Below are 114,100 nucleotides of genomic sequence, written 5' to 3' on the forward strand. Positions count from 1 at the left end.
CGCCGTTAGCTCAGTTGGTAGAGCAGCTGACTCTTAATCAGCGGGTCCGGGGTTCGAAACCCTGACGGCGCACTCCAGAGCGTTAGACCTTGGTCAACACCAGCGCCGCCTCGTTGTACGGAAACACGCGGTAGAAGACACCGGACGGCCCCGCAACGAGCGGTGTGGCCTCAGCCTTACTCACGAGCCGAGGGTTGGCGAGCGCGATGCTCTTGCCGCGCTTGTGCAGTACCGCCTGTCCACTGGCGAACACGTTCTTCACCCAGTCCGATTTCAGGCCATACCCGATGAGAACGATGAAGCCGTCGCGGATCGGGAACACCAACAACGGCGTTCGATAACGCCTGCCTGACTTGCGTCCGACATGTTCGAGTGTCCCTAGGGCAGGAAGCCAGGGCGTGATTGACCGAGCCGCCGGATTGGTGATTCGACTGTTGAACTTGGCGACGGCCCTTGGCATCCGCATCAGCGCGAGCAATCGGGACGCGCCCTGGCCATCCGCCGTGGTCGCGCATCCGGAAACCTTCGGTGCAGCCCGTCGATCAGTCGGTGCGCCTCATAGAGTTCATGACGCAGGTTGGCCACCCGGCGCCGAGCAATCGCAGCGGCGTGACCCTGCACACGTCGCGTGCGGATTTCGGCCGATTCCACCTTTTTGGAGATTTCGTCGACGTGCGCGTGCAGCGATTGCAGTAACTCCCGCGCCTGCGCCGTGTCGGGGTCATCGATCACGTCGGCATCATTGCATCCGCCACGGCTACGCGCGCGCCGGGGCAGGTTCAGCAAATGTGAGCAGGCCGTAGGCGCCGCTTGCCCGGGCAACGATCGCGCAGTAGCCTATTAACGGCAACGACAAATTAGCCAGAAGCCCGGTTAGCGAGAAGTCCGATGTGCTACTACTCACATAAGTTCACTTATGCTTCGAGGTGGGCGATCGTTGCGCCTGGTAACGGTCGTGTGACTTCACCACGATTTATGCTGCATAGCGAGCGATCATGGTGCTAACCTCTAGTTAGCTACAGCGAATTACAAGCCACGTGACAACTACGGGCGCAACGAAACGAGGTCTTAGCTGATGTCCACCATAGACGCATCGCTCACCGCGGGTGCGTCCGGCGCGGCTTCAGCCGACGACGTAACCGGGCAACTGCCCGTGATGGTGTACACCTGCAGCCGCCTCGGCCGGGTCGCCAACCCGCCCAGTTTCTGGTTCGCCGACCTGTTCCGCTCGGCGCGCAGGCGCTAGCCGGTCACCGCCGCCGCGCGCGGCGAATGACAACCACTACGACCACGGCGCCGACGCCGGCCAGGGAGGCCGCGACTGCAGGCTTCTTCAGAAACCGCACCACGCCCGCCTTGATGTCGTTGGCGATTCTCTGCGGATTGGCACGCACGGCGAGAGTGTCGACCGTCGCGGCCAACTGATCACGCGCCTGGTCGATGTCCCGCTTGATGGTGTCGGGATCGCGGTCCGCCACTTCTTGCCTCCAAGCCCGTGAGCGCTTCCTTGCCGATCTACCCTAGTTGAGCTTGCGCTCACCGGAGCGCACCGGTCGAAGAAGGGACCCTCCCGCATGCCGCAGACCCCGCGTCTCGAGGTGGGCGACAAAGCCCCCGCGTTCAGCCTGCCCGATGCCGACGGCAACACCGTCAAGCTGTCGGACTACAAGGGCCGCCGGGTCATCGTGTACTTCTACCCCGCCGCATCCACGCCGGGATGCACCAAGCAGGCCTGCGACTTCCGCGACAGTCTGAGCCAACTCAACGGGGCCGGCCTCGATGTCATCGGCATCTCCCCCGACAAGCCTGCCAAGCTCGCCAAGTTTCGCGACGACCAGAAGCTGACCTTTCCGCTGCTGTCCGATCCGGACCGCAAGGTGCTCGAAGCATGGGGCGCCTACGGCGAAAAAACCATGTACGGCAAGACAGTTCAGGGTGTCATCCGCTCGACGTTCGTCGTCGACGAGAAGGGCAAGATCGCCGAGGCGCAGTACAACGTGCGCGCGACGGGGCACGTCGCCAAGCTACGACGAGACCTGTCCGTTTGAGCCGAGGTTGGCCAGCAGCAGCGCCTCCGCGGTCGCCGCGCGTTCCAGTACGCCAAGGTGCAGGCTCTCGTTGATGCTGTGCGCCTGCGTCTGTGGGTCTTCCACACCGGTGACCAAGATCTTGGCCGACGGAAACGCCTCGGCGAATTCGGCGATGAACGGGATCGAACCACCAACCCCGGTGTCGACGGGCTCATTGCCCCACGCCCGGCGGAAAGCGGCGCGCGCGGCGTCGTAGACGGGCCCACTGGCGTCAATGGCGTAGGGCTGGCCGAGGTCGCCCGGTATGACGGTCACCTGCGCGCCCCACGGCGCGTGCTGCTCGAGGTGGCGGGTCAGCGCGGCCAGATGCTCTTTCGCGTCGCCGCCGGGGGCCACCCGCATACTGACCTTCGCCCGCGCCCGCGGGATCAACGTATTCGACGACTTGTCGATCGAAGTGGTGTCGATGCCGATGACGGTGATCGCGGGCTTGGCCCAAAGTCGTTGTGGCACAGAGCCTTCACCGATTTCAGTGACGCCGTCGAGTAGGCCGGCTTCTTCGCGCACCCGCTCCGGTGAGATGTCGACGTCGGCGACTGTTCCTTCATGCAGTCCGGCGACGGCGACGTTGCCCTCGTCGTCGTGCAGGCTGGCCAGCAGGCGCACCAGCGCGCTCAACGCGTCGGGCGCCACACCGCCCCAGAGGCCGGAGTGCAGGCCATGGTCGAGTGTTGCGACCTCGACGATGCAGTCGGCCAGCCCGCGCAACGACACCGTCAGCGATGGCACCTCGGTGCTCCAGTTGTCGGAGTCGGCGATGACGATCACGTCGGATGCCAACACGTCGCGGTGGGCGGCCAGCAAGCGCGACAGTGACGGCGAGCCGGACTCCTCTTCGCCTTCGACGAACACCGTGACGCCGACGGGCGGTTGGCCGCCGTGAGCACGGAACGCCGCCAAATGTGTTGCAATGCCTGCCTTGTCGTCGGCAACACCGCGACCGTAGAGCCGGCCGTCACGCTCGGTCGGTTCGAACGGCGGCGACTGCCATTGACCGGGCTCGCCTTCCGGTTGCACGTCGTGATGCGCGTACAGCAACACCGTCGGCGCGCCGGGCGGGGCTGGGTGACGCGCGATGACCGCGGGCGCGCCGCCTTCGCTGACGATCTGAACGTCGCCGAACCCGGCCTCCGACAACAGCTTTGCGACTGCGTCGGCGCTGCGCTGCACTTCGGGCCTGCGGGCGGGATCGGCCCACACGGATTCGATGCGTACCAGGTCTTCCAGGTCGCGGCGCACCGACGGCAGCACCTCACGCACCCGCTCCACGAGATCACTCATGGAGCCGAGACTAGCGGGTCACCCCACTACCGCGAGCGTGCGTGTCTGCGCAGCGACACGCCGCCAAATGTGTACATCTTGCGCACTTTCGCCAGCGACGAGGGCGCGCGGAATGCTCGCCAACAACGGCGTGTCGGCGTGCAGACACGCACGCTCGGCGTAAGAAAGTTAGCGCTCCTCGAGGATGGCGACCGCCGCGGCGGTGTCGGCCTCATGCGTCAGCGACAGGTGGATCGTCACGTCCTTGAGGTGTTCGGCGATGGCCCCGGTCAGCCGGACCTTCGGCCTGCCCCACATGTCGGTGATGACCTCGATGTCGCGGTGAATGCCCTCGGGCAACACTGGCCGTCTCGAGAACCGCGAACCCGACCAGGCCTTGATGACCGCCTCCTTGGCCGCCCACCGCGCCGCCAGATGCCGGGCCGCAGACGAACTCTTGTCCGCGGCATCGCGTCGCTCACCGGGAGTGAACGTCTCGGCGAACACCGTGCCGGGCTGGTCGACCTGCTCGGCGAAGTCGGGAATGGAGACCAGATCGATCCCCACCCCGACTACTGCCATGAGAGGAACAGTAGCGCGCACCCCTCGAGACGCCGATGTTCTTCGCGCAAGCGCTCATCACCGCACATACACGTCGCCGTCACCCAGCCGCGCCGCCGGATCGAGCAGCATCTCCGCCTCCTGCCGCTTCTCCGGCGCCTCATGGCTGAACCGGCGATCGGCAGGCTTCTCGTACAGCGCAGGCCCACCGGCGATCGCCGACGCCAGCCGGTGCTGACCGGCCAGCACGCGTGCCTCGAACCGCTCCTGGTAGTCCTTGCGCTGCTCGGGATTCAGCGCCGCGATGAACGCCTGCGGATGCACCAGCGCGATCAGACCGGACACGTGACCGAACCCGAGGCTGGTGATCAGCCCCGCCTTGAGCGGGAACTTCTCCCCCAGCCGCAAGGTGTCGCGCAGCCACACCAGGTGCGCGGCGCTGGCCAGCTCGTCGTCGACGCAGTCCAGGCTGCGGTTCGGCGGGATGACGCCGTCGCGCAGGATCTGGCACAGCCCCATCATCTGGAAGGCCGCGGCACCACCCTTGCTGTGGCCGGTCAGGCTCTTCTGCGACACCACGAACAGCGGTGCGCCCGCAGAGCGGCCCATCGCGTCGGCGAGCCGCTCGTGCAGCTCGGTCTCGTTCGGATCGTTGGCCAGCGTGGAGGTGTCGTGCTTGGACACCACCGCGATGTCGTCGGGGCCGACGCCGAGCTTGGCCAGTGAACGCGCCAACTCCGACTCACGACCACCGCGGCCTGCGCCCAACGCGCCAAGTCCCGGAGCCGGAATCGAGGTGTGCACACCGTCGCCGAACGACGAGACATAGGCGAGCACCGACAGCACCGGAAGACCCATCTGCAACGCGAGGTCACCGCGGGCCAGCAGGATGGTGCCGCCGCCCTGGCCTTCGACGAACCCGAGCCGACGACGATCGTTGGCGCGCGAGAACTTCGAGTCGCTGATGCCCTTGGCGCGCATCATCTCGGTGTCGGCGGTGGCCGACATGTCACCGAAGCCGATGATCGCCTCGAGCGTCAGGTCGTCGTAGCCGCCTGCGACGACGAAATCCGCCTTGCCCAACCGGATCTTGTCGACGCCCTCTTCGACCGAGACCGCCGCGGTGGCGCACGCGCCGACCGGGTGGATCATCGCGCCGTAGCTGCCGATGTAGGACTGAACGACGTGGCCCGCGTACACGTTCGGCAGGACCTCTTGCAGGATGTCGTTCGGCTTGTTCCTGCCGAGCAGGTTGCCGTGATACATGGTCTGCATCGACGTCAGGCCGCCCATGCCGGTGCCCTGGGTGTTGGCCACCAGGCTGGGGTGCACCCAGCGCATCAACTCGGCCGGAGTGAATCCAGCTGACAGGAACGCGTCGACGGTGGTGACCAGGTTCCAGATGGCCAACCGGTCGATCGAGTTCATCATCTCCTGGCTGACGCCATACACCATCGGGTTGAACCCGGTGGGGATCTGCGCGCCGACCGTCCGCGACAACTTCGTCTTGCGCGGCACCCGAATTTCGGTGCCCGCCTTGCGAGTGACCTGCCAGTCGCCGCTGTCCGGCACCGGCGCGATGACGGTGTGCTCCGGATCGAACTGGACGAACTGACGCGCCTCTTCCTGAGAGGACACCACGAACGTGAAGTCCTTGTCGAGGAACACCGAAACCAGCAGCGGCGCAGCGTGATCGGGGTCGATCGCGCCGTCGTCGACGAATTCGCGGATACCGACGCGCTCGACGACCGCGTCGTGGTAGCGCTCAACCAGCTCGCCCTCGTCGACCAGGTCGCCGGTCTGCGTGTCGTACCAACCCGGCGTCGGGTCGTCCTCCCACTTGACCAGGCCTGTGGTCCACGCCAGTTCGAGCACACCGGCCGCCGACAGCTCGTTGTCGACCTCCATCTCGAAGCGAGTCCGCGATGAGCCGTACGGTCCCAATTCGGCGCCGCCCACGATCACGACCAGATCGGCCGGGTCGACCTCGAGGTCCGCCCACTCGGGCGCCGGCGCGGACTGGTAGCCCCGCGGCGGCGACGGCAGTGCCCGGATGGTGCCCTCGTCGTCCGCCTCTTCGTCGGTGGCGGCTTCGCCCAGCATGTCCTCACGCGCCTTGGCTGCCAGCTCGGACAGGTCGAGGTCGACCTCCGCCAGGCCGCCGGTCAGGTCGGCCTGCAGCGGCTCGCGGGCCGCGGCGACCTTGGACTCGATGTCGCACAGGCCGAGCAGCATGCTCGCCATCTCTTCGGTCGTGTACGTCGTCACGCCTGCTTCTTCGACCGCACCGACGATTGCGTCGTTGTGGCCCATCAGCCCGGTGCCCTTGGTCCAGCCGATCAGCGCGTGCGCCAACGAAACTCGTTGTGCCCACGACGACTCGGCCTTCCACCGCGACACCACCGCATCCAGTGCGGCCTTGGCCTCGCCGTACGCACCGTCGCCACCGAACATGCCGCGGTTCGGCGAACCGGGCAGCACGACGTGCAGGCGCGCCGCGATGTCGCGCTCGGCACCGATGTGCGACAGCCCGCCGATCAGCCGTTGCACGGCCCACAGCAGCACCTTCATCTCCATCTCGGCGCGCGAGCCGGCGTCGGACAGATCACCGGCCACCCGCGGCGCTGCGAACGGGAACAGCAGCGTCGGGGTCTGCGCATCCTTGAGGTGAATGGACTGCGGCCCAAGGCTTTCGGTCTGCTCGGTGCCGACCCACTCGACGAGCTTGTCGATGTCGGTGTACGACGCCATGTTGGCGGGCACCACCCACAGCTTCGCGTCAAAGCGTGCGTTGTCGCGATACAGGTTGCGGTAGAACGCCAACCGGTCGTCCTCGAGCTTGGACGTCGTTGCGATCACCGTCGCGCCGCCGTCGAGCAGTTGGGCCACCACGGACGCGGCGATGGATCCCTTCGACGCGCCAGTAACGACGGCGACCTCATCGGTGTATTTACCCTTGCCAGGGTTCTCGGCGCCTGCCGCGGCACGCCCGTAGAGCGAGGCGTGAATGTTGCGGCCTGTGGCCAGGGCCTTGCCCTGCCACCAGGTGGCTTGCGTGCCAACGACATTGCCTGCGCCCTCGAACCGAGCGGAGATGCGCTGCCAGTCGGCGTCGATCTCGCTCTCGTCGAGCACCCAGATCTTGGCCAGGTCCTCGCGTGCGCTGGCCCACCGGTCGTCGAACAGCACCGCCTTGCGGCCGTCGAACGTGGGAGCCACCAAACGCGGCCAGTCCGAACCGAGTTCGGCGGTGACCAGGTCGATGAGCTCGGCGTCGGTGGCCTCGGGCACCGGAATCGGAGTGTCAAGGCCGAGCTGCCCGAGGATCAGGCGGGCGGCCGAGGCGAGCACGCCGTTGCGGCCGGTGACCTGTTCGGCGAACTCGCCAAGCGCGGCGGAATCCACCACCCCTCCCCCGGCACCACCGGCAGCCGACGGGAGCGACACCGGAACACCTTGGCGCGCACCGACTGCCATCACGGCCGCGTCGATGACCTTGTCGACGGTCGCCGCGTCGGCGAGCGCACCGTCGTGCAGACCGCCGAGCTCACCGCCGCGGACACTGGAGCCCTCGCGGGTGCCCAGCGCCACCTCGACGGTCACATGCTTGACCCAGCCGTCACCGAGTTCCCAGGCCTTCTTGACCCGCTCGCCGATGTAGGCCGGCCGCTTGCCGGACGGGCCGAGCACCGTGCGTAACTGATCGTTGATCGCATCGGAAAGTACTGGGCCGAACGGCTTGTAGGTCCGCGCCAACTTGGCGACCTGTCCCTTCAACCCGGCCAGGTCGGCCTCGGCCGCGCCGTCGATGGCACCGAGGTTCAGCTCGGAGCCCAGGTCGACCAGCAGCTGGTTGCGTCGCGACGACGCACCGTCGGTGATCGACTCGATCGAATCCAGCGGCTCGATCTGATCGATGCGCATCTTGGCCGACAACGCGATCAACGCCATCGTGGCGTCGGCGGCGTCGTAGCCGAGATCATCCGGGCGCGGGCCCCCGGAAGGAGCCGCAGGCGCGGGCGCCGGGGCGACCGGGGCAGCGGCCTCGACGGGTGCGGCCTCCGCGGCGGGCGCAGGCGTCTCGTCGAGGTCGTCCTCGGGCTCCGGATCGGTATCCGTGGCGAACAGCACCGCGGCGTCGCGCTCGGAGTTCAGCACTTCTGTTGTGTTGTGCGAATACTCGGGCAGCTTGAGCGTGTTGGTGGCCAGGCCCGCAACGGTCGGCGCCGACTTCACGCCGATCTCGACGAACCGCTCGATGCCAAGACCGCCCGCGGCCTCCTCGATGAAGAGCAGGTCTTGGGTCTCGATCCAGCGCACCGGGCTGGCGAACTGCCATGCAAGAAGCTCGATGACGACCTTGCGGCACAGCTCGGCCGGCTTCTCGTTGCGCCACGTGTCGTAGTCGGCGAGGATCTCGTCGAGCGGCTCGGCGGGCACCAGGTCGCGGATCTCCTGGATGAAGTCACGGTCCAACGTGAACGGCCGCGGCACCAGGTTCGGGATGTACTTGCCGATGATCAGGTTCGGATCCTTGTCGCGCGGCATGACGCGCTCCAGCGACCGGCGGAAGTCGGCGACGCCGACCCGCAGCACCGACGAGTGGAACGGCACGTCGATGCCTGGCACCAGGATGAACGACCGCTTGCCGCCGGAGATTTCGCGTCGCCGCTCGACCTCTTCCTCGAGCGCCTCCAGACCGCGCACGGTGCCCGCGATCGCGTACTGCGAGCCACGCAGGTTGAAGTTCACGATCTCCAGGAATTCACCTGTGCGCTCAGAGATTTCGGCGATGAACTGCTTCACGTCGGCGTCGTCGAGATCGATCTGCGACGGCCGGATCGCGGCCAACCGGTAGTTGGACCGGCCGAGGTGATCGCGCGGCACGATGTCGTGCATCTTGCTGCCGCGGTGGAACACGACCTCCAGCAGCGCCTCCAGTTCGTACACGCCGGACACGCAGGCCAGCGCGGTGTACTCACCGACGGAGTGCCCACATGCGATGGCACCCTCGACGAACGCGCCCTGCTCACGCATTTCGGCCACCTGGGCGGCGGCCACCGTCGCCATCGCGACCTGAGTGAACTGCGTCAGGAACAGCACGCCATCCGGGTGGTGGTAGTGCACACCGCTGGCGATCAGGCTGGTCGGGTTGTCACGCACCACGTGCAGCACCGAGAAGCCCAACGTGTCGCGGGTGAACTTGTCCGCGGTGTCCCACACCTTGCGGGCGGCCTTGGACCGGGCGCGGACCTCCATGCCCATGCCCTTGTGCTGAATGCCCTGACCCGGGAACGCATAGACGGTCTTCGGCGCCTCCAGTTGCGCGGTCGCCGACATCACCAGCTCGGAGCCGACGCGGGCGGCCACCTCGATGATCTCTGCGCCGCGGTCGATTCCGACGCGGTCGACGCGGAAGTCGATCTCGTCGCCGGGCAGCACCATGCCGAGGAAGCGCGACGTCCAGCCGACCACGCGGGCAGGCGGAGCGGGCTTGCCATCGGTCGCAGCGACCACGTGTTGCGCTGCTGCGGACAGCCACATGCCGTGCACGATGGGCGATTTCAGCCCGGCCAGCAGTGCGGCGGCGCGGTCGGTGTGGATCGGGTTGTGATCGCCCGAGACCACCGCGAACGCGCTCATGTCGGTCGGCGCCGCGACGGTGACGTCGCGGCGGCGCCGACGCGGTGTGTCGGTCGCGTTGTCGGTCATCGCACCGCCCGCGCGCGGCGGGTCGGTCAGCTCGGCTGCGCCGGTGCGGCCGCGGATCGCGAAGCGCTCCTCGAGCGTCGCCAGCTGAGTCCCGTCGGCGGCGAGAATGGATACCGAGACCGGGATCACCCGGCCGTACTCCGTGTCGGTCGCAGCGGAAACCGTTGCGGTGACGGTCAATTCGGCCTTGCTCTTCGGCATCGCGGTGAGCAGGTGCGCGGCGTGGTCCAGATGCACCAGGCTCAGCAGGCCCTCGACGACGGGGAAGCCGTCATCGGTGACCGCCGACCCGATGGCGGAGAACACCGCGGGCCAGCAGTGGCCGACCAGAGCATCCGGCACCAGCGCGAGGCCGGGCGCCAGTGGCGCACCGAACGTCGCGGTCACCCCGGTGTGATCAGCGACCTCCTCGGGATCCCACTCGACGGTGACCTTGGCGGTGCCGTCATGCACCGGCGGAAGGGCGTCGGGCCCCTCGACACCGGCCGCGATGGCCAGCACCGACCGCATTGCCGTCGAGGCGTCTTCGACCGTGACCACAGGCATGCCGCCGTCGACCGTGCAGGGCGGCAACGTGAAGCGGATGTTGATCCAGATGTCGGAGAGCGGGACGGCGAGCGTCACGGTGTCACCGGTCAGTTCCAGCCGCGCACCCGTGGACGGGTGTGTGGCGGAACGGTTTTCGTTGACCTGCCACTCGTCGGGTGCGCCGATGCGGTGTACCGGGTTGATCGCGGTACGGCCCGCCCACAGCACGTCGGGCGAATCCAGCACCACCGCAAGCGGACCGGTGACGTCGGCGCGCGCCTGGCGGCGGGAGACCACTGCGGCGGGCTGCCCGTCGGTGGCCAGGGTGGCGTCGATCGCGGCCTGCTCGAAGCGGTCCAGCAGCTCGCCGACGGGCTCGTCCACTCGGGTGATGCCCGCCACCGACTGCGTGCCGGGGATGATGCAGACCTGATCGGCGGTGTAGCGGGCGTCGTGGGCCTGCCACAGCGAGTCGCTGCGCCACCACCGGCGCACGTCCTTGTCGATGACCGGGACGAAGTTGACCGGCTTGCCGAGCATCTTGCACAGCGTGACGAACCACGGCACGTCGGCCGGGTGCAGCTTGAGGGTTTCGGCCTCCGGGTAGCGCGACAGCAACAGGGCGATCGCCTGCTCCGGATTGTTCAGCAGCGCAACGTCATTGAACAGAGTCTCGATCGAACCCGAGTCCTGCGGGTGCAGTCGGGCCTCGGCACGCTCGAGCATCTGCTGGAACCGGTCGCGCCAGGTGTCGGCCAACCACGGAGTGCCGGGCAGTTTGGTGTCGGCGGTGCTGTTGTCCTCGCCGATGGCCAGCTCGATGTAGCGCCGCAACCACTGCGCATACGTCATGTCCCCGATGTCGCCGAAGTACGGCTTGCAGGTGTTCGCCATCGCGGCGATGATCTCGTCGCGCCGCGCCTCGACGGCGTCCGCGTCGCCGGCGACCTCGTCGAGCAACCGGCCGCACCGCGACGCGGTGTTGTCGATCTCGTGGATGTCGGCGCCCAGCTGGCTGCGCGAGGACGCCATGCCGCCTTGGGCCTTGCCGGCGCTGATCCAGTGGTCGGTGCCGGTGGTCTCGACGAGCATCTGCTTGACCGCGGGCGAGGTGGTGGCCTCCAGCGTCGCCATCGCCGCGGTGCCGACCAGGATGCCGTCGACGGGCATCGCAGGGAAGCCGTAGGCCTCGGCCCACGAACCCGACAGGTACTCGGCCGCCCGCTCCGGGGTGCCGATACCGCCGCCGACGCAGACCGTGATGTTAGACAGCTTGCGTAGCTCGGCATACGTCGCGAGCAACAAGTCGTCGAGGTCTTCCCACGAATGGTGGCCACCGGCGCGGCCGCCCTCGATGTGCACGATGACGTCCTTGCCGGGCACCTCGGCGGCGATGTTGATGACCGACTTGATCTGGTCGATCGTGCCTGGCTTGAACACCACGTGGCTGATGCCGACGCTGTTGAGCTCGTCGATCAGCTCGACGGCTTCCTCGAGATCAGGGATGCCCGCGGACACGACGACGCCGTCGATCGGGGCGCCCGACTGACGAGCGCGCTGCACCAGCCGCTTCCCGCCGACCTGCAGCTTCCACAGGTACGGATCCAGGAACAGCGAGTTGAACTGGACGGCGCGGCCCGGCTCCAGCATCTGGGTCAGCTCGGCGATGCGCCCCTCGAAGATCTCCTCGGTGACCTGACCGCCACCGGCCAGCTCGGCCCAGTGGCCGGCGTTGGCGGCCGCGGCGACGATCTTCGCGTCGACGGTCGTCGGCGTCATGCCCGCGAGCAGGATCGGCGAGCGGCCGGTCAGGCGGGTGAACTTCGTCGACAGCTTGACCGAACCGTCGGGAAGTTTGACGGTGGTCGGCTTGTAGCTCGACCACGCCGGTGGAACGTCGGGCTCGCCGCCGACGGTGAACAGGTTGCGCTGGCCGACGCGGGTGGCCGCAGGGACCAGGCCGATGCCGAGACCGCGGACGACCGGCGCCGTCACACGGGTCGCGGTGTCGCTGGGGCCGAGGTCGAGGATCCACTTCGCGCCCGAGTCGTGCAGCCGCTCGACCTCGCCGACCCAGTCGACTGGCTCGACGAACACAGCCTTGGCGAAGTGATGGGTGAGCTCGCGGTCGATGCTGGTGCGGGCGGCCCATTCGTCGATCAGGTCGACGGCGGGTGCGAGACGCGGCGTGTGGAAGCCGACCTCGACCTGGATGCCGTGGAACACCGGGGAGAAGACTGCGCCGCCGCGAAGCTTGTTCTTGCGCTCGGCCTCTTCCTTTTCGGTGATCTTGCTGCAGTACAGCTCGAAGCGGCCGAGCTGCTCCGGCGTGCCGGTGATGACGACGGAACGCCTACCGTTGCGAATCGACAGCACCGGCGGCAGCACGGTGCGGACGTCCTGAGAGAACTCCTCGAGCAGTTCGGCAATGCGGTCGGGGTCGGCGTTGGTGACCGACACCATCGGCGACTTGTCGCCGCGGCCGACCATGCCCCGGCGACGCGACATCAGCGACCCGGCGGCACCCATCAGCTGCAGGATCGCCAGCAGCTCGGCGTCCCTGGCGCCCTGCGCCTTCAACGACTCGCAACCCAAGATGCCCTGCGAATGTCCGGCCATCGCGACCGGCGCGGTGCCGTAGAGGTCGAGGCCCTGGCGGATGACGGCGCGGGTCGCAGCCATCTGGGTGAGCAGGATGCCCGGGCCCGAGATGGCGATGGCCATCAGCTGCTTGGCGGTGGGCAGCGTCTCTTCTGCGGCGAGGGCGCGCACCCACTGCAGCGGCTCGAAGCCGATCGGGCGCACCACGACGAGTTCACGGGCCACCGGTTCGAGCAGCAGCGCGGCCTCACCGACGATCTCGCTCAGCTCGGATTCGATGCCTGCGGAGCTGACCAGCTCCTCCAGGTTCTCCAGCCAGGCCCCGCCCTGGCCGCCGAATGCGACCGCGTAGGGCTCTCCTGCGTTCAAACGATCGACGAGGGCGTGTGTACCTGCCATGGCTTGCGAGGCGCCGTTGTCGCGGCTGGTGGTCACTCTGCTCTGTTCGTTGATCGTCACGTCTTGTTATCTCCCTCGGTACGTTCTCGCGCGTATCGCTCGTCTGTGCTGTCGTCTCTTGGAGGCCATGCGATTCGGCGTCGAATCCCGGCTGGTTCAGGCCTGTCCGGCACGCGGGCCATCCGACAGTCTGTCTAGACGGGTCCCCTGGCGGTCCCAGCCTCTCCAGCCGTACTAAGAGTGGCATAAGAGACCGCACCATTTTCGCGCCCTAAATGGTTACTAGCGAGTTCTACGCACGGGTAACCACATGTTCGATAACACCGGCCGGGGCGAGGCCCGAACCTATGCGGGACAAACGTCCTGCTGGCAGGTGGTTACGGTCGAGTAGGCGCAACAGTGCAGATCAAGGCAGTATTGTTATGTAATCGTTATGTAAAAATTTCGCTTCGTGCCGCCGGGCGCGTCGGCACGCGCAAAGTCGACAACTTGACAGAATTTGTCTTCTCCCGCCCACTGGCTACCAGAAAAAGTTTGCTGGCTCTACTTACTGATCAGTAAGTTTTAGTCCCACTGACCGAATCGCGACTTGAGAATGTGGTTGATGTCGACCCCGATGCCGCCGACGTTCTGCTTGTCGATCTCGACCTGGTGCAGGTGCGCGGCGGGATGCACGAACCCCTTCGGCGAGCCCCAGTTGTGCTGCCAGAAGTAGGAGCCCAGCCCATCCTGCAGCGCCCAGTCGATGGTCTTGGCGTTGGCGTAGACCCCGACGCGCTGATGGCCCAGCACCGACTCCCACCCGCGCAGATAGGGCGCGACCTGGCTCTTGTACTGGTCGTAGCTGGGATCGTCGTCGATCGACGCGTAGATGGGAGCGCCATACGAGCCGCCTGCCGCCACGTGCAATTGCCAGCCGCGTTTGGCGTGTGCCACGCCTGCGCTCTGTCCGCCGAGCCAGTCCGCGGTGTCCTGCTTGCCGTATTGATAGCAGGAGACGATCTTCAACCCGTTCTGATACAGGTCGCGGGCCTCGGGCAGCTGGATCGGCTTGCCGAGCATCCAAGCGCCCCCTGGCCGCCGATCGGAGACGTAGCGGATCGCGCCCTGCGCACCGGACGCCCGCAGATCAGGAGCTTTGATGATGCCTGCCGCGTAGTCCAGCAGGATGCCAAGCGGCGCCGCGTTGGCTCGGGGCGGCGCCAGCGCCGATGCCGCCGCCTCCAGGCCGGCGCCGAGGCCGAGCACCGCTGGCGCGGCCGCGGCGCATTTGAGCACGTCGCGCCGGGATATTGCCACGTGCCACAGAATATGACACCAGTATCAATTTTCACGTTATCGCCACTGGTCACATCTGTATCAAGATTCACAAGTGGGCGGCATGCTGCGAAACCAGTGGTCGTAGGGGCACAAGATCACGAAATCCGCTGACAAGCTGCGCTCAGACCGTGCAATTCCTACGATGAGCCATGCCCTCGGGGACCGTCAGCTCGCAGCCGGACGTGAATACAGCTGCCGCCGTTGACGATCCGCAGATCGAGCTGATCGGCGTCCGCAAGGTGTTCGGCGATGTCACCGCGGTCGAGGGGGCCGACCTGACCGTGGCCGACGGCGAACTGTTCGCCATCCTCGGGCCGTCGGGATCCGGCAAGACGACGGTGTTGCGGATGATCGCCGGCTTCGAGCCGCCGACCGCCGGGGTGATCAAGCTCGGCGGCGCCGACGTGACCGCGTTGCCCGCCCGCCGTCGCGACGTGAACACCGTGTTCCAGGAATATGCGCTGTTCCCGCACATGACCGTCGCACAGAACGTCGAGTACGGCCTGAAGGTCAAGGGCGTGCCCAAGGCCGAGCGCAGGCGTCGCACCGCCGACGCGCTCGAGATGGTGCGCCTGACCGACCACGCGCCGCGCCGCCCTGCCCAGCTCTCGGGTGGCCAGCGGCAACGTGTGGCGCTGGCCCGCGCATTGGTCGGGCGGCCCCGGGTGCTGCTGCTCGACGAACCTCTAGGCGCGTTGGATCTCAAGCTGCGCGAGCAGATGCAGATCGAACTGAAGGCGATCCAGCGCGAGGTCGGCATCACGTTCGTGATCGTCACCCACGACCAGGACGAGGCGCTGACGCTGTGCGACCGGCTGGCCGTGTTCAACGAGGGGCGCATCGAGCAGATCGGCAAAGCCCGCGACGTCTACGAGAATCCGGCCAACCGCTTCGTCGCCGATTTCGTCGGCACATCCAACGTGCTCGATGGCGCAGCAGCCGAGGCACTGATGGGTCGGCGGGGAATGTTCGTCATTCGGCCCGAACGCATCGGGGTGTTTCGGCCGGGCACCGATCCGGTGCAGGGCGTGCGCACGGTCGAGGCCATCGTGTCGGAGGTCATCTACGCCGGCCCGACAACACGCATCGCCGCGATCGCCGAGCCCGACGTCACCCTCACCGCGACGATCCTCACGGCCAGCACTTGGCTGCCACCCGACCTGCACCACGGAACACCGATCACGTTGGCCTGGCCCGAAAAGGCGGTCCACCAATTGAAATTCGAGGAGTAGCCATGAGATCCACGCCTGTGCGAATCGGTTTTGCCCTGATCGCCAGTGCTGCCCTTGTCCTGTCGTTCACCGCATGCTCCAAGTCGGAACAGTCGTCAGGAGGCAACGGCCAGTCACCGCCGAAGATGGAACCGCTTTCGGCGGTCGGCAACGGCGAAGGTCAGCTGAACCTCATCGCGTGGGCCGGCTACGCCGAGAACGGTTCCAACGACAAGACTGTCGACTGGGTGACGCCGTTCGAGCAGCAGACCGGCTGCAAGGTCAACGTGAAAATCGGCAACACGTCCGACGAGATGGTGCAGTTGATGCGCAGCGGCCAGTACGACGGCGTGTCCGCTTCCGGTGATGCCACACTGCGGCTGATCTATGCCGGTGACGTCGCGCCCGTCAACACCGACCTGGTGAGTAACTACGCGACGATTTCGTCGTTCCTCAAAGACAAGTCGTGGAATTCGGTGAACGGCCAGATGTACGGGATTCCGCACGGCTGGGGCGCCAACCTGCTGATGTACAACATCGACGTGGTGCGCGATGCGCCGAACTCGTGGGCGGCCGTTTTCGACGACGCGGGCAAGTACAAGGGCAAGGTGACGGCGTATGACTCCCCCATCTACATCGCCGACGCCGCGCTGTATCTGTCCAAGACCAAGCCGGATCTCGGCATCAAGGACCCATACTCGTTGACACCCGAACAGCTCGACGCCGCAGTCGATTTGCTCAAGAAGCAGCGCGAGAACGTCGTCGAGTACTGGTCGGATTACACCAAAGAGGTGCAGGCGTTCGAGTCGGGAACTTCGGTGATCGGAACCACCTGGCAGGTGATCGCCAACACGATCGGCACCGACAACAAGGTTCAGGTCAACACGGTGCTGCCGAAGGAGGGTGCCACCGGCTGGTCGGACACCTGGATGCTCTCGTCGAAGGCCGCACATCCCAACTGCATGTACAAGTGGATGAACTGGATCACCTCGCCGGAGGTCAACGCTCAGGTCGCCGAGTACTTCGGCGAGGCACCCGCGCAGTCGAAGGCCTGTGAACACACCTCGCAGAAGGACTTCTGCGACATCTACCACGCGACGGATGAGAAGTTCGCCTCCGAGATCCACTACTGGACGACGCCGCAGAAGCAGTGCGTCGACGGCAGCGGCGACAACTGCACGGCCTACAACGAGTGGGTCGACAAGTGGCAACAGATCAAGGGCTGACGCAGCGCGCCGAGGGGCGACCGATCGCTTCAGTGTCTGTGGGCCGCCGGGTCACCCTGGCGTTCCTGCTGGCGCCGCCGATGGCGTGGCTGGTCGTCGCCTATCTGGGTTCGCTTGCGGTGCTGCTGGTTTCGGCGTTCTGGACCACCAACAGTTTCACCGGTGCGGTGGTGCGCACCTTCACCACCGACAACGTGGCGCGGGTGGCGACGGAGGAGGTGTTCCGCACAGCAACCGTCCGTACCCTGCTGATCGCCCTGACCGTGACAGTCATCTGCGCGATCCTCGCGGTGCCGTTGGCGTTGTACATGGCGAAGGTGGCCTCACCGCGGGTGCGACTGGCCTTGGTGGTGGCGGTGACCACGCCCCTGTGGGCGAGCTATCTGGTCAAGGCCTACGCCTGGCGGATGTTGTTCTCACCGGAGGGGCCGATGGCGTGGTCGACGGGGTACACCCCGGGCTACGGGCTGGCGGCGACGATCGTCACGCTGACGTATTTGTGGTTGCCCTACATGGTGATTCCGGTCTTTGCGGCGTTCGAACGCGTTCCGGATTCGCTCATCGACGCCAGTTCGGACCTGGGGGCCTCGGATTCGGCGACGCTGCGGATGGTGGTCGCACCGATGGTGTTTCCCGGTATCGCGGCCGGTTCGATCTTCACGTTCTCACTGTCGATGGGCGACTACATCGCCGTGACGATCGTCGGCGGTAAGACCCAGATGCTTGGCAACATCATCTACGGCCAGCTCGTGACCGCCAACAATCAACCCCTGGCCGCCGCGCTGTCGATCATCCCGCTCGTCGCGATAGTCGGCTATCTGTTGGCTATGCGGCGCACCGGCGCGCTGGAGAATGTGTGATGCTGTCGGCAGGCGCGCGCAGGGCGGTACGGGTATGGGTGGCCTTCGTGCTGGTATTCCTTTATGCGCCACTGCTTTTGGTTGTCATCAACGCGTTCAACTCCTCGCGGACGTTCGCGTTCCCGCCCAGCGGCTTCACGTTGCGGTGGTGGGCCGACGCGGCCAACAGCCAGGGCATGTGGAAGTCGCTGGCCAACTCGGTGGTGGTCGGCCTGGGCGCGACGGCGATCGCCCTTGTGCTGGGCACGATGGCCGCCTTCGCAGTCCAGCGCTACACGTTCTTCGGCCGCAATGTGGTGAGTTTCCTTGTCGTCCTGCCCATTACGCTACCGGGCATCGTCACCGGCATCGCGCTCAACGCGACGTTCACCTCGGCGCTTGGCGTGACGCTCGGGCTTGCGACGGTGATCATCGGCCATGCCACGTTCTGCGTCGTGATTGTCTTCAACAACACTCAGGCCCGGCTGCGACGGCTGGGCACCAATCTCGACGACGCATCGGCCGACCTTGGCGCGTCACCGTGGCAGACGTTTCGGTACGTGACATTCCCGATGATGCGCGGCGCGCTGGTGGCCGGCGCCATCTTGGCGTTCGCGCTGTCGTTCGACGAGATCGTCGTCACCACATTCACCGCGGGGCCGACGGTGCAGACGCTGCCGATCTGGATCTTCGGAAACCTGTTCCGCCCCAACCAGGCTCCGGTGATCAACGTCGTCGCCGCGGCGTTGACGGTCGTCGCGATCATCCCGGTGTGGCTCGCGCAGCGCTTCGGTGGCGATCCGGCCACCACCCGGGTGTAGCGATTGCTACCGCTTCGATTCGGGGTCTCCGTGCAGCAGAATGCCTGCGGTGAACTCCGAAACGGCGCTGGCCATCTGTCGGCGGATGGCATCATCGAGGTGGGCGGCGATCACTCGATTACCCAGATCGCGGTAATCCAGCACGATCCGACTCAGCTCCGCCATCTCCGCGGGTTTGGGCACGTGGTTGGGCCCGAACCGCGCCGAGTACAACTCCTCTATCGCCCGCACGAAGTCGGCGGCCAAGTTGTCGGTTGAGTCCCGGGTCGACTCGTACACCCGCAGGATCGCTCGCGCGTACAGCATCGGATCGCGACTGCGCGCCACGATGGCGGCCAGCACCGCATCCTTCAGCACCACCTCACCGTCGGTGGTTTCGGCCAAGCCGTAGTCGATCAGTTTGCGCGCATCGTCGCTACGGGCGTCGATGCGGACGGCAGCTGTCTTCGCCGGTGCCGGCTGCTCCTCGGCAGTCTCGTCGGACCGTGGACCCAGAATCGCCCGCTGGATGCCGAGGATGTCGGCCAGATCGGCGCCCTGGCGCATGCTCGCGAAGAACTCCGAGATGTGGGCGGAGTTGAAGCCACGGCGCAGCAACTGGTTGATCGTCTTCAGCTGAGACAGGTGATAGTCGTCGTAGTACGCCGAGCGCCCGACCCGACGCGGCGGGTCCAGTAGCCCGCGCTCCCGGTACGCGCGGATGTTGCGCGCCGTGACCCCCGAGATCCGCGCCAAGTCGTCCAGTCGGTACTCAGCCAACGTCGCGCACCCTGACCCGGTCCAAGGCGCGTTTCGGCTTTGCACCGCGCCAACGCACATGACCACTCTAGCCGTCGGGACTGGTTTGCGAGCGAAGTCTGAATCCCCCGCCGAGATATTTGCTAGGTATTCGAGGTACACGTGCTCAACTGCGGCAATGACGATGGCGCGGGTCGGACGCCGACGAGTTGGTGCAACTTCAGCCAACTCGTTTCCCATCGCAACCGGGCACGTCGCCGGTGTTGCGGTGAGTGATTTCACGCGTCATGAATTGGCGTCAGCGCCGCCCGCTGGAACATGATGGACGCGCATCGCGTTGTTGAGCGAAGACAAAGTTCCCTGCTGAGAAAGGTTCGGTGTGCGTCCCTGGATCGTCTGGGCCACCGGACTGCTCGCTTATATCGTCGCCGTCCTCGACAGGACCACCCTCGGCGTTTCGGGGTTGGCGGCCGCCGACCGCTTCAACGCCAGCCCGAGCGTGCTGTCGACGTTCGTGGTCCTTCAGGTCGTGGTGTACGCGGCCGCGCAGGTGCCCGCGGGGCTGCTGCTCGACCGATTCGGTTCCAAGGCGCTGATCCTGTCCGGCGCGGCCGTGATGGCGACGGGCCAACTCGTACTCGCATTCACCGAATCCCTCCCGCTTGCCGTCGCGGCGCGAGCATTGCTCGGTCTCGGTGACGCGGTGACGTTCATCTCCGTGCTGCGGTTGGTGCCGCACTGGTTCTCTGCCGAACGCGTTCCCCTGGTGACGCAGCTGACGGGCATCTGCGGTCAGCTGGGCCAGGTGCTTTCGGCCGTTCCATTTTTCGCAGTGCTTGCCGGCGCCGGTTGGACCACCGCCTACGTTTCGGTCGCAGCCGTCGGTGTGTTGTCGATGGCCCTGACGCTCGGGCTGGTCAAGAACACCCCGACCGGTCCAGTCACGCCGGTGCACGGTTCGTCGGTCATCCAGACGCTGGTGAGCGTCAAGACGGTGTGGCTGCGGCCGGGCACGCGGCTCGGCTTTTTCACCCATATGGGCACGCAATTCTCCGTGACGGCCTTCACCTTGATGTGGGGCGTTCCGTATCTCACCGAGGCTCAAGGACTTTCGACGAGCGCGGCGGGCGCCCTGCTGACCATCTCCGTGGTCGCCGCCATCTCATCGGGTGTCGTCATCGGGATCTTCACCGGCCGGTTGCCGCATCGGAGGTCACGGATGGTGCTCGGCATCATCGCCGCCAACGCAGTGGCGTGGACGGTGGTGCTCGCACTGCCGGGCCGCTCCCCGCTGTGGCTGCTCGTCGCGCTCATCGTCGTCATCTCGGTCGGTGGTCCTGGCTCGATGGTCGGCTTCGACTTCGCGCGCACGTTCAACCCGAGTGCGACGCTCGGCACCGCACAGGGCATGGTCAACATGGGCGGCTTCGTCGCGTCTCTGTTGGTGATGCAGGCAATGGGACTGATCCTCGATGCCACAGGCGACTTCTCGCTCGGCTCGTTCCGGCTCGCCTGGACAGTGCAGTACGCGATCTGGGGCCTCGCAGTGGTCGGCATCCTGATCACCCGCCGCAAGGCACGGCGACTGATGCGCATCGAGGAAGAAGCGATGCTGCTGGAGAGCTTGGACGCGGCGCCCGCGGTGCGCTGACCGCTAGCGGTTGCGGGCGGTCGAACGCCTGTTGGCCTTCTTGATCGCCGAAACCAGTTCGTCCTTGCTCATCTTCGAACGACCCGAGATGTCAAGCCTGCGTGCGACTTCCGTCAGGTGCTTCTTCGAGGCGTTGGCGTCCACACCCTCGGCGGATTTGCCGCTCGGATTGGGGCCGCCACTGCGTGCGCGGGAATCCGACGGCCCCTTCTTCGATTTCGGCTCCCAGTGGTCACCGACCTTTTCAAAGCTGTGCTTCAACGCGTCGTAGGCGACCCGGTGCGCCCGCTCGCCTTCGCCGTACTCCTTCACCGCGTTGTCGTGCACCTTTGCGAAGGTGCGCTGTGCCTTGGCAGGCGACTTCTGCAACGTGCTCGGCAGCTCACTCTTGCGAGCCGAACCGCTCTTCGTTGTCTTAGGCATCGGTAGTGCTCCTCGAGAACTGAGACGATGGCGCCGCAGAGGTGGCGTCGGCTGCACGTGTGCCGGCTTCTTGACGCTCCGCGCACCCGGTGCGCAACCCCATACGGCCCACAGAGGGCGTTACCCGAAGGCCGTGGGGCTAAACGCCTGACAGGCTCCTCGCGATGGCCTGCGCGGCGTGCCGATGGCCGAGCGTTTCGTACCCAACCACGCTCACCATCGGGGCCAGCGTGACGACCAGCAGGCAGTTCGCCATCGAGATACCTGCGGCGGCCAGCCAGACCGCGGCGCCAAGCACCACGGCTGTCAACGCGATGAGCAGCAGATGGAACATGTCCATCGTCCGCACTAACCACGCGTAAAGGACGTAGACCGAGACGACGTATCCGCCGACCGGCACGGCCACGGCCAACACCGTCTCCACCGAACCGAGCTTCGAGTGGCCCTCGATGTAGAAAGCGGCGACATGTAGCCCCGCCCCGGTCGCCACGATCGCCCCGAACGGCAGGATGTGGAAGTAGCCGAAGAAGAACGACCGCTCGGGATGAGCGTGCAACAGATCGGCCTGCGGCACCACGAAATACGTCCACCACATCCCGAATGTCAACCCGATCCCTGCGACGGCCACGAAGATCGCGTCATACGACCACCCCTGCGTGCCGACGGCCGCGGACACCGATGCAACCGTGCCCACCACGCCCTCACCCAGGGCGATGATCGTCAACAGGCTGTATCGCTCCGTGATGTGATGCGCGTGCCACGGCGTGCCGCCCATCCGCTTCTCGGCCAGGACCGGGCCCAGCAATTCGATCCCGATCAGCACCACCACGAAGACGAACGTCATCGGCACCGAGGTGTGCAAGAAGATGGTGGTGGCCCAGCCGATCTGGGCGACGGTGACCGCGCTCGCGTAGGTCAAGCAGGCCGAACGTCTACCCGGGTCCTGCTTCGCAGCGCGTAACCACTGTCCCACCAACGAGATTCGCATGACGACGTAACCCGCCACCATGACCCCGTTGTCGACGTGGCCGCCGTGTTCGATCGACGCGAACATCTGCGGCAAGCCCAGCGCAAGGATGACCACCCCGACCATCTGCAACATGGTCATCACGCGGTAGATCCAGTCGTCGGTGTCGTACGCCGACGCGAACCAGGCGAAGTTGATCCACGCCCAGCAGACCGCGAACGTCGCGAACGAGAAGCCGAGCAGCCCAGCGCCGACGTGGTTCTCGAACATCAGGTGGGCGAACTCGTTCGCGGCGATGCCGAACGCGACGACGAACGTCAGGTCGAACAGCAGCTCCAGTGGTGTGGCCACCCGGTGTTCCTCATGCGGATCGCGACCCGTCATCGGCCGAATGCGATGCGCGGCCACTGGGCGCTGCGGTGAGGCCTCGGTCATTGTTTGCGTCCTTTCACCGCTACATTTCACCCCATGGCGGGCGCGAAGAAGTTGGTGATGGGCGCGAGCGGGTTCCTCGGCTCGCATGTCACCAGGCAGTTGGTTGAACGCGGCGACGACGTGCGGGTCATCCTGCGCCGGACGAGCTCGACGAAGGCCATCGACGACCTCGACGTCGAGCGACACTACGGCGACATCTTCGATGACGATGCCGTGCGCGCCGCGATGGCCGGTTGCGACGACGTCTTCTATTGCGTCGTCGACACCCGTGCCTGGCTGCGCGACCCCACACCACTGTTCCGCACCAATGTCGACGGCCTGCGCCACGTGCTCGACGTCGCGGTGGAAGCCGATCTCCACCGGTTCGTGTTCACCAGCACGATCGGCACCATCGGTATCCCCGCGGAGAACCGCCTTGCGACCGAAGAGGACCAAATGAACTGGGCCGACAAGGGTGGCGGATACATCCAGTCCCGGGTTCAGGCCGAAAACCTCGTGCTGCAATACGCCAGGGAGCGCGGATTGCCGGCCGTTGCTCTGTGCGTCGCCAACACCTACGGCCCGCGCGACTGGCAGCCGACGCCACACGGCGGGCTGCTCGCCGCGACGGCAGCAGGCCGAAATCCCGTGTACGTCAGGGACGCATCCACCGAGGTAGTCGGCATCGAAGATGCCGCGACCGCGCTACTGCTCGCCGCCGAGAAGGGCCGAAATGGTGAGCGCTACATCATTTCCGAGCGCTACATGGCCATCCGGGAGCTGTTTGACACGGCCGCAGACGCGGGCGGTGTGAAGCGGCCGTGGCTGGGGATCCCGCTGTGGGCGCTGTATCTGCTCGGGCACGCCGGCGATGTCGCAGGCCGGCTGTTGAACCGCGATACGCCGGTCACGAGCGTCAGCGCCAGGCTATCGCACATGCTGCCCGCGATGGACCACAGCAAGGCCGAGCGCGAACTGGGGTGGCAGCCCGCCCCGATCCACGAGTCCATCCGCCGTGCAGCGGTGTTCTTTGCAGAAAACGCCGAAAACCAGCGCCGATAACTACGCGGGCGGCAAAAACAGGTAGTCGACTACGCATGCCTTCCTCGGGCCTCGGATCGACGATCAACGGGTGTCGGATGAATTCTCGCTGAAGCTGCTGGGTCAATTCGCCGTTCTTCGGGGTGATCAACCTGTCGACCTGCCTCCGGCATGTCAGCGACTGATCGCGCTCGTCGCGCTCAAGCGCAGGCCTGTGCACCGGCTTTGGGTCTGCGCGATGCTCTGGCCGCACGCCCAGACCCGACGCGCCATCGCCAGCCTGCGCTCCACCATGTGGCGGCTGCGGCCCGCGGGCGCCGACCCGCTGCTCGAGGTCGACCCGCAGTATCTCGCGCTGGCCCCCGGGGTTTCGGTGGACTTCTACGACGCGGTCGACCAGATCGGGCAGTTGCTCGACCACGACGAGCCCGTCGACCCGCAATTCGTCTCAGGACTGCTCGCGCTGCTTCGCGCGGGAGAATTGCTCGACGGCTGGTCCGAACCGTGGGCCACGGCCGAGCGCCAGCGCTACCGCGCGATGCGCAAGGAAGCCCGCGACACGTTGGGCCGCGGCTCCGAAAAACAGGTATCCACCTACGCGTGCGGGTCCATGCGTTCGCTTCATACGCTTCATAGCGTCAGGAAGACAAGGGACGACTCGAGAGAACCATGAACGCGCTACTGCTGATCTGCATCTCCGTCGGCACACCGCTTGCCGCACTGGGACTGTACGACCTGCAGACGCGTCTGGAGCAGTGGGACTACCAGCGTCACGCTGAAGACTGATCGTCGACGCACGCCGCGCGGGGGCCTACGTTTGGTGGCGTGGAACAACTTTCCGATGATGTCGTCGCATTCCTGTCCGAAGGCACCCGCACTGGGCTACTCGGATATCTCGCGTCCGATGGCCGTCCCCTTGTCGCGCCCGTTTGGTTTGTGGTCGACAACGGCGAACTCGCCTTCAACACAGGCAAGGACACCGCGAAAGGCCGTGCCCTGGCCCGCGATCCGCGGGTGGTGATGTGCGTCGACGATTCGCGACCGCCGTACTCGTTCGTCCAGGTTCAGGGTGTCGCCACGGTCGGCGAGGACCCCGGCGACGTTCTCGACATCGCGACGCGAACCGGCGGCCGTTACATGGGCGCCGAGCGGGCCGAGGAGTACGGCCGAAGAAACGCCGTCCCCGGTGAACTCGTGGTGCGCATCAAGCCGACCAAAGTGCTCAAGGCGTTCAACGTGGCAGAGTGATCGCGTGAGCGCGTCGCCGGGGTCCTGCGCTGTCGGGGTGGTGCTGGCTGCCGGTCTCGGCACCCGCGTCGGCGCCGACGGTAACAAGGCATACCTGCCGCTGGCGGGCCGCAGCATGGTGACCTGGTCGCTCTCGTCCGTCACGCAGGTCCCAGAGATCGCGCGCACGGTGCTCGTGTACCGCAGGGGTGAGCTCGACCTGGCCCGCGACACGGTGGCAGCAGAACTGCCCGGTGCCGCGGTGGAACTCGTCGAGGGCGGCGACACCAGACACGCCTCCGAGTTCAACGTGCTGCGCTATCTCGCCGACGACATCGACTCGGGCGTGGTCGACGTGGTGCTGATTCACGACGCGGCGCGACCGCTGGCCAGCCGCGACATATTCCTGACTGCGCTATCGCTTGCCCGCGAGTTCGGCGGGGCGATACCGGCATTGCCCATCCCCGATTTGGTGCGGCATGGGCCGGCCGGTGTCGAGTCCACCGGCGGCGGATCGGTGCGCGTGCAGACGCCGCAGGCGTTTCGGGCGCAACCACTGCTGCGTGCCTATCGGGCCGCCACCGCCGAGAGATTCGAGGGCACCGACACGTCGTCGTGCATCGAGAAGTTCACCGAGGAAAAGGTGCGCACCTTCCCCGGCGTCGCGGGCAACCTGAAGGTGACCTACGCGCAGGACGTGGCGGTAGCGGCCCGGCTGCTCAGTCGGTCCGACTCGCGATGATCGCCTCGACATAGTCGGTGTCCCTTGGCAATTCGATGGCGAATCCGTTCGCGTCGCCCTCGACCAGGGTGATCGGCATGCCTGCGCGCAGTACCTCGTCGAGCTCGTCGAAGTCCTCCGAGATGCGCCCAGCGAGCAGCCGAGACAGTTCATCGACGGCGAATCCGCGCGGGTACTGCACGGTCTGCAGCGTCGAGCGGTCAAGGGTGCCGGTCACGAAGCCGTTCGCATCGACAGACTTCACGCTGTCGGTTACCGCGAGCGCAGGCATCACGATGGTGCTGCCCGCGAGCAGGCCGGCAACCACCCTGTCGCGCAGGGATTCCGGCGCCAGGGGTCGACGGACATCGTGAATCAGGACGTGACGCGCCGAGTCGTGAAAGCGCTGCAGGCCAGCGGCCAGGCATTGCGCCCTCGAATCCGGCTCTTCGACCGCGACCACATCAATGGCCGATAAGCCATGCGCCGCAAGGGTTTCGCGGACCCGATCGGCAAGTGCCGCAGTGGTGGCGACCACGGCAGCGCTGGGCATCGCTCGCGCAAGCCACACCAGGGCAGGCTCACCTGCCAAGGGGGCGTACGCGTTGTCCGCAAGCGCCGAGGGTAGCGGCAAGACCGCCGCGGGCTCCTCGGCCATCAGCGGAAGCGCTCGAGGTAGGCGTCCCAGTCCCAGGTGGCGAGGAATTCCTCTGTGCCTGCATAGCCTTTCGCGTACAGCGCCTCGATCTCGTTGTCGGAGATGTCGAAATCGAGGAAGCCGATGTCGGTCGAGTCCACTCGGATGGTCCTGGCGCTCACCCACGGCTCGTTGAGGTAGGCCTGATCGCGGCCGACGAGCGCGGTGGTGATCACGCCTTCCAGCAGATGCGGCGCGCCGAGCATCCGCAGCGGCGCGAGGGCCGGAATCACCTTGTCGTTGCCCTCGGGAAGGTTCGGCAACACCGTGACGCCGAAGCTGGGCCAGCGGGGTTTGTGTCCATCGAAGCGGTCAAGCGAATCGATCGGAAAATTCGAAAGGATGCCACCGTCGACCAACGTGGACGTCAGCCCGCTCGACGACGTCAACGAGACCGGCCGGAAGAAGAACGGGATCGCCATCGACGCACGCACCGCATCGGCGACGGACTGTTCGTCGGGATCCAGGCCGTAGACCCGGCGGTAGTCCCAAGGCAGCCGCACCAACTGCCCCGTGGTCACATCGGCGACCGTCACGACCAGTTTGTAGCGCCGCTCCGGCGGCAAGTCGTCATCGTCGATCGCCAGGTCGCCGAACGTGCCAACGCCGAGATTCGCAAGCTGGCTGCGGACCCAGTCGTGTGCGTAGTCGCCGCGGTAGATACCTGTCCCCCGCAACACGGCCAGCGAGGGGCCGAGTAGCGGAAGGCGTTCGACGGGACCGGGGTCGGTGAATTTGTGGTAATCCAGCTGCAGCGCAAGCTCTTTGACTTCTTCGCCGCTGAGTTGGTTACTCATCGATGCGGCTGCGACGATCGCGCCGACGATCGACCCGGCAGAGGTTCCCGACACGCGTTGAGCGCGGTACCCGGCGTCCATCAACGCAACGACGGCCCCAACCAAACCGATGCCTTTGACACCGCCGCCCGACAACACCAGGTCCGCAGGCTTCGCCACGGCGCCGACGCTACACGGGATCGAATGCCGAAATGAGCCAGGTGCCGTTGATCTTCTTCATGCTCACCTTGACCGCGCTCGCGGCGAAGGCACCATCAGGATTCTCCTTGCTGGTGGTGTTCTGGTTGATGAACACCAGCACCATGGCGGAATCCGGATGCAGCTCGGACACCGCGGCGCGGACGACGGCGGCGCTGGTCTTAACTGCCTTCTGCTTGGCCGCGGGCGTGACGATCTGCTGGGTGAAATTCGTGTAGTACGACAGGAAGTCACCGGTCAGATGCGACTTCGCGTTCGCGAAGTCCTTGTCCAGGGTCTCGGGTGAGTACGACAACATCGCGACCGTGCCGGTTTTCGCCGCATCGAGCACGACGTTGGCCGCGGCCTCGTCGGTTTTCTGGTCGGTGCGGTACTGGCCGAAGTACAGCCAGGCCGTGACGCCCGCCGAGGCGAGGAGCGCGACCGTCAACACGATCGCCCCGATCCATCCGGCCACGGCGAGCCCCGATCGCCGCCGCTTGCCATCGGTTTCGTCTGCCGCGCCACCGGTTTCGTCTGCCGCGTCGTCAGTTTCGGTTGTCGCGTCGTCGGTTTCGGTTGTCGCGTCGTCGGTTTCGCCGGACTGGTCTGCGGCTTCATCGACGCCGGTGAGGAGTTCTGTTCCTGCCTGGTCGGCGTCTTTCAGGTCGGAGTTGTCCTTCGCGGTCACGGTACGAACTCCACCTTCTCCATCTTGATCTGGCCGCCCTCACGCTTGAGGTTGACGGACAGCCGCCACGACCGGGGCTCCTGCTTGGCACCCGCGGAATTGGTGACTCGCGACGACGCCGACACCAGCACCACTGCCGTGTCGTCGGTCATCGACTCCACGCCCGTGGCGTTGACGGTGACCTCGGTGATCACCTTCGAGTCCTGCGCGACCTTGACGAAGTCGTCGGCCTGGCTCTTGAAATCGTCCTTGAACTGGCCGGTCGAGTTGTCGATGATGCGCTGCACGTCCTCCTTGGCCTTGTTGAAGTCCAGCGACATCAATGTCACTACGCTCTGCCTCGCCGCAGCGCTGTACTCCGCACGGCGCTGATCGTCGGCCACCTGATGACTGTGGTGGTTGAACATCAGCACGCTGATGAAGATCAGCACCGCCGTGCAGGCAACTGCAATGACAGCGGCGAAGACGGCAGCCAGAATCTTGAGGACCCGGCGGCTCCCGCCGGGTTGCTCGCCGATCGGATCCGCGGACAACTCCTCGGCGGCATCCGCTGTGTCCGGGCCGGTTTCCGAGGTCTCGTCGGCCTCAATCAGGTCGACGGGTTCGGCCGGTGCGCCGGCGGTCTCGGTCTCTGCATCGGCGTCTGCATCGGCGGCGTCTGCATCGGCGGTCGCGGCCTCGGCAGCCTGCCTGCGCAACCGGATCGCGCGAGCTTTTGCCCGGGCAGCGGCGGCTACCGCTTCCGCCTCAGCGGCCTCTGCCTCGGCCTCCTCGGCGAGAGCCAATGCTTGGGCGGCGTCGGCCGGCCGATCAGGTTCCTGCTTCGGCTCGTCGACGCGGTCAGCGTCGATCACCGACGCGCGGCGCCTGAAAGACGGCACTGCGACCTCCTAGTTCTGCAAACTGCTCTGCTAATGAGAATGGCGTTATTCATTTTTGAGTATTGCCGCGACGATACCGCATCCGCAGCCGGGGTCAGACGATGCGTTTCCTGCGGAAATGCTATTTACGCGCTGTGCGAACGCTCAGCGCAATTTGTCTTTCATGACCTTGCCCGTGGCGTTCAACGGTAGCTCGTCGGTGAACTCGACGAACCGAGGAACCTTAAATCCGGCCATCCGGTCGCGACTCCAAGCAATCAGCTCATCGCCACTGACGGTGGGTGTTGCATCCTTTGCGCCAGCCTTCAACACCACGAACGCCTTCCCCACCTGCCCCATCCGCTCGTCGGGGACTCCGATCACCGCCGCCTGGGCGACAGCGGGATGCTCGAGCAGAAAGCCTTCGATTTCGGCGGGGTATGCGTTGAAGCCGCCGACGATGAACATGTCCTTCTTCCGGCCGACGATCCGCAACCGGCCCGACTCGGTGAAGCTGCCGAGGTCGCCGGTGTGCAGCCAGCCGTCGACGTCGATGGCTTCCGCCGTGGCAACGGGGTCGTCCAGATAACCCTGCATGACGCCGTAGCCACGCACCAGCACCTCGCCGTCGTCGGCGATGCGGACCTCGACGTCCTCACAGGGCAGGCCTGCGGTCGCCGCAACGTCTTCGAACGAGTCGCCGGGTCGAGAGAGCGTGACGTTGCCCGCCTCGGTGAGGCCATAGCCCGTCATCAAGGTTTGGAACGGAAGTTCCTCGTGGATCCGGTGCACGAGTTCCACGGGGATGTCGGCCGCACCCGTTACGCCGGCCCGCAGCGTCGCGAGTCTGTCCTTGTCTTCGACTGCAAGCAGCGAGTGATACAGCGTCGGCGGACCGGGAAGCATCGTGATCCGTTCGGCCGCAATCAGTTCCACGACGCGGTCGACCTCGAAGGCAGCGACCGGAAGCATCGTCGCGCCACGCAGGAACGACGCGATCAGGCCCGCCTTCAACCCGAAGGTGTGAAAGTAGGGGTTGATCATCAGGTAGCGGTCGCCCTCACGCAAGTCAGCGAGAGTGGCCCATTCCTCGTACATCCGAAGTGTCTGGACGTGATTCATCTTGGCGCCCTTGGGCTTGCCGGTCGTGCCCGACGTGAAGATGATGTCGGAGATATCGATGCCCGCGACGTCGCGGTGAAACGGTGTCCCGCTGGACAAGAAATCGGACTTGAGGTCGATGACCGGCACGCCGGCGGGCGCGCTGTAGTCAAGGCCGAGGAACCCCTTGCAGACCAGCACCGCCTTTGCGCCGCTGCGGCCGATGATGTCGGCCGCCTCGTCGGGCTTGAAGCGCGTATTGACCGGGACGAGCACGCCGCCGGCCGTCAGCAATCCGAAGGCCGCGATGATCCATTCCGCGCAGTTGGGCGCCCACAGGGCGACCCGGTCCCCTTTTTCGACACCGAGTTCGGCGAATGCGCCTGCCGCACAGCGGATCCTCGCGACCACTTCGGTGAACGTGAGCCGCAGCGGACCGTCGACGACCGCTTCCGCGTTACCGAACCGGTCCGCTGAGCTCAACACCATCTCGGGGATGGTTTCCCAACGCCGGGTCACGTCGTGACGAGACGCCCCAGGTTGCCGCCCATGATCTTCGCCTGGTCCTCGAGGGACAGGTGCTCGAGCGCGGTCACGTAATGCGTCGGTTCGGCCAGACCCTCGGGATGCGGCCAGTCGGAGCCGTACAACACCTGGTCCACTCCGATCAGGTTGATGAGATCGTCGATGCCCTCTTCATAGAACGGGCTGACGTAGATGCGGTTCTTGATCTCCTCGATCGGGTTGCCGAGGAACGCCTCAGGCGCCTTCTTCCACACCTCGGCCATCGAGTCCAGCAGCGGGAACATCCACTTCGAACCCGCCTCCACGATGCCGACCTTCAGCTTCGGGTGCCGGAACAGCGCGCCGTGAATCACCCAGGAGGCCACCGCATCCTGGATCGGGCGCCACTCGTTGAGGATCGACATGGCGTTGGTCTGGAACGGCAGCATCTCCTGCGCGGCGCCGTCCCACTCGGAGGTGTACCGCGAGTAACCGCTGTCAGACGAGTGCATGCCGACAAAGACGTCGTGGTGGACAACCCGCTCCCAGAACGGATCGAACTCGGGCAGCGCGAACGACCTCGGCCCGCGGAAACCGGGCACCGGCGCCGGGCGGATGAGGATCGCGCGAGCGCCACGCTTGACGCACCACTCCAGTTCCTCGATCGCCTTCTCCACGATCGGCAGCGTGATCACCGGCGTGGTGAAGATGCGGTTCTGGTAGTTGAAGCCCCACACCTCGTCGAGCCACTGGTTGAGCGCGTGGATGAGGACGTGAATGGCGACCGGGTCGTCGGAGAGACGCTCCTCGATCAGGCTGGCGAGCGTCGGGAACATCAGCGAGCGGTCGATGCCAAGCTCGTTCATCTTCTCGAGTCGCGGCTCGGGCTCGAAGAACGCGGGAATGGCTCTCATCGGCTCACCGAACAGCTCGCGCTTGCTCTTGCCGTCGGGGTTGCCGAACTTGAAGTACTCCTCCCACGCGCCCGGCTTGGCGACCACGGAGAAGGTGGGATTGGGGATGTAGTTGCTGATCACTCCGCGCAGCGCGATCTTCGTGCGGCCGTTGACCTCGACGTACTGGACGACGTCCTTGTACTCCTTGGGCAGGTACTTGGTCATCGCCTCTGGCGGCTCGTACAGGTGGTTGTCCGCGTCGAACAGCGGAAACGGTATGTCGACCCTATGCGACAGCTGGCCCATGGAAGACTCCTTATCTCGTCACGAGAATCTTATTCTCACTTTCGACAAGTCGCAATATCCCGCCTTACCAGGAACTTCTGCACCTTGCCGCTGGCCGTGCGCGGGAAGTCGTCGGCTTGGTGCAGTTCCTCAGGCCACTTCTGCGTTGCGACGCCTGCCTGCTTGAAATGCTCGCGGACCTCCTCGAGAGTCGGCATCGAGTGGCCCGTCTTGACGCGCAACACCGCGGCCGTCCGCTCCCCGAGTCGCGCGTCGGGCACCGCGACCACCACCGCCTCCACGACGCTGGGCATGGCGAGCAGCACCTCCTCGACCTCCAGCGCGCTGATGTTCTCGCCGCCGCGGATGATCACGTCGGCCTTGCGGTCGGTGATGGTCAGATAGCCGTCGTCGTCGAGGACACCGACATCGCCGGTGGAATACCAGCCGTCTTCGTCGAACGCCTTCGCGGTCAATTCGGGATCGGTGTAGCCCAGGCACAGGTCAGGGCCACGGCTGAAGATCTCGCCGTCGGGACCGAGCCGGATCTCGACGCCGGGACGCGGATTGCCGTCGGTGTAGAGCCGCTTGTCCTCCGGCGCGGTCGGTTTTGACCCGGTGATCGACGGGTGCTCGCTGCTGCCATAGGAGCGGAATACGAACATGCCCAGGTCGGTCAGCCGGCGCGTGACGGCCGCGGGCACGGTCGATCCGCCGAGACCGACGGTGGTGAAGTGCTTGAGGTGTTCGGGCGTGCAGTCCGGATGATCCAGCAGGCTGGTGACGAAGTACGGCGGCCCACCACCGATCGAAAGCCCTTCGCGCTCAATGAGTTTGAGCACCATGCCGGGGTCCCACACGTCACACAAGTCGATGGGCGCACCCTCCAGCACCGGAATGAGGAACGCCCCGAGCATGCCGATGAAATGCCCGACCGGGGTTGCGGTGAGCTGTCGACCGCGATCCTTCGGATAGTTCTCCAGCAGTTGACGGGTCTCGAAGCCCAGCGTCTGATGGCTGTGCACAACACCTTTCGGGTTGCTCGTCGTGCCCGAGGTGAACGCGATCAATGCCGGGCCGGCGGGGTCGGTGGCGAGTGTGCCCTGCAACGGTTCGGCGGCGAGCAGTTCCTCGTAGTTCTGTCCGACCAGCCCGACGATCGGGATGTCCTCGCAGAGGTCGGGCTGAAACTTCATGCGGCCGAACTCTTCTGCGGTGATGAACACGCGCGGCTTGGCGGCTCCGATAATGTGGGTGAGTTCCTTACGACCGTAGAAGTGCACGATCGGGACGGTTACGGCGCCGAGGAACGTGGACGCCCAGAACGCGGCCGCGGCCTCCTTCCAATTCGGCAGTTGCAGCGCGATCACATCAGCCGGCCCCACGCCGCGGGCGTGCAGCCCCGCAGCAAGCCTGCGCGCCTCCAGTTCGACGTCGCGGAACGTGCCGGCGAATGGTCGGACGGCCGAATGCACGACGAAGCCGGTATCGGGGTTGGCGCGCAGACCTCGGGCGACCAGATCGCCGAGGGTCTCGGCCGTCCACCACCCTTCATCCTGGTAGCGCTTGGTCAGCTCAACAGGGATTTTTCGCATGACGCTCAGCCGCACCTCCAGTCCCGCTGCGATGCTATTCTCCGATAGAGAGAATGCCAATACCGCAGACGGAGAATGCTCGATGGTCGACCTCGAATTCGACGACGGTTTGGCGGTCATCACCATCGACCGGCCGCATGCCCGCAACGCCATCTCGCTGGAGACGATGGATCAGCTGGAGAAGGCGCTCGACGGCGCCGATGGCGCGCGGGCGCTGGTGCTCACCGGCGCAGGCGATCGGGCATTCGTCTCGGGTGGAGACCTCAAGGAGCTCAGCGCGCTGCGCACCGAGCAGGAAGCGTCGTCGATGGCCTTCCGAATGCGCGCGATCTGCGATCGGATCGCCGCGTTCGCAACGCCAACCATCGCTGCGCTCAACGGCCACGCGCTTGGCGGCGGCGCCGAGTTCGCGGTGGCGGCCGACATCCGGATCGCCGCCGATGACATCAAGATCGGCTTCAACCAGGTGACGCTGGAGATCATGCCTGCGTGGGGCGGCGCCGAACGACTGGTCACGCTGATCGGTTACAGCAAGGCATTGCTGCTGGCTGGCGCTGGCACTGTGCTCGATGCCGCCGAGGCCGAGCGAATCGGCTTGGTGGACAAGGTGTTTCCGCGGGAGTCGTTCGACGCCGGATGGCGGGGTCTGGCCAAGGCCATGGCCGGCAGGCCTGCCGGTGAGATCAAGCGCGTGATGAAGGGCGCCACCACGACGGAAGCCGTCACCGCGTTCGCGCGGCTGTGGGTGGCCGACGAACACTGGGCCGCCGCGGACAAGGTGATGAAGCGCAGCAAGTGAGCGGTTTGTGTGCGTTTTGTTGCGCACAGCGCTCCCCAACGCACACAAGTCGCTAGGTACCCATCTCGCGGATCGCGTCGGTGCCGTCCCAGTTCGCCGCGGTGGCGCGGATGAACTTCGCGCTCGCCGCCTGGGCTTCGGTGAGCTCGGAGATCTCTACGACGGTAGCTGGGCTGTTCGGCGGCTCGACATAGGCAAATCGCACGCCAAGTTCCTCGCCGCCCGCCCACACGACCGGCCAGCCGGCGTCGGCTACCGCGGTCATGGTGGCGTCGAAATCCTCTGCCCAATAAGCCAACTGGTGAAAGCCGGGGCCGTTGGCGGCAAGGAATTCGGTGAAGATGCTTGGCGTGTCGTCGTGCTGGTAGATCAGCTCGATCTGCATTTCCCCGCTGTTGGACAACGCCAGCGACAGCGTGGTCTCGCACGGTTGGCCGCGATAGCGCGCACTCATCGCCAGACCCCGGATGACAAGCCATGGGCCGACGCCCAACTCGACCCAGCTCGCCAGCGCCTCGTCGAGGTCGGTGACGACGTAACCGATCTGGCGGATCGAGCCGGGGAGGATGCTCATGATGCCGTGCGTGCCGCCACCGCCCGCATGTCAGGTGTTCGTCCGAGACGCGAAATCGAGTGAGGCGATGCTCATCATCTCGACCAGTGAGCGCCGATCGATGGTCCAGATCGCTGCCGAGGCCGCGCGGTTGTTCTCACCGACTACATGAACCGGGCCGTCGCCGATGTTCTCGATGATCTCTCGCGCAACGTCTTCGGACAGCATGTGCGCGGCCGGGTCGTACTCGATGCCCAGGCGCTGGAAGGCAGGGGTGTATGTCATGCCCAGCGGGGTGCAGCACACGTCGACACCGTGGGGTCGTAGCTCGGCCCACAGTCCTTCGGCGAAGTTGTGCTGGAACGCCTTGACCGCCGAGTACACCGCGAGCGTCGCGGAGCCGGCCAGGCAGGCCAGCGATGCGACGAAGACGATGCCGCCGCGGCCGCGGTCACGCATCGCGCTACCGAAGTGATGCGCCAAGGCAATGGGTCCGATGCAGTCGAGCTTGATCTGCTTGAGCGAGTAGTCGACGTCGGTCTCCAGGAAGGTCGTCGTCCGGTCAGATGCGCCGGCGTTGTAGATCAGCAGGCCGACTTCGAGTCCTTCGGTCGCATCGGCCACCTTGGCTCCGACATCGGGATCGGTGAGATCTTGGACGACGACTCGCGTCTGCACGCCGTGCGCGGCGCGCGCCTGGGCGGCGACCTCGTCGAGAAGCGTTGCGTTGCGCGCGATCAGGACGAGATTCAGCCCGCGCGCGCCCAATTGGTCGGCCAGGCTGGCGCCGATCCCTTCGGAGGCACCTGCGATGACGGCCCACTGGCCGTACTTATCCGTGAAGTCGGTCATGACCGCGCACCCGACGCCGCCCCCGCGTGCACCCGCGCGATGTTCGTCGTGCGACGGGAGATCCGCCAGCCGTCGGACGTCCGGACGAACTCGTCGTCGTAATGCCCAAGGGCCTCAACCCAACTGGCGCCGTCATCCGGGATCGCCTGAAGTACCGCATGCACATACGACCGTGCCGTCGCTCGGTCACCGTCGACGGTGATGGCGAAATTGGTCAGCCGGTGATAGGTCGGCCCCATTGCGTCATGGAGTTGTTCCATCAACCCAGTGATCGCATCGGCGCCCTTGTATTGGCCGACTTCGCCGTAGTCGACATCGACGTCCTCGGTCCAACAGGTGCGCAACTGTGCCCAATCTTTGAAATCTATTCCGGTGGCGTAACGGATCAGCACCTCGGCGATCTGCTCTTTATCGGCGTCCACACGGCGAGGCTATTTCATAACCTCCGCCGACGTCGCGGACTCCACACCACCGCCTTGGTCGGCGGTACAGTCGGCCCGAGCGCCACCCTGTTCTCTCTGGACGAGAATGGCATTTCCGGTTATCGTCAACGGCGTGTCACCACAGCAGATAGCACTCGCGCCGGAGATCTCTACCTGGCCCGACGAGAACCCACAGCTCATCGGAAGCACCTGCGGCCAATGCGGGGCCACCACCTTTCCCATCCAACAGTGGTGCCCCAAATGCAGCGCGGGCGAGATGTCCGACGTGTTGCTGCCGCGGCGCGGCACCCTCGTTGCCTGGACCACGCAGGGCTTTCCGCCTGGCGCTCCGTACAAGGGGCCGACCGGCAAGGACTTCGTTCCGTTCGGTGTCGGCTTGGTGCAGCTCGGCATGCAAGATGACGCCGTCATCCGCGTCGAGGGCCGGCTCACCGAGAACGATCCGGCAAAGCTGCAGTTCGGCCAGGAGGTCGAGCTGACCATGCTGCCGTTCACCACCGACGAGGAAGGCAACGAGATCATCACGTTCGCCTTCCAGCCCGTCTGACTTGAGAGGACACTTCGAACAATGAACGACGTCGCGATCATCGGCGTGGGCCTGCACCCATTCGGACGCTTCGACAAGACCGCCATGGAGATGGGCGCCGACGCGATCCACGCGGCGCTCGCCGACGCGGGCGTGGCGTGGAAGGACATCCAATTCGGCTTCGGCGGCAGCCATGAGGTCTCCAACCCCGACGCGGTCACCCGCCTCGTCGGTTTGACCGGCATCACGTTCACCAACGTGTTCAACGCCTGCGCCACGGCGGCGTCCGCGATCCAGCAGACCGCGGACACCATCCGGCTCGGCAAGTACGACATCGGCATCGCGATCGGGCTGGACAAGCATCCGCGCGGCGCGTTCACCGACGATCCGGCCAAGCTGGCGCTGCCGCAGTGGTACGCCGAAAACGGTCAGTTCGTCACCACCAAGTTTTTCGGGATGAAGGCCAATCACTACCTCCACAAGCACGGCATCTCGCAGGCGACGCTGGCGAAGGTGGCGGCCAAGAACTTCCGCAACGGCGAGAAGAACCCGAATGCGTTCCGGCGCAAGCCGATTTCTGAGGAGGAGATCCTCAACTCGCCTGTGCTGAACTACCCGCTGACGCAGTACATGTTCTGCGCACCCGACGAAGGCGCGGCGGCGGTGATCATGTGCCGCGGCGACATCGCGCACAAGTTCACCGACAAGCCGGTCTACGTGCGGGCCACCGAGATCCGGACGCGGACGTTCGGCGCCTACGAGGTGCACGCGACGTCGGCGCCGCTGGACGAGGACCCGTCCCCAACGGTGTTCGCGGCCAAGGCCGCCTACGAGGCCGCCGGCATCGGACCCGAGGACGTCGACGTCGCCCAGTTGCAGGACACCGACGCCGGCGCCGAGGTCATCCACATGGCCGAGACCGGGCTGTGTGCCGACGGCGAACAGGACAAGCTGCTCGCCGACGGCGCCACCGAGATCCACGGCTCGATGCCGATCAATACCGACGGCGGACTGATCGCCAACGGCGAGCCGATCGGTGCCTCCGGCCTGCGGCAGGTGCACGAACTCGTGCGTCAACTGCGCGGCGAGGCGGGCGATCGGCAGGTGCCCGGCGAGCCGCGGGTCGGCCTCGCGCAGGTGTACGGCGCTCCCGGCACGGCGTCGGCGACGATCCTGAGCCGCTGAGCACAAGATCTCTGATTCGGAACCGGGTGCGAAAACAACGTTCTAAGATCTCGGAAATGATGTTTCCGCCTGCGCCCCGATGGATCAGGCCGCTGCTCGGCGCCCTGTCGGCAACGGCGCTGGCGGCCGCCAGCCTCGTCGCGGGAACCGCGTCGGCGGGCGCAGACGACGATCCGCCCCCTCCGCCGCTGCACAACGTGCACTACACGATTTGGGCCGAGCAGCCCTTCAACGTCAACATCTATTACCGCGACACCGACCCGCCGAACTGGGCGGACTACAGCCACAACCCGTATCAGTTCAGCCCGAAGGTGGAGGCCGACGTCGGGCCGAATCAGCAGTGGAATCTCGACGTCGGACTGGTCAACCCCGACGAGTGGGCCATGGTGGTTGCGGGCACCGGCGGGGAGTCGGCGAAAAGCCCCAACATCCATTGCGCGCTAGCCGTCGACGGCGTCGTCGTGAAGACCAATCAAGGGCCGAAGGGCGCGCTCTGCTCGCTGCGCAACTGGTGATCGTCGGTCGGTAGCGGTTCACCCTCGAGTCGGCGAAGCCAGTCCTCACAGAACTTGAACGTCTCCGCATGCCCGGTCGACATGCCGAGCGCGCGTTCCATGACGATGCCCTGTGACACGCTCGTCGCGAACACCGTCCAGACGACTGGAGGAACTTCTGACGTGGCGACGCCGTACCGTTCGAGCGCGGCGGCGATGGCCTTGTTCTGCTCCTCGCGGAAACGTTCGGCGTAATAGACGATTTCGGCCCGCAACGCCTTGCGGTGGTTGGCCAGGCCCATGAACTCCATCGTGAGCCGGGTGGCCTCCGGCATCGTGCTGAACCGCCACAACGCCCACAGCGGCTGAGGCGCCTGAAGCGCGGTCTTCAGCACACCGAGCCCCTCTTCGGCCCTGCGACGGAAAACCTCTAGGAACAGGTCCTCCATGGTGCGGAAGTAGTAGTGCACGAGCTGGGGCTTGAGGCCGGCCCGCTCGGCGAGCCGGCGTGAGGTGACAGCGGCGTAGCCCTCCTCGAGAAGGAGTTGTTCGGCAGCGTCGAGCAGCACGCCGCGATTCTTCGCGTCCGGCGCTCCGATTCTTCGCGCCGATGCCATGCAATTCCTCCCATACCTGCTGCCCAAGAGGTCAACACGCCGATGTTAGACGCCGCAGCGCCGTGGCACCTTGACCGTGACTCTACCTGCATGCTAAGCAGGTGCTCAGCATTATTGGGATTCGGAAGGAACCGCATCAGATGACCACGGACTACGACGCCGTCGACTACTTCACGGATCCGTCGCTGGTGCCCGACCCTCATCCGTACTACGACCACGTCCGGGCAAAAGACCCGGTGTGCTGCCCGATCACCAACGGCGTCCTTGCTGTCACGGGCTGGGAAGCCGCCAACGCCGTCTACAAGGACACCGAAAGCTACTCGTCCTGCGTCGCGGTCATGGGTCCGTTCACGCCGATCCCGTTCACGCCCGAGGGCGACGACATCTGCGCGCAACTCGAGGAACACCGCACCGAGATCCCCATGTTCGAGCACATGGTCACAATGGATCCACCGCAGCACACCGACGCGCGGTCGATACTGTCGCGACTGCTCACCCCCAAGCGCCTCAAGGAGAACGAGGACTTCATGTGGCGGCTTGCCGATCGCCACATCGACGAGTTCATCGCCGACGGCCGCTGCGAGTTCCTCGCCGCATACGCAAAGCCCTTCTCGCTCTTGGTCGTTGCCGATCTACTCGGCGTCCCCGAATCCGACCACGAGGACTTCCGGCAGTCCTTCGGCGCCGGTCAGCCTGGAACGAACATCGGTTCCCTGGACCACGAGGTCATCGCGCAGAACCCGCTGGCGTGGGCCGACGAGAAGTTCTCCCAATACATCGAGGAGCGCCGCGAGTCACCCCGCGACGATGTGCTGACGTCGATCGCGACCGCGAAGTATCCCGACGGCTCCACCCCCGAGGTGGTCGACGTGGTCAGGACCGCGACGTTCCTGTTCGCCGCCGGGCAGGAGACCACCGCGAAGTTGCTCGGCGCCGCGCTTCGGGTGCTCGGCGACCGGCCCGACATTCAACGGCAACTGCGCGCGGACCGCAGCCTCATTCCGGTGTTCGTCGAGGAATGCCTGCGCATGGACAGCCCGGTGAAGAGCGTGTTCCGGATGGCCCGCAAGTCGACGACGCTCGGCGAGACCCCGGTGCCGGCAGGCACCACGGTGATGGTCAGCCCGGGCGCGGCCAACCGCGACCCGAAGCGGTTCGACAATCCACACGAGTTCTCGCTCGACCGCAAGAACGTCCGCGAGCACATCGCGTTCAGCCGCGGCATCCATTCATGTCCCGGTGCGCCATTGGCGCGCGTCGAGGGTCGCGTCTCGATCGAGCGCCTACTCGACCGGCTGGCGGACATCAGGATCAGCGAGGAGAAGCACGGTCCGATCGACGCGCGCAATTACCTCTACGAGCCGACGTTCATCCTGCGTGGACTGACCGAACTGAACATCGAGTTCACGCCCGCCGGATAGGCTGGCCCCGGCGGGGGTCGACCGATCTCCAAGGGGGCCACATGCGCACGGTCATCGCGATACCGACCATCGCCTGCGGATTGGTCACGGCGGCAATATCTCTGGCGGGCCCGTCAGCGGCCGCCTGCGATTCAGCCGACTGCGTGCCCAACGTCGCACGCAACGTGGCGGCGGGGGCGCCATGCACTCCGAGTCCGTCGTTTGTCTTCGGCCTCGACGCGAATCACGGCACCCTCATCTGCACCCCGCAGGCGGTGTGGGTGCCGGTCGGACGCTTGGTCGGTGAGCGTGACGTGACAATGCCGTGCCAAACGCCCGGTGACACGGCACAACAACCGTTGGCGGGCAACGACTTACAGCTGATGCGGACCCGCGGGGTCCCGCTGAAGTGCGCGCGGATCAATTCGAGACTGCAGTGGGTGAACTTCTTCTAGGTGTCCCCGCGCACCCAACGGCTGGCCCCCTCGGCGGCCACGCACGTCAAGAACAGCCCGTCGGGGGCCTGCGCCATCTCGCCGTCCATCGCGGGACACGGGTCGTTCTCGTTCTTCACGCCGTGCATTTCGGTCGCGCGGAACCACCGCGGCTCGTATCGCCTGGGCGACCCGCAGAACACCAGCCGTCCCCACGACGTCACGCCGAACGCGTAGTAGGTGGGGTTGTCGCAATAGGAGCCCAGCACGACGTTGGGCATGATGCCCGGGGTGCAGCTGGGGTAATCGCAGTCGGTCGGATCTGCCGATGCCGACGGCGCAACGGCGAGCGTCGCGGAGAAAGTGAGCGCAGCAAGGACTGCGACGGCGGATCGCACCCGTGCATTTTGGCATAAGCGGGAACGAAATTCTCGCTTTTGGAGAGGATTGCTATCAGGCGAGATAGGCTCGGCGCTATGCGTGGAGTCCGTAGCGCGGCCGTCGTGTCGGCGACTGTGGCCCTGGTCAGCAGTCTAGGTTTAGCAGCATCAGCGCACGCCTCTAATTACGGGGTTGAACTGTCTGGCAGTTATCGAATGATCATGAACGGCGATTGGGCCAAGACGAACGAGGTCTTCATCGACGAGCAGACCCAAATTCAGACCTGGACGCTGAGTTCGGAATGCACCAGTCCGATCAACTGCACGGGCACGGTCACCAGCGACCAAGGCTGGACGGCGCAGATGACCAACACCGGGAATTACTGGGTCGTTGTGCGCGAGATCCCGAACTGGGAGCCGTGTCCCGACGGCACCGCCGTTTCAGGTACGCAACGGTTCTGGATGTGGGGCTGGGATCCCATCCAAAGCCAGCTCGACCCGAAATTCCGCGATCTTCTCGCAGGCCGCGTCAGGACACAGGCTGCGAGCGGCAATTGCGGCATCAACAAGCCGCTCGTCATCGAGGTGCCGATTCGGCTGGAGAAGCTCTCCTAGCCGCTCTGCCATCAGATCGGCAGAAGGTCCTGCCACGATTTGGGTTCGGCGCCGCCCGCCGCATTGGTCACCCGCTGCAGTTGCCCGTCGGGCGCCACGTAGAGGCCGGTGCGGGGGTCGTAGTGCGCGACCGCGACTGACGGTCCGCCAGAACCGTTTTCGTTGAACGCGCTCGGGGCGGCAGGAACTGCGCCGCTGTCCGGCGCAGGCCCCGGTGGGGGACCCTGCGGGGCCAGCGGGTTTTCGGCAGGTGGTATCGGCTCACCGTTGAACGAATTTCCCGGCGGTGGCGGTGGCGGCGGGGCAGCCGGCGGAGGCGTCAGCGCTGCCAACGGATTCGGTGGCCCCGGCGGCGTCCCCGGCGGCGTCCCTGCGGGCGCAGCACCCGGCGGCAGCGGGGTGCCTTCTGTCGGCGCGAAGATCCGGTCGTTGAAGTCGACACGGTCATCGACCGGAATGCCCTGCGCGACCAGGTTGGGGTCAAACGGATACGGACCGAGATAGTGCTGGCGCATCTGTATCGGCTGAAAACCCTTGGGGTCGTTGCAGAGTTCGACTGTCGGGGCACGCTTGCCGGGATGCCCCATGCACGGAAGGTTGCGGGCGCCGCGCACACCGATCGGAGAATCCTGAGGCAGCTTGCAATACAACCCGTCGGGCGTATCGATCACGCTGGTGTCGGCCGGCGAGCGCCATTGCGACGGCGGGAGGAAGCCGACCGTGCACGGCGGCGGATCGCCAATGGTGAACGCGAAGTCGCTTATCGGCAGACCATATGGGTTGTTCTTCATGATGCCGAACGACTGCTGCAGCGCGACTGTGCCGGGAAGCAACACCAGGAGTTGTTCCAGCGACGGGTTGTAGGTGACGAAGATCTGGCCCAGCGTGGTGAGATTGGCCAACAGGATCGGCAGCGTGGGCTTGATCTGGTTCAGCAGTCCCGAGACCTCGTTCGCGAAACCCGGTCCGTTCTGCAGGATCGACCGCAGATCGGGATCGTCCTGCGCGACCTCCTTGGAAATCCCGGCCAGGCTGTGCGCCCACGTCCTGATCGCGTCGGTGGTCTTCGCTTGTGAGTCCAGAAGCGGCGCACTGTCTTCGATCAACCCGCGCGACTGATCGGAGACGTCGTTGAGGTACTTGGTAATGCTCGTCGACGAATCGACCAGCGATTGGAAATCCTCACCCGCACCGTTGAACGCCTTGAACGTCTCGTCGAGCAGGTTGGCAATCCTGTCCTTCGGAATGCTCTTCAACAGTTCGTTGACCTGATCCAGCATGGGTCCGACTTGTTGTGGAATCGTCGTGTCCTTGGCCGGAATCACGGAGCCGTCCTTGAGATACGGACCAGAGTCGGTGCGCGGCCGCAAATCCACGTATTGCTCACCGACCGCCGAAACGCTGCGCACTTCGGCGTGCAGATCCGCGGGAATCTTCGGCGACGTCGCGAGCCGCAACGTCGCCTTGGCGCCCGTGTCGGTCAGCTCTACCCCGGTCACCTCACCGATCTGCACACCGCGGTAAGTCACGTTGCTGAACCGGTAGAGACCGCCGGTTGCAGGCAATTCCAGCGTCACCGTCAGGCGGCCAACGCCGAACAGCGACGGCAATTGCATGTACGTGAACACCATCACCCCGACACCGATCAGGGATGCGATGGTGAAGATGATCAACTGGTTTCGGACGAAGCGCGTCAGCATCAGCCGCCACCTCCAGGTGCGGGCGCAGGAGCAGGTACAGACGGGGCGTCAGCACCATATGGCCCCGCGAAGATCTGCGACGTCGTAATCGCAGGCGCGGCTGCGGCATTGGGCATTGTGGGCGGCGGAGCCACCGGCAACAAGGGCTCGGTCACCGGGGGCATCGGCCCACTCGGCGCCGCCTGCGGCGGGGGCAGCGCCTCGGCCGGCGGGGGCGCGACACCGAGCGACAGCGGGTTGTACGAGTAGTTGAGGTACCAGGGGTCGCCAGGAGCCGGAATCAGTTTGGCGTCTTCGTCGCCCCACCGCGTGCCGAGCAACAGGGTCCGCTTCAACCGCGGGTAGCTGATGTCGAAGACGGCGTACAAGTTGATGTAGTCGCCCTTGGTGATTCGATCGGCGAAGGCCGGGCCATAGGGGAACGCGAGAGCGAAGTTCAGTGCCTGGGTGATCTCGGGACCGATGTCGGCGAGCGCCTTGAGCGCCGGTTCAAGGTCCTTGAGATTGGTCACCAGATCCTGGCCTGCGTCATTGACCAGCGTGGACGTGGTATCGCTGAACTGACCGAGCTTCTCGAGCGCGGTCGTGAACTTGGGCCGTTCCCTGTTCAACACGTCCAGCGCCGGCGGAATGTCCTTGAGCGCACGGTCGATCACGTCGCGCTGGCCCGCGAACTTGCCGGCAACCCGATTCAGTTGCTGGATGGACGCGACGATGTTGTCACGCTGCTCATCGAGCACTCCGACGAAATTGTCGAGCCGGGTGAGCAGCTCACGGACCTCGGGGCCGCGACCGTTCAACGCGACGCTGAAGTTGTGGATGACGTCACCGATCTGCCCGAGCCCACCCGCGTTCACCACCGCCGACAGCGACGACAGCGTCTGTTCGGTGGTCGGGAACGTCGACGACTGATTCAGAGCCAGTGTGGCGCCGGGTTGCAGTCGGCCGCTTGGCTTTTCGCCCAACGGCGGGTCGAGCGCCAGGTGCATGGACCCCAGCAGGCTGGTCTGCCCAACCGTCGCCATACTATTGGCGGGCACCACCACGTCGGGCTTGACCGAGATCTCTACGTCGGCGTGCCAACCCTCGACCGTCATCTTGCCGACGCTGCCGACGACGACGTCGTTGATCATCACCGGCGAATTCGACTCCAGCGTCGCGACATTCGGCACCTCGACGTGATAGGTGACGGCGTCTGGTCCTCTACCCACGGCGCCGGGCAGCGGCAGTGAGTTCAATCCTTGGAACGAGCAGCCGGTCAGTGTCATGGCAACGCATGAGCCGACGAGAGCCAGTCTCTTCAGACGGTTCATGACGGTGCCCCCGCTTCCGCAGGCAGTGGTGGACCGGGTGGCGACGCCGGCGCTGCCGGTGCCTCGGTCTGCGGCAGCAGCATGCCGTCGACGGTCGGCGCTGTGCCTGTATTCACGATGGGGGGTCCGGGAATTGGCGCACCGGGGAACAACGCGGGTGATGGAATGGCAGGCACTTCGTCGTGGCCGTACATCCCCTGCCCCGGCGGCTGCGGAGCTCCCCAGCCGAGTGGCCCGGGCACATCGCCCATCCCGGTGTAGGCGGACACTGTAGGCGGTGGCTCTGGCGCATCGCCGGGTCCTGCGCCTCCTGGCGCCAGCTTCGGATCGGTGTAGAGGATCTTCCCCGGGCTGGGCACGGGCCGCAGGTACGCGTTGATCGGCAGCGGCAGATTGTTGAAGTTGAGCAGACGCAGCGCGGGACCCAGGTATTGCGCACAGAGTTTTGCGGTCTCCGGTGCGGTGGTGTTCTCGATACCGCCGATCAATCCGCAGACAAACCACACCGGATTCGAGAAGTTGACCAACGAGAACGCTCCGGTCACACCGCCGGACGCCGGGTAGTAGATGTTTTCGTAGTTGGCGATCGCGGTCGGCGAGACGTGGAGGACGTTCTCCAGAGCCAAATGTTGATCGACAAGAGTCTGCGTCACGGCGCCCAGACTTCTGATCTGCTCGGCTGTCTGGTTGCGGCTGCCCGCCACGAACCGTTGTACGTCGACGATCGCCTTGGACAGGTCGGTCAGCGCCATGTCAAGGTCCGACCTGCTGTCATTGACTACACTGCTCAGGCTGGCCAGCCGATCCTGAAACAGCACGATCTGCTCGTGGCTGTCGCGCAGCGCGGTCACGAACGTCTGCAGGTTCTTGATGATGTCGACGATGCTGCCGCTACCCTCGGCGAAAATTCTTGCTGCGCCCGATAATTGGGCGATTGTCTGGCGAAGCTTCGCACCATTGCCGTCCAAGGCATTCGCGGCGCTGTCGATGAACCGGGAAACGGAGGTACCCGACACTCCACTCTTGGGGCCCAATTCCGTTGCCAGGCGGGTCAACTGCGTTTTGACCTCGTCCCACTCGACTGGAACTGCGGTCCGGTCACTGGGAATTACTGCGCCGTCACGCATCTTCGGCCCGGCGCCATTCCGGTAGGCAGGAGTGAGCTGCACGTACCGTGCCGCCACGAGGTTCTGGGCGACGACGACGGCCTTGGCGTCGGCCGGGATCGGCACATCTCGGTCGACTTTGAGGGTCATCTTCGTCTGCGTGCCCTCAGGGACGATCGAATCGATTTTGCCGACCTTCACGCCCGAAATGCGCACATCGTCGCCCGGATAGATAGATGTTGCGGTCGGGAAATACGCGGTGATCGTCGTTGGCGCGAAGAAAATGTGACGCACCAGGAAGACCGCGCCCGCGATCAGCGCGAAGGCCAAAGCGATCGCGGCAACGGTGACAAGTCCTCGTCTGTTCATCGCGGCGGAAGGTCTCCTGGTTGCGGGATGCCGTTGACCGGGAACGGCAACTCGGCCCGTGGTCCTGCGTTGTCCGGCGGCTGGCCGGCGTCAACGCCTCGCCTGAACCCGAAGGCGTAGTCAAGGAACGGCTGGAGAAGCTGTGCAGGCTGGATGTTGGGCACGAGGGCGTTGTAATAGGCGCCGTTTGCCACGATCTCGCTTTGAGTCAGTTCGTATTTGGCCAACCCAGGAAGTGCCTTGGCGATGTTGTCGCGGTTGCGTTCCAGCATCTCGTTGACGCGGTTCATTCTCTCCAGAGCCGGCGCCAACTGCTTCTCGTTGTCTTGGACCAATCCGCGTAGTTGACTCGACACCGCAAAGGTGTTGGTGAGTAGGCTCGCGATCGCCTGCCTGCGCTCGTTGAGCACCGCGACCAGATCGTTGGCGTTGAGGATCAACGAGTTCACCTGCTGGCTACGCTCGGACAAAATCCCCGTCACGTCGCCTGCGGTCTTGATCAGTTCGGACAGGCTCTGATTCCGGTTGTTCAGCGACTGCGACAGTCGACTCAGGCCGTCGAACGTCGGGCCGAGTTCAGGCGCGATCTGGTCGAGCGTGGTCGACAGTGTGTCCAACGACTGGTTGAGCGTGTCGGTATCGGTGGCGGCAGTATTGGAGGTCAGGTCGCTGACGGCATCGGTCAGCGAGTAGGGGGACGACGTCCGCGTCGTCGGAATCACATTGTTCGGATCGAGCAATCCGTCGCCCGCCGACTCGAGCGCGAGCACGCGCTCGCCGAGCAAAGTGCCGGTACGGATGTGGGCCGTGGTTTCCGACCCGAGGGCATACTTTCCTTGGATGGTGAATCCGACGAGCGCATCCCCGTTCTGCAGCGAAACACTGGACACCGTACCGACTTTGATTCCTGAAACGGTGACGTCGTTGCCAGTGGCGAGGCCGCCGGCCTCCGAGAAGAGAGCCTGATACCTGATCGCCGTCGCCCATTGAAGCAGGCGTTCGGGCTGCAACCCGACGGCGATCACGAGGATGATCAGCACGACTCCGATGAAGCCGGCCCTGATGAGCTGTGAACCGCGATATCTCTGCATTAGCTGGTCTCCGCACACCTTCCCGTTTCTTGCTTGATCCACGGGAATTGAACGGTTCGGCCCTGAAGATCGCTGGCGCGGAACGCGATTCCGCAGATGTAGTACGGGAAGAACGCGCCGTAGGAGCCCACGCGCGCGAGCTTGCGATAGATATTCGGCAACCGCCCGATGCTGTCGTTGAGACGGTCCTTGTCGTTATCCAGGTTGGTCGCAAGGCTGTTCAGCTTGTCTACCGTGCCCGCCAGTGGCGGCCGCGCCTGGCTCAGTAGATCGGCAACATTTGCAGTCCCAGCGTCAAGTTGTTCGATCGCCGTGCCGATGGGGTCGCGGTCATCGGATAGACCCTGGATCAGCTGCTCCAACTTGTCGATCGCGCCCGAGAAGTCGTCGCCGTCCTTCGACAGAGTGGCCAGCGTCGTCTTGAGGTCCTCGATCAACTGCTCGATCACCTGGTTGTTGTCTGCCAATGAGTTCGTGAACGACGAGGCCTTCGAGAACAGCGAGTCAAGCGTCCCGCCCTGGCCCTGCAAAATTTGAATGAGCGACGCCGACAACGCGTTGACGTCGTTGGGATTCAGGCCCTGGATAACCGGCTTCAGTCCGCCGAGCAGTAGGTCAAGGTCCAGGGCCGGCGCCGTGCGGCTTTCGGGAATCTCCGATCCGGGAGGCAGCAGCATCGTCGAGCCAGGCGTGTCGACGAGTTCGAGGTAGCGATCCCCGACCAGGTTCAGATAGCGGATCGCGACCTTGGTTCCGGTCGTCAGCCGGATGCTGCGGTCGGCGTCGAATTTCACCAGAACTGTTCGATCAGGACGCAGTGACACTGCTTGCACAGTGCCGACCCGAAGGCCTGCTACCCGCACGGTATCTCCGGTTTCCAGCCGGGACGCATCGGCGAAGACTGCCGAATATCCGTTTGTCGGGCCGGTTCTCACCTGTCCGAAGATAACGAACAGGAATACGGTCAGCACGGCCATCACGACACCGAAGACCGTGAACTTGATGAGAGTGCCTGTGGCGCGCGTTTTCATCCCGGTTGCCCGATCTGTCCGACGTTGCGGGGCGGCCCATCGATGGGTCCGAACAACCACTGCTTGAGTCCATCAGAGTTCAGCAGGATGCCCTGATTGCCGTATTTCACCGGGTTGGTGCCACTGTCGGTGATCAGCAGCGGCGGCCGGAACTCAGGGGGCAGCTCGGGCAGCCCGAGCTCCTTGCAATACGGACCACCCTTGGCTGCCACCTTCGGCAGGTCCTGCGGGTAGCGATACCGTTCGACGCCGAGGGTCAAGCCGGCGGTCACCAGCACGTTCGAAAACTGTGGTACCGACTTCGCGAAGGGAACGAGTCCTCCGAGGCCGCACCACAGCGCCTCGTGATACCGCTGCAGAAGATCAGTGGTCGGCACGAACAAGTGCAACACATCAGTCAATGCCTGGCGGTTGCTTCCGATCACGTCGTTTCCGGCATCGGCGAGACCGATCGAGCTCAACAAGAAGGCGTCGAGATTCTGCTGCTCGTCGACGATGCTGCGGCTGATCGTGGTCGAGCTGTCGATCGTTGAGATCAGGTCGGGCGCTGCGTCGGCGTACGCATTGAACACCGGCGCGGCCGTCTCGATGTCATGGCTCAATGTCGGCAGGACCGGGTCGATCTTGGCCAGGAACGCGTTGAAGTCCGACAGCGACTGGCCGATCTTTTCTCCGCGGCCGTTGAACGCCTTGGCAATTGCGCCGAGGGTCTGATTGAGCTTGGTCGGGTCGATCTTGTCGAGCACCTGTACCAGTTGTTGAAAAACGGTGTTGACCTCGACCATCACGTGCTGGCTCTGAATCACCTGGCCCGGGCGCAGCTTCTGCGCCGATGGATCAGGCGGTGGAACGAGATTGACGAACTTGGCACCGAAGACCGTCGATGATTCGATGTCCACATTCACGTTGGATGGAATCAGGTGCAGTTGGTTCGGATCCATCGCCAAGCGGATGGCCGCCGTGCCATCGGCCTTCGACTCGATCGACTCCACGTGGCCGACCTGTACGCCGCGCATCTTGACCTTGGCGTCGTTGTTCATCACCAGGCCGGCGCGATCCGAGATCACGGTGACCGGTTCGGTCGGCGTCCAACTGCCCCGGAACAGGGAGACGGCGAGCACCACAATCGCGGCGATCGCCACGACGGTGCCCAAACCGGCAAGCGGGCGGACATAGCCGCTCGTGCCGAAGTGACGACCGGGCCGCCCAGCCACCGGCGTTGCCGCACTGGTGGTTTCGGACCGATGCGCCGGTCCGGGCCCGATGTTCCTCGTCACCTTCTCCCCTATCCCGACAAGTTGAAGTTGCCGTTGGCACCGTAGATGGACAGGGACACGAGCAGGGTCACCGACACGACGACGACCAGCGAGGTGCGCACCGCGTTGCCGACGGCAACGCCAACGCCGGACGGGCCACCGGAGGCGAAGTAGCCAAAGTAGGTGTGTATCAACAGGATCGTGATCGCCATCAGCACTGCTTGCAGGAACGACCACAACAGGTCGATCGGGTTGAGGAAGGTGTTGAAGTAGTGGTCATACAGCCCACCGGACTGGCCGAATAGCACCACGGTGGTGAACTGGGAGGCGACGAAGCTCAGGATCACCGCGATCGAATACAGCGGGGTGATCGCGATCATTCCGGCGACAATCCGTGTGCTGACAAGGTATTCGACCGGCCGGATCGCCATCGACTCGAGCGCGTCGATCTCCTCGTTGATCCGCATCGCACCCAACTGTGCGGTCACACCGGCGCCGAACGTTGCGGCCAACCCGATGCCGGCCACCACGGGTGCGGAGATGCGCACATTGATGAACGCGGCCAAGAAGCCCGTCAGGGCTTCGATGCCGATGTTGCCCAGCGAGCTGTAACCCTGAACCGCGAGCGTGCCGCCCGCGGCCAGTGTCAGGAAACCGACGATCACCACGGTGCCACCGATCATCGCCAATGTGCCCGCGCCCATGGAAATCTCGGCGATCAGCCGGATGATCTCCCGGCGGAAGTGGATGGCCGCATGCGGCACGCCACCAAGCGCCCGGATGTAGAACAGCATGTGGTCGCCGATGCGACCCAACAAGTCGGTGGGCCTGCGGAACTGCCGCGTCAGCCGCGGATACGTCTGCCGCAGGATCGTCATCGTGCCCATCAGATGTCCGCGGTCACTTCGTTGTCATCCGGATGCCGATGGCGGTGACCACCACATTGATCACGAACAGTGCCATGAACGCATACACCACCGTCTCGTTGACGGCATTGCCGACGGCTTTCGCACCGCCGCCGGAGATGGTCAGCCCCCGGTAGCACGCCACCAGGCCGGCGATCAGGCCGAACAGCATCGCCTTCACACACGAGATGATGACTTCGGGGACGCCGGTCAACAGCGTGATGCCCGCGGCGAACGCACCAGGGTTCACGTCTTGGATGAACACCGAAAACATATAGCCGCCCAGGATTCCGATGATCACCACCAGGCTGTTGAGCAAGAGTGCCACCAGACCCGAAGCCAACATGCGCGGCGTCACCAGGCGCTGCACCGGATCGATCCCGAGCACTTCCATCGCGTCGATCTCTTCGCGGATCGTGCGCGAACCCAAGTCCGCACAGATCGCCGTCGAACCGGCACCCGCCACGATCAGCACCGTCACGATCGGTCCGACCTGGGTCACCGCACCGAACGCCGCACCCGCACCGGACAAGTCGGCCGCACCCAACTCACGAAGCAGGATGTTGAGCGTGAAGCTGATCAGAACAGTGAACGGGATCGCCACCAGGAGCGTGGGCGCCAACGCCACCCGGGCAATGAACCAGCACTGCTCCAAGAACTCCCGCCACTGAAACGGCCGCCGAAAGATGCACCGCACCGCATCGGCCGACATCGCGAACAGTCCACCGACGGCCTGCATCGGCCCCGACAGGTTCTTGATCGCAGGCAGTCCGGCGGACCACCGTTCCGGCCCGCTACCCCGCGCCATTGGCCGATCCTTCCAGGATGGTGACGGCCGACACCGCGGTCGGTCCGCCGATGTTGTGCGCCAATGCAACTCGTGCGCCATCCACCTGGTTGGCCGCCTCTCCTCGGAGTTGCGCGAAAAGCTCCACGCACTGTGCGACGCCAGTAGCCCCTGGGGGATGACCCTTGGCCTTCAGCCCCCCGCTGGGGTTGACCGGCAGCGCACCGCCGACACTTGTCACCTCAGCCTCGACAAGCTTGTAGCCCCCGAACCGCTCGGCAAAGCCCAGATCTTCATAGCTGATCAGCTCAATTCCCGTGAAGAAATCGTGAACTTCGGCAACGTCGACGTCAGCGGGTGTCATGCCCGCCATCGCAAACGCCTGCTTGGCGGCGCGTGTGGTGGCCGGGAACGTCGTCATATCCGGCTTGTGCTGGTGCATCACCGAGTCGAGTCCGAGACCGACGCCGCGGATCCACACCGGGCGATCGGTGAAGCGATCGACCACCTCCTCGGCGGCCAGCACGAGCGCGGCGGCGCCGTCACTTTGCGGTGCGCAGTCGTAGAGGCCGAACGGGGTGACGATGGTTGGCGCCTCGAGCGCCTGCTTCATCGTGATCTCAAAGCGCAACCGGGCCTTCGGGTTGTTCGCACCGTGACGGTGGTTCTTGACCGCGACCATGGCCAAGTGCTCCCGGGTCGCGGGTGACTCATGCATGTAACGGCGGACATGCAGCGCGAACCCGGCCGGCGAGACCAACCCGAGCGGATAGTCCCACGCCATGTCGCGGGCCATTGCCTCCCACTTCCACAGCATGTCCTTGGACGTGGTGTCGCGCAGTTTGTCCGCACCCATCACCATGGCGACGTCGAAAGCTCCCGACGCCACGCCGAACAGCGCGTTGCGTACTGCGTCATTGCCTGTGGCACAAGAGTTTTCGACGCGCGTAACCGGTAGGTCGGGAAGCCCGAGCGAATCGGCGAGGATACCAGAAGGGAAGCCGTCGGCCGTTCCCATCGCGCCGAACCAGGCAGCCTGCACGTCGGACTTCGCCAAACCCTTGTCGACGCTTTTCGCGCAGTCGGCGAACGCCATCGGCAACAGGTCCTTGATGCCGAGCGCGAAATGCTCGCCGAACGCAGTCATTCCGGCCCCGACGATCGCCACGCGCCTCATGCGCCGACCTCGCTGGCTCGGCCGGCGCATTCCGTGCTGATGATTCGCTTGCAAGCTGCGCTCATGCCGCCACCCGCTCCGGCTCGAACATGTAGCCGTAATCCGGCACGCCGGAACGCACTGCGACGCGGCGCAGCGCCAATCGTCCACGCGCACCGATGTCGACGGTGCCCGGCTCAGCGCCGGTCACCTTCACCAGCGCACGAACATCGACACCGTCGAGTTCGACGATCACCAGCGAGTACGGCGTGCGCAGCCCTGGCACCGGCATGTGCACGGTGGTTTCGGTGTAGACCGTGCCCGTGCGCGGCAGCGGGATCAACTCGTAGTCGGACGCCAGCGCGCCGTCCTCGGCCAGCCGGTAGCGCGGCGGGAAATCCAACTCGTCAGAAGCGGCGAATCTGCCCGCCTCCCAACGAGTCTTGGCCTCGAAGGCACGCTCATATGCGGCCAGCGAGATCGGGATGTCGGCGCCTTCGACGTACGTTCCTGCCGGAGCTGGCCGCGCCGGCGGTTCGCGCCGGTGCAGCTCGGCCACGCCACCGCTGACCGTCATACCGGACAAGCTGGCCTGCTCGACGGCCACCAACGGGCCGGTCGTGCCCGCGTCGGCCATCCCCGCCAGCGCGAACAGGCCGGCGCTGGCGCCCGTCGTCGGCAGGGGCGGCGGATCACCGACGCACAACTCCACGGCGCGGTCGTGCTCGACGCCTGCCACCGCGGCCGGGGTGTCGAGCCACGCGGCGGCCAGGGATGCAACCAAACCCCGCTCGTGCAGCAGCCGCGGATCGCCGTAGTCGTGCACATCGCCGGTGGCATTGCGGGTGCGCACCGGAAGGCTGCGCGCGACGCGCGCCGCGGTGCGCACCTGCAGCCCGCGCTCGGCGGTCAGGATCGCCGCCGCGCCCGCTGGGTCCAGGTCGGCGCCGATGATCAGGGTTCGCGGCCTCGCCGAACTGACCGCGTCGAGAGTCGCGGGTGCGCCGCCGAGGCGTTCGTCGACCTCGAGTTCGGGGTCAAGCCCCAAACCGGCCAGCAGCACCGCGGCGTTGCTGCTTTCCAGCAACGGCATGTCACGGCTGACCAGAACCACTCGCTCGACCGCGCCGCTGGCAATCAAAGCGGCCCGGCCGGCCTCGACCGCAAGCGTGATCGCGTCCTCGTCGTCGCCGGCCACCCGGTGCCGGGGCGCGCCCCAACACGGCAGGTAGGTGCCGATCGACGCGACGTAGGGCATTGAGATCTCTCCCGAGGCTAGGTGACGGCGCCGGCCGTTTTGAGCTCGATGATGCGGTCCCAATCCAAACCGAGTTCCAGCAAGATTTCGTCAGTTTGCTCCGCAAACCCCGGCGCGGGTCCGGTTTGCGGCGCGCTGACATCGAACTGCACCGGATTCGCGACCAATTCGAGTTCGCCAGTGGACACGATGTACTCGTTGGCCCGGATCTGCGCATCCTCGGCCGCCTGCAAGGTGTCCTGCACAGGGGCCCACGGGCCGGCCAAGGTGGCGAACCGTTCGCTCCACTCGGGCAGCGTCCGCTTGGCCATCGCCTCCCGGAGAATCTCGACGGCCGCCGCGGTGTTCTCGGCGATCGACTCGACCGTCGCGAAGCGCGGATCATCGACCAGATCCTCGAGGTCCATGTGCCGGCACACGTCGGCCCAGAACTTCGTCGGCTGCATCATCACGAAGGAGATGTAGCGCTCGTCGGCGGTCGGATAGACCCCGACCAGCGGATTGATCGGCGAGCCGTGCACCCCTGGCGGCGGCTGCACCATGAGCTGGTTCAAGTGCGACGTCAGCGCGACCGTGTGGCCCATCGACCACAACCCGCTGCCGAGCAGCGAAACGTCGACGACCGACGGTTCACCGGTGCGCTCGCGCTTCAGCAGCGCCGCGGCGATTCCGCCCGCCAGGTTGGTGCCCGAGATCGTGTCGCCGTAGGCGGGGCCCGGCGGGCCGATCATGCCCTCGATGCCGGGCGGGGTGATGGTGGCCGCAGTGCCTGCCCGACACCAGAACGCGGTCATGTCGTAGCCGCCCTTGACCGACTCCTCGCCACGCGGGCCCAACGCGCTGCCCCGGGCGTAGATGATGTTCGGGTTCACGGCGCGGACGTCGTCGACATCGATACCGAACTTCTGCCGATGTCCCGGCAGGAAGCTGGTGAGGAACACGTCGGCGTTTTTCGCCAGCTCGAGCAGCACCTCGCGCCCCTCTGGCACGGACATGTCCAGCCCGATGCTGCGCTTACCGCGGTTGGCGTGCTCGATGTTCGGATTCGGGTCACCCTCGACACGAAGCGGGCCGGTCTGGCGCAGACCGCGCTGCGGATCACCGGTTACGGCGTGCTCGACCTTGATGACGTCGGCGCCCCACTCACCCAGCACCGCACCGGCCGAGGGGACGAACCCGTACATCGCGACCTCGAGAACGCGGATGCCTTCCAGCGGCCTCATGAGCCGACCACCGTGGCGATCGTCTTCGACTCGAGGAACTCCTCGAGGCCGGCGGTGCCCATCTCTCGTCCGATGCCGGACTGCTTGTAGCCGCCGAACGGGCTGTCGGCGTTGAAGTACATGCCGCCGTTGATCGAGAACGTGCCTGTCCTGATGCGACGGGCCACGGCCAGCGCCCGGTCCTCGCTGCCGAACACCGCACCGGACAGGCCGTAGATGGAGTTGTTCGCGATGCGCACCGCGTCGTCATCGTCGTCATAACCGATGACGACGAGCACCGGGCCGAACACCTCTTCTTGAGCGATCTCGCTGTCGGGGTCGACGTCGGTGAGCAATGTCGGCGTAAAGAAGTAGCCAGGGCCGACCTTCTCGCCGCCGGTCACCAGCGTGGCGCCGGCCTCGATCGCGCGTCTGACCATCCCGTCGACCTTGTCGCGCTGCTTCTCGCTGATCAGCGGGCCCATATACGTGCTGGGGTCGGCGGGGTCGCCGTAGCGCACCAGACCGAAGTTGTTCTTCACCAACTCGACGATTTCGTCGTGGTTCTTCTTCGGCACCAGCAGCCGGGACGTCAGCGCGCAGCCCTGACCGGCGTGGGTGACCATCGAGAACGCGGAGAACAACGCGGCGGTGTTGAAGTCTGCGTCGTCGAGCACGATGGCCGCGGACTTGCCGCCCAATTCGAGAAAGACCTTCTTGAGGGTGTCGCTGGCGGCGGCCATGATTCGGCGGCCGGTCGGCGTCGACCCCGTGAAGGTGACGATGTCGACGTCCGGGCTGGCCGTCAGCACGGCGCCCACTTCGGGATCGGCGCCGCTGAGCACGTTCACCACACCCGCCGGAATGTCGGTGTGCTCAGCGATCAGCTCGCCGAGCGCGAGCGTGATCAACGGGGTGTCCGGCGCGGCCTTGAGCACCACCGTGCATCCCGCCGCCAGCGCGGGGGCGAGCTTGGCCAGCGCGAGTTGGTTCGGATAGTTGTAGGCAATGATGGCGGCCACCACCCCGCCGGCTTCCTTTTCCACCCAGCGGTGGTGCTGCATTCCGCGGCTCTCGATGTTTCCGAGGTCCTCGGTCATGGGATAGCTCCGCAGCAGGTCGGCGTAATAGCGGACGATCTCGATCGGCGCGTCCAGCTGAGCGCCCTGGCACAGCGACTCGGTGGCGCCGACTTCGGCGATCGTCAGTGCCGCCAGCTCGTCGCGGTGCTCGACGAGCGCCCGGTGCAGCTGTTCGAGGCAGCGGATGCGCAGTTCGGTGTTGGTGGACCAGTCGGTGGTATCGAAGGCGCGCCGCGCGGCGGCGACGGCGGCCTCGGCGTCGGCAACCGTCGCGTCCGGCGCAGACCCGAGCACCTCGCCGGTGGCGGGATTAATAGAAGGGAACGTCCGCGTCGTTTCGAGCAGCCGTCCGTCGATCAAGAGGCGCCGATCGGCCGACCCGGCACTGGCTGCGTCAGCCGAAATGGTTGGCGATTCCTGCACGATCCTCCTCAGCGTTCATCGCGGTGTGATGGAAACTTCATTCTCATCACCGGCGAATCATACATTCGCATTCAGAGAACTCAAGCAGATGTGCAGAACTCCGCCTGCCTGCAATTAACGCTGCGACAAAGAGACCGCAAACGTCTCACCAGTGCGAACGAGACTCGCCTACTGTCTTGCGAGAACACATAGTCCGAGAGTACGGTTCTCATAATCGGAAGGACGATTCTTGACATCTGAGGACTGCGCGTGAAGACCGCGGTTGTGACAGGTGGCGGCTCCGGCATCGGACAAGCCGTCGCCCAACGATTGCGCGCCGACGGGTTGGACGTCGCCACCATCGACCTCAACCCGTCCGATGCGCAACACGCCTACGTCGCCGACGTCACCGATCGCTCGGCGATCGAGGAGGTGCTGGCTGCCATCCGGGCCCAACTCGGACCGGTCACCGTGCTCGTGAATGCGGCCGGGCTCGAGAAATTCAAACGGTTCACCGACCTGAAGTTCGAGGACTGGCAGCGGGTGATCGACGTCAACCTCAACGGCGTCTTCCACTGCATTCAGGCGGTGCTGCCGGACATGATCGAGGCCGGCTGGGGACGCATCGTCAACATCTCCTCCTCGAGCACCCACTCCGGGCAGCCCTTCATGTCGCCGTATGTCGCGGCCAAGTCCGCGGTCAACGGGCTGACGAAGTCGCTTGCGCTCGAATACGGTCCGGCGGGCATCACCGTCAACGCCGTGCCGCCTGGCTTCATCGACACCCCGATGCTGCGCAAGTCCGAGGAGCGCGGCTATCTGGTCGTCGAAAAGAACATCGAAGCGACACCGGTGCGACGAATCGGCAGGCCCGAGGACATCGCCGCGGCGTGCGCATTCCTGATCTCCGAGGAAGCCGGCTACATCACCGGACAGATCTTGGGCGTCAACGGCGGCCGAAACACATAACGAAAGGAATGCTTCGAATGGGACGCGTTCAAGGAAAAGTCGCATTCGTCACCGGTGCAGGGCGCGGCCAGGGCCGCAGCCACGCGATACGGCTGGCAGAAGAGGGCGCGGACATCATCGCGGTTGACCGCTGCGAGGACTTCGCGACGATCGGCTATCCGATGGCAACACCGGAAGATCTCGAGGAGACGGCGCAGTTCGTCGAGAAGACCGGGCAGCGCATCGTGACGGCCAAGGTTGACGTCAGCGACGCCGGTCAACTCAAAACGGCGGTGGACAACGCCGTCTCCGAACTGGGTGGACTCGACATCGTCGTGACGTCGGCCGGCATCGCGGGCATGAAGGGCTCCGGTGACATGCAGGGCTGGGTCGACGTGATCAACACCAACCTGATCGGCACGTTGAACGCCATCCACGTCGCGCTGCCGCACCTCCGCGAGGGCGCGTCGATCATCGCCACCGGCTCAACCGCCGCGCTGATGGATGTGTCCAAAAACGACAACCCCGGCACTGACCCCGGTGGCGCTGCCTATCTTCATTCGAAGCGGCTGTTGTCGCAGTACGTCCACAACCTTGCGACCGAACTCGCACCGCGGGGCATCCGCGCCAACGTCATCCACCCGACCAACTGCAACACCCCGATGCTGCAGAGCGAGCCCATGTACAAGTCGTTCCGCCCCGACCTGGAGCACCCGACCAAGGCCGACGCCGAACCGGTGTTCTACGTCCAACAGGCGATGAAGGTGCCGTGGATCGAGCCCGAGGACATCAGCAACATGGTGCTCTTCCTGGCCTCCGACGAGGCCCGCTACATCACGGGCACACAGCAGCGCGTGGACGCGGGCGGCTACCTCAAGTGGTACGACTACCACATCTGATCGAAGAGGAATCGCCATGAAGGTTTTCGTTGATTCTGCGCGCTGCCAAGGCCACACGCTGTGCTCGATGATCGCGCCGGATGCCTTTGAGCTCAGCGACATTGACGGCACGTCCTCGCCGGTGAACGAAGTCGTTCCGCCCGACCAGGAGAATGCGGTCCGCGAGGCGGTGCACTCGTGCCCCGAACAGGCGATCACGATCGAAGAATGAGCAGCTACCGAAAGCCAAGGGAGACAACGTCTTGAGCAACGTCGAGGACATTGCAAAAGGCACCGCCGCCGACGGCGACCGCAAGAAGAACAAGTATTACTTCGACCGCCACACGCCTGAGTACCGGCTGCAGTTCGAGAAGATCACCGAGGAAATGCAGTCCAAGTGCCCGGTGGCTTGGTCGGAGACATACAACGGGCACTGGGTGGCCGCGGACAGTAAGAATGTCTTCGAATTGGCGCGCTGCCCAGCGGTTTCCAATCATCACGACCTGACCGGCCAGACTCCGTATCAGGGCATCACGATCCCCAAGGCGCAGCGCGCCACCGTGGTGCGCGGCGGCATTCTGGAGATGGACGAGCCCGAGCACAGCACCTACCGCGGCGCGCTGAACCCGTATCTGTCCCCCGCCGCGGTCAAGCGCTGGCAACCGTTCGTCGACGAGATCGTGCGCGCCGCCCTTGACGAGAAGATCGAGTCGGGCCGCATCGACTTCGTCGACGACCTCGCCAACATCGTGCCCGCGGTGCTCACCCTGGCGATGATGGGCATCGAGCTGAAGAAGTGGCCGGTCTACAGCGAGCCTGCGCACCTTTCGGTGTCCACCCCCGAACACTCGCCCGACGCCGCACGCGTCGCCGAGATGAACCGGCAGATGGGCATCGACATGATCAACACCATGAACGAGATCCGCGAAAATCCGCGGCCCGGGCTGGTGAACGCGCTGCTGCAGCTGCGCATCGACGGCGAGCCGGCACCCGACCTGGAAATCCTCGGCAACCTCGGCCTGATCATCGGCGGCGGCTTCGACACCACCACCGCGTTGACGGCGCACGCGCTGGAGTGGCTTTCCGATCACCCCGATCAGCGCGAGTTACTCAGCCGGGAACGCGACACCCTGCTCAACCCTGCCACCGAGGAATTCCTGCGGTTCTTCACGCCCGCGCCCGGCGACGGCCGCACGTTCTCCGCGGACGTCGAAGTCGAGGGCCAGCAGTTCAAAGAGGGTGAGCGACTCTGGGTCTCGTGGGCGATGGCCAACCGCGATCCGTCGGTGTTCGATTCGCCCAACGAAATCGTCCTTGACCGAAAGGGCAACCGGCACTTCAGCTTCGGTATCGGCGTGCACCGCTGCGTCGGCTCCAATGTCGCCAGGACCGTCTTCAAGTCGATGCTCACCTCCGTGCTCGACCGGATGCCGGACTACGTGTGCGATCCGGAGGGCACCGAACACTACGAGACCATCGGCGTCATCCAGGGCATGAAGCATCTGCCTGCCACGTTCACGCCGGGCAAGCCATTGGGGCCCGGGTTGGACGAAACTCTCGAGAAGCTGCAACGCATCTGCGACGAGCAGGAACTGGCGCGGCCGATCACCGAACGTAAGGAATCCGCCGTCGTCAATTGACGCCGAGTGGTTTGATAGGCAGCCATCGGGTTGGGATCGACGAAGGGACGACCATGAAGTCGATGACACTCGCGATTGCAACGGCCGTGCTCACTGCCGCGGCGTCGGTGGCCGCGCCGCCTGCCCAGGCGATGATGCAGCCCGGGAACTACGACGTGAACACGAACCGGTATGAGCGGGCGTCGTGGTTCTGGTTCGTCTCGGCCTGCCCGGCCCCGGTGGACACCAACTGCTTGCGGGTCAGCGCGGCCCCTCGCCTGAAGTTCTACGCCTTCTACGACGGCTACGCGCACCTCGACAACGGGACCTACACCCTGACCGTCGACGTGCCCGACGGCTTGCAGTGCCTTCCCGGCTATGCGATGCCGACACGTGACACCTATACGTGGAACGAGGTCACCCAGGCCGGGGAAATCAACTCCGTCTACGACGTCGGCTGCTTCAACGGTCCACCCGGATCCCAGTTCTGGACGTTCGCCCTGCAGCGACTCTAGAAGCCGGGCGGCGGGACGAAGCCACCGAGCGTCTCCTCGATGCAGCGGGCTACCGCCAGCGTTGTGCGGTCCTCGAGGTAAGGCCCGACGATCTGAATACCCACCGGCAGTCCTTGTGCGGTGCGCCCGACAGGGACGGCGGTCGAGGGCAGGAAGGCCACGGTCGCAAGGCCGACCCAGCCGAACAAGTCGAGGTACGGCCGACTGCCACCGGGTGTGCGGATCTCGCGGGCCGCCAACGGCGCGTCGTGATCATGTGGAATCGCCGCCACCACCGCAACAGGCATGAGCAGGACATCCACGTTGCGAAAGAACTCCGTCATCCGCGCCCGCACCCCCTCGCGTTTCTCGTTGACGGCCAACCAGTTTCGATGAAGCATCTCCGATGATGCTTCCATCACCGGATACAGCAGCTCCATGTGCAACGAGACCACTTCGGTCAACGTCACCGGCGGCGAAGAGTCGACGATGCGGGCACCGGCCTTGCGCAGCGCGGTCACGGCTGTTTCGTGCACACCGCGCACGTCGTCCGCGACCGGGTACGTCCGATCGTCCAGCCAGGTCGCTATGCGCAACTCGGACAACGTCTTTGCGCGAGCGGCCGGAAGCTCCAGCCGCCAGCCCTTGGCCTGCTCCCCCATCGGCCCGGCGAGGATGTCGAGGGCCATCTCGAGATCGTCGACATCACGCGCCGTCGGGCCGACGACGTTGAGATCCCGATCCGCGAGCGCCCCTGGCGCCGACGGCAGGTGCCCCCGCTGCGGTACGACACCGAAACTCGGTTTGTGCCCGCATGTTCCGCACCAGTTCGACGGCAACCGTATCGACCCCGCGATGTCGCTGCCCAATTCCAGTGGCGTCAACCCCGCCGCAAGCGCGGCCGCCGATCCGCCGGATGACCCGCCGCTGGAGCGCGTGGTGTCCCATGGATTGTTGGTCGTGCCGAAGATCGGGTTGTAGGTCTGCCAGTCCGCTGTAAAGGCGGGCGTATTGGTCTTGCCGAAGATCACCGCACCCGCGTCGCGTAGCCGTTGCACCGCCTCAGCGTCACGCTCCGGCACCCGGTCCCAGTCTTCGACTCCACACGTCGTGCGTATGCCCGCCGTGTCGTAACAGTCCTTGATGGTCATCGGCACGCCGTGCAACGGTCCGACCTCGCCGCCGCGGGCCAACGCCTCATCAGCGGCATCCGCAGCCTGCCGCGCGCCCTCGGAGTCGAGGGTCACGACGGCATTCAGCGGCGGGTTCAGCGCCGCGACCCGCTCCAGGTAGTGCTCCAGCAGTTCCCGACTCGAGACCTCGCGGCGACGGATGGCCTCGGCGAGTGCGCGGGCCGGCTGAAAAGCGATGTCGGACACGACGTCATCCTGCCCCACCCCTGCCGCGAACGTGGGTTACCCGCACACAAAATGCCGCTTCGGCGTGACACGAGCCCACACTCGGCGCTCAGGTCAACCAGCCCACTTCGCGCAGGAACGTCTGGGTGTGGGCGATCCGGCCGGTGAGCACCTTCGGATCGCCGGTGCACAGCATGAAGGCGGTCTGGGTGATCAGTTCGATGTCCTCGGTGTCGACCTTGGCCAGGTCCAGCGTGCCCGCGCCCGGGGTGGCGACCGGATTCGTCGGCGCTGCGGCGTTGACCGCGATGCCGTCGTCGTACAACTCGGCGGCCAGGCTTTTCGTCAGCCGGTTCAGCGCAGCCTTGACCGTCCCGTAGATGCCGAACCCCGCGGTACGGTCGAACTCGGAGAACGGCGGCCCGTCGGGCAGATCGCCACCGACCGACGTGACGTTGAGCACCCACCCGGCACCGCGTTCGCGCATCGCAGGAATCGACAGTTGAGTCAGGTGCAGAGGCGCCAGTACGTGCATCTCCATCATCAGTCGCACCCGACGGTCGGGAAACTCGTCGAGTGGACGCAGGAAGGTGACGGCGGCGTTATTGACCAGAATGTCGGGCGCCCCAACACGTTCCACCACCTCGGCGAACAGCCGCTCGCGGTCGTCGGCGTTGGACAGATCTGCCTGGACGGCGATCGCCGTGCCGCCCGAGCCGTTGATCTCATCCAGCGTCTGGCGAAGGGAGCCTTGGTATTTCGGGTCGGGTTCCATGGTGCGAGCGGTGAGCGCGACGGTCGCGCCCTCGGCTGCCAGGCGCCGCGCGATCGCCTTGCCGAGCCCACGGCTGGTGCCGGTGACCAACGCCACCTTGCCGTCACAGGACACGGGGAATCCCCGCAAGCTTGTCGGCGAATTTCGCCTCCGCCGCTTCCCGCAACCGAAGGAGGTGCTCCGAAGGGAACATGTCGGGTGCCGGCTTGTGATCCTTCAGCAGCAGACGGGCCAGTGTCACCTTGTGCACCTCGGTCGGGCCGTCGGCCAAGCCGAGGACGAACGACTCGACCAGGTATGAAACGAACGGCATTTCGTGCGTGGTGCCCAGCGACCCGTGCAATTGCAGCGCACGGGCCGACACGTCGTGCAGCACCTTCTGCATCATCGCCTTGACCGCCGAGATGTCGGCGCGCACCGCCTTGTAATCGTTGTGCTGATCGATCTTCCATGCGGTTTGCAGAGTGAGCAGCCGGAACGCCTCGATCTCCATCCACGAGTCGGCGACCATTTCCTGCACCAACTGCTTGTCGGACAGCATCGCGCCCTGGGTGTACCGCGACACCGCCCGCTCGCAGATCATGTCGTAGATGCGCCGAACCAGTCCAACGGTGCGCATCGCGTGATGAATTCGCCCGCCACCCAACCGTGTCTGCGCGACGACGAACGCACCGCCGCGCGGTCCGAGCATGTGGTCGGCTGGTACCCGGACGTTCTCGTAGCGCACATAGCCCTCGCGGCCGCCGCCGAGCGGTTGATGGCCGAGGCCGACGTCGCGCAGCACGTTGATGCCTGGGGTTTCGGCGGGCACGACGAACATCGAATACCGTTCGTACGGCGGCGCGTCGGGATCCGTCATCGCCATCACGATGATGAAGGACGCCATCGAGGCGAACGACGAGAACCACTTCTCGCCGTTGATGATCCAGTGATCACCGTCCTGAGTCGCGGTCGTGGTGAACACCTTCGGATCCGCACCGCCCTGCGGCTCGGTCATCGAGAAACACGAGATGATGCGGTTGTCCAGCAGCGGCTCCAGATACCGCTTCTTCAACTCGGGAGTGCCGTAGTGCGCGAGGATCTCGCTGTTGCCCGAGTCGGGAGCCTGCGAGCCGAAGACGATCGGCGCGCATTCGGACCGGCCAAGAATCTCGTTGAGCAGCGCCAGCTTCACCTGCCCGTAGCCGGGACCACCCAGGTGCGGGCCGAGATGTGTGGCCCACAAGCCGCGGTCCTTCACGATCTTCTGCAGCGGCGGAATCAGCGCCTGGCGCACCGGATCGGACAGATCGTGCGACTCCTTGACGATCAGATCGATCGGCTCGCACTCCTCGCGCACGAAAGCGTCCACCCATGCGAGTTGCTCCGCCCACTGCGGGTCGGTCGAGAAGTCCCACGCCATCGTCGTCTCCTCTCAGCGTTTCCGTCGCGCTTCGGCCTCGGGAGTGGCATGGGTGAGCACCTGGTTGCGGTTCTCGAGTTCCATGGCAGCGCCCGGGCCTGCCGCGTCGGTATTCACCTGCAGGGCGCGCTTGGTCAGTTGCACGCCCAGCGGCGCCAATTCCGCTATCCCCGAAGCCAACTCCAGTGCCCGCTCGAGCAGGTGGTCGGGTTCGACCAGTTCGCTGACCAGTCCCCGGCGGTCGGCCTCGGCTGCAGACACCGTCCGGCCGGTCAGCATCCAGTCGGCGGCGACACTCGTCCCGACGATCCGGGGCAGGTGATAACTCATGCCCATCTCGGCGCCCGACAGCCCGAGGAGAATCGCACCGTTACCGAAACTGGCCGCCGTCGAGCAGATCCTGATGTCGCAGGCCAGACACAGCGCGAATCCCGCGCCGACGCAGGGCCCGTTCACCGCGGCGATCACCGGCTGCGGCAGGTCCCAAATCGCCTGGGGCAGTGCGGCCATCGCCTCCTGGAACCGCAGCCTGTCGATCGCCGGATCAGACGCCTCCAACGGCACGGGTCCGAAGTTGCGCACGTCGATGCCCGAACAGAACCCACGTCCTGCACCCGTAAGCACGACGACGTGCACAGAGGCATCCGCACCGATGGTGGCCAAGGTCTCCGTGAGCTCGTCGCGCATGACCTCGTTGATCGCGTTGAGCGCAGCAGGCCGATTCAGTTGCAGGACAACGACACCGGGCCGCGGCCGGTCGAGGGCGAGGGTCTGCGTCACCGGTCTCAGCGCCGCGGCAGGCCGAGCACCTGGGTAGCGATGATGTTGCGCTGGATCTCGGATGTGCCGCCCGCGATCGTGCCGCCGAAGCTTCGCGCATAGCGCTCGAACCAGCTGACGAAGTAATGGTCGAGGTTCATGTGCGCGTAGGGCCCCGACGTCGAGGGATGGGTCAGCCCGTCCGGACCGGCAGCGGTCAGCGCATTTTCGAACGCCTGCCGTTCGGCTTCCGAACCGAACAGCTTGAGCACCGAAACGGATGCGGTGTCCATCTCGCCGCGCGCCGCGCGCGCCAGAGCCGCCGAGCCCATCGCTCGCAGCGCCTGGTAGTCCATGATCGTCGTGGCGTACTGATCGCGCTGGAGCGCAGTGCGGGGCCGGAAGTCGGCGATCATGTTGTCGATGCGGTCGGCGAAGCCCAGCCACATCATCGTGCGCTCGTGGCCGAGCGACCCGTTCGCGACACCCCAGCCGCCGTTGAGCGGGCCGACGAGGTTCTCGGCGGGCACCCGCGCGTCGGTGAAGAACACCTCGTTGAAGTCGAGGTTGTCCTGGCCGGTCATGTCGGCGAACGGCCGACACACCACGCCTGGGGTGTCGGTGGGGATGATCAGCGCGCTGATGCCCTTGTGCTTGGGGGCATCCGGGTCGGTGCGCACGAACGTGAGCAGGAAGTCGGCGTCGTGCGCGCCCGAGGTCCACACCTTCTGGCCGTTGACGACGAAGTGGTCGCCATCCACATCAGAGACAAAATCCGCTCGGGTGCGCAGTGACGCCAGGTCGGAGCCGGCACTCGGCTCGCTCATGCCAAGCGACGCGGTCTTCTCGCCGCGCAGCACCGGCACCGCCCAGCGGTGCTTCTGCTCGTCGGAGCCGAACGAAAGCAGCGACGCCGCAATGATATTGACGCCCTGCGGGTTGAAGCTGTGGTAGATCCGGCGCCGGCACAACTCGTCGAGGTGCACGAACTGCTGCAGCACGGTGGCGTTGCGCCCACCGAACTCCGGCGGTTGGGCAGGCAGCAGCCAGCCGTTGTCGAACAGCAACCGCTGCCAGTCGCGCGCCCATTGCGGCATGTGCGACACCGACTTCGGCCGCTCGAGCGTCTCGGCTTCCGACGGAACGTGCTCGTCGAGGAAGGCGGCGAACTCGGCGCGGAACTCCTCGACGTCGGAATCAAAAGTCAGCTGCACGATATTCCTCCGCAATGATCGCGCGATGCTCGGCAGCGCCGCCGAGCAGCAGTTCACCGGCCTTGGCGCGCTTGAGGGCGAACTGCAGGTCGTTCTCCCAGGTGAAGCCCATCGCGCCGAACAGCTGCAGGCCGTGCCGGAACACCAGGGCTTGGCACTCTCCCGCGGCGGCCTTGGCCATCGCCGCCGCCAATCGTCGGCGCGGATCATCGGCCGAAATGGTCAGTGCCGCAAAGTAAGACAACGCGCGGGCCCGCTCGGTCGCGACGTGCATGTCGACGGCCTTGTGCTGGACCGCCTGAAAGGATCCGATCGCCACCCCGAACTGCTGGCGCTGCTTGACGTGCTCGAGCACCAAATCCAGGATGCGCTGGCATGCGCCGACGGTGGAGATGGCCATGGCGGCGAGTGCCACGTGGCGGGCCTTCTCGGGATCGACGTGCACGCGGTCGCTGTCGGCAACGCGCACGCCTGCGAAGGTGACCTCGGCGATGTGCAGCACCGGATCGAACACCGGGCTGCGTCGGGACGCCACCACGGATGCGTCGACGACGAACACCCCAGCGGCAGTGACTACCGCGAGTCGCTCGGCGCGGTCACCGTCGAGTACGTGATGCGCAGTGCCGTCGAGCACCCAACCCTCCGCGTCCCGGCGGGCCGTCACCCCGCTGTAGATCGCCGCGCCCGCCTGCTGCGGGTCGAAACGGTCCCCGGCCAGCGGGGCGAACTGCGTCAGCGTCGCGAGATAGGGCGTCGGGTCGGTGGCGCGGCCGAGCTCCTCGAGCACGATCGCCAACTCGACCGAGTTCTCCGGGTCGGTCAGCTCCGTCCAGCCGGCGTCGATGTAGGTCTGCCACAGCGGGGCCGGGTCTACGCCGTTCTCGGCGATGGATCGCACCAGCGACGCGGGGCACTGCTTGGCTACGGCGTCGCGGACGGTCTCCTGCCACAGCCGCTGATCGGCATCGAACTCCAGTAACACCCAAGCCTCCCGGGGACCTCGTCACACGCAGCGCGTCGGGACGAGAATAACATTCTCCTTAGATGCTGTAAGCGTTCTCTGTATTCGACTACCGCATTTCGCCCGCTGACCGCCGTGCGATTGACCAGCACACACTCTGACCTGGGCGAAGGTAAGCGATTCGCTGAGAACTAGATTCTTGCTATTGAAGAACAACGCTTTACACTAGGTACATCCGGCGCGCTCCGCGCAGCGCTCGAACGCGCTCGCGTCGGCCGGATGACATCGGAGGACACCTTTGGCGATGCAGATACAAGACGGGACCGCGGCTGGCTTCAAGACGCCCGTCATCGATGCCAGCGTGCACATCTTCAGTAAGTCGAACAAGGATCTGCGCAGCTTCCTTCGCGAGCCGTTCAAGAGCCGCGGGTTCCCCGACTACGAGATGGACTGGTACGGCGCGCCGGGCGGCGAGTACGCCCCTAACACCGAGGGGGATCGCCGCTATCCCGGATCGGACCCCGAGTTCGTCGGCGGGCAATTGTTCACCGAGCGCGGCGTCGACATCGCGATCCTGCACCCGATGACGCGCGGCATCATGCCCGACCGCCATCTGGGCACCGCCATCGCGGCGGCGCACAACGAGCTGATGGTCTCGCGCTGGCTCGAGGACAACCCCTACGCCGACCGGTTCCGGGGCACCATCCGGGTCAATCCCGACGACGTCGCAGGCGCTTTGCGCGAGATCGCCAAGTACAAGGACCATCCGCGGGTGGTTCAGATCGGCGTTCCACTGCAGTCCCGTGAGCTGTACGGCAAGCCGCAGTACTGGCCGCTGTGGGAAGCGGCCGCCGACGCGGGCCTGCCGGTGTCGGTGCACATCGAAGTGGGCGCGGGCGTGTCCTTCGCGCCGACGCCGTCGGGCGTCCCGAGGACATATGAGAACTACGTCAGCTTCATGGCGCTGAATTACCTGTATCACCTGATGAACCTGATCGTCGAAGGCGTATTCGAAAAGATGCCCACGTTGAAGTTCGTGTGGGCCGACGGAGCCGCTGACCTGTTGACGCCGTTCATGTGGCGGATGGACTGCTTCGGGCGACCTCATCTCGAACAGACGCCATGGGCGCCGAAAATGCCGAGCGACTATCTGCCAGGCCACACCTACTTCGTCCAGGGCGCCATGGACGGCCCGGGAGACACCGAGTTCGCAGGCGAGTGGTTCGGCTTCACCGGTAAGGACGACATGGTCATGTACGGGTCGAGCTATCCGCACTGGCAGCTCAATGAGTTGAAGGTGCCCGCCTCGTACACCGAGGACCAACGCGACAAGTTGTGCTGGCGAAACGCCGCTGAGCTCTACGGCATAGACGTCGCGGCCGGCGTGAGCGCACAGTAGGAGATAGGGAGGCCACGATGACGGTCACAGTGACAGAGCGCAAGCCGGCGACGGAACGCATCGCCGTTCGCTGCGTCGACTCCGACGTGCATCCGGTGCCCAAGAGCGGGGTCCTGGCGCAATACATACCGGAACCGTGGCGCAGCAAGTATTTCCTGCCGCGCAGGATCGGCGACCAGATCTACTACGACGCACCGGATTACGCGCATGCCTACGCGATGCGCACGGACACCTTCCCGAGCGACGGTGAATTCGCGGGCAGCGACCCCGATCTGGCGTTCAAACAGCTGATCATGGAGGCGGGCGCAGACATCGCGATCCTCGAGCCGGCCGCCTACCCCGCGCGCTTCCCCGAGGTGAATCACGCGATGAGCTGCGCGCTCAACGACTGGCAGGCCAACCACTGGCTCGACAGCCACAACAACTGGCACGAGCGCTGGCGTGGTTCGATCTGCGTGGCGATCGAGGCTCCCGACGACGCCGCCCGTGAGATCGATCGGTGGGCCGGGCATCCCTACATGGGCCAAATCCTGATCAAGGCCGAACCGCGACCCGCGTGGGGCGATCCGAAGTACAACCCGATCTGGGAAGCCGCCACCAAAAATGACATCACCGTGAGCTGCCACCTCTCGCGCAGCCATCATGAGGAGCTGCCGATCCCCCCGGTCGGGTTCCCGAGTTACAACCACGATTTCATGGTCACGTACTCGCTGCTGGCCGCGAACCAGGTCATGAGCATGGTCTTCGACGGCCTCTTCGACCGCTTCCCGACATTGCGAATCGTGTTGGTGGAGCACGCGTTTACCTGGATCCTGCCGCTGATGTGGCGAATGGACGCGATCTACGAGGCTCGCAAGTCCTGGCTGGACATCAAGCGCAAGCCGTCGGAATACGTCAAGGACCACATCAAGTTCACCACCCAGCCGCTGGACTATCCGGAGAACAAGACCGAGCTGACGCGCGCATTCGAGTGGATGGAGTGCGAAAAGATCCTGCTCTTCTCCTCGGACTATCCGCACTGGACGTTCGACGACCCGCGGTGGCTGGTCAAGCACCTGCCCGAGCATGCAAGGGAGGCCGTGATGTTCCGCAACGGCATCGCGACCTATCACCTGCCTGAGACGGTGCCTGCCCTCGAGGGTCAGGTCCGGGTGTTCTGAGTTGGCTGACACGGAGAAAACGCCTCGGCTGGCGCAGGGGCGTGAGCATGTCGTCGCCACGGTGGACGAGATCCCGCCTGGCACACACAAACTCGTCCCGATCGGGCGCCACGGGGTCGGGGTCTACAACGTCAACGGCACGTTCTACGCGATCGCCAACTACTGCCCACACGAGGGCGGACCGTTGTGCTCGGGCCGTGCACGTGGTCGCACCGTCGTGGACGACAGCGTGCCGGGCGACGCGGTGATGGTGCGCGACCTCGAGTTCATCTACTGCCCGTGGCACCAATGGGGTTTCGAGCTCGCGACGGGCACCACCGCGGTCAAACCCGAGTGGAGCATCCGAACATACCCCGTTCGTGTAGTCGGTAAGGACGTGTTGGTGCAGGCATGACCGAACAATCAATTGAGATCAACGGTGGCAACGTCGTCTACGAAATCCTCGGCGACGAAGGTGATTACCTCGTCCTGACGCCAGGCGGCCGCTTCAGCAAGGACATCCCCGGTTTGCGGCCACTGGCGGAGGAACTGGTCAAGGGCGGCTATCGCGTGCTGCTGTGGGACCGGCCCAACTGCGGCAAGTCCGACGTGCAGTTCTACGGTCAGTCCGAATCCCATATGCGCGCGGAAACGCTGCACACGTTGATCACCAAACTCGACATCGGGCCATGCATACTGGCGGGCGGTTCGGGCGGCGCACGGGATTCGATGCTGACGATCATGTTGTACCCGGACATCGCCACCAAGCTCGTCGTGTGGAACATCGTCGGCGGCGTGTACGGCACCTTCGTGCTCGGCGCGCACTACATCACGCCGAACATCCGACCGGTCCTCACGATGGGGATGGAAGGCCTGCTGCACCTGAAGGAATGGAAAGAGCGCATCGCCGAGAATCCGGCCAACGAAGCGCGGATACTGTCATTCGATCCCGACGAGTTCGTCAAGGTGATGATGCGCTGGCTGAACGCATTCGTGTCCAAGCCCGGCCAGACCATTCCCGGTGTCGACGACGGGATGTTCGACAACATCAAGGTGCCCACGCTGATCATCCGCGGCGGTGAGAACGACTATGACCACCCGAAGCGGACGTCGCTCGAGGTGAGCTGTCTGATAAAGGGTTCCGAACTGATCGACCCGCCGTGGCCGGAGGACGCCTGGGAGCAGGCGGCGAAGGACAACGCGTTGGGAAAGGTCAAGCACTTCAACATGTTCGACACCTGGGTGCAGGCTGCCCCCGCGATCCTGAAGTTCCTGGACGGCTAGCGAGTGCGAATGTGTACCTCGCAGTTGAGCGACGCTTCGAGCGCCGTGTGCACGCGACTTTCGGGCACACGCTCCAGGTCTGCTTTGCGCAGCGTCACGTGTACGACGTCCCAGCCATCGTCCCCCGGCACTCGGTCGATCTCTCCGGTCAGCCCCAAGCCGGCCAGCACGCCGTACGCGTCGTCGTCCGTGCCGCGGCTGATGTACGTGACCACTCCCGGTACCGGTGTGGTGCCGAATGCGTTGGCGCACAATTGGACCGCGCGCCGTTCGAGCTCGACTGGGTCGTCGCCGGCGATCAGCAGTTCGACCTCACGTCGTTGCGGCGGAAGATCGGCGAGATCGTTCTCTACCACCTCGAAGCCCGCCGGCCCCGCCAACTCGCGCAGGCGCGCCATGCCATTGCGTAATTGCGCGGGCGCCAGCTCACCGGCTCGGTCCACACCGATGCGCACCACCGCGGTCCTCACGTCCATCAGCCTATCCACGGGCAGGAAGGACGTCCCATGACCTCCACCACGACCGAACTCATCGTCGCGGCATGGCCCGACTCTGAACCGCGACTGCTGCAGTCGTCGCCTGAGAGCGCCTATCTGCCCCTCGATGACGCCGATGCACTGATGGAGCAGGTCGACCTGTCAGGGCTGCTGGGCCGCGGCGGCGCCGCCTTCCCGCTCGGCACCAAGCTGCACACGGTGCGCGACGCCGGTCGCCAAGGCTCCGAGACAGTCGTGGTCGCCAACGGCGAAGAGGGCGAGCCCGCCTCGGTCAAGGACCGATGGCTGCTGCGCAACAGGCCGCATCTGGTGCTCGACGGGCTCCGGTTGGCCACCGCAATGGTCGGCGCGTCGCGCGCGTACGTGTACGTCTCGGATTCGCAGTCGGCCACCGCGGTGACATCGGCGCTGGGTGAGTTGAAGCCAGAGACGTTCGGCGCGACCCGCGTCAGTGTTGTGACCGTCGAACCGACCTATGTGGCTGGCGAGGAGACGGCCGCGGTGCGCCGCATCAACGGAGGGCCCGCGAAACCCACCGACAAACCGCCTCGTCCGTTCGAGGAAGGGGTGCTGGGCCTGCCGACTATGGTCAGCAATGTCGAGACGCTGGCCAACCTGCCGTACATCCACGAGCACGGCGCGCAGGCGTTCCGCGCCGTTGGGACGCCGATGTCCCCTGGCACGTTTTTGGCCACCATCACCGGCGCGGGGCGGCCTGCGACGCTGTACGAGATTCCGCACGGCGCAGCGTTTTCCGATCTGCTGAAGGTGCACGGCCTGCCTGCCGAGTCGGTCCGCGGAGCCTTGATGGGCGGCTATTTCGCGGGGTTGCTCAACACCGACATTCTCGAGGCGACACTCGACCACGAGACGATCCGCCGACTCGGCAGCGGCCTTGGCTGCGGTGCGATCTCGATCCTGACCGACGACTGCCCCGTCGCCGTCGCCGCGTCCGTGATGTCGTACTTCGACCGTGAGAACGCGGGGCAGTGCGGATCGTGCTTCAACGGCACCGCGGCGATGGCCGCTGTCACATCGGCGCTGCGCGACGGCGTGGCAACAGATGAGGATTTGGCCCGCCTCGAGCGATGGTCGGTGGTGCTGCGCGGACGCGGCGCATGCGGCACCCTCGACGGCGCCACCAACGTCGCGGCGAGCCTGCTGCGGCAGTTCCCGCAACTGGTTTCCCAACACCTCGCCGACGACTGTGCGACCTGCCGCACTGCAGTCTTCGACGCCGTACGACCCTACGAAGTGGAGGCGGTGTCTCAATCATGAGTGACGGCTTGCGGATTCGGCTCGACCGAACACTCTGTGACGGCTTCGGCGTCTGCGCCAAACATGCGCCGGAGTACTTCTCGCTCGACGATTGGGGCTACGCATCGCTGATCGGCGACGGCACTGTGCCGGCGGCGGACCGCGACGCGGTGATGCGGGCGTTGCTCGACTGCCCTGTGCACGCGATCATCTACATGGGCGAACACCGGCCATCTGGCGACAGGGCGGCCCAGCACGAAGCACACGAGTCGCCCGAGCCCGAGCCGAAAACCGAGGACAGCGAGGCGATCTCGGAGTTCGTCCGGTGACAAGACCACTGCCCGAGCTGACGTTGGCGAACGAGTTCTTCTGGACCGCGGGCGGTGACGGTGTGCTCCGCATCCAGGAATGTCGCGACTGCGACGCATTGATCCATCCGCCGCAGCCGGTATGCAGGTACTGCCGCAGCCGCAACATGGGTGTGCGCGATGTATCGGGCAAGGCGACGCTCAGCGCCTTTACCGTCAACCATCGATTCGGCTTCCCCGACCTGCCGCCGCCGTACGTCGTCGCACAGGTCGCCGTCGTCGAAGACCCGCGAGTTCGGTTGACCACCAACATTGTTGACTGCGAGCCCGATCAGCTGACGCTCGGCCAGGCCGTTGAAGTCACGTTCGAGAAGCTCACCGACAACGCAGGCGCCGTCTGGTTGCCGTTGTTCCGGCCAGCGACCGCGGCCGAGACCGGCCTGCAGGCCGTCGACGAGATCGCGCCACAGGATTTCGGCAAGCATGTCGCGCCGATGCTGACCAAGAAGAAGTTCGAAGACGCCGCGGCTATCACCGGCGTCGGGATGTCGAGGCTGGGCAGGCGGCAGATGGTGCCGCCGCTGTCGTTGACCATCGACGCCTGCGAACAAGCCGTTGCCGATGCGGGTTTGACGTTCGACGACATCGACGGGCTCTCTACCTATCCCGGGCTCGACATCGCAGGCATGGGCGAGGGCGGGGTCAGCGCAGTGGAAGGTGCGCTCGGGCTGCGTCCGACATGGATCAACGGCGGCATGGACACCTTCGGGCCCGGCGGGTCGGTGATCGCCGCGGTGATGGCCGTCGCGACGGGCATGGCCCGGCACGTGTTGTGCTTCCGCACGCTGTGGGAGGCCACATTCCAGCAGCTGATGAAGGAAGGCAGGATGTCCCCGCCCGGGGGCGCCCGCACCTCCAGCTGGCAGATGCCGTTCGGCGCCACGTCGGCGGCTCACACGTTGGCGCTCAACGCCCAACGCCACTTCGCGCGGTACGGCACGACCAAGGAAACGCTCGGCTGGATCGCGTTGAACCAGCGCGCGAATGCCGCGCTGAATCCCACGGCCATCTACCGCGACCCGATGACCATGGACGATTACCTCAACGCGCGCCCGATCACGACGCCGTTCGGGCTCTACGACTGCGATGTCCCGTGTGACGGTGCGATCGCGGTGATCGTGTCGGCGGTCGACGTCGCCAAAGACATGCCGAGAAAACCGGTGCTGTTCGAAGCCGTCGGCACCCAGATCGTCGAACGCACGGACTGGGACCAGACCACGCTGACCCACGAACCACAGGTGCTCGGGCAGGCTGCCCATCTCTGGACGCGAACCTCGTTGCAGCCCAAGGACGTCGATGTCGCCGAGCTCTACGACGGCTTCACGTTCAACTGTCTGTCATGGCTGGAGGCGCTCGGCTTCTGCGGCATCGGCGAGTCGAGAGACTTCCTCGACGGCGGCGCGGCCATCGCCCGCGACGGCGTGATACCGCTCAACACGCACGGCGGTCAGCTGTCGCACGGCCGCACCCACGGCATGGGCCTGATCCACGAAGCCGTCACCCAACTCCGCGGGGAGGCGGGTGAGCGTCAGGTGAAGGACGCCCGCGTCGCGGTGGTCAGCAGCGGGGGGCTCACCCCGAGCGGAGCGATCCTGTTGAGGACCGATACATGACAGGGCCCAATGTCGCCGCCGAAGCGGCTCCCCGCCCGCGCGTTGTCCTCGTCGACGGCGTGCCGATGTCGGGCCTGGTCGCACTCGCCGACGAGCCGAAGGCCGTCGTCGTCGCCTTCCACGGAGGGGCAAGCACCGCAGCATATTTCGACTGCCCCGGCCATCCGGACTTGTCGCTGCTGCGCACCGGCGCCTCCAACGGGTACACGATGGTGGCGCTCGACCGGCCGGGCTACGGTGCGTCGGCACCCTACCCCGATGCCATGGCGCATCCGGAACAACGGGTGGCGCTCACATACGGCGCGATCGACAAGGTGCTTGGCGCGAACCCTCGCGGGGTCGGACTGGTTCTGCTCGGCCACTCGGCCGGGTGCGAGCTCGCAGTGCGACTGGCCAGCGATGAACGGGCCGAGGACGCCGGTGTCATCGGACTCGAATTGGCAGGCACCGGTGTGGAATACCACCCGGATACGGCGGAGATCCTGAAGACCGCTACTGCGACGCAACGCCCCAAGGGGCTGCGCGACATCTTGTGGCAGCCCGCGCATTTGTATCCGGACGACGTGTTGTCCGGCATGACGAACTCGACGTCCGGCGCCCTCTACGAGGTCGACATGACGCAACGCTGGCCACGGCAGTACTTTCCCGAACTCGCGGCGCGCATAGCCGTGCCAGTGCAGTTCACCGTCGCCGAACACGAGCGGGTGTGGCGGTCGGATGCCGAGACGCTGGCCCACATCGAGACCATGTTCGGCTCGTCGCCACGATTCACGATCAACGAACAAGCCGGCACCGGTCACAACCTGTCGCTATCGCTGCGCGCCGACGCGTATCACGCCAAGGTGCTGTCGTTCGTCGGGGAATGCGTTGCCGCGCAACAGGGCACATCGAAAGAACGGGAGGCGGGCTGATGCGCGTCGGATTCATCGGACTGGGCAGCCAGGGCGGCCCCATGGCGCGGCGGATCGTCGAGGGCGGCTTCGAGACCACGCTGTGGGCGCGGCGGGAGGCGAGCCTCGAACCGTACGCGGACACCGCCGCGAAGACCGCGGGCTCCCCTGCCGAACTCGCCGCCGCCAGCGACCTCGTCTGCCTGTGCGTCGTCGGCGACGACGATGTCCGCGAGGTGCTGTACGGCGACACTGGGGTGTTGGCAGGCTTGGCCTCCGGTGGAATCGTCGCGATCCACAGCACGGTACACCCCGACACCTGTAGGGAGATCGCAGAAAAGGCGGCAGCTCAAGGGGTTTCGGTGATCGACGCGCCGGTGAGTGGCGGCGGGCCTGCGGTCGAGGAGGGCAAGCTGCTGGTCATGATCGGCGGTGAAGAGGACGTGGTCGAGCGCTGCAAGCCGGTGTTCGCCACCTATGCCGACCCCATCGTGCATCTCGGCCCGCTCGGCAGCGGCCAGGTCACCAAGATCCTCAACAACCTGTTGTTCAGCGCCAACCTCGGCACTGCGATCACCACACTCGAACTGGGCGACGCCCTTGGCATTCCGCGCGACAAGCTGTGCGAGGTCCTCAATCGCGGGTCCGCCGTGAGCAAGGCGCTGGGCAGCATCGCGGTGTTCGGCGGAACGCTGGACGGCCTGGCACCGATCGCCGGCGGGCTGCTGCAGAAGGATGTCCGGCACGCCGCGAGCCTCGCCGCCGCCGCCTCCGCGCCAGAGGGTGCGGTGTTCGATGCCGCCGACGCCGCCTTGAAGTCGATGGATCACCCGCGATGAGGCCTTGCGCGAAGAGCAGAGCACACCGATGAGTCGGGTCGGTTTCGTCGGGGCGGGCCGCATGGGTGCGCCCATGGTGCGGCGTCTCGTCGAGGCAGGCCACGACGTGCGCGCACTCGGCAGATCCGTTGAGAAGCGCCGCGCCGTCAGTGAACTCGGCGCGCGGCCGGTCACCGATCTCGCGGACATCGGAGCTGAGGCCGACGTCGTCATCGTCTGCGTCTTCACCGACGAGCAGGTTCAGCAGGTCTGTCGGGACAGCGTGCTGCTGTCGACGATGCAATCCGGTGCCTCGATCGTCATTCACACCACCGGGAGCCCCCGCACCGCGGAGGCGATCGCCGCCGAAGCGGCCGGCCATGACATCGGCGTTGTCGACGCGCCGGTCAGCGGCGGCCCCCACGACATCGCGGCGGGGCAGGTGACGTTGTTCGTCGGCGGCGCCGATGACGTCGTCGAGCAGGTGCGGCCGGTGCTGGCCGGCTACGGAGACCCGATCCTGCACGTCGGCCCCGTCGGTGCCGGCCAGGGCGTCAAGCTCATCAACAACACGCTGTTCGCGGCGCAGATCGGGTTGCTGCACGAGGCGGTGCGGCTGGGAAAGCATCTGGGCGTCGACGAGAAGCAACTGCTCGACGCGATCGGTCATGGCAGCGCTGCAAGCCGGGTCGCGAACATTGTCGGGGCCCGCGGTTCGGTGGACGCGTTCATCGACATGGTCGGCGAGTTCGTCGGCAAGGATGTCGCCGTCGTGCGCAAGGTCGCGGCCGAACTCGGCGGCGATCTCGGCGTCCTCGACGACGCCATTAACGCCGGATCCAAGGCATCTGGACAACGAAACTGTTAGCGTTACAGTTAGAGCGTATCTCGTAACGCTTCCGGCATCAGCCCGCCGCGAAGGAGGAGTTCATGACCAAGCCGAAACTCAAGTTCAATCCGGTAGCGCAGGAGTACTTCGAAAATCCGTATGAGATCTACAAGCGGATGCGGGACGAGGCACCCGTCTACTACGACGAGGAAGAGGACTTCTACGCGCTGACGCGGCACGCGGACGTGGCTGCGGCGCTGAAGGACTACGAGTCGTTCTCGTCATCACGCGGCTGCGATCTCGGGATGGTGCGGACCGGCGAGGTCCCCCAGCGGTCGATCATCTTCATGGATCCGCCCGACCACCGGCACATGCGCAGCCTGCTCAACAAGGCGTTCACGCCGCGGGCCATCCAGTCGCAGCGCGATACCGTCGTCGAACTCGTCGAGCACTACCTGTCCAAGGTCGACCCCGAGAACTTCGATGTCGTGCAGGACTTCTCCGGCCCGTTCCCCGTCGAGGTCATCACCCGGATGGCGGGCGTGCCGGAGGACTTCCGGCAGCAGGTCCGGCACTGGATCGACACCAGCCTGGAACGCGAACCCGGCCAGATCGAGCTGTCCGAGAAGAACATGCAGGCCAACATCGACTCGGCGATGTACTACTACAGCCTGGTGCAGGAGCGGCGGGAAAGCCCGCAGGACGACATGATCAGCCGCCTGATCGCCGCGGAGATCCCCGACGACGAAGGCAAGCTGCGCAAGCTCGACGACATCGAGATCACCGGCTTCACCACGCTGTTGGGCGGGGCGGGCGCCGAGACCGTCACCAAGTTGGTCGGCAGCGCAGTCGTCGAGTTCGCCCGGCACCCCGAGCAGTGGCAGATGCTGCTCGACGACCGAAGCAAGGTTCCCGACGCCGTCGAGGAGTTGCTGCGCTACGTCGGCCCGGTGCAGTACAACGTGCGCTACACGCTGAAGGAAGCCCATCTGCCAAGCGGCACAGTGCCCGCGCACAAACCGGTGTTCCTGATGAAGGCCGCGGCCAACCGCGACCCGCGCGCGTTCGACAACGCCGAGACGTTCGACATCACGCGCGACAAGGCGCAGTCGCAGAACCTCGGCCTCGGCTACGGCATCCACAGCTGTCTCGGCGCGGCGCTGGCCCGCCTGGAGACGACGATCGCACTCGAGCATCTGCTCGACTTCATGCCGCGCTATGAGGTGAATTTTGCTGGGCTGCAACGGGTGACGATGCAGAACGTCGCCGGTTACCGCAACGTGCCGGTGAGGGTACTGAAATGACGCAGAAGGTAGTGGTCGATTTCGGCCTGTGCGAGAGCAACGGGGTGTGCATGGGCATCATCCCCGAGGTATTCGAGCTGGACGACCAGGATTTCCTGCACATCCTGCAAGAAGAAGTGACGCCGCAGAACGAACACCAGATCCGCGAAGCGGTCCGGCAGTGCCCGCGACAGGCCATCTCGATCTCAGACGAGTAACCAACTACAAACCAATTACCGCGAGCGTGCGTGTCTGCACACGACACGCCGCCAAAAATCGGCATTTTGCGCACGCTCGCGCCAGACGAGCGTTCAGTCACAGCCCCGCGACGATGACTCCGTTGCAATCGGCGGCGGCCTGCCGCAGCTTGGCGGCCTCCTGGTAGGCATCCGAGTTGTACCACTCGCGGGCCGCTTCGACGGATTCGAACTCCAGCACGACGGTCTGCGTGCCGTGCCATTCGCCCTCCAGCACTTCGGGTTTCGTGTCGAATGACAGCAGAGTCGAGCCGGCCATCGCCTTGCTCGCCAGCTTGCCGTACTCGGCCATCCCTGCCGGATCCTTGACGTCTTCGGTGATGATGATGTAACCCTTTGGCACTGAATCTCCTTGGCTAACCGTTGATTTCGCTGATGGCTTGCTCTGGACAGTTCACGATGGCCTCCTGCGCCGCACCCTCGAGGCCGGCGGGCACTTCGGACGGGTCGGCGACGGCATATCCGTCGTCGGTCATCTGGAACACATCCGGGCACAGCGTCAGGCACATGCCGTGGCCGCGGCAGCGATCCTCGTCGACCTTTACTTTCATGCGAGATCAAACTCCAAATGCAACTCAGTCAGTCCACGCAGTATGTACGTCGGAATGTATTGGTAGCGGCGGTCGGAGGCCGGACCGTGATGGGCCTCGCTGATCCGAATATCGCTGGTGCGGTCCAGCAGTCGCTCCAGCCCGACCCGGGTTTCCGCGCGCGCCAGCGGGGCACCGGGGCAGCTGTGAATGCCGCGCCCGAACGCCAGATGCTGACGCGCGTTCTTACGTTCGGCATCGAAGCTGTCGGGATCCTCGAAGCGACGCGGGTCCCGGTTGGCCGCCCCGTTGATCACCATCACCGTGCACCCCGCAGCGAGGGCCTGATCGCCGACTGTTGTTGGGACACGCGACAATCGGAAGTCGCCCTTCACCGGGCTCTCGATACGCAGGCACTCTTCGATGAAGTTCGGCAGCAGACTGCGATCCTCGCGCAGCTTGCGCTGAATATCGGGCCGATCGCCGATCACCTTCAACGCCGTGCCGAGCAATCGCACGGTCGTCTCCTGCCCTGCGGAGAAAACGTTGGTCGCGACGCGCACGACGTCCCCGACTTCTGGCACCGATCCGTCGGGGAAGTTCGCGGTCGCCAACCCCGTCAGCACATCGTCGCGAGGCTCTGCGCGACGGTCTTCGACGTAGGTCGCAAAGATGTCGTACAGGTACTCCAGCGGCGTCTTGTTCAGCGACTTCTCGGCGTTGCCGAGCCCACCGCCATGGGTGCCGCGCGCGAGGCGCTCGATCAGCTCGCCGCGGTCCTCGTCGGGCACCCCGAGCAAGTCGGCGATGACGCGCAACGTGAACGGGCCCGCGAAGCCATTGATGAATTCGCCTTCACCGGGCGCCAGAAAGGAGTCGAGCATGTCATCGGCGATCTGCCACATCGCGTCCTCGTTCTCCTTGAGGCGCTTCGGGGTGATCAGCCGCATCAGCAGTGCGCGGTGGTTGGTGTGTGTCGGCGGATCGAGTGTCGGCAGCTGGTCGCTGAACGGAATCTCGTCGCGATGCTGCTTGATCAACTCGGTGACGTCGTCACCTTCGAGCGGCACGGGGAAGCCGGGGAACGGCCCGGTCACCGAGACACAGGACGAGAACGTCTGTTCATCGTTGTACACGTCGACGGCTTCCTGCCAGCCCGTCACCATCGTCACGCCGTAATGGTCTTCACGGCTGACCGGGCACTTGTTGCGAAGCGCCTCGTAGAACGGGTACGGGTCATCCGTCAGACGGCTGTCCCGGAAGAAGTCGACCGAGGTCAGGTCTTCCGCCATGCTTGCTCCGTTTCAACGATCTCATCAGGCGAGAACGTGATTCTCATCTGCGGGTATTAGATTTCCATAGTGGCTCGTCGTCGTCAACGACGGGGTCCTACCAGGCCTTACTGAATCGGCTCGTCCCCGAGAACGGTGGTGCGCAGCATCTCGCGCTGCGAATCCGGCGCGTAGGGCGCAGCCCGGTGCAGGACGCCGCGGTTGTCCCAGATGACGGTGTCGCCGACGGACCAGGTGTGGCTGTAGACCTTCTCCGCACTGCAGGCGCGATCCAATAGGTCCGCGAGCAGCGCCGCGCTTTCATCGGGCTCCATGCCGACGACGTGGTCGGCCGACGCCCCCAGCACCAGCGACTTGCGACCGCTGCGATGCGTCCACACCAGCGGGTGCTCATGCGTCGGACGGGCCCGCCACCGCGCCAACTCCTGCGGACTGGGATCGGGATTGACCCGCCGCTGCGAGGCTTCGAGTGAATGCACGACGCGAAGCGATGCGACCCGTTGCCTGTCGTCAGCGCTCAACTCGTCGTACGCGACATATGTACTGGCGAACTCGGTCTCGCCACCGCGTTCGGCGACCTGGACCGCGGACAACACCGTCGCCTTCTGCGGGAACTCGTCTTTCATCGGAGTACAGCCGTCGATGTGCCAATCGAACGTCGCACGTAGGTAGGACGCCGACGCGTTCTTCGACTTGTCCAGGGTGATCGGATAGATGCCAGCGACGGGGTGGTGTCCATCCGAGGAGTGGTCGATCTCGCCGAGCCGACGGCAAAACGCCACCTGCGCTTCCGGATTCAGCCCCAGCCGAGGGAAGACCAGCACGCCGTTTTCTTCCAGCGCATCGAGCACAGCGGCCCCGAGCAGCTCATCGTCTGCCAACCGGTCGGAGTCGACACCCAGCACCTCGGCGCCGACCGACTCGGTCAGCTTGTTGATGGTCAGCAGGCTCATGGCACCGGCTCCCCAATCCGATCGATGACCGCATCGGCGGAGTCGGTCGGTTTCTGTTGGCCGAACACCTCGACGGCCATCGACACCATGATCATCGAGTAGACCAGGTGCAGCAGGTTCAGCGCATCGTCGGGCACATCGTCGAGCGGGAACTTGTCGCAGTAGTCGATCGCCTCTTCAAATCGAGGAGTGAAGGCGTCGTAGAACTCGCGAATCTCGGGCATCGGCGTGGAGAGCCGGGCCGCCCACCGCTCGGGTTCGGTTGGCAGACACCACTTGTCAGCAAACCGTTCGAACTCCGCGAAGGCACTGGGAAGTCGCTTGTCGGACACGCTCACACCTCCACCGGGCTGCGCTCGCGCTGATATTGCTCGACCCAGTCCACGGCCACCTTGTGCAAGTGGCGCACCAGGATCTCCTGGTCACTGAGCGGGAAGTCATTGATGACGTCGTACTCCAGCGCCGCCTGCGTGCCGCCCAACATGCCGGCGTCCTGTAATGCGAACTCCTTGAGCACCACCGATGCGACCTCGTGTTCGACCCGTTCGCGGACCGTACGGGCCGGATGAAAAGCGTTGTACGCCTCGAATTTATGGGTGTTGTGCGACGTCGGCCAATACCGGTACAGCAGATACCAACCGTGGTAAATCAGGATCTCGAGGTTCGGGAAAATCTGGAAATTGGTAATGCCCCACGGCTCGATCCCACCCGGATTCAGGCCGGCGGACTGGTGCGTCTCCGGCGTCCGCCACGGCCCAACCAGCCCGCTACGCGTCACCCGCTCGACCGGGTACATGTACTCCGGATCCAGCAGCCACCTGCGGGTGCCTGCCGTCGACACCAACCGGTGCGGACCGTCGATCTGAAAGTGTCCACACTCGAACGTCGCGTTGGGCTGCCGCACCGCTGTGGGCACTTGCTGCGAGTGCAGGGACGGCACGTGGTAGTACTCCTGGAACGCGTCGGCGAAGATCTTCCAGTTGCTGTTGTTGTGGGCGACGAAATCGTAACGCTCGGTCATCATTTCGAATGGATAGTCGTCGAGCGCGGTGATCATCGGGCCGAGAAACTCGCGAAGACTCCATCGCGGTTCAGGGTCGAAGTTGATGAAGATGAAGCCATTCCAGATATCGCAGTTGATCGGCCGCAGTCCGTACTGCTCGGTGTCGAGGTCGAAGAACTCGCCGGGCTGCTGGACGAACGTCAACGCGCCTTCGAGGTCATAGCGCCAACCGTGGTACTTGCAGGTGAACTGACGGCAGGAGCCCTTGACCTCCTCATTCGGAAAGTCATTCCACACCAACTTGTTTCCGCGATGACGGCAGACGTTATAGAACGCACGAATCGTCTGGTCTCCACCCTTTTTACGCGCCCTGACGACGATGACTGATGTCTTGGCCGCGTCGATCTGCTTGGTGAGATAGCTGCCCACGCGCGGAAGCTCCTCCACCCGAGCGACATTCAACCAGGCGCGTTTGAAGATGGCTTCCCGTTCCAGTTCATAGAATTCCGGCGACGTCGAGTCTCGAAACGAGATCGGACCGGTTCCGAGCTCGGGGTAGTGTTGCGTCCAGCTGCCCTCGGCCGGTTTAGGCCAGCGCCCCATCGCGTCCTCCTCTCACAACACCGCTCCGCCGTTGACCCCCAGGACCTGCCCGGTGATGAAGCCCGCTTCGTCTGAACACAGAAATCCGACCGCAGCGGCGATGTCGTCGCCGGTACCGAGGTGACCGAGCGGGACGCTGGCCGCCATCTGTTCGTTGGAAGGGAGGTGGCCGTCGGCCTGCCCTCGGTGCTGCATCGGCGTCTCGATCGCCGACGGCGGAATGTTGTTGACCGTGATGCCCAGTGGACCGTATTCGCGGGCAAGCGATTTGGTCAGGGACAACAGCGCCCCCTTGGAGGCGGCGTAGTGCGCCATCTTCGGGGACCCGCGCTGGGCGCTCGACGACGAGATCATCACGATGCGACCCCAGCCCGCCTCGACCATGTCCGGCACCGCGACCTGACAACAGTGGAAAGTGCCGGTCAGGTTCACCGCGATCAGGCGGTTCCACGACTCGGGGGTGATCTCGGTGAAAGGAGCGAAATCAAACAGGCCGGCACTGGTCACGAGGATGTGAACAGGACCGAGCTCCGTCCGCACCTTGGCGAACGCCTCTTCGACCGCGGCGCGGTCACTGACGTCGGCGGTCACGGCCAATGCGGTCACGCCGTCGGCTCGCAACTCTTCGGAAACACGTTGCGCCCCTTGGCCGTCGATGTCCATCACCGCGACCTTGTGCCCGCGCCTTCCGAGCTCATGGCAGGTCGCTTCCCCCATGCCGGAAGCGCCTCCGGTCACCACCGCGACTCTCATATTCCGCTTTCTAGTAGTCGTAGGTCAGCCGCACCGTAGGGCTGGTCGGTAGGGCCTGACAGGTGAGCACGTATCCGTCGGCGACCTCGTCGTCTTCGAGTGCGTCGTTGTTGACCATTCGGGCGCTGCCCTCGGTGATGCGGGCCATGCACGTGCCGCAGGAGCCGGTTTCGCAGGAATACGGCGCCTGCAGCCCCGCGGACCGCGCGGTTTGCAACAGCGTGTCACCGGCGCGGTAAGCCGCGGCCGTCTTGCGGCGCTCGAGTTCGATGACCACCTCTTCGGTGCGCACCGCGGTGTCCTCGCTCATCGACCACAACATTATCAAGTACTTGTCATTAATATCAACTACTTGCTACATCCGGACCGATGTGGTCGGTGTGCAATTTGTGCCCGGTGCCCTGTTCGATCACCCGGCCCAGCAGCTCTTTGAGCTTTTCCTGCTCCTCGTTACTGAGGACACCGAAGACCCTGTCGTTGGCGGCGATCGCATCGCTGACCACGGCCTCGGCCACCTTGCGTCCCTGATCCGTGAGAAATGCCTGCAATATCCGGCCGTGCTGCGGATCCTGTTTGCGCTCGACCAGCCCGCGGCGCTCCAGCTCCTTGAGTGCCAGTTGCACCCCCTGCGGACTGATGAGCAGACGACGCGCGAGCTCGGCTCCCGACAGGCCGGGCTCGGTGGCCAGTTGGCGCAGCATGCCGATCTGCGCGGTGCTGACGCCGTGGTCACTGACCGAATCGTTCACCGTTGTCAGCGAGAAATACCACGCCTGCTTGAGCAACCAGAGAATGTTGTCCCGTTGTTCCACGCTCGCCTCCTCGGGTCAGCGTTTGTAGATCTGGCCGTTCTTCATCACGAACCGCACGTCGAGTGTGGTCGCGATGTCGCGCGACGGATCGCCAGGCACCGCGATGATGTCGGCCAGATATCCCGGTGCGAGACGGCCCAATTCGTCGTCCGCTTCGACCAGCTCGGCGCTGGTCACCGTCGCGGACCGGATCGCCTCCATCGGGGTCATCCCCCGGTCCACCAGGGCGCACAATTCTCTGGCGTTCTGTCCGTGCGGAATCGCGGGCGCATCGGTGCCGCAGGCGATTCGCACGCCTGCAGCAATCGCCTTGGGCAGCATGGCCTGTGCCCGCGGGAAGACTTCTTCGGCCTTCTTGCGCAGCTCTGGCGCGATGCGGTCGACGGCCATCGCTTCGGTGAGGTACGTGGTCGAAACCAGGAACGTGCCGGTGTCCGCCATCATCTGAATCGTCTCGTCGCTGGCGAGGAAACCGTGCTCGATGCAGTCGATTCCAGCCCGAATACACGCACGAATGGAGCTGTCCCCCACCGCATGTGCGGCCACCCGCACGCCTGCCCGGTGCGCCTCGTCCGCGATCGCCGCGAATTCCTCGTCCGAATACTGCTGGGCGCCTGGAGCGGTGCTGTGCGACATCACGCCGCCCGATGCGGACACTTTGATCAGCTTGGCGCCGTGCCGAACCTGATAGCGCACACACGCCCGGACGTCGTCGACACCGTTGGCGATGCCCTCGGCGACGGACAACGGCATGATCCCCGGCGCAAGTCGCTGGAACACCGTCGGGTCGAGGTGCCCGCCGTACGGTGTGACGGCATGGCCCGCTGGATAGATGCGGGGCCCGATGTGCCAGCCCTGGTCGATCGCGCGCTGCAGTGCAACGTCGAGCAGATAGCCACCGGTCTTCACCATCAGCCCGAGATTGCGCACAGTCGTGAAGCCGGCTTCGAGGGTGGTCCGCGCGTTCACCGCGCCGCGCAACGTTCGATATGCGGGGTCGTCCTGGACTCCGTGCATGGGACTCGGTAGCCCCTCCGGTCCGCCGGGGCCGCCGATGAGCAGGTTGAGTTCCATGTCCATCAGCCCCGGCAGCAGCGTCACGTCGCCAAGATCGACATCCGTCGAATCAGCTGGCAGCTCAGCGGGATTGATCGCCTGGATCCGATCGCCGTCGACCACCACCGCAGCGGGTGAAAGCACTTCGCCCGCGTCGACGTCGGCCCACCGGGCGGCGTGCAGAACAGTCGTCACGGGACCGGTTCTGACACGCACTCCATCGCGGTGGCGCCGGAGTCGGGCACGCGAGGCTGCTTCCAGCACTCGACCGGGAACGACACCATGATCATCGAGTACAGCAGATGCATCAGGTTGAGGACGTCGTCGGGCATGTCGTCGAGCGGGAACTTGTCGCAGTACGAGATCGCCTCCTCTGCTCGGGGGGTGATCGCGTCGTAGAAGGCCTGCATCTCGGCCATCGAACTGGCCATCCGCTTCGCAAAACGCTTGGGCTCGGAATCAAGACACCAATCGGAAAAGCGCTCCAGATCGGCGAATTCGCTGGGCAGCAGTGCGGTCATCGCGTTCACACTCCCGCTGTCTTGCGCTGATAGTCGTCCACCCAGGCGGCGGTCTCCTTGTGCAGGTGCCGAATGAGGATCTCCTGGTCGCACAATGGAAACTCGTCGATGACTTGGGACTCGACCATCGTCTGGGTGGCCTCCAGAGTATTCGCGTCCTGCAGCGAGTATTCCTTGAACGAGACCGCCGCCAATTCCTGAGCGATGCGTTCCCTCGGCGTGCGCGGTTGCGGGAAATACGCTGTGCCCTCGAATATGTGGCTGTTGTGCGAAGTGGGCCAGTAGTGATACGTCAGGTACCAGCCTTGGCCCCATATCAAAATCGTGAAATTAGGGAACAGCTGGAACGAGTCAAGGCCCCACGGATCACATTTCGCCGGATTGAGACCCGCAGGCATCTCACCCAAATCGGGCTTGTCCCACGGTCCGAACAGCCCGCTCTGGCAGATGTCCTCCATCGGCTTGCGCATGTCGGGATCCATCTCCCAGGCCCGGACACCCGAGGTGCTGACCAACCGGTGCGGGCCGTCGAGGCGGTAGTGCGGCGCCTCGAAACCCGCTTCCGCGGCGGCCTTCGAGTAGGCGGTCGGTGACTGGTTCGCATGCAGAACCGGCGCGTGATAGAACTCCTGGAACGCGTCCATATAGAGCTTCCAGTTCGCCTTCACCTCGGAGCGGTAATAGAACCGCGACGTCATCTTGTCGAACGGATAACCCTCTAGCCCAGTGATCATCGGTCCGAGGAAGTCGCGCAAGCTCTGTTCGGGTTCCGGCGCGAAGTTGACGAAGATGAAGCCCTCCCACACGTCGCAGTGAACCGGCACCAACCCGTACCGACTCTTGTCGAGGTCGAAGAACTCTCCCTCCTGCTGTACGAACGTGAGGTTGCCATCCAAGTCATAGCGCCAGGCGTGGTACTTGCAGGTGAACTGGCGACACACGCCGCTGGTCTCCTCGAGGGGCATGTCGTTCCACACCAGCTTGTTGCCGCGGTGCCTGCAGATGTTGTGGTAGGCCTTGATCTCACCGGATCCGGTGCGCACCAAGATGATTGACGTATTGACGACCTTCATTTCCTTGGTGAAGTAACTGCCCTTGCGCGGAAGTTGTTCAACGCGACCAACATTGAGCCAGGCGCGCTTGAACACTGCCTTTCGTTCCACCTCGTAGAACTCAGGGCTGATGGAATCCTCATAGGACACTGGGCCCGTCCCCAGCTGCGGGTAGTGCTCCGTCCAGCTGCCCTCGGGCGGTTTCGGGAAACGAGCCATCGCCTTCTCCTGATCCACGCGGTCCACTCGGTAGGGCCGACGGTATATGCTCCAGACAACAATCACAAGTAGTTGATATTGCCGTCGTGTCGTTCGGAAGGAGACGGTCGAGTGCGCCAAGACGAGCTGTTCATCGGCGGAAATTGGGCAAAGCCGAGCACCGACCGCCGCATCGAGGTGATCTCCCCGCACTCCGAAGAACCGGTGGCACAGGTCGCGGCCGCTAGCCCCCATGACGTGGACACGGCGGTGCAGGCCGCCCGGGTCGCATTCGATACGGGGTCGTGGCCTCGGCAGACACCCGCCGAGCGCGTCGACGCCGTGCGCCGACTTGCCAAGGTGTACGGCGAACGGGGGTCCGAGATGGCCGGGGTGATCACCTCGGAGGTGGGTGCTCCGATCAGCTTCTCGCAGCGGGCCCAGGTGGGACTGCCCGCGATGATGATGAGTGCGTTCTGCGATGTGGCCGAGTCCTATCCGTGGCGGGAGGCGCGGCCGGGAAGGTACGGCGCCGACATCCACATCCATCGCGAGCCGGTGGGCGTCGTTGCCGCGATCGTGCCGTGGAACATGCCGCAGTTCCTGATCGCCACCAAGCTGATTCCCGCGCTGTTGGCCGGATGCACCGTCGTTGTAAAACCCGCACCGGAGTCACCGCTGAACGCGCTGCTGCTGGCTGAGATGATCGCCGAGATCGGGTTGCCGCAGGGCGTCGTCAGTGTGCTGCCAGGTGACGCCGCCGTCGGCGATTACCTGGTGAAACACCCTGGTGTGGACAAGGTTTCGTTCACCGGTTCGACGGCCGCAGGTAAGGCCGTCGCAGCCGCATGCGCGACCGACCTGCGCCGCGTCAGCCTGGAACTCGGCGGCAAGTCCGCTGCGATCGTGCTCGCGGACGCCGATCCGGGCGCCGTCGCCACCGGCGTGCGGTCGGCGAGCCTGTCGAACAGCGGCCAGATCTGCAATGCGCTGACCCGCATTCTGGTGCCGGCCGGTAGGGCCGACGAATTCACCGATGCACTGGCCGCCGAGATGACGTCGATGGTTATCGGCGACCCGGCGGACAGCGCGACGCAGGTGGGTCCGCTCGTCGCGCAGCGTCAGCAGCAGCGCGTGCGCGGCTACATCGAGAGCGGCCGACAGCAGGGCGCCCGCCTCGTCGTCGGCGGGACCGAGATGCCCGACGGCCTTGACCGCGGATGGTATGTCAAGCCGACGCTGTTCGACGGTGCCGACAACTCAATGCGAATCGCTCGCGAGGAGATCTTCGGCCCGGTGCTGACCGTGATCCCCTACGCCGACGAGGAGGATGCGATCGCCATCGCCAACGACTCCGACTACGGTCTGGCCGGATCGGTGTGGACCGACGACACCGACCGTGGCCTCGCGATCGCCGCACGCATCCGCACCGGCACCTTCGGCGTCAACCAGGGCTACACCATGGATCCGTTCGCTCCGTTCGGCGGCGTGAAGGCCAGCGGTTACGGACGCGAGCTGGGTCGTGAGGGCATCGACGGCTACACCGACACGAAATCCATTGCGGTGGCACGGCACTGACTATGGTGTGGTCAGCGGCTTCAACGCCTCGCCCACCGCGGTGATCACGCCGGGCGTATAGCGATGGGTCGGCAGATTGACGATGACGCCATCGATGCCGACGTCGAGCACGCGGCGCTTGATCTCCTCGGCCACTTGCTCGGGTGTGCCGGAGACAGCGCGCCCTCCGCGAGCCTCGTCCATCGAACCATGGGATTCGAATCCGTCGACGATCACCGTGAGCAGGCAGCTCGTTTCCAGGGTTGCCGGGTCGCGATCGGCCTCCGCGCACCGTTGTTCGAGCGCGCGTAGCTTGCCGGCAAGGTCGTCCATGGGCGCGATGATGTTGAGGTGGTCGGCGTACTGCGCGGCGAGCCGGAACGTCTTCTTCTCCCCGCTACCGCCGAGCATCACCGGAATGTGGTCACGGTAGCGCGGCTCGTTGATGGCGCTTTCGGTGTGATACCACTTGCCCGAAAAGCTGGGCCGCTCACCGTGAGTCATCGGAATGATGATCTGCAGTGCCTCTTCCAGCTTCTCGAAACGCTCTGTGAACGTGCTGAATTCGAAACCCAGCTGGTTGTGCTCGAGCTCAAACCACCCGGCGCCGATACCCAAGACCGCTCGCCCGCCGCTGATTACGTCCAGGGTCGTGATTTCCTTGGCCAACAGGGTCGGGTTGCGATAGGTGTTTCCGGTGACCAGCGTCGACAGCTGCACACGCTCGGTGGCGCTCGCCAGCGCGCCCAGCGTCGTGTAGGCCTCCAGCATCGGTTCGTCGGGCTCCCCGAGCGTCGGCAGCTGATAGAAGTGATCCATCACCAAAACCGTGTCGAATCCGGCAGCTTCGGCCTCAGCGGCTTGAGCCCGCACCGCGGGGAACAGCTCTGTGACGGGTGTTCCGTATGAGAAATTGGGGATCTGCAATCCAAGTCGAATAGTCACGCCTCACGGTGACGACTGCCGGGCAGGATTTATTCCCCGGCCCGAACCGGCTCTCGCGTCAAGGGAGCTTGATTGCCGAGGTGTACATCTCCACGATCGGACGGTAGAGGTCGACATCGTCGAGTTCGCTACTCAACACGATGGCGTCGCTGGTCGCGATGAGTAACTGCGCGAACGTCACCGGTGGAATCAGCAACGCTCCACCGAGGCGGTCCATACCGGTCACGATGAACTTCGCCAGCGCCTCGACAACCTCAGACCTCTTGGCTGCCACGCGTTCTCGGGCGTCGGGGTTGCGAAGCAGATAAAGGGTGAATTCATGGCCCAGCGCGGCGTGCTCGGCGCCCCGGTCGCGGCTGAGCTGGCGCCAGCGCTTGGCAATCTCGTCGAGTTCGCGCGCCCCGATCTGCCTGGCGGACGACATCACTTCGGCGAAGTTGTCAAAGTAACGACGCCAGTACCTGTCGCTCACCGCCAGAAACAGGTCCTCTTTCGTAGCGAAGTGCTTGTAGATGGCCCCCTTGGTGTAGCCGGCCGCATGCGCGATGTCGTCGAGAGTCGCTGGCGCGAAACCTTTTTCGGCGAAGACCTCTTCTGCGGCGTCGAGCAGAAGCGAACGCGTGTGCTCGATGCGTCGCTCGCGCGTCCATTGCTCCACCATGCGTGCGATTGTGACACAGGATCTCAGAAACTTATAGGTTGCTCAGATACTGAGTGGTATCTTGAAGCGTCATGAGCGAACTGTCAAACAAGCCACGGGCCGTCGTCGAGCCGGTCCCGGACGCGGCGTTAGTCGACAACGTTCAAACGAAGGTCAGGCCGATCACCATCTGGGCTGCCATCGGTGGCGCACTGTTGGTGCTCCAGCTGTACGTGTGGATTCGGTGGATCACGGGGCCCTACTTCGAGCGGGTGCCGGGCGGGCCCACCGACCCGCCGCTCTACATGAGGGCCTTCCTCACGTTCAACGGCATCCTCGTCTGCGTCGGTCTGCCGGTCGCCATCTGGTGGTTCATCATCAGGCCGTGGCGCCGGGAGCGGAGAATCACGCTCGACGGCATGCTGCTGGTGTCAATGGGCCTGATGTTCTTTCAGGACCCGCTACTCAACTACTTCAACACCTGGTGCACCTACAACACCTGGCTGTGGAACCGCGGCTCCTGGTCGTCGGACATTCCGGGATGGGTCTCACCCGAGCAACCCGGCCGACAGGTCGCCGAGCCGCTGTTGATCAACGCTCCGGGGTACACGGCCGGCGTACTGGTCATCACGATCTTCGGCTGCTGGGTGATGCGAAAGATCAAGGCGCGCTGGCCCAATATCACCAACTTGCGGCTGATTCTGGCCACCTACGCCTTCACGATCGTGCTCGACTTCGTCATGGAAGCCGGCTTCATGCTGCCGTTCGGGCTCTACACCTATCCCGGCGCGATTCGCTCGGTGTCCGTGTTCGCCGGCACGTATCACCAGTGGCCGATCTACGAGGGATTGATGTGGGGCGGCGTCCAGGCCGCAATGTGCTGCCTGCGCTATTTCACCGACGACCGCGGCCGCACGATCGTCGAACGCGGGCTGGACAACGTGCGAGGCGGGTTCGCACGGCAGCAGTTCACCCGATTCCTGGCGATATTCGCAGCGATCAGCGGATGCTTCTTCTTTTTCTACAACGTTCCCGCGCAATGGATCGCCATGCACTCCGACCCGTGGCCAGCAGACCACCTGAAGCGCTCGTATTTCAACGGAGGCATCTGCGGCGACGGGACCGACGTACCCTGTCCCGACCCCGTGCTGCCAATGCCGACGAAGCGGTCGGGCTTCATCAATGTCGACGGCGAACTCGTCCTGCCCGACGGGGCCGAGCTTCCGCGGACCGTACCGTTCGACCGCGGGAAGTGAGTCGTTGACCAACAGTCGGCCGACGATCATTCAAACCCCTTCGCAGGCACCGTTTTACCGAGCTATCAGCGACGAGGTAGAGGTGTTCCGTGCCGCGGCTCGGCGCGGTCTGCCGGTGTTGCTGAAGGGTCCGACGGGTTGCGGGAAGACCCGCTTCGTGGAGGCGATGGCGCACGAGCTGGGACGCCAACTGATCACCGTGGCGGGCCATGAGGACATGACGTCGGCGGATCTGGTCGGCCGCTTCCTGCTCAAAGGCGGGGAAACGGTCTGGGTGGACGGTCCCTTGACGCGGGCCGTTCGCGAGGGCGCCATTTGTTATCTGGACGAAATCGTCGAGGCGCGTCAAGACACCCCCGTGGTGATTCACCCGCTCGCCGACCATCGCCGCGAGTTACCGATCGATCGGCTCGGCACGACACTGCCCGCCACACCGGGTTTCCAGCTGGTGATCTCCTACAACCCTGGCTATCAAAGCGTTTTGAAGAACATCAAGGAGTCAACCCGTCAGCGTTTCATCGCGATCGAACTCGACTTCCCGTCCGCCGAGACCGAGACGGACATTGTGGCCCACGAAGCCGGAATCGATGTTCAGACCGCGCGGACTCTGGTCACGGTCGGTAACGCCATCCGAAGCCTGGATGGCTCGCCGCTGCGCGAAGTCGCCTCGACCCGGATGTTGATCCTCGCGGGCGGCCTGGTCGCCGAAGGGCTCAACCTGCGCAGTGCCGTCCGGTCGGCGATCGTCCGGGTGCTCTCCGACGATGCGGACGTCGAGCGTGCACTCGGCGAACTCGTCGACGCCGTCCTGCCCGCGCCATGACCGCGTCCGGTCCAGACGCCCGTTGCCGCTTTCGCTTTCTCGCGTCTTTCATCGCAGACAGGGCGCTCGAAATCGCCGAAACGTCGGATGGCGGCGGCGCATACACCAACGGCAGGGTCATCTACGTCACGGCCGACGCCTCCGCCGAGCAGCAACGCCGCGAGGTCATGGTCCAGAGTTCACTGCTGGGCGCGGGCAGTCTGGACCACCGCTTGGTCAGGGCGTTGCGTGCGCGACCATCCGTCGCCCGCAGGTACCTGACGCTCGAAGGTCGTCGCGCACTTGGACGACTCGCCGAACGGCTCCCACTGGCCGCCGCGCTTGCCATCGCAGCACCGAGCACTACAAGCCCCGACGAATCGCTCGAAATAGCCTGGGGGCGAACCAAAATCGACGAACCGCCGGATTGGTTCGGCGTCATCAAGCCCGGTCGACTGTTGGTGCTCGCCACTGGTCCTGGGAGCCGGGCCACCCACGGCGACCTACACCTGCACTTCGATCCCGTCGGCGCGCACGAGGATGATGACGAGGCGCCATCGCAGGAGAGCAAGATCCTCAAGCTGTTCGAGAGCCCCGTGGCCGCTTCTCGTGCGCTGTCGGAGTTTCTCCGCAAGCTGTTCGGCAGTTCGCCGGCGGATGGGAACGGCGCCGCGGGCGCGGAGTTGCGGCTCGGCTCGTTGAGGCGGGCGCGCGATGCGGGACTCGTCGCGCGACCGCTCCCGACGCGGATCCACTTCACTGACGACGGGAAACCGGGCGGCGCTGTTGGCGTCGGCGGTGCGCTCTACCCGGAGTGGGATGTTCACAACAACCGCTACCGGCCGCAGTGGTGCCGGGTCATCGACTTTCCACTGACGGTCGCCGCCGACGTGTCAGACGCAGGTGTGCACCACGACGACGTGCTTCGCCGACGGCTGTCCCGAATCGGCCTCGGCCTCAAGGTGTTACGTGCTCGAGCGGATGGGGATGAACTCGACATCGAGGCACTCATCGAGCTTTCCGTCGATCTGCGGGCGGGGCACTCAGCAGCCGAACGGGTCTACTTGGAACGTCGCAAACTCTCCCGCGACCTCGGCGTCCTCATCCTGCTCGACGCTTCCGGATCGGCCAACGACACCGATCCCAACGGTCTCGCAGTGCACGACCATCAACGTCGCGCTGCGGCCACGCTGGCCGCCACACTCGAAGAACTCGGCGACCGCGTCGCCGTGTATGCGTTCCGGTCGCAGGGCCGCCACGCTGTTCAGCTTCCGGCGATCAAAGCGTTCGGGCAGCGGTTCGGCGCCATCGGACGAGCCCGGCTCAACCAGCTCCAGCCATCCGGCTACACCCGCCTTGGCGCTGCGATTCGAGGTGCAGGTGAGATTCTCAAGACCGATGCCGGCACGCCGAACCGGTTACTGGTCGTCCTGTCTGACGGATTCCCCTACGACGACGGTTATGAAGGCCGTTACGCGGAGGCCGACGTCAACAAATCGCTCGAAGAGCTCCGCGCGGATGGTGTTGGGTGCCTTTGTCTTTCCGTCGGCGCCGCGTCGGGCCGCGGTGAGCTCGAGCGGGCGTTCGGCTCAGCCGGCTACGCCAGCGCGCCGACCCTGGCCGACTTGAGTCCGCGAATGGATGAGTTGTTTCTGTCTTCGCTGCGCGAACTCAGCGAGCCGGTAGGCCCAAGACGCGCTGCGCGATGATGTTGCGCTGTATCTCCGATGTGCCGCCCGAGATGGTGCCCGCATATGTGCTGATGTAACGGGTGAACCAGCTGCCGGTGAAAAGGTCTGGGCTGTAAGGGTTGTGGGGCGCGGTCAGCGCGGGGCTGCGCAGGCCCTCGACGCCCGCCGCGTCCAATGCGTGCCGGAAAGCGTTCTGCTCCGCCTCAGACCCGAGCAGCTTCAGCACCGAAACGCCAGGGATGTCCCGCTCGCCGCGCGCCGCCTGCCCGAGCGCGACCGACCCCAACAGCCGCAGTGCTTGGTAGTCCATCGCGATCGTCGCGAAGCGGTCGCGGTCGAGTTCGCCGAGCGGTCGGTAGTCCTCGAGTAGCTGCTTCATCCTGTTGGCGAACGCCATCCACATCATCGTGCGTTCATGGCCGAGCGATCCGTTGGCGACTTTCCAACCGTCGCCAGCCGGACCGACGAGGTTCTGAGCCGGCACGCGCACGTCGGTGAAGAACACCTCGTTGAAATCGATGCTGTCGCGATCGAACACGCTCGCAAACGGCCGACGCTCGACACCGGGCGTGTCGGTCGGGATCAGCAGCGCGCTGATGCCCTTGTGCTTTGGCGCATCGGCGTCGGTGCGCACGAAGGTCAGCAGGACATCGGCATCATGCGCGCCCGATGTCCACACCTTCTGCCCGTTGACCACGAAATGGTCGCCGTCGAGCACCGCACGGGTGGCCAACCCGGCCAAATCGGATCCGGCGCCAGGCTCGCTCATGCCGAGGGCCGCAGTCATCTCCGCACGCAGGATCGGAACCGCCCACGTGTGTTTCTGCTCGTCGGTTCCGAACGACAGCAGCGACGCCGCGATGATCCCAACGCCCTGCGGGTTGAAACAGTGGTAGATGCGCCGCCGCGACAGTTCCTCGCGATGAACGAACTGCTGGAGCACACCGGCGTTGCGGCCACCGAACTCAGGCGGGTTGCCTGGCAGCAGCCAACCGTGGTCGAACTGCAGTCGCTGCCAGTCCCGCGCCCATTGCGGCACATGTGCGGTCGACCGTGACCGCTCGACGGTCCGGGCCTCGTCCGGCAGGTGGTCGTCGAGGAACCTGCTGAACTCGGCGCGAAACTCCTCGACCTCGGCGTCGAACGTGAGTTGCACCCCGCCAACATATCAAGTACTTAACATTTGCGCGCCGGTGCGCTATGACTGACTGGATGCTCGAATCGGAAAAGGTCCTCATCACCGGCGCGACGGGAAAGATCGCGTTCCCGATCGCCCGCGCGCTCGCGCAGCGCAATGAGGTTTGGGGCGCTGCCCGTCTGAGGAATCCTGGCGATCGGGACAAGCTGGCGGCCGCCGGCATCAAGCCGGTCGCACTCGACATGAGCACCGGCGATTTCTCGGCTTTGCCCAACGATTTCACGTACGTGTTCCATGCCGCGGTCGACGTCGGCGCCGGCGAGTGGACGGACTGCGTGGACACCAACGCGCAGAAATCCGGCGACTTGCTCTACCACTGCCGCGCCGCCAAGGGCTTCGTCTTCTGCTCCACGGGATCGGTGTACGGATACCAGGGGCAGCGACCGTTGCGTGAGTCCGATCCGCCAGGCGTCCCGCTTCGCGCGAACTACAGCTTCTCCAAGATCGCCGCCGAGGCGGTGTGCACGTGGATTGCCAAGCGGTATCGGATCCCGCTCACGATCATCCGGATCTGCTCCACCTACGGCCCCGAGGGCGGCGCGCCAGCCGACCGGCTCGAGATGATGTTGGCCCACAAGCCGATTCGGCTCTACCCGGACAAGCCCAACAACTACAACCCGATCTACGAAGACGACTACGTCGAATTCGGCATCAAGGCGATGGAGGTCGCCGCGACGCCGCCGGTTGTGGTGAATTGGGCGGGCAGTGAGACCGTGAGCGTCGAAGACTACTGCGCATACATGGGCGAACTCGTTGGCGTCGAGCCGATCTTCGAGTACACCCGCGATGCGCACACGCCGCTATGGCCGGACGTTACCTACATGCACGAAGTGCTGGGCCGTACGAAAGTGCATTGGCGCGAAGGCTTTCGGCGGATGATCGAAGCGCGTCGCCCCGAAATCACTCTGAACGAGGGTAATTGACATGGAACTCCCTGGCACGCCGTCGGACGAAATCGCCGATGTCCTCGCAACGGGCCGTGGCGACGTCACGACCTTGTTCGTCTCGATGGCGAGGCGCCACCCCGATGGTGCGGACGCCGAATACCTGCGCTGGCACACCCTGGATCACCGCCCGGAACAGCATCGGCTCTCAGCCGTACGAGCATCCCTGCGGTTGGTCTCGACGCCGGCGTGCCGGTCAGCACGTGCGACGAGCAGAGCGCCGTACGACGACATCGACCACGTGATGACGTACTTTTTCACCGATCCCAGCGGTATGACGGGCTTTCTTGAACTCGCCAAGGGGCTGAGCATGGCGGGCCGAAAACTTCCGCTACTGCCCCCGGTTGAGCGGGGCATCTATCGAGTTGAACACAAGGCGGCAGCGCCGCGGGTCAAAGTCGGCGCGGACGTGCTGCCGTGGTGGCCGATCCGCGGCGTCTACCTACTGCTGGAAGCGAACGCGTCGGCGCCGACGGATCTGACCGACATCGACGGCGTCGCCGGTGTCTGGTCTGCGGTGTCGCAATCCGTCGACGCCCGACTGGCGAGTGCTCCTGCGGGCCAGACCATTTCGTACTGCTTCCTCGACTGCGATCCGGTCTCCGCCGCGGAACGGCTACGCCCGGCACTGGAGAAACGGTGGAGTGAGGGCGACATCGAACCGCTCTTCGTTGCTCCTTTCCACGCCGTGGTGCCATACGAATGGGACCGCTATGTGCCGTAGGAGGTCGTCGTGCGGATCGGCTTGATGGTCGGCTCCGACAAGGAGCGCGCACGAGCGGACCGGCTGAGCGGATTGCTCGAGGACGGAAAGACCGCCGAGGCCCAGGGTTTCGCGTCGTTCTGGTTTCCGCAGGTGCCCGGCTATCTCGACGCGATGACGGCCGTCGCGCTTCTCGGGCAGGTCACCGAACGGATCGAGATCGGAACGGCGGTCGTCCCCATTCAGACCCGCCACCCGCTGATCATGGCGCAGCAGGCGTTGACCACACAGACCGCTTGCTCGGGCCGGTTCGCCCTCGGCGTCGGGCCGTCGCACCATTGGATCATCGCGGACCAACTGGGCTTGCCGTATGACCGGCCCGCGCGACTGGTCCGCGATTACCTCGACGTGCTTCTCGCCGCGTTCGCGGGTCCCGGCACGGTCGAGGTGGACAACGCCGACTACCACGTGCACAGCCCTATCGACGTCGACGATTCATGCGAAATGCCAGTGCTTCTGGCCGCACTCGGCCCGGCCATGCTGCGGATGGCGGGTGAGCGCGCGGGCGGCACCATTCTGTGGATGGCCGACGAACGGGCGATCGGCGACTATGTGGTGCCACGCATCACCGAGGCGGCCGCCGCGGTTGGCAAGTCCGGAATCCGCGTCGTCGCGGGCGTTCCCGTTGCCCTGTGTTCGCCACATGAGATCGACGACGCCCGCGCGTACGCCAGCGAGGTGCTCGGCCACGCTGACTTCTCGCCCAACTACGTTCGGTTGCTCGAACACGGCGACGCCGCGGACGTCGGCGACACGATGGCAGCGGGTGACGAGTCGGCAGTGCTCGCCCGCCTGCAGCGCTATCGCGACGCCGGCGTCACCGATCTCGCCGCGCGTGTCGTTCCCCTCGGCGGCGACGCACGCACGCGCAAACAGTCACGTCAGCGCACCCAGGACTTCCTCGCTTCACTCGACCTCGATTGACAGACCTCGCCACACCTGTAAGGTATTGATCGATCGATCAAATTCGGGAGGTGGAGATGGCTGGCCGTGTCGAAGGCAAGGTCGCATTCATAACCGGCGCTGCGCGCGGGCAGGGTCGCAGCCACGCGGTGCGCCTGGCGCAAGAGGGTGCCGACATCATCGCGATCGATGTCTGCAAGCCGATCAGCCGCAGCAGCGAGATCCCCCCGTCGACGCCCGACGACCTGGCCGAGACCGCTGATCTGGTCAAGGCGCAGAACCGTCGCATCGTCACCGCCGAGGTCGACGTGCGCGATTTCGACGCGTTGACTGCCGCGCTCGACAGCGGTGTCGAACAACTTGGCCGGCTGGACATCATCGTCGCCAACGCAGGCATCGGCAATGGCGGGAACACGCTCGACAAGACCAGCGAGGACGACTGGACGGACATGATCGACGTCAACCTGTCGGGGGTCTGGCACACCGTCAAAGCTGGTGTACCGCATCTGCTCTCGGGTGGCCGCGGTGGCTCGATTGTGCTGACGAGCTCGGTCGGCGGACTCAAGGCCTATCCCCACACCGGCCATTACATCGCAGCCAAACATGGCGTGGTGGGCCTGATGCGGACATTCGCCGTCGAACTCGGGCAGCACTCCATTCGATGCAACTCTGTCCACCCCACCAACGTGAACACCCCGATGTTCATGAACGAAGGCACGATGAAGCTGTTCCGGCCCGACCTGGATAACCCCGGTCCAGAGGACATGAAGGTCGTCGCGCAACTCATGCATGTGTTGCCGGTCGGGTGGGTCGAAGCATCCGACATCAGCAACGCCGTACTGTTCCTGGCCTCCGACGAGGCCCGCTATGTCACCGGCCTGCCCCTGACCGTCGACGCAGGCAGCATGCTGAAGTAGATCGAGCGATCAACTGTGACTGACTTCGTATCTGTCGACTATTTCTCCGACCCAGCCGTCGCGCAGGACCCCTACGACTACCTCGACTACTTGCGCAGCCAGGGGCCGGTGTTTCGGGAACCACACCACGGTGTCGTCGCCGTCACGGGCTACGCCGAGGTGATGGCGGCGTTCAAAGACGTCGATTCGTTCTCGGCGGTCAATGCGATCGGCGGACCGTTCCCTCCCCTGCCGTTCGAGCCTGAGGGCGACGACATCATCGAGCTGATCGAGGCGCATCGTCATCAATTTCCGATCAACGAGCACTTGGTGGTCATGGATCCGCCGGCGCACACCCGTGCGCGGTCGCTGCTGAGCAAGTTGTTGACGCCGAAGCGGCTCAAGGAGAACGAGGACTTCATGTGGCAGCTGGTCGATCACCAGCTCGACGAGTTCATCACGAACGGCCACTGCGAGTTCTTGGCCGAATACGCAAGGCCGTTCGCAACAGTGGCGATCACCGACCTCCTGGGTGTGCCGGAGGAAGACCGCGACGAGATACGACACGCACTGGGCGCCGGGCAACCGGGAGGCGTAGGTGCGCTGGACGGCGAGCCGGTAGCACTCAATCCCCTTCAGTACCTTGACGATAAGTTCAGTGCGTACATTGCAGAGCGGAGACGCGAACCGCGCGAAGACGTGCTCACGACGATGGCCACCGCGACATATCCCGACGGTTCAATCCCGGAACTGCTCGAGGTGGTCCGCCCGGCGACTTTCTTGTTCGCGGCGGGCCAGGAGACGGTCACCAAGCTACTCAGCTCCGCCGTTCAGGTGCTTGGTGAACGGCCGGATCTACAGCAGGCTGTGCGCGAGAACCGCAAACTGGTTGGCCCGTTCATCGAGGAGTCATTGCGCACGCAGAGCCCGACCAAGGTGGACTTCCGGTTGGCGCGCAAGACGACCACGCTTGGCGGCGTCCGCATTCCGGCCGGGACGGTACTCATGCTGTGCCTCGGTGCGGCCAACCGGGACCCGCTCAAGTTCGAGGACCCACACGACTTCCGGTTGGACCGAAAGAACGTTCGCGAACACATCGCGTTCGGCCGCGGCATCCACACCTGCGCGGGCGCACCGCTCGCGCGCGTGGAGGGTGTCATCACCGTCAATCGGATGCTCGATCGCATGCGTGACATCACGATCAGCGACGCCAAACACGGCGCGGCCGATGACCGCCACTACCTCTACGAACCCACGTTCCTGCTGCGCGGGCTCACTGAATTGCACATCGAGTTCACACAGCTCTAGTTGCCTGACTTCTTACAAACCAGTAAGTTAGATGACATGACGCTAATCGCTGTTGCAGCCATCGCCGACCCTGCCGCGGTGGAGGAGATCGGACGGCAATGGGAAAAGGCCTGGAATGACCACGACGGAGACGCCGTCGCTGCGTTGTGCGCCGAAGATCTCGTCTATGACGAACCGGCGCTCGGTGACACCGTTTACGGTCGCGATTCGATCCGCTCGTTCGTCAACGCCATGCACGCCGCCTACCCCGATCACACGTTCGCGCTCGAGGGCCTCTACGCCGACGTAGCACGCCGCGCCGTGCTGGTGGCATGGCGGTTCAGCGGCACTCATGCGAAGTCGGGCAAGACGATCGAATTTCACGGCGACGACCGGTTGGATTTCGATGAGGACGGTCTGATCCGCGCCTATCGGTGCCTGTACGACAACGCGCTGGTGTTTCGACAGCTGGGCAAGACCCCTCGGTGACATCCGCCCGGGTTCGCAAACCTGCCGCGGTCCGCAGAGCCGAGATCCTCGAAGCGGCTGCCGTAGAGTTCGCCGAGACTGGCCTCGCCGGAACGCGCTTGGAAGCGATCGCAGCCCGCGCGGACATCTCCCATCCGCGAGTCGTGCAGATGTTCGGCTCCAAACAAGCGCTGTTCCTCGAGGTTGTCGAGACGACATTCGACCGCATCACCTCAGCGTTCCGCGAAGCTGCCGACCGTCACACCGAGCTGACGCCGTTGGTGGCGATGGGAGAGGCGTATCGGCGGCTGCTGCAACGGGATCGCACCACCGCGCTGATGATGTTGCAGAGCTACGCCGCTGCAGGAGACGACGCCGTTCGAGAAGCCGTCGCACGCCGGTACCTTGCCTTGCAGCGCACGGTGGCCGACCTGACCGGCGCCGACGCGATGCAAGTGCGAACCTTTATCGCCACCGGACTCATCGTCACCGTCTCGACCGCACTCGCCCTGCCCGGCAAGCGGTCCGACGCGACATGGGCGGCGTGGCTGCTGGACCAAGCCAAGCCCTGACCGTTCATGTCGTGGCGGCGCGAAACGCCTCGACGAGCGCCGAAAGCTCCTGCACCGCTCGGTCCGGTTCGACGGATAACGACGCCGGAAACCGGACGTCGGTCACCCCGGCGGCGACGAGCGCAGGGACGCCTGCAGTCGATGCCTCGAAGTCAATCGAGCCGTCGTCTCGTTTTACAGCACGCGCGACACCCTGCACCTGCAGATCTGTTGGGTCTCCGCCGAACTCGCGGATCTTGTCCTTCATCGCCGCAATCGCACTGGGCATGTCCGTGTACGCGGGCCCCCACGGGATCCAGCCGCTTCCGAAGCGTGCAATCCGGCGCGCGACAGCGTTGTTCACCGTGCCGCTGATCCACATCGGCACGCCACCAGGTTGAACCGGCTTGGGCATTTGGTGGATGCCGTCGAACGTCAGCTCGGCGGATTCGTAGGACGCCCGCTGCTGCGTCCACAGCGTCTGGCAGACCTCCAGCGTGTGGTCGAGCAACCGACCGCGATTCTTGAATGACAGGCCGGCGGCTTCGTATTCCTCACGCTGCCAGCCCACGCCGACGCCTAGATCCATTCGGCCCTCCGACAGCACGTCAAGCGTGGCGAGTTGTTTGGCCAGCACAACGGGCCGCCGTAGTGCGGCGAGCAGGATCGCGGTACCCAGTCTGATCCGCGTAGTGGTGGCGGCGATCGCCGTCAGCACAATCAGAGGCTCCAGCCAGCTTCCGTCCGGACCCGTGGGCTGCCGGCCGCCCGCCTGGCCACCGATCTTCGGGTCGGCGTAGGCGTCCAGGTTCTCCCCGAACACCACGTGGTCGGAGACCACCACCCGGTCCACACCCGCAGCGTCCATGGCCTGGGCGTAGCCCAAGGTGGCACGCCAATCATGGTGCGGACCGTCGGTATAGGTGGTCAGGTAAAGAGAGAGTTCGGGTTTACGCGTGGTCATGCCTTCTCCGGTGGCCAATGTCGACCCCAATGATCCACTACTGCCACTTCGGACAACGGCTTTCGGCGCACCATGCGATGTCTTCCCTGCGGCCAACCCGCCGTCACCAGCGCAGCGACGACCCAGTCGTCCGGAATGCCGATCAAAGTGCGCAACGCGTCGTCACAGGACATGTGCCACAACGTAATCGCTGCACCTAAGCCCTGTGCGCGAGCGGCGAGAAGGAAATTTTGTACCGCCGGAAACAGTGAGGCCCCCTGCTGCAGTTCAGTTGCCCCAGCCTGTGGCTGGACGCAGAACAGCACGAGAGCAGGTGCGTTCCCGCCGACGCGCATGTGTTCGGCCATCGCCCGCAGCACCCGGGACTTTGGGTCATTGGCGTCGCCTGCGGGCGTGGACAGCCGGTAGAAGTCCTTGAGGCTGTCCCATGTTCGGTGGGCAGCTTCGGTGATGACCGCGCGTGCCTCGGGCGAGCGCACCACGACGAACCGCCATGGCTGCTGGTTTCCGCCTGACGGCGCCCAGGTCGCCGCAAGCAGACATCGTTCGAGCACCTCGTCCGCGACCGGTTCGGCGCGGTATCGCCGAACTGCGGACGCTGTTCGCATCACCTCCCACAGGTCGGTCGAGGTCGACTGGGCCACCTGCCGTGTCATGCCGATCTCGTGCGTGGCATGAGCCCGCGCCAGTTTCCCCCGCGTACCGGCCCGGTGACCAACGGCAGGTCCAATGTGGACAACGTTCCCGGCGGGGCCGCCATAACTGCAGGGATGGCATTGAGTTCACGCATGACAGTGGCATAGGTCAAGCCACGCATATTGTTTCCGCGTCCGTGCATCTCGATGTCCACCGTGTAGGTCGGCAGGCCGTCGACGATGACGCGGTAACCCCCGTGGGGTGACGGATGCCGTGGCCAATCCGGCGCGGAGCCCTCCCCCATCCGCGTGATGTGCTCCAGCACGACACGCTCCTCACCGTCGACCATGCCTGCGAGCTTGAACCGCATTCCGCCCATCGTGCCCGGCTCGATCCAGCCCGAGGCGACCTCGTAACGCTCTGTGGCCAACCACTTTTCGATCGTCGTCTCGACGTGGTCGAGCGGCAGACCGACTCCGTCGGCAACGAGATGCACCGTCGGTGCCCACAGAGCGGCGAGGCGCTTTGTGTCGAAGAGGGGCGCAGGATGATCAGGCGGGTGACCAAATCCCATGAAGTCGAACATGATGTCGGGCTGGTTGATCGGTCCGTAATCGAGTATCTCGAGCATCGTGATGCTGTCGACGCGGCTGCTGAAGCCGGTCATCGTCAGCGCGATCACGTCGTTTGCCCAACCGGGGTCGACTCCACTGTTGAAGAAGCTGGTTCCGCCCGCCGCACACGCCTCCTCGATCAGGTCGACGGTTTCCTTGTCCGCCGCGGGCGGATAGCACATCGGCACCAACGAAGTGCAAACGACGTTCTTGCCGGCCCGCAGACACCGGGCGACGTCCAGCGCCGCCTCGCGATACCGGTAATCACCCGACGCGAAGTAGGCAACGACATCGGCGTCGACTGCCAAAGCGGTCTGGATGTCTCTGGTGGCGCTGACGCCGGTCTTGGGCATCCCGCACAGGTCTCCGGCGTCCACGCCGTCCTTGGCTTCGGCGTGCACGACGACACCTACGAGGTCGAGCCCGGGATGTGCGATGAGGGCTCGTAGAGCGCCGACTCCTACCTGCCCCGGGCCCCAGAGAATGACCCGTGGGTTGCGTTGGCGGTTCGCCATGAGCAGCCTTCCATCTGATCCACCGACGTGTGAGAACATACTTTCTCAGTAATTGATAACACCATTACCGGAGTTAGAGAACCGTGGAGGAGACAATGAGCGATTACGAGTTCCTGAAGTGGGAGTCTTTCGACGACGGCCAGATCGTCCGGATCTCGCTGAACCGGCCAGATCAGCGAAACGCGCAGAATCGCGGAATGCTGGTCGAACTCGACGACGCGTTCACCAGAGCCGAGGCCGACGACACCGTGCGCGTCGTGATCCTTGCGGGTGAGGGGCCGATGTTCTCCTCGGGCCACGACATCGGATCCAAGCAGGCCCGAGCCGAATTCACACCGGGGCCGGACCAGCACCCCACCGCGGCGATCAATGGCGGGACCCGCGAGGGCGCCGAGAAGATCATGCTGCAGGAATGGCACTACTTCTTCCAGAACAACCTTCGCTGGCGCAACCTGCGCAAGATCACCATCGCCCAGGTGCACGGCGATGTGTTCTCGGCGGGCCTCATGCTGATCTGGGCGTGCGACCTGATCGTCGGCAGCGAAGAAGTGCGTTTCGCCGACGTCGTCGGCACGCGGCTGGGCATGTGCGGCATGGAGTACTTCGGTCATCCGTGGGAGTTCGGGCCGCGCCGCACCAAGGAACTGATGCTCACCGGTGACGCGATCGACATCGACGAGGCATACCGCCTCGGCATGGTTAGCAAGGTATTCAAACGCGAGGAACTCGCCGACCGCACATTGGAGATGGCAAGGCGCATCGCCACTGTCCCCACGATGGCGGCGCTGCTGATCAAGGAATCGGTCAACCAGTCCGTCGACAACATGGGCTTCTACAACGCGCTGCAGTCCTGCTTCACGCTGCACCAGCTGAACCACTCGCATTGGGTTGGCGTGCGTGACGACAAGCGTGCGACGGCCGGTGAGGAGCAGGGCGTGCCGAACTGGCGGACGGCTCCTCCAATCGTGCTGTCGGCCAAGAACAAGGTCCGGTCTGACGCCTGACCATGTGGCTCAGCCCGCGACGGCTCCATAACGGGCGTCGGCGACGCGGTCGAGCGCAACGGCGGAATCGCCGAAAACCATGGCCCAGCCACGAACCCGGCGGTAGTACAGCTGGATGTCACCTTCCATGCCGAACCCGTAACCGCCGTGGATGTGCAGACTGCGTTGCGTCGCGTCGCGCGCGGTCTCGTATGCGAAGGCGAACGCCATCGCAGCCAACTCCTTGATCCGCCCGGGTTCGTCGTTGAATGCGCATGCCGCCTCGAACGCCAGCAGTAGCGCGCCGTCGGCAGCTGTGGCGCTGTCCGCCAACGGATGTGACACCGCCTGGAACGATCCGATCAGGGTGCCGAATGCGTGTCGTTGCTTGGCGTACTCGACAGCCAGTTCGACGGCCTTCTTCGCGGCGCCGGAGAGTGCCGCGGCAGTGAGAGCGAGCCACAGGTCGAGTGCATCTGAGAACATGCTGTACGCATCGTCGCCTTCGGCGAGAACCAGGCCGTCATCACCGACGGTGACGTCGGCAAGCGGAAGCGAACCCAGATTCTGGACGCGTTGCCGGTTTTCACCCACCGGCACCGCAATCAGGCGTTCACCGACAAGCGCGACGACGGCGTCGGCGAGCGCCCCGCCGGGCACGAGCGTGAGTACGCCGCCGCGCGCGGATCGCGGCGCGAAGCTGACGAGCTTCTCGCCGCTCAAGATGTCAGTCAGCAGTTCCGCGCCCGCAGGTCCGCAGCGGCCGAGCAACCTGGCTACTACCTGGGCCTCGAGCAGCGGCGCGGAAGCCAACGCTCGACCGTACTGCACCGCGATCAACGCCAAGTCGAGCTCTGATGCACCCCAGCCGCCTGCCGCCTCGTCGACGGCCATCTCGACCGCACCGGTTTCCTGCAGCGCCGTCCACAGCCCGACGTCAAAGCCCGAAGACTCGGCGGCACGCACGCGCTCGGACGTTGACTCTCGCGCATAGATCGCGGCGAACGAGTCGACAAGTTGCCGCTGTTCGGCGGAGAGGCTGAGGTCCACGTTCAGGCCCAATCACGTGCGGATACGGTTACTCTCATAATTGAGAGTAGCATTATCGCGCCTGCGAGCTTGCAGGTCCTCGTGTGACAGATTGGTTCTGATCCATGCACTTTCAGCTCGACAGCGACACCGCGGCGTACCGCGAAGAGGTGCGCGCCCATCTTCGGCGAGTGCTGACTGCCGAGTTCGAGGAGCGGATCTACCGCAGCGGCGTCTCACATGACGACGACTTCGCCCGAGGACTTGTGGACGAGGGATATTTTGCCCCGAGCTGGCCCACCGAATTCGGCGGCCAGAACCGCCGCGGATGGGACGAACAGGTTCTCAGAGAAGAACTCATGTGGGCGGATGCGCCGATGTATCTCTCGGAGACCACTCGAATGGTGGCGTCCATCATCCGCGCGGTCGGCACTCCTGAGCTGAAGGACCGCATCCTCGGCGGTGCGATGAAAGGCGATATCACCATTGCCCTGGGTTTCACCGAGCCCGAATGCGGCTCGGATGTCGCAGCGGCGACTACCAAGGCGGTACGCGAGGGCGACGAATGGGTCATCAACGGCTCCAAGATGTTCACCACCAACGGTCACATCGCCGATTACGTGTTTCTGCTGGCGCGGACCAGTCCGGACAAGCCGAAGCACAAGGGGCTCACCATGTTTCTCGTACCGCTGGATAGCCACGGCTTCGAAGCTCAAGCGGTATGGACGCTTTCGGGAGAGCGGACGAATATCACGTTCTACAGCGACGTGCGCATCGGCGACGAGTGGCGCATCGGCGATGTCGATGCCGGTTGGCAGGTGATGGGTCTGTCGCTTCAGGACGAGCACGCCTCCGGGTGGGGACCGCACATCTCCCGGCTGCTGCATCACGTCGAGCGGTGGGCGGTCTGCACCGAAGCCGATGACGGGTCACCTCAGCTCAGCCGGTCTGACGTACGAAGGCGAATCGCAAGGGTCGCAATGGAAGACGAGGTCGCGCGGCTGCTTTTGCGGCGTTGCGTCTGGATGACCGAGACCGGTCAGACGCCCATCGCGGAGGGACCGATGTCCAAGGTGTTCAGCACCGAAGCACTGGTGCGCGCCAGCCAGGACATCGTGGAACTGGTGGGACCCGACGCGGTGCGCAGCTACTTCGAGCCGACGGCACCGGAGCATGGCCGCTTCGAATACCTCATGCGGTTCTCCTTGGGCACCACCATTTATGCCGGCACAAGTGAAGTGCAGCGCTCCATCATCGCCCAGCGGGGGCTCGGCTTACCCCGTTAGTTTTCTGGGCTTGCGGGTCGTGGTGCGCCGGGGCGTCGCCTTCGCGGGCGCGGACTTGGCCGCCTTGGCCCCGGCTGGTGACGTGAGCGCCTGCTTGCACCACGCCCACAGCTGATCCTCGCTGAGTACTGCGCCCTTGACGCCAAGGTGGAAGACCCCGATCTGGGCGAGGGCGATCAGTGTTGAGTTCAGCAGCGTGGTGAGCTGTGTTGGAGTCAGATCCTTGCGGACCAGGCCGGCGCGGGAGCAGGCCGTGAGGATCTTGGTCAGGAGTTTCTGGTGAGGTTCCCAGATCTTGGCGAAGTCAGCGGGCCGCTCGATCTCCAGGCTCAGGTTGTAGATCGTCATCACTCGACCGCCGATCGCCTCGGATGACTCCGCACGCGAGAGGAATCCACGACAGAAGGCCTCGAGTTGTTCCATCGGACCGTCAGCGGCCGCCACCTCATGGCGGATGGCTTCGATGAACTGACTGGTGGCGTTCTCGTAGAGCGCCAACAACAGTTCTTCCTTGCCGGCGAAATGTTGGTAGAACGCACGCAGGCTCAGATTGGACCGGTCGATCAGCGTCTGGATGGTGAAGTCAGCCCGACCGGACTCCTCGACTAACTCGAGCGCGGTAGCGAGAAACCGAGAGCTGCGGGCCAGCGCACGCGCTCGGGCCTGACTGAGTCGGCGCTCGATCGTTCGTTCCTGCCAACTGGTCGGCATCTCGAGTTCAGCGTCGACGACTTCCAGTTCGGCCTTGGATTCCTGGGCGGCGGTGCGCTTCTTCGCAGTCATGGTGTATTGAGAATACGCGTTCCCCGGCGTTTTCGGCGAACCTACCTACACGTGCATGTTGGACGTCGGTTGCAGGACTGCAGTCCGCGCGCACCCGCAGGCGTCGATGCGCTACCCTGGAAACGGTCATTCTCGCTTGCGGGAATCCATGTTTCGCGAAGGAGCGCTGCGTTGAGCACAGATATCCTCATCGTCTCACCGGACGACCACCTTGTGGAGCCCGCTGATCTGTGGACCAGCCGGCTGCCTGAGCGCTACCGAGAGATCGGGCCGCGGATCGTCCGGCACCGAGGGCGCATGGATCCATCAGTTACTTCCGACGTCGCGTTCGTCGAGGACGACGAGGGCCGCGATGCCGACATCTGGCACTACGAGGATGCGATCATCCCGATTCCGCTCATCAGCGCGGCCGCAGGTTACGAACTCGACGAGCTGACCACTGACCCGATCACCTACGACGAGATGCGCCCCGGCTGCTTCCGTCCGGCAGACCGTCTCGCCGATATGGACATCGCAGGCATCGAGGCCTCCGCGTGCTTTCCCAACACTCTCGTGCGCTTCTGCGGTCAGCGCTTCCTGTACGCCAAGGACAAGGAACTCGCCGAGCTGTGCGTGCAGGCCTACAACGACTTCCAGATCGACGAGTGGGGCGGCAGTTCCAACGGCCGGCTGATCCCGCTCGGCATCATCCCGCTGTGGGACGTCGACCTCGCCGTCAAGGAGGTCGACCGGGTCGCCTCAAAGGGTATGCGCGCCGTGTGCTTCTCCGAGCTGCCTTCGCGCCTCGACCTGCCTTCCATCCACAGCGGCTATTGGGACCCCTTCTTCGCCGCCTGTGAGCGCAACGAGGTCGGCATCATGCTGCACATCGGGTCGAGCTCCTCGCTCACAAAGTCGTCACCTGACTCGCCGCATGTCGTCACCAGTGCACTGATGGCGGTCAATTGCACTATCGCTCTGGTGGATTGGCTGTTCTCTGCCAAGCTGAAGCAATTTCCCGGACTCAAGCTCGCGTTCGCCGAGGCACAGGCCGGCTGGATTCCCTACTACCTGCAGCGTGTCGACGAGGTCTGGGAGGACCGCCGAGCGTGGGGCGGCATCCATCCCCTGCTGACCGAACCGCCAAGCACCCAGGTGCCGGGCCGCGTGTGGTTCTCCACCTTCGGCGACCCGGTCGCTTTCCGCATCCTCGATCTTGTCGGCGAGGACCAGCTCATGTTCGAGACCGACTACCCGCACAATGACACCAACTGGCCACACAGCATGGATGTCGCCAACAAGGCCACCGAAGGTCTGGACGAGGAGACCAAGCGGAAAGTGTTGTCCACCAACGCGAAGAACTTCTTCGGTCTGGCGTAGGGAGCCGGCCTAAAGCGCCTTCCAGTCGGGCTTGCGCTTCTCGAGGAAGGCTCGCGGCCCTTCGATCGCGTCCTTCGTCAATGCCACCTTCATGCGGTAGTTCTCAGCGAGCAGTTCGGCCTCATAGATGGGCAGCGTCAGCCCCTTTCGTACGGCCATACGCGAACCCCGCACTGCCAGTGGCGCATTCGAGTTGACGATCTCGGCGATCTCCCAGGCGCGGTCCATGAGCGTCTCGTGGGCCACTACTTCTGTGAAGACCCCCAAATCGTATGCTCGCTGGGCGTCGAGTTGCTCGTGCTTACCCATCAGGATCAGTCGCATCGCCACGGGCAACGGCAGAATCCGCGCGAGCCTGACGCCTTCGCGCCCTGACGCCACCCCGATGCTGACGTGAGGGTCCATCAACGTTGCACGCTCGGACGCGATGGTGATATCCGCCGTCGTCACGAGGTCCATTCCGGCGCCGCATGCGATGCCGTTGACTGCGCAGATGATCGGCTTGGTCATCTGCAGCCACGGTGGCGTAGCTTCTTGCGGCGCATCCCATTGCCGCATCGAGCTGAGAATCGGCTCGCCCTGGTTGTCGATTCCGGCCGCGTTTTCCATATCGTGGTCAGCAGCCTTGTTGACGTCGGCTCCGACGCACAGCGCGCGACCGGCGCCCGTGACGATCACCGTCCAGATGTCTTGGGAACTCTCGATTTCCGCGTAGGCCACGGCCAGTTCGGCGATCATCTCGTCGTTGATCGCGTTGAGCACCTCGGGCCGGTTGAGGGTGACGCACGCGGTGTGCCCCTTGACCTCGACTTCGATCGTGGCGTATCGCGTCACCGCGCGGGACTCCTCTTCTCCAAAACTGTTGTGGCACTGGGACGGAATCCGAAGATGTCGTAAAATCTATCGCAATACCGGGGCCAGACATCGGGATTGAGCAAGCGCGGGGGCATTTCGCCGGCGAAGATGGTCTGCCACTGCGTGGCGGTGGCCACCGCGATGTCACGGGCGGCCTCGACGGTGATCCCCGCGGTGTGTGGCGTCGCGACCACATTGTCGAGATGCAGCAGCGGGTTGTCATGCCGTGGCGGCTCATCGTGGAACACATCGAGGCCGGCGCCTGCGATGCCTCCGCTGACGAGTTCGTCGAGCAGCGCTGCTTCGTCATGCACGGGTCCGCGCGCGGTCGTGATGAAGAATGCGGTCGGCTTCATCGCCGCGAACTGTGCCCTGCCTATGAGGCCCCTCGTCTCGCTGGTCAGCGGGCAGGTGACCTGGACGAAATCCGACTGCTCGAGTAATTCGGGAAGCGTGACGACCCGCGCGCCAAGGGCTCGCGCAGTGACTTCGTCGACATACGGGTCGAAGGCAAGCACCTGCATGCCGAATGGTGCACACAGTTCGACGAGGCGGCCGCCGATGGCACCGAGTCCGATGACGCCGAGGGTCTTACCCATTAGCTGAGATCCCTTCAGTGCCAAGCGATCCTGCAACGGACCAGACCTCAGTGCCCGATCCGCGACGGTTATCTTCTTGGCCAGGTCCAGCATGAAGCCCAGGGCGTGTTCTGCGACCGCCTCGGCGCCGGGACCGGAGTTGTTGCACACTGCAATGCCCGCACGCGTGCATGCCTCCACATCGATGACGTCATAACCAGCGCCCGCCGAACACACGGCGAGCAGGTTGACGCAGCGCTTCACCAGTGCCGCTCCTGCCAGCCACTGCGCGCCGCTCTCCACGGCTGCCACGTCGGTGCGTGTGGCGACTTGGTATCCGTGTGCAGATTCCAAACTCGTCCAGCCTTGTTCGGCGGGTGCAGTCAGATCGAGCTTCACCACATCGACGTCGGCCACTTCCAGAATGTCGCCGGCGGCGGGGTCGGTCCACCGCTCGTAGACGAGCCTCGGACGTGGGCTGGCGGTCATTTCTTCAGCTTGGGCTTCGCCTGTGCCGCCTTGAACATATCGGCGAGCGCGGCGTCGACATTCTTGTAGTCATTACGCGCGATTGCGCCGTCCCTTCCTGGCACGATGTCGTAACCCAGCCGGAGGTCTTTGTTCTCCATGTGGAAGTACTCGCGACCGATCGGCAACCTGCGGTCTTCACGCGGTACCTCCATCCATGCGCGCAAGAAGCACCGCGCCTTCTTCGGATCGGTACTGCTGACGAAGTCCGAGCGCGAATGGCACATCGCGAAGTTGTTCGCCACTGCCGCCTCACCCGATTCGAGCCGGAACTCGACCTGTTGCTCGACGAGGATGTTGCGCAGCAGCTCGACGGCCTCCTCATGCTTGGGCGTGAACTCTCGGCCGATGGTCTTCATCGCGGGCAGGATGCTGCTGTAGGTGAAGTTGATGCAGATGCGTCCGTCGATCTGCGAAAACACCGGCACGTCGTAGGGCGTGACGTCGGGCTGATCGTCAGGCTGCTCGCTGCGCCGGTGATGCGGAAACCCTTGGTAAAGGACGTCCAGCAGGTCCGGCCTTTCCGCGAGGATTCGGTTGTGCGCCGCAGGTCCGCTGGCGAACTGGCTCTCGCCGCCTTGCGCGGCTGGGTAGACACACAGCAGCGACAGGATGTCAGCGGCGTCGTTGTGCATCGCAAGTTCGGCGCGCGACTTCGTGCCCCTGGCGGGCTGGACGCCATTGGGCAGAATCTCCTCCTGCACGCGCACCATTCGGTGCCCGAACGAATTGTTAGACACCAAATAGCCGAGGTGCGTACAGAACGCCCAATAGATCCGCTCCAGGTCCTCGATCGAGTGCTGTTCGACGGGAAACCCTCGCACGCAGGCAAGTCCCTTGCCGAACATCAGATCCTGATACAACCGGGCTAGATCGTCGTCGAGGTCGGGGTGGCGTGCATCGTCGGGCGTGATGTCGTCGCGATCTTTATTCGACGTCTTCGCGAGGATCGACTCCAGGGCCGCGACGTTGCGGGCCGACAGGTCGAATGCGAAGTCCTCCTTGCTCGTAAAGTCGGCGCCGGTCCACGCCATCGGATCGGCGACTTGTTCGGTGTAGATCGCGGTGGGCATCCGTCCTCCTGTTGCGGTGGCGAGGTTTTCGGCTACTTGTCGAGTTCTCTCAAGGCCCTGGCGCGGGAGGTCGCCGCTTCGGTCATCATCCCGACGTCCGTACCAGCTGAAATGAAACGCAGACCCAATTCTGTGAACCGTTTCAGCAGGTCAACGGACTTGATACCGGCTATCCCCAGCGCCACGCCGTGTGTACGACAAGCCGCCGCGACCGATTCTACTGCATCGCGGAAATGGGCATTCTCATAATCTCCATGGATGCCCATTTCGGCCGTCAGATCACTCGGACCGATGAGCAAGATGTCGATGCCCTCGACTGCTGCGATCGCCTCGCTCGCTTCGACCGCTCGCGGTGTTTCGATCATCACCGCGACCACCGTCTTGCGCTCGAGGACACCGGTCAGCTCGGCGGCCGACAGCGGCCCATAGCCACTGACCGCGTTGGGTCCGGATATCGACCGATGCCCCAGCGGAGGGAACCGGGCCGCATCCACGACTGCCAACGCCTGAGTACGTGAATTCACATGTGGCACAATGACTCCGACTGCACCATTGTCCAAAACACGCGCAATGACACTGGGGTCACCAGACGGCACCCGCACCAGGCCGGAGATCCCCGCTCCGATCGCGCTCGCACACAGCATTGAAGCTGTCTCCAGCGAGGTAGAGGTGTGTTCAAGGTCGACGTAAACGGCGTCGTATCCACATGCCGCCGCGATGGCCGGGACATCCGGTGTGCGTGCATTCATTAGCGCCAGACAGAGCACCAGGCCCTCGCCGCGTAGTGCGTCGCGCAATGATCCCTGCACGAGCTCACGGTAGCCGACTGAGAACGGCGATTCCATCAGTTCGTTAACGCCATTATCAATGTGGTAACCATGACGTATGCCAGCGAACCGGGTCGCTATCGTAGGTGCCGGTCTTTCGGACTGCGGGCGAGTGCCAGACAAGACCGCGATGGCGCTGATGGCTCAATCCGCCCGCCGTGCCATCACCGACGCCGGTTTGACGAAGGACGACATCGATGGTTTCGGCGGCCACGGGAGCCTGCTGCCACCGGTCGAAGTCAGTGAATATCTCGGCCTGCGACCGAATTGGGTCGATGCGACCAACGTCGGCGGATCTTCGTGGGAAGTGATGGCCCGTCGCGCCGCCGACGCGATCGCCGCAGGCGAAATCGACGTTGCTCTGTTGACCTACGGGTCGACGGCGCGCTCCGACGTCAAGCGTCGAAGCCGTGCGTCGGCGGCAACGATGAGCACCGGTGGAGCCATGCAGTACGAGGCCCCGTACGGCGCGACACTCATCGCCAAGTACGCGATGGCCGCCAGACGTCACATGATCGAATACGGCACCACAGTCGATCAACTGGCTGAAGTCGCTGTCGCCGCGCACGAATGGGCAGCCATGAACGACAACGCATTTGAGCGCGACCGCATCACGGTGGCCGACGTGACGGCAGCACCGATGCTGGCCGATCCCTTCACCGCCAAACACGTATGTTTGCGCACCGACGGCGGCGGCGCAGTGGTCTTGGCGAGCGAACGCGTCGCAAAGGACTGCGCCAGGGAGCCCGTGTGGATCCTCGGCGCCGCCGACGCCACGTCTCACGTCAGCATGAGCGAGTGGGCCGACTTCACCACCTCCGCCGCAGCAGTCTCCGGGCCTCGAGCGTTCGCGCAGGCGGGTGTCAGCCCTGTAGACATCGACGTGTGTCAGTTGTATGACTCGTTCACCTCCACGGTGCTGCTCACGGTTGAGGATCTGGGATTCTGCGCCAAGGGCGAAGGCGGGCCGTTCATCGAATCAGGCGCCCTGCGGCCCGGCGGAGCCTTACCGACCAACACCGACGGCGGCGGCCTCGCCTCGTGC

Annotated in this window: 114 protein-coding genes, 1 tRNA gene and 1 pseudogene (2 of these 116 cut by a window edge); 51 read left to right on the forward strand and 65 right to left on the reverse strand. The window is 64.9% G+C overall.

The window, feature by feature from the left end:
- A tRNA-Lys gene (locus GGC64_RS16305) sits at positions 1 to 72 on the forward strand; it begins 1 nt to the left of the window's first position.
- Positions 73 to 82: 10 nt separating this feature from the next.
- Here GGC64_RS16305 and GGC64_RS16310 read toward each other — a convergent pair.
- Together GGC64_RS16310 and GGC64_RS16315 are read right to left on the reverse strand one after the other, a co-directional pair.
- Positions 83 to 466 carry a nitroreductase family deazaflavin-dependent oxidoreductase gene (locus GGC64_RS16310; protein WP_192723515.1) on the reverse strand — a complete coding sequence of 128 codons (384 nt, stop codon included), beginning with the start codon at positions 464 to 466 and terminating at the stop codon, positions 83 to 85.
- Complete coding sequence (locus GGC64_RS16315) at positions 466 to 732, reverse strand: hypothetical protein (protein ID WP_370582132.1); 267 nt, start codon at positions 730 to 732, stop codon at positions 466 to 468. Before GGC64_RS16315 ends, GGC64_RS16310 begins: the two co-directional genes overlap by 1 nt.
- A gap of 343 nt (positions 733 to 1,075) precedes the next feature.
- Between GGC64_RS16315 and GGC64_RS16320 the strand changes: the two genes are divergently transcribed.
- A complete protein-coding gene (locus GGC64_RS16320; protein ID WP_192723516.1) occupies positions 1,076 to 1,246 on the forward strand; it encodes a hypothetical protein in 171 nt (56 codons plus the stop codon).
- Positions 1,247 to 1,250: 4 nt separating this feature from the next.
- Here GGC64_RS16320 and GGC64_RS16325 read toward each other — a convergent pair whose 3' ends face one another.
- Entirely contained in the window at positions 1,251 to 1,478 is a 228-nt protein-coding gene (locus tag GGC64_RS16325; RefSeq protein WP_192723517.1) for a DUF3618 domain-containing protein, read from the reverse strand.
- 96 nt (positions 1,479 to 1,574) lie between these two features.
- On the opposite strand from GGC64_RS16325, the gene bcp reads away from it, so the two are divergent.
- The gene (gene bcp, locus GGC64_RS16330) at positions 1,575 to 2,048 is read left to right on the forward strand and encodes a thioredoxin-dependent thiol peroxidase (RefSeq protein ID WP_192723518.1); all 474 of its coding nucleotides are present in this window, start codon (positions 1,575 to 1,577) and stop codon (positions 2,046 to 2,048) included.
- Here bcp and GGC64_RS16335 read toward each other — a convergent pair.
- The 4 genes from GGC64_RS16335 to GGC64_RS16350 form a co-directional block, all read right to left on the reverse strand.
- Complete coding sequence (locus GGC64_RS16335; RefSeq protein ID WP_192723519.1) at positions 2,025 to 3,371, reverse strand: dipeptidase; 1,347 nt, start codon at positions 3,369 to 3,371, stop codon at positions 2,025 to 2,027. The genes bcp and GGC64_RS16335 overlap by 24 nt on opposite strands.
- Positions 3,372 to 3,539: 168 nt before the next feature.
- A complete protein-coding gene (locus tag GGC64_RS16340) occupies positions 3,540 to 3,932 on the reverse strand; it encodes a holo-ACP synthase (RefSeq protein ID WP_192723520.1) in 393 nt (130 codons plus the stop codon).
- A 57-nt stretch (positions 3,933 to 3,989) separates the two neighbouring features.
- Positions 3,990 to 13,211, reverse strand: coding sequence for a fatty acid synthase subunit beta domain-containing protein (locus GGC64_RS16345; protein ID WP_370582133.1), 9,222 nt, complete (start codon positions 13,209 to 13,211; stop codon positions 3,990 to 3,992).
- Between the two features lie 504 nt (positions 13,212 to 13,715).
- Positions 13,716 to 14,450: a DUF1906 domain-containing protein gene (locus GGC64_RS16350; RefSeq protein WP_192723521.1), complete on the reverse strand. Its 735-nt coding sequence runs from the start codon at positions 14,448 to 14,450 to the stop codon at positions 13,716 to 13,718.
- A gap of 170 nt (positions 14,451 to 14,620) precedes the next feature.
- Between GGC64_RS16350 and GGC64_RS16355 the strand changes: the two genes are divergently transcribed.
- From GGC64_RS16355 to GGC64_RS16370, 4 genes are read left to right on the forward strand one after another with little or no spacing between them, the layout of a single operon-like run.
- A complete protein-coding gene (locus GGC64_RS16355) occupies positions 14,621 to 15,703 on the forward strand; it encodes an ABC transporter ATP-binding protein (RefSeq protein WP_192723522.1) in 1,083 nt (360 codons plus the stop codon).
- A 2-nt stretch (positions 15,704 to 15,705) separates the two neighbouring features.
- A complete protein-coding gene (locus tag GGC64_RS16360) occupies positions 15,706 to 16,908 on the forward strand; it encodes an ABC transporter substrate-binding protein (protein WP_192723523.1) in 1,203 nt (400 codons plus the stop codon).
- Positions 16,887 to 17,768 carry an ABC transporter permease gene (locus GGC64_RS16365; RefSeq protein WP_192723524.1) on the forward strand — a complete coding sequence of 294 codons (882 nt, stop codon included), beginning with the start codon at positions 16,887 to 16,889 and terminating at the stop codon, positions 17,766 to 17,768. The genes GGC64_RS16360 and GGC64_RS16365 overlap by 22 nt, the downstream gene beginning before the upstream one ends.
- Positions 17,768 to 18,568 carry an ABC transporter permease gene (locus GGC64_RS16370; protein ID WP_192723919.1) on the forward strand — a complete coding sequence of 267 codons (801 nt, stop codon included), beginning with the start codon at positions 17,768 to 17,770 and terminating at the stop codon, positions 18,566 to 18,568. The genes GGC64_RS16365 and GGC64_RS16370 overlap by 1 nt, the downstream gene beginning before the upstream one ends.
- Before the next feature lie 6 nt (positions 18,569 to 18,574).
- On the opposite strand, the gene GGC64_RS16375 is transcribed toward GGC64_RS16370, so the two are convergent.
- Complete coding sequence (locus GGC64_RS16375; protein WP_192723525.1) at positions 18,575 to 19,327, reverse strand: MerR family transcriptional regulator; 753 nt, start codon at positions 19,325 to 19,327, stop codon at positions 18,575 to 18,577.
- A gap of 358 nt (positions 19,328 to 19,685) precedes the next feature.
- Between GGC64_RS16375 and GGC64_RS16380 the strand changes: the two genes are divergently transcribed.
- Positions 19,686 to 20,957, forward strand: coding sequence for an MFS transporter (locus tag GGC64_RS16380; RefSeq protein ID WP_192723526.1), 1,272 nt, complete (start codon positions 19,686 to 19,688; stop codon positions 20,955 to 20,957).
- Positions 20,958 to 20,960: 3 nt separating this feature from the next.
- Here GGC64_RS16380 and GGC64_RS16385 read toward each other — a convergent pair whose 3' ends face one another.
- Together GGC64_RS16385 and GGC64_RS16390 are read right to left on the reverse strand one after the other, a co-directional pair.
- Positions 20,961 to 21,380, reverse strand: a complete 420-nt coding sequence (locus GGC64_RS16385; protein ID WP_192723527.1) for a ChaB family protein — start codon at positions 21,378 to 21,380, stop codon at positions 20,961 to 20,963.
- 139 nt (positions 21,381 to 21,519) lie between these two features.
- Positions 21,520 to 22,782, reverse strand: a complete 1,263-nt coding sequence (locus GGC64_RS16390) for a low temperature requirement protein A (protein ID WP_192723528.1) — start codon at positions 22,780 to 22,782, stop codon at positions 21,520 to 21,522.
- Positions 22,783 to 22,815: 33 nt separating this feature from the next.
- On the opposite strand from GGC64_RS16390, the gene GGC64_RS16395 reads away from it, so the two are divergent.
- The 4 genes from GGC64_RS16395 (at position 22,816) to GGC64_RS16410 (ending at position 25,771) form a co-directional block, all read left to right on the forward strand.
- Positions 22,816 to 23,823 carry an NAD-dependent epimerase/dehydratase family protein gene (locus GGC64_RS16395; RefSeq protein WP_192723529.1) on the forward strand — a complete coding sequence of 336 codons (1,008 nt, stop codon included), beginning with the start codon at positions 22,816 to 22,818 and terminating at the stop codon, positions 23,821 to 23,823.
- 70 nt (positions 23,824 to 23,893) lie between these two features.
- Positions 23,894 to 24,475: a transcriptional regulator gene (locus tag GGC64_RS16400; protein ID WP_192723530.1), complete on the forward strand. Its 582-nt coding sequence runs from the start codon at positions 23,894 to 23,896 to the stop codon at positions 24,473 to 24,475.
- Positions 24,476 to 24,627: 152 nt separating this feature from the next.
- Entirely contained in the window at positions 24,628 to 25,050 is a 423-nt protein-coding gene (locus GGC64_RS16405; RefSeq protein WP_192723531.1) for a PPOX class F420-dependent oxidoreductase, read from the forward strand.
- Positions 25,051 to 25,054: 4 nt separating this feature from the next.
- On the forward strand, positions 25,055 to 25,771 hold the full coding sequence (locus GGC64_RS16410) for an IspD/TarI family cytidylyltransferase (protein ID WP_192723532.1): 717 nt from the start codon (positions 25,055 to 25,057) through the stop codon (positions 25,769 to 25,771).
- Here the strand turns inward: GGC64_RS16410 and GGC64_RS16415 are convergent.
- From GGC64_RS16415 to GGC64_RS16445, 7 genes are all read right to left on the reverse strand, one after another.
- A complete protein-coding gene (locus GGC64_RS16415; RefSeq protein ID WP_192723533.1) occupies positions 25,749 to 26,408 on the reverse strand; it encodes a 2-C-methyl-D-erythritol 4-phosphate cytidylyltransferase in 660 nt (219 codons plus the stop codon). The genes GGC64_RS16410 and GGC64_RS16415 overlap by 23 nt on opposite strands.
- Positions 26,408 to 27,403 carry a patatin-like phospholipase family protein gene (locus tag GGC64_RS16420; protein ID WP_192723534.1) on the reverse strand — a complete coding sequence of 332 codons (996 nt, stop codon included), beginning with the start codon at positions 27,401 to 27,403 and terminating at the stop codon, positions 26,408 to 26,410. The genes GGC64_RS16415 and GGC64_RS16420 overlap by 1 nt, the downstream gene beginning before the upstream one ends.
- A 10-nt stretch (positions 27,404 to 27,413) precedes the next feature.
- Positions 27,414 to 28,112 (reverse strand): hypothetical protein, encoded by a 699-nt coding sequence (locus GGC64_RS16425; protein ID WP_192723535.1) that lies wholly within the window; start codon positions 28,110 to 28,112, stop codon positions 27,414 to 27,416.
- Positions 28,109 to 28,993, reverse strand: a complete 885-nt coding sequence (locus GGC64_RS16430) for a hypothetical protein (RefSeq protein WP_192723536.1) — start codon at positions 28,991 to 28,993, stop codon at positions 28,109 to 28,111. The genes GGC64_RS16425 and GGC64_RS16430 overlap by 4 nt, the downstream gene beginning before the upstream one ends.
- 144 nt (positions 28,994 to 29,137) lie before the next feature.
- Positions 29,138 to 30,592, reverse strand: a complete 1,455-nt coding sequence (locus GGC64_RS16435; RefSeq protein WP_192723537.1) for a FadD3 family acyl-CoA ligase — start codon at positions 30,590 to 30,592, stop codon at positions 29,138 to 29,140.
- On the reverse strand, positions 30,589 to 31,779 hold the full coding sequence (locus tag GGC64_RS16440; RefSeq protein ID WP_192723538.1) for an amidohydrolase family protein: 1,191 nt from the start codon (positions 31,777 to 31,779) through the stop codon (positions 30,589 to 30,591). Before GGC64_RS16440 ends, GGC64_RS16435 begins: the two co-directional genes overlap by 4 nt.
- Positions 31,780 to 31,814: 35 nt before the next feature.
- Positions 31,815 to 33,353 carry an AMP-binding protein gene (locus GGC64_RS16445; protein WP_192723539.1) on the reverse strand — a complete coding sequence of 513 codons (1,539 nt, stop codon included), beginning with the start codon at positions 33,351 to 33,353 and terminating at the stop codon, positions 31,815 to 31,817.
- An 82-nt stretch (positions 33,354 to 33,435) separates the two neighbouring features.
- Between GGC64_RS16445 and GGC64_RS16450 the strand changes: the two genes are divergently transcribed.
- Positions 33,436 to 34,152, forward strand: coding sequence for an enoyl-CoA hydratase/isomerase family protein (locus GGC64_RS16450; protein WP_192723540.1), 717 nt, complete (start codon positions 33,436 to 33,438; stop codon positions 34,150 to 34,152).
- Positions 34,153 to 34,204: 52 nt separating this feature from the next.
- Here GGC64_RS16450 and GGC64_RS16455 read toward each other — a convergent pair whose 3' ends face one another.
- Genes GGC64_RS16455 through GGC64_RS16465 form a run of 3 tightly spaced genes read right to left on the reverse strand, consistent with a single transcriptional unit; the run spans position 34,205 to position 35,979 of the window.
- Positions 34,205 to 34,726, reverse strand: coding sequence for a VOC family protein (locus tag GGC64_RS16455; RefSeq protein ID WP_192723541.1), 522 nt, complete (start codon positions 34,724 to 34,726; stop codon positions 34,205 to 34,207).
- 30 nt (positions 34,727 to 34,756) lie between these two features.
- A complete protein-coding gene (locus GGC64_RS16460) occupies positions 34,757 to 35,557 on the reverse strand; it encodes an SDR family oxidoreductase (RefSeq protein ID WP_192723542.1) in 801 nt (266 codons plus the stop codon).
- Entirely contained in the window at positions 35,554 to 35,979 is a 426-nt protein-coding gene (locus tag GGC64_RS16465) for a nuclear transport factor 2 family protein (RefSeq protein WP_192723543.1), read from the reverse strand. The genes GGC64_RS16460 and GGC64_RS16465 overlap by 4 nt, the downstream gene beginning before the upstream one ends.
- A gap of 106 nt (positions 35,980 to 36,085) precedes the next feature.
- On the opposite strand from GGC64_RS16465, the gene GGC64_RS16470 reads away from it, so the two are divergent.
- Genes GGC64_RS16470 through GGC64_RS16480 form a run of 3 tightly spaced genes read left to right on the forward strand, consistent with a single transcriptional unit; the run spans position 36,086 to position 38,226 of the window.
- Positions 36,086 to 36,547 carry a Zn-ribbon domain-containing OB-fold protein gene (locus GGC64_RS16470; RefSeq protein ID WP_192723544.1) on the forward strand — a complete coding sequence of 154 codons (462 nt, stop codon included), beginning with the start codon at positions 36,086 to 36,088 and terminating at the stop codon, positions 36,545 to 36,547.
- Positions 36,548 to 36,568: 21 nt separating this feature from the next.
- Positions 36,569 to 37,711, forward strand: coding sequence for a thiolase family protein (locus GGC64_RS16475; RefSeq protein ID WP_192723545.1), 1,143 nt, complete (start codon positions 36,569 to 36,571; stop codon positions 37,709 to 37,711).
- Between the two features lie 56 nt (positions 37,712 to 37,767).
- The gene (locus GGC64_RS16480) at positions 37,768 to 38,226 is read left to right on the forward strand and encodes a hypothetical protein (protein ID WP_192723546.1); all 459 of its coding nucleotides are present in this window, start codon (positions 37,768 to 37,770) and stop codon (positions 38,224 to 38,226) included.
- Here the strand turns inward: GGC64_RS16480 and GGC64_RS16485 are convergent.
- A complete protein-coding gene (locus tag GGC64_RS16485) occupies positions 38,184 to 38,822 on the reverse strand; it encodes a TetR/AcrR family transcriptional regulator (protein ID WP_192723547.1) in 639 nt (212 codons plus the stop codon). The genes GGC64_RS16480 and GGC64_RS16485 overlap by 43 nt on opposite strands.
- Positions 38,823 to 38,962: 140 nt before the next feature.
- Here GGC64_RS16485 and GGC64_RS16490 point away from each other — a divergent pair, with 140 nt between their 5' ends.
- The gene (locus GGC64_RS16490) at positions 38,963 to 40,243 is read left to right on the forward strand and encodes a cytochrome P450 (RefSeq protein ID WP_192723548.1); all 1,281 of its coding nucleotides are present in this window, start codon (positions 38,963 to 38,965) and stop codon (positions 40,241 to 40,243) included.
- 41 nt (positions 40,244 to 40,284) lie between these two features.
- Positions 40,285 to 40,677: a hypothetical protein gene (locus GGC64_RS16495; RefSeq protein ID WP_192723549.1), complete on the forward strand. Its 393-nt coding sequence runs from the start codon at positions 40,285 to 40,287 to the stop codon at positions 40,675 to 40,677.
- On the opposite strand, the gene GGC64_RS16500 is transcribed toward GGC64_RS16495, so the two are convergent.
- Positions 40,674 to 41,054: a hypothetical protein gene (locus tag GGC64_RS16500; protein ID WP_192723550.1), complete on the reverse strand. Its 381-nt coding sequence runs from the start codon at positions 41,052 to 41,054 to the stop codon at positions 40,674 to 40,676. The genes GGC64_RS16495 and GGC64_RS16500 overlap by 4 nt on opposite strands.
- Before the next feature lie 204 nt (positions 41,055 to 41,258).
- Between GGC64_RS16500 and GGC64_RS16505 the strand changes: the two genes are divergently transcribed.
- A complete protein-coding gene (locus tag GGC64_RS16505; protein WP_225951761.1) occupies positions 41,259 to 41,651 on the forward strand; it encodes a hypothetical protein in 393 nt (130 codons plus the stop codon).
- Between the two features lie 11 nt (positions 41,652 to 41,662).
- On the opposite strand, the gene GGC64_RS16510 is transcribed toward GGC64_RS16505, so the two are convergent.
- The 12 genes from GGC64_RS16510 to GGC64_RS16565 form a co-directional block, all read right to left on the reverse strand.
- The gene (locus GGC64_RS16510; RefSeq protein WP_192723552.1) at positions 41,663 to 43,351 is read right to left on the reverse strand and encodes an MCE family protein; all 1,689 of its coding nucleotides are present in this window, start codon (positions 43,349 to 43,351) and stop codon (positions 41,663 to 41,665) included.
- Positions 43,351 to 44,664 carry an MCE family protein gene (locus GGC64_RS16515; RefSeq protein WP_192723553.1) on the reverse strand — a complete coding sequence of 438 codons (1,314 nt, stop codon included), beginning with the start codon at positions 44,662 to 44,664 and terminating at the stop codon, positions 43,351 to 43,353. The genes GGC64_RS16510 and GGC64_RS16515 overlap by 1 nt, the downstream gene beginning before the upstream one ends.
- The gene (locus GGC64_RS16520) at positions 44,661 to 46,139 is read right to left on the reverse strand and encodes an MCE family protein (RefSeq protein WP_192723554.1); all 1,479 of its coding nucleotides are present in this window, start codon (positions 46,137 to 46,139) and stop codon (positions 44,661 to 44,663) included. The genes GGC64_RS16515 and GGC64_RS16520 overlap by 4 nt, the downstream gene beginning before the upstream one ends.
- Positions 46,136 to 47,230, reverse strand: a complete 1,095-nt coding sequence (locus GGC64_RS16525) for an MCE family protein (RefSeq protein WP_192723555.1) — start codon at positions 47,228 to 47,230, stop codon at positions 46,136 to 46,138. Before GGC64_RS16525 ends, GGC64_RS16520 begins: the two co-directional genes overlap by 4 nt.
- Positions 47,230 to 48,261, reverse strand: coding sequence for an MCE family protein (locus GGC64_RS16530; protein ID WP_192723556.1), 1,032 nt, complete (start codon positions 48,259 to 48,261; stop codon positions 47,230 to 47,232). The genes GGC64_RS16525 and GGC64_RS16530 overlap by 1 nt, the downstream gene beginning before the upstream one ends.
- A complete protein-coding gene (locus tag GGC64_RS16535) occupies positions 48,258 to 49,538 on the reverse strand; it encodes an MCE family protein (protein ID WP_192723557.1) in 1,281 nt (426 codons plus the stop codon). Before GGC64_RS16535 ends, GGC64_RS16530 begins: the two co-directional genes overlap by 4 nt.
- Before the next feature lie 8 nt (positions 49,539 to 49,546).
- Positions 49,547 to 50,404, reverse strand: coding sequence for an ABC transporter permease (locus GGC64_RS16540; RefSeq protein ID WP_192723558.1), 858 nt, complete (start codon positions 50,402 to 50,404; stop codon positions 49,547 to 49,549).
- Positions 50,405 to 50,417: 13 nt separating this feature from the next.
- Positions 50,418 to 51,230, reverse strand: a complete 813-nt coding sequence (locus GGC64_RS16545; RefSeq protein WP_192723559.1) for an ABC transporter permease — start codon at positions 51,228 to 51,230, stop codon at positions 50,418 to 50,420.
- Positions 51,217 to 52,386, reverse strand: coding sequence for a thiolase family protein (locus GGC64_RS16550; protein ID WP_192723560.1), 1,170 nt, complete (start codon positions 52,384 to 52,386; stop codon positions 51,217 to 51,219). Before GGC64_RS16550 ends, GGC64_RS16545 begins: the two co-directional genes overlap by 14 nt.
- Before the next feature lie 61 nt (positions 52,387 to 52,447).
- A complete protein-coding gene (locus GGC64_RS16555) occupies positions 52,448 to 53,623 on the reverse strand; it encodes a Zn-ribbon domain-containing OB-fold protein (RefSeq protein ID WP_192723561.1) in 1,176 nt (391 codons plus the stop codon).
- Between the two features lie 17 nt (positions 53,624 to 53,640).
- Positions 53,641 to 54,846 (reverse strand): CaiB/BaiF CoA-transferase family protein, encoded by a 1,206-nt coding sequence (locus tag GGC64_RS16560; protein ID WP_192723562.1) that lies wholly within the window; start codon positions 54,844 to 54,846, stop codon positions 53,641 to 53,643.
- Complete coding sequence (locus GGC64_RS16565; protein WP_192723563.1) at positions 54,843 to 56,330, reverse strand: aldehyde dehydrogenase family protein; 1,488 nt, start codon at positions 56,328 to 56,330, stop codon at positions 54,843 to 54,845. Before GGC64_RS16565 ends, GGC64_RS16560 begins: the two co-directional genes overlap by 4 nt.
- A gap of 249 nt (positions 56,331 to 56,579) precedes the next feature.
- Between GGC64_RS16565 and GGC64_RS16570 the strand changes: the two genes are divergently transcribed.
- From GGC64_RS16570 to GGC64_RS16590, 5 genes are read left to right on the forward strand one after another with little or no spacing between them, the layout of a single operon-like run.
- Positions 56,580 to 57,278, forward strand: a complete 699-nt coding sequence (locus GGC64_RS16570) for a 3-oxoacyl-ACP reductase FabG (RefSeq protein WP_192723564.1) — start codon at positions 56,580 to 56,582, stop codon at positions 57,276 to 57,278.
- Positions 57,279 to 57,295: 17 nt separating this feature from the next.
- A complete protein-coding gene (locus GGC64_RS16575; RefSeq protein ID WP_192723565.1) occupies positions 57,296 to 58,156 on the forward strand; it encodes a mycofactocin-coupled SDR family oxidoreductase in 861 nt (286 codons plus the stop codon).
- Between the two features lie 16 nt (positions 58,157 to 58,172).
- Positions 58,173 to 58,367 carry a ferredoxin gene (locus tag GGC64_RS16580; protein WP_192723566.1) on the forward strand — a complete coding sequence of 65 codons (195 nt, stop codon included), beginning with the start codon at positions 58,173 to 58,175 and terminating at the stop codon, positions 58,365 to 58,367.
- A 31-nt stretch (positions 58,368 to 58,398) separates the two neighbouring features.
- Positions 58,399 to 59,775 carry a cytochrome P450 gene (locus GGC64_RS16585; RefSeq protein ID WP_192723567.1) on the forward strand — a complete coding sequence of 459 codons (1,377 nt, stop codon included), beginning with the start codon at positions 58,399 to 58,401 and terminating at the stop codon, positions 59,773 to 59,775.
- A gap of 53 nt (positions 59,776 to 59,828) precedes the next feature.
- Complete coding sequence (locus GGC64_RS16590) at positions 59,829 to 60,269, forward strand: hypothetical protein (RefSeq protein ID WP_192723568.1); 441 nt, start codon at positions 59,829 to 59,831, stop codon at positions 60,267 to 60,269.
- Here GGC64_RS16590 and GGC64_RS16595 read toward each other — a convergent pair.
- From GGC64_RS16595 to GGC64_RS16620, 6 genes are all read right to left on the reverse strand, one after another.
- A complete protein-coding gene (locus tag GGC64_RS16595) occupies positions 60,266 to 61,627 on the reverse strand; it encodes an amidase family protein (protein WP_192723569.1) in 1,362 nt (453 codons plus the stop codon). The genes GGC64_RS16590 and GGC64_RS16595 overlap by 4 nt on opposite strands.
- Before the next feature lie 88 nt (positions 61,628 to 61,715).
- Positions 61,716 to 62,495, reverse strand: coding sequence for an SDR family NAD(P)-dependent oxidoreductase (locus GGC64_RS16600; RefSeq protein WP_192723570.1), 780 nt, complete (start codon positions 62,493 to 62,495; stop codon positions 61,716 to 61,718).
- On the reverse strand, positions 62,485 to 63,783 hold the full coding sequence (locus GGC64_RS16605; protein WP_192723571.1) for an acyl-CoA dehydrogenase family protein: 1,299 nt from the start codon (positions 63,781 to 63,783) through the stop codon (positions 62,485 to 62,487). Before GGC64_RS16605 ends, GGC64_RS16600 begins: the two co-directional genes overlap by 11 nt.
- Positions 63,784 to 63,795: 12 nt before the next feature.
- Entirely contained in the window at positions 63,796 to 64,563 is a 768-nt protein-coding gene (locus GGC64_RS16610) for an enoyl-CoA hydratase/isomerase family protein (RefSeq protein ID WP_192723572.1), read from the reverse strand.
- A 5-nt stretch (positions 64,564 to 64,568) separates the two neighbouring features.
- Positions 64,569 to 65,756 carry an acyl-CoA dehydrogenase family protein gene (locus tag GGC64_RS16615; RefSeq protein ID WP_192723573.1) on the reverse strand — a complete coding sequence of 396 codons (1,188 nt, stop codon included), beginning with the start codon at positions 65,754 to 65,756 and terminating at the stop codon, positions 64,569 to 64,571.
- A complete protein-coding gene (locus tag GGC64_RS16620) occupies positions 65,740 to 66,738 on the reverse strand; it encodes an acyl-CoA dehydrogenase family protein (protein ID WP_192723574.1) in 999 nt (332 codons plus the stop codon). The genes GGC64_RS16615 and GGC64_RS16620 overlap by 17 nt, the downstream gene beginning before the upstream one ends.
- 283 nt (positions 66,739 to 67,021) lie before the next feature.
- Here GGC64_RS16620 and GGC64_RS16625 point away from each other — a divergent pair, with 283 nt between their 5' ends.
- The 4 genes from GGC64_RS16625 to GGC64_RS16640 are packed head-to-tail and all read left to right on the forward strand — an operon-like array spanning position 67,022 to position 70,539.
- Positions 67,022 to 68,116, forward strand: a complete 1,095-nt coding sequence (locus tag GGC64_RS16625; protein WP_192723575.1) for an amidohydrolase family protein — start codon at positions 67,022 to 67,024, stop codon at positions 68,114 to 68,116.
- A 17-nt stretch (positions 68,117 to 68,133) separates the two neighbouring features.
- Entirely contained in the window at positions 68,134 to 69,276 is a 1,143-nt protein-coding gene (locus tag GGC64_RS16630; protein ID WP_192723576.1) for an amidohydrolase family protein, read from the forward strand.
- A 1-nt stretch (position 69,277) separates the two neighbouring features.
- Positions 69,278 to 69,670: a Rieske 2Fe-2S domain-containing protein gene (locus GGC64_RS16635; protein WP_192723577.1), complete on the forward strand. Its 393-nt coding sequence runs from the start codon at positions 69,278 to 69,280 to the stop codon at positions 69,668 to 69,670.
- Positions 69,667 to 70,539 carry an alpha/beta fold hydrolase gene (locus GGC64_RS16640; protein ID WP_192723578.1) on the forward strand — a complete coding sequence of 291 codons (873 nt, stop codon included), beginning with the start codon at positions 69,667 to 69,669 and terminating at the stop codon, positions 70,537 to 70,539. Before GGC64_RS16635 ends, GGC64_RS16640 begins: the two co-directional genes overlap by 4 nt.
- Here the strand turns inward: GGC64_RS16640 and GGC64_RS16645 are convergent.
- On the reverse strand, positions 70,536 to 71,009 hold the full coding sequence (locus GGC64_RS16645) for a hypothetical protein (protein ID WP_192723579.1): 474 nt from the start codon (positions 71,007 to 71,009) through the stop codon (positions 70,536 to 70,538). The two genes, GGC64_RS16640 and GGC64_RS16645, sit on opposite strands and share 4 nt — an antisense overlap.
- A gap of 36 nt (positions 71,010 to 71,045) precedes the next feature.
- Between GGC64_RS16645 and GGC64_RS16650 the strand changes: the two genes are divergently transcribed.
- The 8 genes from GGC64_RS16650 to GGC64_RS16685 all read left to right on the forward strand — a co-directional run bounded on the left by GGC64_RS16650 (position 71,046) and on the right by GGC64_RS16685 (position 78,312).
- The gene (locus GGC64_RS16650) at positions 71,046 to 72,314 is read left to right on the forward strand and encodes an NADH-ubiquinone oxidoreductase-F iron-sulfur binding region domain-containing protein (protein WP_192723580.1); all 1,269 of its coding nucleotides are present in this window, start codon (positions 71,046 to 71,048) and stop codon (positions 72,312 to 72,314) included.
- Complete coding sequence (locus GGC64_RS16655) at positions 72,311 to 72,622, forward strand: ferredoxin (RefSeq protein ID WP_192723581.1); 312 nt, start codon at positions 72,311 to 72,313, stop codon at positions 72,620 to 72,622. Before GGC64_RS16650 ends, GGC64_RS16655 begins: the two co-directional genes overlap by 4 nt.
- Positions 72,619 to 74,274, forward strand: a complete 1,656-nt coding sequence (locus tag GGC64_RS16660; protein ID WP_192723582.1) for an OB-fold domain-containing protein — start codon at positions 72,619 to 72,621, stop codon at positions 74,272 to 74,274. Before GGC64_RS16655 ends, GGC64_RS16660 begins: the two co-directional genes overlap by 4 nt.
- Positions 74,271 to 75,185 carry an alpha/beta fold hydrolase gene (locus GGC64_RS16665; protein WP_192723583.1) on the forward strand — a complete coding sequence of 305 codons (915 nt, stop codon included), beginning with the start codon at positions 74,271 to 74,273 and terminating at the stop codon, positions 75,183 to 75,185. The genes GGC64_RS16660 and GGC64_RS16665 overlap by 4 nt, the downstream gene beginning before the upstream one ends.
- Positions 75,185 to 76,003, forward strand: a complete 819-nt coding sequence (locus GGC64_RS16670; protein ID WP_192723584.1) for an NAD(P)-dependent oxidoreductase — start codon at positions 75,185 to 75,187, stop codon at positions 76,001 to 76,003. Before GGC64_RS16665 ends, GGC64_RS16670 begins: the two co-directional genes overlap by 1 nt.
- Before the next feature lie 4 nt (positions 76,004 to 76,007).
- Entirely contained in the window at positions 76,008 to 76,850 is an 843-nt protein-coding gene (locus tag GGC64_RS16675) for an NAD(P)-dependent oxidoreductase (protein ID WP_192723585.1), read from the forward strand.
- Between the two features lie 62 nt (positions 76,851 to 76,912).
- Complete coding sequence (locus GGC64_RS16680) at positions 76,913 to 78,115, forward strand: cytochrome P450 (RefSeq protein WP_192723586.1); 1,203 nt, start codon at positions 76,913 to 76,915, stop codon at positions 78,113 to 78,115.
- A complete protein-coding gene (locus GGC64_RS16685) occupies positions 78,112 to 78,312 on the forward strand; it encodes a ferredoxin (protein ID WP_192723587.1) in 201 nt (66 codons plus the stop codon). The genes GGC64_RS16680 and GGC64_RS16685 overlap by 4 nt, the downstream gene beginning before the upstream one ends.
- A gap of 97 nt (positions 78,313 to 78,409) precedes the next feature.
- On the opposite strand, the gene GGC64_RS16690 is transcribed toward GGC64_RS16685, so the two are convergent.
- The 12 genes and pseudogenes from GGC64_RS16690 to GGC64_RS16745 form a co-directional block, all read right to left on the reverse strand.
- Positions 78,410 to 78,694, reverse strand: a complete 285-nt coding sequence (locus GGC64_RS16690; RefSeq protein WP_015308300.1) for a DUF1330 domain-containing protein — start codon at positions 78,692 to 78,694, stop codon at positions 78,410 to 78,412.
- Between the two features lie 13 nt (positions 78,695 to 78,707).
- Positions 78,708 to 78,902, reverse strand: a complete 195-nt coding sequence (locus tag GGC64_RS16695) for a ferredoxin (RefSeq protein WP_192723588.1) — start codon at positions 78,900 to 78,902, stop codon at positions 78,708 to 78,710.
- Complete coding sequence (locus GGC64_RS16700; protein ID WP_192723589.1) at positions 78,899 to 80,173, reverse strand: cytochrome P450; 1,275 nt, start codon at positions 80,171 to 80,173, stop codon at positions 78,899 to 78,901. The genes GGC64_RS16695 and GGC64_RS16700 overlap by 4 nt, the downstream gene beginning before the upstream one ends.
- A gap of 107 nt (positions 80,174 to 80,280) precedes the next feature.
- The gene (locus tag GGC64_RS16705; protein WP_192723590.1) at positions 80,281 to 81,126 is read right to left on the reverse strand and encodes a TauD/TfdA family dioxygenase; all 846 of its coding nucleotides are present in this window, start codon (positions 81,124 to 81,126) and stop codon (positions 80,281 to 80,283) included.
- Positions 81,123 to 81,458 (reverse strand): hypothetical protein, encoded by a 336-nt coding sequence (locus GGC64_RS16710; RefSeq protein WP_192723591.1) that lies wholly within the window; start codon positions 81,456 to 81,458, stop codon positions 81,123 to 81,125. Before GGC64_RS16710 ends, GGC64_RS16705 begins: the two co-directional genes overlap by 4 nt.
- A 2-nt stretch (positions 81,459 to 81,460) precedes the next feature.
- The gene (locus GGC64_RS16715) at positions 81,461 to 82,732 is read right to left on the reverse strand and encodes an aromatic ring-hydroxylating dioxygenase subunit alpha (protein WP_192723592.1); all 1,272 of its coding nucleotides are present in this window, start codon (positions 82,730 to 82,732) and stop codon (positions 81,461 to 81,463) included.
- Between the two features lie 12 nt (positions 82,733 to 82,744).
- Positions 82,745 to 83,485 (reverse strand): SDR family NAD(P)-dependent oxidoreductase, encoded by a 741-nt coding sequence (locus GGC64_RS16720; protein WP_192723593.1) that lies wholly within the window; start codon positions 83,483 to 83,485, stop codon positions 82,745 to 82,747.
- Positions 83,486 to 83,495: 10 nt separating this feature from the next.
- Positions 83,496 to 83,780: pseudogene (locus GGC64_RS16725) on the reverse strand (2Fe-2S iron-sulfur cluster-binding protein); the annotation flags it as partial.
- A 49-nt stretch (positions 83,781 to 83,829) separates the two neighbouring features.
- Positions 83,830 to 84,297: a MarR family transcriptional regulator gene (locus tag GGC64_RS16730; RefSeq protein WP_192723595.1), complete on the reverse strand. Its 468-nt coding sequence runs from the start codon at positions 84,295 to 84,297 to the stop codon at positions 83,830 to 83,832.
- A gap of 15 nt (positions 84,298 to 84,312) precedes the next feature.
- Positions 84,313 to 85,548, reverse strand: a complete 1,236-nt coding sequence (locus GGC64_RS16735) for an amidohydrolase family protein (protein WP_192723596.1) — start codon at positions 85,546 to 85,548, stop codon at positions 84,313 to 84,315.
- Positions 85,545 to 85,874: a hypothetical protein gene (locus tag GGC64_RS16740; protein ID WP_225951762.1), complete on the reverse strand. Its 330-nt coding sequence runs from the start codon at positions 85,872 to 85,874 to the stop codon at positions 85,545 to 85,547. The genes GGC64_RS16735 and GGC64_RS16740 overlap by 4 nt, the downstream gene beginning before the upstream one ends.
- A gap of 5 nt (positions 85,875 to 85,879) precedes the next feature.
- Entirely contained in the window at positions 85,880 to 87,145 is a 1,266-nt protein-coding gene (locus tag GGC64_RS16745; protein ID WP_192723598.1) for an aromatic ring-hydroxylating dioxygenase subunit alpha, read from the reverse strand.
- A 111-nt stretch (positions 87,146 to 87,256) separates the two neighbouring features.
- Between GGC64_RS16745 and GGC64_RS16750 the strand changes: the two genes are divergently transcribed.
- Positions 87,257 to 88,702, forward strand: a complete 1,446-nt coding sequence (locus GGC64_RS16750; protein ID WP_192723599.1) for an aldehyde dehydrogenase — start codon at positions 87,257 to 87,259, stop codon at positions 88,700 to 88,702.
- Here the strand turns inward: GGC64_RS16750 and GGC64_RS16755 are convergent, their stop codons facing one another.
- Both GGC64_RS16755 and GGC64_RS16760 read right to left on the reverse strand, forming a co-directional pair.
- Positions 88,703 to 89,626, reverse strand: a complete 924-nt coding sequence (locus GGC64_RS16755) for an LLM class F420-dependent oxidoreductase (protein ID WP_192723600.1) — start codon at positions 89,624 to 89,626, stop codon at positions 88,703 to 88,705.
- Between the two features lie 58 nt (positions 89,627 to 89,684).
- Complete coding sequence (locus tag GGC64_RS16760) at positions 89,685 to 90,287, reverse strand: TetR/AcrR family transcriptional regulator (RefSeq protein ID WP_192723601.1); 603 nt, start codon at positions 90,285 to 90,287, stop codon at positions 89,685 to 89,687.
- A gap of 71 nt (positions 90,288 to 90,358) precedes the next feature.
- On the opposite strand from GGC64_RS16760, the gene GGC64_RS16765 reads away from it, so the two are divergent.
- Genes GGC64_RS16765 through GGC64_RS16775 form a run of 3 tightly spaced genes read left to right on the forward strand, consistent with a single transcriptional unit; the run spans position 90,359 to position 94,033 of the window.
- Entirely contained in the window at positions 90,359 to 91,522 is a 1,164-nt protein-coding gene (locus GGC64_RS16765; protein WP_192723602.1) for a spirocyclase AveC family protein, read from the forward strand.
- 4 nt (positions 91,523 to 91,526) lie between these two features.
- Positions 91,527 to 92,345, forward strand: coding sequence for a CbbQ/NirQ/NorQ/GpvN family protein (locus tag GGC64_RS16770; protein WP_225951763.1), 819 nt, complete (start codon positions 91,527 to 91,529; stop codon positions 92,343 to 92,345).
- Positions 92,342 to 94,033 (forward strand): nitric oxide reductase activation protein NorD, encoded by a 1,692-nt coding sequence (locus GGC64_RS16775; protein ID WP_192723604.1) that lies wholly within the window; start codon positions 92,342 to 92,344, stop codon positions 94,031 to 94,033. Before GGC64_RS16770 ends, GGC64_RS16775 begins: the two co-directional genes overlap by 4 nt.
- On the opposite strand, the gene GGC64_RS16780 is transcribed toward GGC64_RS16775, so the two are convergent.
- Positions 93,996 to 95,171 carry an acyl-CoA dehydrogenase family protein gene (locus GGC64_RS16780; RefSeq protein ID WP_192723605.1) on the reverse strand — a complete coding sequence of 392 codons (1,176 nt, stop codon included), beginning with the start codon at positions 95,169 to 95,171 and terminating at the stop codon, positions 93,996 to 93,998. The genes GGC64_RS16775 and GGC64_RS16780 overlap by 38 nt on opposite strands.
- Positions 95,172 to 95,215: 44 nt before the next feature.
- Between GGC64_RS16780 and GGC64_RS16785 the strand changes: the two genes are divergently transcribed.
- The 7 genes from GGC64_RS16785 to GGC64_RS16815 are packed head-to-tail and all read left to right on the forward strand — an operon-like array spanning position 95,216 to position 101,046.
- Entirely contained in the window at positions 95,216 to 96,136 is a 921-nt protein-coding gene (locus GGC64_RS16785; protein ID WP_192723606.1) for an NAD(P)-dependent oxidoreductase, read from the forward strand.
- Position 96,137: 1 nt separating this feature from the next.
- Positions 96,138 to 96,881 (forward strand): hypothetical protein, encoded by a 744-nt coding sequence (locus tag GGC64_RS16790; RefSeq protein WP_192723607.1) that lies wholly within the window; start codon positions 96,138 to 96,140, stop codon positions 96,879 to 96,881.
- A gap of 9 nt (positions 96,882 to 96,890) precedes the next feature.
- Positions 96,891 to 97,844, forward strand: a complete 954-nt coding sequence (locus GGC64_RS16795) for an LLM class F420-dependent oxidoreductase (RefSeq protein ID WP_192723608.1) — start codon at positions 96,891 to 96,893, stop codon at positions 97,842 to 97,844.
- A gap of 56 nt (positions 97,845 to 97,900) precedes the next feature.
- Positions 97,901 to 98,740: a mycofactocin-coupled SDR family oxidoreductase gene (locus tag GGC64_RS16800; protein WP_192723609.1), complete on the forward strand. Its 840-nt coding sequence runs from the start codon at positions 97,901 to 97,903 to the stop codon at positions 98,738 to 98,740.
- 15 nt (positions 98,741 to 98,755) lie between these two features.
- Positions 98,756 to 100,027, forward strand: coding sequence for a cytochrome P450 (locus GGC64_RS16805; protein ID WP_192723610.1), 1,272 nt, complete (start codon positions 98,756 to 98,758; stop codon positions 100,025 to 100,027).
- Positions 100,028 to 100,063: 36 nt separating this feature from the next.
- Positions 100,064 to 100,495, forward strand: coding sequence for a nuclear transport factor 2 family protein (locus GGC64_RS16810; RefSeq protein WP_192723611.1), 432 nt, complete (start codon positions 100,064 to 100,066; stop codon positions 100,493 to 100,495).
- Positions 100,492 to 101,046, forward strand: coding sequence for a TetR family transcriptional regulator (locus GGC64_RS16815; RefSeq protein ID WP_192723612.1), 555 nt, complete (start codon positions 100,492 to 100,494; stop codon positions 101,044 to 101,046). Before GGC64_RS16810 ends, GGC64_RS16815 begins: the two co-directional genes overlap by 4 nt.
- Before the next feature lie 4 nt (positions 101,047 to 101,050).
- On the opposite strand, the gene GGC64_RS16820 is transcribed toward GGC64_RS16815, so the two are convergent.
- From GGC64_RS16820 to GGC64_RS16830, 3 genes are read right to left on the reverse strand one after another with little or no spacing between them, the layout of a single operon-like run.
- Entirely contained in the window at positions 101,051 to 101,989 is a 939-nt protein-coding gene (locus tag GGC64_RS16820; protein WP_192723613.1) for a TIGR03619 family F420-dependent LLM class oxidoreductase, read from the reverse strand.
- Positions 101,986 to 102,645 (reverse strand): nitroreductase family protein, encoded by a 660-nt coding sequence (locus tag GGC64_RS16825; RefSeq protein ID WP_370582140.1) that lies wholly within the window; start codon positions 102,643 to 102,645, stop codon positions 101,986 to 101,988. The genes GGC64_RS16820 and GGC64_RS16825 overlap by 4 nt, the downstream gene beginning before the upstream one ends.
- The gene (locus GGC64_RS16830; protein WP_192723614.1) at positions 102,642 to 103,754 is read right to left on the reverse strand and encodes a dihydrodipicolinate reductase; all 1,113 of its coding nucleotides are present in this window, start codon (positions 103,752 to 103,754) and stop codon (positions 102,642 to 102,644) included. The genes GGC64_RS16825 and GGC64_RS16830 overlap by 4 nt, the downstream gene beginning before the upstream one ends.
- 95 nt (positions 103,755 to 103,849) lie before the next feature.
- On the opposite strand from GGC64_RS16830, the gene GGC64_RS16835 reads away from it, so the two are divergent.
- A complete protein-coding gene (locus GGC64_RS16835) occupies positions 103,850 to 104,758 on the forward strand; it encodes an enoyl-CoA hydratase (protein WP_192723615.1) in 909 nt (302 codons plus the stop codon).
- Positions 104,759 to 104,767: 9 nt separating this feature from the next.
- Here the strand turns inward: GGC64_RS16835 and GGC64_RS16840 are convergent, their stop codons facing one another.
- Positions 104,768 to 105,787, reverse strand: coding sequence for an acyl-CoA dehydrogenase (locus GGC64_RS16840; RefSeq protein ID WP_192723921.1), 1,020 nt, complete (start codon positions 105,785 to 105,787; stop codon positions 104,768 to 104,770).
- Between the two features lie 104 nt (positions 105,788 to 105,891).
- On the opposite strand from GGC64_RS16840, the gene GGC64_RS16845 reads away from it, so the two are divergent.
- Positions 105,892 to 107,052 carry an acyl-CoA dehydrogenase family protein gene (locus GGC64_RS16845; RefSeq protein WP_192723616.1) on the forward strand — a complete coding sequence of 387 codons (1,161 nt, stop codon included), beginning with the start codon at positions 105,892 to 105,894 and terminating at the stop codon, positions 107,050 to 107,052.
- On the opposite strand, the gene GGC64_RS16850 is transcribed toward GGC64_RS16845, so the two are convergent.
- Positions 107,041 to 107,835: a TetR/AcrR family transcriptional regulator gene (locus tag GGC64_RS16850; protein WP_192723617.1), complete on the reverse strand. Its 795-nt coding sequence runs from the start codon at positions 107,833 to 107,835 to the stop codon at positions 107,041 to 107,043. The two genes, GGC64_RS16845 and GGC64_RS16850, sit on opposite strands and share 12 nt — an antisense overlap.
- A gap of 171 nt (positions 107,836 to 108,006) precedes the next feature.
- On the opposite strand from GGC64_RS16850, the gene GGC64_RS16855 reads away from it, so the two are divergent.
- Positions 108,007 to 109,194 (forward strand): amidohydrolase family protein, encoded by a 1,188-nt coding sequence (locus GGC64_RS16855; protein WP_192723618.1) that lies wholly within the window; start codon positions 108,007 to 108,009, stop codon positions 109,192 to 109,194.
- Positions 109,195 to 109,203: 9 nt separating this feature from the next.
- On the opposite strand, the gene GGC64_RS16860 is transcribed toward GGC64_RS16855, so the two are convergent.
- The 4 genes from GGC64_RS16860 to GGC64_RS16875 are packed head-to-tail and all read right to left on the reverse strand — an operon-like array spanning position 109,204 to position 113,073.
- The gene (locus tag GGC64_RS16860; protein ID WP_192723619.1) at positions 109,204 to 110,028 is read right to left on the reverse strand and encodes an enoyl-CoA hydratase-related protein; all 825 of its coding nucleotides are present in this window, start codon (positions 110,026 to 110,028) and stop codon (positions 109,204 to 109,206) included.
- Positions 110,025 to 111,116 (reverse strand): hydroxyacid dehydrogenase, encoded by a 1,092-nt coding sequence (locus tag GGC64_RS16865; RefSeq protein WP_192723620.1) that lies wholly within the window; start codon positions 111,114 to 111,116, stop codon positions 110,025 to 110,027. Before GGC64_RS16865 ends, GGC64_RS16860 begins: the two co-directional genes overlap by 4 nt.
- A complete protein-coding gene (locus GGC64_RS16870) occupies positions 111,113 to 112,228 on the reverse strand; it encodes a TauD/TfdA family dioxygenase (protein WP_192723621.1) in 1,116 nt (371 codons plus the stop codon). Before GGC64_RS16870 ends, GGC64_RS16865 begins: the two co-directional genes overlap by 4 nt.
- 32 nt (positions 112,229 to 112,260) lie before the next feature.
- Positions 112,261 to 113,073: an HpcH/HpaI aldolase/citrate lyase family protein gene (locus tag GGC64_RS16875; RefSeq protein WP_192723622.1), complete on the reverse strand. Its 813-nt coding sequence runs from the start codon at positions 113,071 to 113,073 to the stop codon at positions 112,261 to 112,263.
- Positions 113,074 to 113,113: 40 nt separating this feature from the next.
- Here GGC64_RS16875 and GGC64_RS16880 point away from each other — a divergent pair, with 40 nt between their 5' ends.
- On the forward strand, positions 113,114 to 114,100 hold the 5' portion of the coding sequence (locus tag GGC64_RS16880; RefSeq protein WP_192723623.1) for an acetyl-CoA acetyltransferase. Its footprint extends 159 nt past the window's final position; only the first 987 of its 1,146 coding nucleotides appear in the window; the start codon lies at positions 113,114 to 113,116; its stop codon lies off the right edge, out of view.

The sequence above is a fragment of the Mycobacterium sp. OAS707 genome (assembly GCF_014873705.1).
Taxonomy (GTDB): Bacteria; Actinomycetota; Actinomycetes; order Mycobacteriales; family Mycobacteriaceae; genus Mycobacterium.

Bases quoted from the DNA above. Each gene is read 5' to 3' on its own strand.
- GGC64_RS16310 (WP_192723515.1), bottom strand. From the start codon at position 466: ATGCGGATGCCAAGGGCCGTCGCCAAGTTCAACAGTCGAATCACCAAT.
- GGC64_RS16320 (WP_192723516.1), top strand. From the start codon at position 1,076: ATGTCCACCATAGACGCATCGCTCACCGCGGGTGCGTCCGGCGCGGCT.
- bcp (WP_192723518.1), top strand. From the start codon at position 1,575: ATGCCGCAGACCCCGCGTCTCGAGGTGGGCGACAAAGCCCCCGCGTTC.
- GGC64_RS16335 (WP_192723519.1), bottom strand. From the start codon at position 3,371: ATGAGTGATCTCGTGGAGCGGGTGCGTGAGGTGCTGCCGTCGGTGCGC.
- GGC64_RS16340 (WP_192723520.1), bottom strand. From the start codon at position 3,932: ATGGCAGTAGTCGGGGTGGGGATCGATCTGGTCTCCATTCCCGACTTC.
- GGC64_RS16355 (WP_192723522.1), top strand. From the start codon at position 14,621: ATGCCCTCGGGGACCGTCAGCTCGCAGCCGGACGTGAATACAGCTGCC.
- GGC64_RS16360 (WP_192723523.1), top strand. From the start codon at position 15,706: ATGAGATCCACGCCTGTGCGAATCGGTTTTGCCCTGATCGCCAGTGCT.
- GGC64_RS16370 (WP_192723919.1), top strand. From the start codon at position 17,768: ATGCTGTCGGCAGGCGCGCGCAGGGCGGTACGGGTATGGGTGGCCTTC.
- GGC64_RS16385 (WP_192723527.1), bottom strand. From the start codon at position 21,380: ATGCCTAAGACAACGAAGAGCGGTTCGGCTCGCAAGAGTGAGCTGCCG.
- GGC64_RS16390 (WP_192723528.1), bottom strand. From the start codon at position 22,782: ATGACCGAGGCCTCACCGCAGCGCCCAGTGGCCGCGCATCGCATTCGG.
- GGC64_RS16395 (WP_192723529.1), top strand. From the start codon at position 22,816: ATGGCGGGCGCGAAGAAGTTGGTGATGGGCGCGAGCGGGTTCCTCGGC.
- GGC64_RS16415 (WP_192723533.1), bottom strand. From the start codon at position 26,408: ATGGCCGAGGAGCCCGCGGCGGTCTTGCCGCTACCCTCGGCGCTTGCG.
- GGC64_RS16440 (WP_192723538.1), bottom strand. From the start codon at position 31,779: ATGGGCCAGCTGTCGCATAGGGTCGACATACCGTTTCCGCTGTTCGAC.
- GGC64_RS16445 (WP_192723539.1), bottom strand. From the start codon at position 33,353: ATGCGAAAAATCCCTGTTGAGCTGACCAAGCGCTACCAGGATGAAGGG.
- GGC64_RS16450 (WP_192723540.1), top strand. From the start codon at position 33,436: ATGGTCGACCTCGAATTCGACGACGGTTTGGCGGTCATCACCATCGAC.
- GGC64_RS16455 (WP_192723541.1), bottom strand. From the start codon at position 34,726: ATGAGCATCCTCCCCGGCTCGATCCGCCAGATCGGTTACGTCGTCACC.
- GGC64_RS16460 (WP_192723542.1), bottom strand. From the start codon at position 35,557: ATGACCGACTTCACGGATAAGTACGGCCAGTGGGCCGTCATCGCAGGT.
- GGC64_RS16470 (WP_192723544.1), top strand. From the start codon at position 36,086: ATGGCATTTCCGGTTATCGTCAACGGCGTGTCACCACAGCAGATAGCA.
- GGC64_RS16475 (WP_192723545.1), top strand. From the start codon at position 36,569: ATGAACGACGTCGCGATCATCGGCGTGGGCCTGCACCCATTCGGACGC.
- GGC64_RS16480 (WP_192723546.1), top strand. From the start codon at position 37,768: ATGATGTTTCCGCCTGCGCCCCGATGGATCAGGCCGCTGCTCGGCGCC.
- GGC64_RS16485 (WP_192723547.1), bottom strand. From the start codon at position 38,822: ATGGCATCGGCGCGAAGAATCGGAGCGCCGGACGCGAAGAATCGCGGC.
- GGC64_RS16490 (WP_192723548.1), top strand. From the start codon at position 38,963: ATGACCACGGACTACGACGCCGTCGACTACTTCACGGATCCGTCGCTG.
- GGC64_RS16495 (WP_192723549.1), top strand. From the start codon at position 40,285: ATGCGCACGGTCATCGCGATACCGACCATCGCCTGCGGATTGGTCACG.
- GGC64_RS16505 (WP_225951761.1), top strand. From the start codon at position 41,259: ATGAACGGCGATTGGGCCAAGACGAACGAGGTCTTCATCGACGAGCAG.
- GGC64_RS16510 (WP_192723552.1), bottom strand. From the start codon at position 43,351: ATGCTGACGCGCTTCGTCCGAAACCAGTTGATCATCTTCACCATCGCA.
- GGC64_RS16515 (WP_192723553.1), bottom strand. From the start codon at position 44,664: ATGAACCGTCTGAAGAGACTGGCTCTCGTCGGCTCATGCGTTGCCATG.
- GGC64_RS16520 (WP_192723554.1), bottom strand. From the start codon at position 46,139: ATGAACAGACGAGGACTTGTCACCGTTGCCGCGATCGCTTTGGCCTTC.
- GGC64_RS16525 (WP_192723555.1), bottom strand. From the start codon at position 47,230: ATGCAGAGATATCGCGGTTCACAGCTCATCAGGGCCGGCTTCATCGGA.
- GGC64_RS16530 (WP_192723556.1), bottom strand. From the start codon at position 48,261: ATGAAAACGCGCGCCACAGGCACTCTCATCAAGTTCACGGTCTTCGGT.
- GGC64_RS16540 (WP_192723558.1), bottom strand. From the start codon at position 50,404: ATGGGCACGATGACGATCCTGCGGCAGACGTATCCGCGGCTGACGCGG.
- GGC64_RS16545 (WP_192723559.1), bottom strand. From the start codon at position 51,230: ATGGCGCGGGGTAGCGGGCCGGAACGGTGGTCCGCCGGACTGCCTGCG.
- GGC64_RS16550 (WP_192723560.1), bottom strand. From the start codon at position 52,386: ATGAGGCGCGTGGCGATCGTCGGGGCCGGAATGACTGCGTTCGGCGAG.
- GGC64_RS16555 (WP_192723561.1), bottom strand. From the start codon at position 53,623: ATGCCCTACGTCGCGTCGATCGGCACCTACCTGCCGTGTTGGGGCGCG.
- GGC64_RS16560 (WP_192723562.1), bottom strand. From the start codon at position 54,846: ATGAGGCCGCTGGAAGGCATCCGCGTTCTCGAGGTCGCGATGTACGGG.
- GGC64_RS16575 (WP_192723565.1), top strand. From the start codon at position 57,296: ATGGGACGCGTTCAAGGAAAAGTCGCATTCGTCACCGGTGCAGGGCGC.
- GGC64_RS16580 (WP_192723566.1), top strand. From the start codon at position 58,173: ATGAAGGTTTTCGTTGATTCTGCGCGCTGCCAAGGCCACACGCTGTGC.
- GGC64_RS16590 (WP_192723568.1), top strand. From the start codon at position 59,829: ATGAAGTCGATGACACTCGCGATTGCAACGGCCGTGCTCACTGCCGCG.
- GGC64_RS16605 (WP_192723571.1), bottom strand. From the start codon at position 63,783: ATGGCGTGGGACTTCTCGACCGACCCGCAGTGGGCGGAGCAACTCGCA.
- GGC64_RS16625 (WP_192723575.1), top strand. From the start codon at position 67,022: ATGCAGATACAAGACGGGACCGCGGCTGGCTTCAAGACGCCCGTCATC.
- GGC64_RS16630 (WP_192723576.1), top strand. From the start codon at position 68,134: ATGACGGTCACAGTGACAGAGCGCAAGCCGGCGACGGAACGCATCGCC.
- GGC64_RS16640 (WP_192723578.1), top strand. From the start codon at position 69,667: ATGACCGAACAATCAATTGAGATCAACGGTGGCAACGTCGTCTACGAA.
- GGC64_RS16650 (WP_192723580.1), top strand. From the start codon at position 71,046: ATGACCTCCACCACGACCGAACTCATCGTCGCGGCATGGCCCGACTCT.
- GGC64_RS16655 (WP_192723581.1), top strand. From the start codon at position 72,311: ATGAGTGACGGCTTGCGGATTCGGCTCGACCGAACACTCTGTGACGGC.
- GGC64_RS16665 (WP_192723583.1), top strand. From the start codon at position 74,271: ATGACAGGGCCCAATGTCGCCGCCGAAGCGGCTCCCCGCCCGCGCGTT.
- GGC64_RS16670 (WP_192723584.1), top strand. From the start codon at position 75,185: ATGCGCGTCGGATTCATCGGACTGGGCAGCCAGGGCGGCCCCATGGCG.
- GGC64_RS16680 (WP_192723586.1), top strand. From the start codon at position 76,913: ATGACCAAGCCGAAACTCAAGTTCAATCCGGTAGCGCAGGAGTACTTC.
- GGC64_RS16685 (WP_192723587.1), top strand. From the start codon at position 78,112: ATGACGCAGAAGGTAGTGGTCGATTTCGGCCTGTGCGAGAGCAACGGG.
- GGC64_RS16695 (WP_192723588.1), bottom strand. From the start codon at position 78,902: ATGAAAGTAAAGGTCGACGAGGATCGCTGCCGCGGCCACGGCATGTGC.
- GGC64_RS16700 (WP_192723589.1), bottom strand. From the start codon at position 80,173: ATGGCGGAAGACCTGACCTCGGTCGACTTCTTCCGGGACAGCCGTCTG.
- GGC64_RS16705 (WP_192723590.1), bottom strand. From the start codon at position 81,126: ATGAGCCTGCTGACCATCAACAAGCTGACCGAGTCGGTCGGCGCCGAG.
- GGC64_RS16715 (WP_192723592.1), bottom strand. From the start codon at position 82,732: ATGGGGCGCTGGCCTAAACCGGCCGAGGGCAGCTGGACGCAACACTAC.
- GGC64_RS16720 (WP_192723593.1), bottom strand. From the start codon at position 83,485: ATGAGAGTCGCGGTGGTGACCGGAGGCGCTTCCGGCATGGGGGAAGCG.
- GGC64_RS16740 (WP_225951762.1), bottom strand. From the start codon at position 85,874: ATGACCGCACTGCTGCCCAGCGAATTCGCCGATCTGGAGCGCTTTTCC.
- GGC64_RS16745 (WP_192723598.1), bottom strand. From the start codon at position 87,145: ATGGCTCGTTTCCCGAAACCGCCCGAGGGCAGCTGGACGGAGCACTAC.
- GGC64_RS16760 (WP_192723601.1), bottom strand. From the start codon at position 90,287: ATGGTGGAGCAATGGACGCGCGAGCGACGCATCGAGCACACGCGTTCG.
- GGC64_RS16765 (WP_192723602.1), top strand. From the start codon at position 90,359: ATGAGCGAACTGTCAAACAAGCCACGGGCCGTCGTCGAGCCGGTCCCG.
- GGC64_RS16775 (WP_192723604.1), top strand. From the start codon at position 92,342: ATGACCGCGTCCGGTCCAGACGCCCGTTGCCGCTTTCGCTTTCTCGCG.
- GGC64_RS16785 (WP_192723606.1), top strand. From the start codon at position 95,216: ATGACTGACTGGATGCTCGAATCGGAAAAGGTCCTCATCACCGGCGCG.
- GGC64_RS16790 (WP_192723607.1), top strand. From the start codon at position 96,138: ATGGAACTCCCTGGCACGCCGTCGGACGAAATCGCCGATGTCCTCGCA.
- GGC64_RS16800 (WP_192723609.1), top strand. From the start codon at position 97,901: ATGGCTGGCCGTGTCGAAGGCAAGGTCGCATTCATAACCGGCGCTGCG.
- GGC64_RS16810 (WP_192723611.1), top strand. From the start codon at position 100,064: ATGACGCTAATCGCTGTTGCAGCCATCGCCGACCCTGCCGCGGTGGAG.
- GGC64_RS16820 (WP_192723613.1), bottom strand. From the start codon at position 101,989: ATGACCACGCGTAAACCCGAACTCTCTCTTTACCTGACCACCTATACC.
- GGC64_RS16825 (WP_370582140.1), bottom strand. From the start codon at position 102,645: ATGACACGGCAGGTGGCCCAGTCGACCTCGACCGACCTGTGGGAGGTG.
- GGC64_RS16830 (WP_192723614.1), bottom strand. From the start codon at position 103,754: ATGGCGAACCGCCAACGCAACCCACGGGTCATTCTCTGGGGCCCGGGG.
- GGC64_RS16835 (WP_192723615.1), top strand. From the start codon at position 103,850: ATGAGCGATTACGAGTTCCTGAAGTGGGAGTCTTTCGACGACGGCCAG.
- GGC64_RS16845 (WP_192723616.1), top strand. From the start codon at position 105,892: ATGCACTTTCAGCTCGACAGCGACACCGCGGCGTACCGCGAAGAGGTG.
- GGC64_RS16850 (WP_192723617.1), bottom strand. From the start codon at position 107,835: ATGACTGCGAAGAAGCGCACCGCCGCCCAGGAATCCAAGGCCGAACTG.
- GGC64_RS16865 (WP_192723620.1), bottom strand. From the start codon at position 111,116: ATGACCGCCAGCCCACGTCCGAGGCTCGTCTACGAGCGGTGGACCGAC.
- GGC64_RS16870 (WP_192723621.1), bottom strand. From the start codon at position 112,228: ATGCCCACCGCGATCTACACCGAACAAGTCGCCGATCCGATGGCGTGG.
- GGC64_RS16875 (WP_192723622.1), bottom strand. From the start codon at position 113,073: ATGGAATCGCCGTTCTCAGTCGGCTACCGTGAGCTCGTGCAGGGATCA.